Raw genomic sequence first — 115,343 nt, 5'->3', positions numbered from 1 at the left:
CCGAGATAGGCGGTCCGACACTGGAATTGGCGACGCTGGCGGGTGAGCAGGAGGTGGCGCTGCGGGAGCTGATCTCGGAGCAGGCGACGCCGGTCCACGGCGGCGGCGACGTGGACCTGCGACCGCTGCTGCGCGCTGAGGCGAGCACCACGGTGTCGGTGTCGGCGCCTGCCGTCCCGGTGCCGATGGCGCGGGAACGGGCGGGGGAGGTCGCGGCCGTGGTCCGGACGGCGCTGTCGAATGTCGCGCTGCACGCGGGGGCGGCCGCGAAAGCCTATGTGCTGCTGGAGGACATCGGCGACGAGGTGATCGTCTCCGTGCGCGACGACGGTGCCGGGCTCGCCCCCGGCCGGCTCTCCGAGGCCGAGGCGGAGGGGAGAATGGGGGTGTCCCGTTCGATCCTCGGCCGGGTCGCGGACCTCGGCGGCACCGCGACGCTCGAAAGTGCGCCGGGGGAGGGCGTCGAATGGGAGATCCGGGTGCGCAAGCAGGCACCGGGGAAGGGGTGAGCGTGATGGAGCCGCTGACGGTGATGGTGGTCGACGACCACCCGATGTGGCGGGACGGGGTGGCCCGCGACCTCGAGGCGGCCGGTTTCGCGGTGGTGGCCACGGCGGACGGCGTGCAGGCGGCGCGCACGCGGGCCGCGGCGGCGCGGCCCGCGGTGGTGCTGATGGACATGCAGCTGCCCGACGGCAACGGGGCGCAGGCCACGGCCGCGGTGCTGGCCGCCTCGCCGGACTCGACGGTGCTGGTGCTGTCGGCGTCGGCGGAGCGTGAGGACGTGCTCGAGGCGATCAAGGCGGGGGCAACCGGCTACCTGGTCAAGAGCGCGTCGGCCGCCGAGCTGGTGGACGCCGTGCGGGCCACCGCCGCGGGCCAGGCGGTGTTCACCCCCGGGCTGGCCGGGCTGGTGCTCGGCGAGTATCGGCGGATCGCGACCGGACCCGCCGATGAGCGGGCCCCCGAGATGCCGCGGCTGACCGACCGCGAGACCGAGGTGCTGCGGCTGGTCGCAAAGGGGCTGAGCGCCAAGCAGATCGCCACCCGGCTCACGCTCAGTCACCGGACCGTCGAGAACCACGTCCAGGCCACGCTCCGCAAGCTCCAGCTGGCGAACCGCGTCGAGCTGACCCGCTACGCCATCGAACGCGGGCTGGAATGAGCGGCTGCGCCGCCCGTGCGCGCGTCTCACCCCAGTCGGGGTAAGACGCGCGCACAGTCGGGGCGCATATCCTGGTCGGCATGGATGCGAGGAATCTGCGGGTGTCCGATGCGGAACGCGAGCACGTCGGGCAGTTGCTCCAGCGTGCGGTCGGCCAGGGGATGCTCTCGCTCGGCGAGTTCACCGAACGCATGGACACCGCCCTCGCGGCGAAGACCAGGGGCGAGCTGAACGCGGTGCTGGTCGACCTGCCCGGGATACAGCTGGTCGGGGAGCACGCGCCGCAGGCCGCGCCCTACCCGCAGCAGGCGCCGTACGTGCAGCCACAGCCGCAGTTCGCCACGCCCCCGGCGCCCCAGGTGGCGGTCGGCCATCCGGGCAGCGTGCTGCGCGGGCGGATGTCGTCGTTGACCCGCAGGGGGCCGTGGCAGGTGCCGCCGACGCTGCACCTGGACACCAAGATGTCCGACGTCACCCTGGACTTCACCGAGGCGATCATGACCAGCCAGGTCGTGGAGGTCGTCGTGACGGACTACTTCAGCTCCATCGCCCTCATCGTCCCGCCGGAGGCGACCGTCGACCTCAACGGCGTCGAGACGGTCGCGGGCAGCGCCACCAACAAGGTGCGCACCGGCCCGCCGATCGGTCCGCTGCACCTGGTGGTGCGGGGCAGCGTGCGGTTCGGCTCGTTGACCGCCAAGCACCCCTTCGGCACCACCTGGAAGCGGATGCTGAGCTGATCCCGCGGACCGTCCCGCACAAAACACCCATGCCGATCGGGTAGGACTACTCATGTCATCGGCGGCCCGCGCGCCGATTGTTGGTGCATGGTCAATCTCGAAGGTAGTTCTGTCGCAAGCCCCCAGATCGATCCGCGGTTGGTCGCGTGGCTGTCCGGCGAGTTCAGCGCGCTCGGGCTACACATGCGCGAGGTCGCCGAGGATCTGACGCGGCTCAGGGCGCAGCTCGAGGGCCAGGCGCCCGCGCAGCAGGCATTCGCGGCGCCGCCGGTTCCGCAGCCGCCGGTCCCCCAGCCGCCGGTGTACCTGCAGCAGCCCCCGGTCCCGCAGCCGATGCCGCCGACTCAGCCTGCGCCCCCGGCCTTTCCGCAGGCCTACCCGCAACCCGGCGCGTGGCCGCCGATTCGACCGCAGGCCCCGAGCCGGGAGCCCCGCGAGCCGTGGTGGCAGCGCGACGGCATGGTCAGCCGCGTGCTCGCCGTCGCGGGTGCGGCGGTGACCCTGATCGGCGTTGTGATGCTGCTGGTGCTTGCCGCGCAGGCCGGATTCTTCGGCCCGGTCGCCCGGGTGGTCTTCGGCGCCGTGTTCGCCGCGGCCCTGGTAGGGGCAGGCATCCGGGTGTTCGGCCGTCCAGGGGGACGGGTCGGCGGCATCGCCCTGGCGGGCACCGGCGTCGCGGGTGGCTACCTGGACGTGGTCGCCGCGACGTCGTACTACGGCTGGCTACCGCCCGCGCTCGGCCTCGCGATCGCCTTCGGGATCGCGGCGGGCGGGATGACCCTGGCGACGCGCTGGCAATCACAACCGCTGGCCGCGCTGACCGTGGTCGCGGTGGCGGTCCTGTCCCCGGCACTGGCCGACGGCCTCACCGTCACGCTGCTCGTGTTCCTGGTGCTCCTGCAGATCGCCGCCTTCCCGCCCCAGCTCGGCCGGGACTGGCCGTATCTGCATGCGGCACGGACGATTCCGGCGGTGCTCGGGATGCTGATCGCGCTCGCCGACGCCGGCTGGGCCGGGGCCTCGCTGTGGGCAGGCGCGTACCGCCCGGCCGCCGCGGCGCTGCTCGCGCTGGCGGTGGTGGTTGCCGCGTTCGGTGTCGGATCGGCGGTGGTGCTGGTGCGGCGTAACGCTGCTGACGTCACCGCGACGGTGATGCTCGCACTGTCGACGCTGCCCCTACTGTTCTCGGGCGGCGTCGCGGGCCGCTGGACCGAGGTGGCGCTGCAGTGCGGGCTCGCCGCCGGGCTGCTCCTCCTGGTGGCGGTGGTGCGCCCGCTGCCCGGACACACCCGGATCGCCACGTCGGCGGTCGCGGCGCTGGCGGTGCTGCAGGCGAGTGTCAGCGCCAGCCCGAGGGATTCGCTGCCGGTGGTGCTGCTGGCGGCGGCGCTCGGGCTGGTCGCGGTCGCCTGCCAGGTTCGCTCCCGGATCGCCTACGTCGCGGGGCTCGCCTTCGGATTGATCGGCGGGCTGCTGTTCCTCGACGCCGCGCCGCCGGAGGCGCTGACGAACCAGGCCGACGCGGTCTCCTCGCTGGCCGTCATCGCATCCGGATCGATGCTGGTTGCGCTGATGGTTCTCGTTGTCGGGCAGGGGTATTCGCTGGGGCTGTTGGGCGGTAGGCGGGCCGACGCCGCCTGGGTCGCGGCCGGGGTGGTCGCCCTCTACGCGGGCACCGCGGCCGTCGTGACCGCGGGCGTTGCGGCGCTGGGCGCCGACCCGGGATTCATCGCCGGGCACTGCGCGGCAACCCTTGGCGCGATGGTGCTCGCGACGGCGTCGCTGCGGTGGGGCCTGGCGAACCCGCAGCGGGCGCATCTCGCGCTCGGCGCGGGCCTGACCCTGACCTGCGCCGCGCTTGCCAAGCTGGTCCTGTTCGACCTGGCAACGCTGGATGGGCTGTTCCGTGTGCTGGCGTTCATCGGGGTGGGGCTGTTGCTGCTCGCGGCAGGCACCCGATACGCCCGGGCGTTCGCCGAAGGCGCGCAGCGCGGTCGGGTCCAGGCCTGAGCGTGCCACGCGGGGCCTCGCCCGTCAGTCCTCCTGCTGGCGGGCGAGCAGCTCGCTGACGCTCACGGTCGGCGAGCCGGCCGAGTGCCGGTGCCTGCCCTGGTCGTCGGCCGGGTTCGCCGACTCGTCCACGCCGTTGGTCGCAGGCGCGGCTGCCTGCGCCTGCCGCGGCACCCTCAGGTCGGCCAGCCAGCTCTCGATCGGGCGGGCATCCCGTTCCGCCTGGGCCGGACCGCGCTCCGCCGGTCGCGGGGCAGGCGCCCGACGCGGGGCCCGCTCCGGATCGACGGCGGGCGGATGCGCCCGGGGGATCGGTACCGTCATCGGTTCCGACGGAGGCGCCGCGGGCTCGGCGACCGCGGTGCCTGCCGAGGTGCGCGGCGGCAGGACCCGCTCGACCGCGGCCCTGGTCAGCGGCGCCGGATTGGCGGGTCGCGGCTCGACCGGAACGGGCATCGGGGGCGTCGCGATCACCGGGACGTCGGACGGCATCCGCTCGTCCGCGAGGATCGGCTCGCCCAGGCCCAGCTTCTCCTGGATGCGCTTCATCCACGCGGGCGCCCACCAGCAGTCGTCGCCGAGCAGCTTCATCGTCGCGGGCACGAGGAACATGCGGATCAGGGTGGCGTCGATGACGAGCGCGGCGATCATGCCGTAGGCGATGTACTTCATCATCACCAGCTCGGAGAACGCGAACGCGCCGGTGACCACGATCAGGATCAGCGCCGCCGCGGAGATGATGCGTCCGGTGTGCGCGGTGCCGACCCGGACGGACTCGGTGGTGCTGGCGCCCTGCGCGCGTGCCTCCACCATCCGCGACAGCAGGAACACCTCGTAGTCGGTGGACAGGCCGTAGATGATCGCCATGATCAACACCAGCACCGGCGACATGATCGGTCCCGGCGTGAAGTTGAGCAGTCCGGCACCGTTGCCGTCGATGAAGATCCACGTCAGGATGCCGAGGGTGGCGCCGAGCCCGAGCGCGGTCATCAGCACTGCCTTGATCGGCAGCACCAGCGACCCGAACGCCAGGAACATCAGCAGCGTGGTCAGCAGCACCACCAGGGTGACCATCAGCGGCAGGTTGTCGAGCAGCGCTGCGATGGAGTCGAATTCGATGGCGGGGGTGCCGCCGACCAGCATCGTGACCCCGTCGGGCACGTCGATCGCCCGCAGGTAGTCGATGGTGGCGTCCGAGTCGTTGCGGTCGACCAGGCCGGCCTTGAAGACCGTCACGCCTTCCTTGGTCGGGTTGCTGATCGTGAACTTCTCGACCAGGCCGGGCGCCCCGCTCGCCTCCCGGACGATCTGGGTGATCTGCGCGCCCTGCGCGCCCTCGATCACCAGCTTGACCGGCTCGGTGCGGTAGCTGGGGAACAGTTCGTCGAACTGTTCCTGTGCGACACGGGTGGGGTTGTCCGGCGGCAGGTAGGTCTCGTTGATGCCACCGAACTGGATGTTCGAGATCGGGATGGTGAGGAGCAGCAGGCCGACCACGATGGGGATGGTCACCTTGAGCGGGTGCTTCATCACCCACTGCGTCAGCCGGCCCCAGAAGCTGTTCTCGATCTCCTCGGTGGTCTTGGTCTTCCGCATCGACTTCAGGCCGAGCGCGTCCACCCGTCGGCCGAGGATCGCGAGGATGGCGGGCAGCACGGTGACCGAGATCAGCGCGGCCAGGATGACGGCCGCGATCGCGCCGTAGGCGACCGACTTGAGGAAGCCCTGCGGGAAGATCAGCAGGCCGCCGAGGCTGGCGACGATCATGGTCGCCGAGAAGATCACCGTGCGGCCCGCCGTCATCACGGTGCGGCGCACGGCGTCAGCGGTGCTGTAGCCCTCGGCGATCTCCTCGCGGAACCGGCTCACCATGAACAGGCCGTAGTCGATCGCCAGGCCGAGGCCGATCAGCGACACCACCGGCGCCACGAACGAGTTGACCTCGGTGAACTGGGTGATCAGCTTGACGACGCCGTTCGCGGCGATGATGGTCAGGCCACCGACGATCAGCGGCAGCGCCGCCGCGACGATGCCGCCGAAGATGAAGAACAGCAGCACGCCGACGGCCGGGATGGCCAGGACCTCCATGCGCTTCACGTCGTTGGCCATGGTGTCGTTGAGCGTGCCGGTGACCGGCTGCAGGCCGGTGAGTTGGACGTCGACGCCGTCGATGTAGAACTGGTCGCGGACCGCCTTGAAGTTGGCCGCGACCTCGGTGTCGTTGTCGCCCTTGATGGCGACGCTGGCGAACGCGTGCTGCTTGGTCTCGTCTGCCATCGCGGCGAGCTTGGTCGACCAGTAGCTGGCGTTGACCTTGAGGATCTCGTCCGGGTTGTTCGCCGCCAGGTCCTCGAGGCTCCTGGTGATCTTCGCGGCGAACGCCGGGTCGTCGACGGTCTTGCCCTCGGGCGCCGTGTACAGCGGGATCACGTCGGCCATGGTGTCGCGGCCGAAGGTGCCGTCGGCCAGCTTCGCGGCGGCCACCGACTCCGAGCCGGGGTCGTCCCAGCCGCTCTGGCTGAGGTGGTCCGCGAATCCGAGACCGTACGCACCGAGGGCGAGCATCAGCCCAACCATCGCTCCGATCACGGCGAAGCGGAGGCGGTAGACCAGTCGTCCCCAGGTGGCGAACACTATTGAACTCCTTGACGCCCGATGAGCAGGGCCGACAGCGGTCTGAACGGCTGCAACCAGGCACCCTCGTCGGGCAGGGAATCCAGGCTCACCCGCGGCAACGGCTCACGGAACACCCCGGGGATGTCCTCGAGGTCTACGAACTCGAGGATCTCCGAGGCGACCGCCCAGCTCGCGTGCTCGCGGAAGCCCAGAACCTGCACCGGAACACCGGTTGCGGCGATGTCCTCCAACGGTTCGCGAAAAGCCTGACCGTCGGCGGAGGCGACCATGATGCCGGCCAACCCGCCGTCCCGAGCGCGAAGGGCGATGTGGTCGAGCATGTCGGCGTCGACATCGCTGTCCTCATCGATCTTCGGCTTGGCGAACACCGCGAAACCCACATTACGCAAGGCTTCGACCCACGGGCGGACAACGTCGGCACTGCCGGAGGCGATGTTGGTGAACACCGTCGCCTCCGGTTCGAGGCGTACCGCGCTGGTGCCGGACAGCTCGGCGGTGCGACCCAGGAGCCAGCGGCCGAGCGCGTCGAATCGTGGCCGGTAGGCGGCGGTGGGCCTGCCGCCGAGGATCGCGCCGAGCCCCATGTCCAGGTTCGGCGCGTCCCACACCAGCAGCACCCGCTTCTGGAGTCGCACGTCACGCGACTCCTCCGCGGGTGAGCTTGCGCCCACCGCCTCTGCCGGTGCCGTGTCCGGTAGCCGTTCGCTCACGCTCATGCCTGAACCTTTCCCCAGATCAGCTCCGTGATGGGTCGGCCAACCTGCTGTGCCTTGTTCTCGAACTTGGTGACCGGACGTTCGTGGGTCATCGGCGAATCGGCCGGGCCCTGCGCGAGATCATCCCAGTCGAGCGGCGTCAGCAGCGGTTCGGCATTTCCGGCCTCGGCGATCCACTCGGCGTAGTCGGCGTGGTCGGTGGCGACGTGCAGCACGCCGCCGGGCATCAGCCGGTCCGCGATCAGCTTGAACGTCGGCGCCTGCAGCAGCCTGCGCTTGTGGTGGCGGGCCTTGGGCCACGGGTCGGGGAAGAACACCCGGACCCCGGTCAGCGACTCCGGTCCCAGCATGTTCTCGAGCACGTCGACGGCGTCGCCGCGCAGCACCCGGATGTTGGGGATGGAATCCCGCTCGATCGCCTGCAGCAGCTGGGCGAGGCCCGGTCGGTACACCTCGATCGCGATCAGGTTCGCGTGCGGCTCCGCCTTGGCCATCGCGGCGGTCGCGGTGCCGGTGCCGCTGCCGATCTCCACGATGGTCGGCGCCTCGCGGTCGAACCACCCGGCGACGTCCAGCGGGGCGTCGGAGACGTCGGCGCCGATCTTGGGCCAGAGCCGGTCCCAGGTCTGCTGCTGAGGGTCGGTCAGGGCGCCGCGGCGCGAGCGGAAACTGGTCACCCGGGGGTACAGGCGGGAACCCTGTTCGGCGGCCCCTGCCACCCGGGATTTTGCGTCATTCACCCGACCATTGTCACGCATGACGGAGGGTTGTGGCAGGTGGGTCTGAAGTTAAAGTTGAGACTTTCTCAGAGGAGCGCCACCTTGGCGGTGGTCGGGCGCCGGTCGCATCGCCGCGGCGTGCGCCCTTGAGCCAGTCTCGACCTGCTGTTTCGGCTTCCGGACGGTCGGATTTCCGGGCCTCGCGGCGCGCCGGACCACGATTGCTGCGATCATTCGGTGCGCGCCCGGGGGTGGGCGCGTTCTTCTTCTCTGGGGGTGACGCGATGGCGTCTGTGAAATTCGGTGCGACGTTGGACGGGCTGCGGCGATCGGCGACGGAGGCGGATCCGGCGGCCGGGGCGCGGGTGACCCGGGCCGTGGAGCGGTATCGCGCGCCGGTGCGGGTCGAGGTGACCGGGCGCGCGGGCGTCGGCAGGTCCGCGGTGATCGTCGCCCTCGGCCCGATCGCTGGCGGCGAGCCGGTCGAGACCGCGGCCTTGGACGTGCCGGGCGCCGAGGATCCCGCGCTGACCGGGGAGCTGATCGTGCTCGTCGTGTGTGACCCGCCGCGCCGTGCCGATCAAGACGTGGTGCGCGTCGCGGGGGATCGGGTGCTGGTGGTGCTGAACAAGGCGGACACCGTCGCCGACCGCGCCGTCGCGGCCGAACGCGCAGCGGAGATCCTGGGGGTGCCCTGCCTGCCGGTGGGTGCGCGATCTGGCGAGGGCGTGGACGAGCTGCGGATCGAGGTGGCCGAGCGGCTCGCCGCCGTCCGGGCACGGCGGTCCGCCGCGCTGTTGGCCGAGCTGCGGGCGATGACGGGCACCGCGCGGGTTCGCGACGCGGTCGAGGAATACCTGGCAGGCGACGAGGCGCTGACGGTCGCGGCGCTGCCGGATCAGCAGCGCGACGTCCCAGGTCTCGCGCTGCAACGGGCGAGGGCGCAGCGGGGGCGGATGAACGGCGGCTTCGACGCGCGCAGCACCAGGGGCGCGCTGGCGCTGCACCGGAGGGCGGTCCGGGAGTGGGCTCGCGGGGAACTCCGGTGAACGACCAGGTGTCGCCGGAATTGGCCGCCGTCCTGCGCCGGTGGAATCCCGCCGCGCTCGCCGGGCTGGAACGCCCCGCGCCGACCGCCGCGGACCGTGGCGGCGTCGCGACGGTGGTGGTCCTCGGCGCGTCCGGCAGTGGTCGAGGCGACCTGACCGTCGCGCTATCGGCGGAGTCCGACACCGCCGCGCTCCGCTTCACCGAGACGCCCGACCCCTCGGCGGGCGTGCTGCTGATGGTGCTGGACGCCGCCGCGCCGCTCGGCCGCGAGGAACTCGAACTGTTGCGAGGCGGAGCGGAGTTCGCGCACACGGTGGTGTTCGCGCTCACCAAGATCGACGCGCACGACGGCTGGGTGGCGGTCGCGCGGCGGAACGCCGAGCTGCTCGCCGAGCACGCGCCCCGGTTCGCGGGCGCCACGATCCATCCGGTCGCCGCGCCAGACGGTCGCGGCATCGACGAGCTGAGGTCGGCCCTGGTCGCGTCGCACGCGGTCGTCCCGCAGCGGCAGGCGCGGCTACGGCAGCGGGCCGCGGACGCGGCCGAACAGACCCGGGACATGGTCAGGGTGACCGCCGAATCACTGCGTGCGGGCGATGACACCGCGACGCTGCGGGCCGAGCGGGCCGCGCTCGTCGCGGACCGGGACGGGTGGCGCTCGGATCGGGCCGCGGCGCTTCGCAGGCTCACCGCGCTGGCCCGGGTGGACCTGGTGCACGAGGTGAGCGACCAGGTGCGGTCCGAGTCCGCCGCGGCCAGGGCGGCCATCGATCGCGCCGATCGGGCCGCGCTTGCCGCGTATCCGCCGCAGCTGCGGGACGCGGTCGCGGCACTCACCTCCAGGGTGGACGCGGCGGCCGACGCCCGCCTGGCCGAGATCAGTGCGCAGGTGCTGGGTGCGGCGCTGCCCGACGAGCACCGAACCACCGCGGCGCCGTCGATCGAGCCGCCGTCGCCCCGGCACCGCGGGATCGAGGACCGGATGATGATCGTGTTCGGCGCATCGGCGGGGCTTGGCCTCGGCCGGATGGTGATGGCACCGCTGTCGACGATGCCCGCGCTCGACCTGGCCAGCATCCCGGTCACGCTGCTGCTCGGCGGCGCCGCCGCATGGTGGCTGACCCGGGCCCGCGGGCATCTCGCCGATCGCGCCCACCTTCGACAGTGGACGGTCGAGACGCTCGCGACCGTGCGGTCGGCGCTCGAGCAGCGGGTGCTGGGCCGCCTGGTCGACACCGAAGCCCGGACCGCCGAGGCGGTCCTGGCGCGGCACCGGCAGCGAATGCTCGAGTCCGAGGACCGGCTGGCCGCGCTGGACCGGCAGCTACGGGAGCGCGCGGGCAGCAGGGCGGGAAAGCTTGCCTCCTGCGAGCGTGATCTGGCCGTGCTCGAGGCGCACGCGAATGATCACTGTTCGGTAAAGATGGAACCGTCTGCGCCGCCGCTGCGTCCAACCACCTAGCGACCAGTCCACCTAATGGAAGGAGCCGCGGTGATGATGCACGACGACATGCTGCTGCTCGGCACGCTCGGTCCCGCCCAGCATCCGATGGGTCCCGACGCCGGGGAGATGGAGCTGCACGCTCCGACCGCGGACCTCGACGGTGACGGGATCCTCGACACCCGCACCTACTCGGCTGGCGGGGCTGTGTATGTCGCCTCTGACCTCGACGAAGACGGTTTCGCCGACCATGTCACCGCCGTCGAGCGCGATGGCGGATACGAGTCCTGGCAGGCCCACCGTGGGGCCGACGGTGCGGTCCGATGGGCTCGCACCGACCACGGCAGCCTGTAGGGCTTCGCGGCTCGGGGAAGGGCGGGACCACGCCCTCCGGTGTCATCCGATCGTGCAGGTTCCGGAGCGGTCGCACGAATTTCTGCGTTCGCCTGTGAGGTTGGACGCTTGTCCGTATAAAGGTCACGGTGCGATGACATCGCTCACCTCTTGACAATCTGGCGCCCGCGGGCCGCAACAGGTCGGCAGAACGCGGTACGGCCCTGTAAATGATCGAATGGAGATCTTCATGTCCAACACCCCGATGCGCCGCGCCGCGGCCGTGGCCGCCTCCGCTGCCCTCGTCGCGACTGGCCTCACCGTCGGCCTCGGTGCAGGCGTCGCCAGCGCCGCCGACTGCAACCAGACGGCCCACGCCAGCAAGAAGGACATCAGCACCGTGGGTATCACCCACAACTACGACAAGACCGTCTCGGCCGCCCAGGCGTCCGGCGGCACCGAGATCACCTACAAGTCCGTCATCGGTACCACCGGCATCGGTAACCCGTACCTCAACACCTTCATCGACTACCCGCCTGCCGGGTTCGCCGCGCCGGTCAAGGCGCAGGTCTCCGCGTACACCCTCATCGCGGGTGGCCAGCACACCGACGATGTCACCCCTGTGCCGAACGGCGACGGTGGCTACAAGATCACCAACACCGGATGGTTCATCAACGCCAGCAACCCGGTCACGGTGGAGTTCACCTACAAGGTCCCGAACGACGTCCCGGTCGGCGGCCAGGTCGTCAGCGGCGGCATCCACACCAACGGCACCGTCGGCATCGGGGAGAACCTGCCCGGCCTGACCACCTGCTTCACGGGCCGCATCGCGAACCCGGGCGAGGCCGTCACCGGCAGCCTGGACATCGGCGGCCTGGGCTCCGACGAGGGCCAGCTCAGCTCCACCGGCTCCATCAGCGACGTCCTCGGCGACACCATCGCCAAGGCGATCAAGAGCGCCAGCTGATCCGGTAGCACAGCTAGTCACGAACACCTCCGGAGGCGACGGGAGGGGGACCGTCGGGGATCCCCTCCCTTCAGGACGAACGCTCGTCCTGAAGGTCGCCTTCGGGGGTGTTCGCCTGCGTCCGGACGCCCCTGGGGCCCGGACGCGCACCTTCCACCCTCCGGTCAGAATGCCCCGCATGAGATCACTGAATCGGTCTTGTGACTGATCGGACAAGACCCGATTCCCTATGCCCGGACCCTCGGAGTTAACCTCGTAGCAGGACACCCGGCGCCCGTGTCCTCCGTTCGCCGCCTGCGTCTGCACGCATGCGTCGATGGAGCAGCGGGATGCGCCCCGCCGAGAGGGGAAAACCGGCTATACCACCAGACGCATTCGCGCAGGTGGTGAACGGTTCCGGCACACCCAGGAGAGTTTGATGACCTCAGCGACCATTCCCGGTCTGAACGGAACTGACGGCACCGCACCCACCTCGCACAGCGAGCTGCTCGCCTGGGTGCAAGAGGTTGCCGAGCTCACCCAGCCCGACCGCGTCGTGTTTGCCGACGGCTCCGACGAGGAGTGGGAGCGGCTCACCGACAAGCTGGTCGAGGCGGGCACCTTCACGCGGCTCAACGCCGACAAGAAGCCGAACTCCTTCCTCGGCAACTCGGATCCCTCCGATGTGGCGCGCGTCGAGTCGCGGACCTACATCTGCTCGCGCGAAGAGATCGACGCAGGCCCCACCAACAACTGGATGGACCCGGCCGAGATGCGGTCGCTGATGACCGAGCTGTACCGCGGCAGCATGCGCGGACGCACCATGTACGTGGTGCCGTTCTGCATGGGCCCCCTCGGTGCCGACGACCCGAAGCTGGGCGTCGAGATCACCGACTCCGAGTACGTCGTCGTCTCGATGCGCATCATGACCCGGATGGGCCAGGCGGCGCTCGACAAGCTGGGCTCCGACAAGCCGTTCGTGAAGGCGCTGCACTCCGTGGGCGCGCCGCTCGCCGAGGGCCAGGCCGACGTGCCGTGGCCCTGCAGCGACACCAAGTACATCACCCACTTCCCCGAGGACCGTGAGATCTGGAGCTTCGGTTCCGGCTACGGCGGCAACGCGCTCCTGGGCAAGAAGTGCTACTCGCTGCGCATCGCGTCGGCCATGGCCCACGACGAGGGCTGGCTGGCCGAGCACATGCTGATCCTCAAGCTGATCTCGCCGGAGGACAAGGCCTACTACGTCGCGGCGGCCTTCCCGTCCGCGTGTGGCAAGACCAACCTCGCGATGATCCAGCCGACCATCCCCGGCTGGCGCGCCGAGACCCTCGGCGACGACATCGCGTGGATGCGCTTCGGTGAGGACGGCCGCCTGTACGCCGTCAACCCGGAGTTCGGTTTCTTCGGCGTCGCGCCTGGTACCAACCACGGCTCCAACCCGAACGCCATGAAGACGGTCGAGGCAGGCAACACCCTGTACACCAACGTCGGCCTGACCGACGACGGCGACGTGTGGTGGGAGGGTCTCGAGAACACGCCCGAGCACCTCATCGACTGGAAGGGCAACGACTGGACGCCCGAGTCCGGTGAGAAGGCCGCCCACCCGAACTCGCGCTACTGCACCCCGATGTCGCAGTGCCCGATCCTGGCCCCCGAGTGGGACGACCCGCAGGGCGTGCCGATCTCGGCGATCCTGTTCGGCGGCCGTCGCAAGACGACCGTCCCGCTGGTCAGCGAGTCCTTCGACTGGCAGCACGGCACCTTCCTCGGCGCGACGCTGTCGTCCGAGCAGACCGCGGCCGCCGAGGGCGCCGTTGGCACCGTCCGCCGCGACCCGATGGCCATGATCCCGTTCATCGGCTACAACGCCGGCGACTACCTGAACCACTGGATCACCCTTGGCAAGAACGCCGACTCGGCGAAGCTGCCCAAGATCTTCTACGTGAACTGGTTCCGCCGCGGCGACGACGGCCGGTTCCTGTGGCCCGGGTTCGGCGAGAACTCCCGCGTGCTCAAGTGGATCATCGACCGCATCGCGCACAAGGCGGGCGCGCAGACCACCCCGATCGGCTACGTGCCGACCGCGGCCGACCTCGAGCTGACCGGGCTCGACGTCGAGGCCGCGGATGTCGACGAGGCGCTGGCCGTCGACGTCGACGAGTGGAAGCAGGAGATCCCGCTCATCGAGGAGTGGTTCGAGTTCCTCGGCGAGAAGGTGCCGTCCGGCATCCGCGACGAGTTCGAGTCGCTCAAGCAGCGCCTGGGCTAGTTCCACACCGCTTCCGTACCTCCCCAATGTCACATTGGTTCACCTGGAGTGAACCAATGTGACATTGGGTCGTTCAGGGGTCGTTCAGGGGGGCGGTCACGTGGGCGGCCGGGTCGCGGACGTCAGGCCTGCAGGCTCGGTTCGTCCGCGTTCGACAGCGTGAGAATGGCCCTGACGATGTGCGGGTGCGCCTCGAGTCTTCGCTCCAGCTCGCGCAGGATCCCGGCGACCGTGTGCTCGGCGAGATCGCCGACGAGGTCGACGCCCGCGACCAGATACACCTGACGCGGCCCCAGGTACTCCATCCGGAGCAGCGTCACCCGGGTCACCTCGGGCAGCTCCAGGAGCGTGTCGAGTCCGGCGCGGCGCAACTGCGGGGACGCCTCCTCGCCGACCAGGAATCGCCGGTTGCGGTCGATGAGGATCAACGCGATCACGCCGAGCAGCACGCCGACCGCGATGGAGCCGATCGCGTCCGGGATCGGGGACCCGGTCAGCTGGTGCGCGAGCACACCCGCGAACGCGATCACCAGCCCGATCAGCGCGGCCGCGTCCTCCGCGAACACGGCGCGGACCGTCGGGTCGGAGGTCTTGAGCGCGTGCTCGAGCAGGTCCCGGTCGGCGTCGGCGGCCTCCGAGCTCAGCTGCCGGTAGGCCTGCCGGAAGGAGATCGCCTCCAGCACGAACGAGATCCCCAGCACCGCGTAGGCCACCCCGAAGTCGCCGGCAGGATCGGGGTCCAGCAGCTCCTGGATGCCGTGTGTGATGGAGACGCCTGCGCCGAGGGCGAAAAGTCCGAGCGCCGCGAACATCGACCAGATGTAGGCCTCGCGGCCGAATCCGAGCGGGTGCGCGGTGTCGGCCGGGTGCCGGGACCGCCGGTTGGCGATCAGCAGCAGCACCTCGTTGCCGGTGTCTGCCCAGGAGTGGGTCGCCTCGGCGACCATCGACGCCGACCCGGTCAGCGCGGCCGCGAACGACTTCGCCACGGCTATCGCAAGATTCGCGCCGAAGGCGAGCACCACGGTGAGCATGCTCTCGTCGTCGGCGTTCGACTGCTTCGGGCCGGAGGCGGGTTGTCTCACTCCCGAAGGATAGGCGGTTCGACGCCCGGTCCGTGTGAGTTGTTAAACCATTCCGCGGATCGTCCGCGCGAGAACTGGCCGACGCCTTACCCTTTCGGATTGTCAATGTTCACATGAACACATTTGTAGCTGAGAGGGTCGAATATGCAGGCAGTAACTCGGGGCGGTCTCAAGCGCCTCGCCGGCGGCGCAGCGATTGCCGTGGCCAGCGTCGCCACCGTCACGATGGCGATGCCGGCCACGGCGTCCGCGGCGGCGATCCTGCCGCCCGTGGTCAAGGCCTCGTCGTCGGGCAACAGCATCACCATGGCCGTGACCAATCCGAACCCGGTCTGGACCCTGTCCGGGTGCCAGGCGTTCGTGATCAACGCGAAGGACGTTCCCGCGGTGATCGACGATCCGACCAAGCTTCTCGACCCGGACGTGGTGGTGTACCCGAGCGTGGCGAACCCGGCGACGCTGTTTGCCGCGCTGCCCGGCCAGACCGTGAAGACCACCACCCCGGACATCCCGACCGGGCTGTACGGCGTCGTCGGCGGTTGCGTGGCCCTGCTCGACCTGATGCACCCCGTCATCGACGAGCCCCAGGTCATGCAGGTCGGACTCATCCCCGGCGGCAGCTCCGACGGCAGTTCCGCCCTGTCGTTCGGCAGCTAGCTTCAGCCGGCGCTCGGCTGAACATTCGACTTCGGCAGGATCAGCCCCGGAAAGCGGGGGTAACTCTTCCCGAAACGACAGAACGCGCGCCGCACCCCCGCTCGGGGTGCGGCGCGCGTTCGCGTCGGAGACTCAGGCGCCGTAGCCGGGGGGCATCAGCACCGACTTGAGCTCGCAGTACTCGTCCAGGCCCTCGGGGCCGTTCTCGCGGCCGATGCCGGAGTTCTTGTAGCCGCCGAACGGGGAACCCGGATCGAAGGCGTACCAGTTGATTCCGAAGGTGCCGGTACGGATCTGCTTGGCGACCTCGAGGCCCTTGTCGATGTCGGTGGTGTACACCGAACCGGCGAGACCGTAGTCCGAGTCGTTGGCGATCTTGATGGCCTCGTCGAGGCTGTCGTACGCGATGACGCTGAGGACGGGACCGAAGATCTCCTCGCGCGCGATCGTCATCGAGTTGTCGACGTCCGCGAAGATGGTCGGCTCGACGAAGTAGCCCTTCTCCAGGCCGGCAGGCACGCCGCCGCCGAGGACCAGGCGGGCGCCCTCCTCCTTGCCCTTCTCGATGTAGCCGAGGACCTTGTCGCGCTGCTTGGCGGTGATGATCGGGCCGAGCTGCGCGGCCGGGTCGTCCGGCATGCCCATCGGGAAGAATCCGGCGAACTGCACCAGCGCCTCGACGATCTCGTCGTAGCGCGAGCGCGGCGCCAGGATGCGGGTCTGGCCGACGCACGCCTGCCCGGAGTTCATCAGGCCCGACAGCGCCAGCATTGGCATGGTCGCCGGGACATCCATGTCCTCGAGCAGGATGGCGGCGGACTTGCCACCGAGCTCGAGCGAACAACGCTTGAGGTTCTGCGCGGCGATCGCGCCGATCTTGCGGCCGACGGCGCTGCTGCCGGTGAAGGTGATCTTGTCGACGCCGGGGTGCGAGACCAGGTACTCGCCGGTCTCGGCGCCGCCGGGGACGATGGACAGCACGCCGGCGGGCAGACCGGCCTCGGCGAAGATCTCCGCGACGAGGTTGGCGTTCATCGGGGTTTCCGGCGCGGGCTTGAGCACCAGCGTGCAGCCCGAGATGATGGCGGGTGCCAGCTTGTTGACCAGCAGGAACAGTGGAACGTTCCAGGCGATGACGGCGGCGACGACACCGACTGGCTCGCGCAGGACCTTGCAGACGCCGAACGGTCCGGTGCGCTCCTCCTCCCAGGAGAACGTCTCGGCCAGGGCCGCGTAGCTGTTCAGTACGGCCAGCGTCGGTGTCTTCTGCATGAGTTCGACGCCCGCGCGGGGTGCGCCCATCTCGGCCGAGATCAGCGTGCACAGCTCGTCGGCACGCTCCTCGATCAGCTTCGCTGCCTTGACGAGGATCTCGGCGCGCTGGGCTGGGGTGGTCTGCGACCACGGTCCGGTCTCGAGCGCGGTGCGCGCTGCGCCGATCGCGGCGTCGATGTCGGCCGGGGCGGCGACCGGGACGCTGCCCACCCGCTCCTCGGTCGCGGGCGAGAACACCTCGAGGCGCTCGTCGGTGGCGGGCGCCACCCACTGCCCGCCGATGTAGAGCTTGTCGTAATCAGTCATGGAATCTTCCTTGCTGGTCCGGGTTTCGGGTTGTCGTGTCGGAGTTCGCTGGCCTGGGAACGGTTACGGCGGCGGACCCTCCTCGGTGCGCGGCGGCGTCACGGTAGCCGCGCCCAGTAGGTGCCGTCGAGCATGGACTCGAGCGTGCTGCGGTGCAGGATCATGTCGTCCGGATCGTCCGGCTGCTGCGCCTGGCCGAACGCGATCGCGCGGGACTGCACGCGGAACATGATGGTCGCGTGCCGCAGCGACGCGTACAGGCTGTAGTACTCGAAGTTCCTGGACCGGTGTCCGGTGAGCGACTCGTACCGCGCGACCATGTCGTCGCGGCGCATGAACGTGGGCAGCCCGGGCAGGCCGGCGACTCCGGCGAGATCCTCGAAGAACCTGTGCAGGAAGTGCATCCACGCCAGGTCCATCTCGCGGGGGCCGAGCGCCGCCATCTCCCAGTCGAGCACCGCGACCGGCAGGAACTCGCGGTACATGATGTTGCCGATCCGCGAGTCTCCCCAGCACAGCACGGCGGGGGAGTCGTCGGAGGGCACGTTCGCCTCGAGCCAGTCCAGGCACTTCTCGATCAGCGGCGAGCGCGGTCCGGCCGCCGTCGCCCATTCGTAGTAGCCGCGCTGGCGGGCCAGGTGCGCCCGGAACGACTCCTCGGCGCTGGGGCCGGCGTCGTGCAGTCGCAGGAAGCCGAAGTGCCGCTGCGGATCCTCGATCTCGTGCAGTCGGGCGAGCACCGCCACCGATTCGTCCTGGAGGGTGCGGCGCTGCTCGTCGGTGGCCTCGGACAGCCACGACCCGAAGTTGTAGGGCATCACGTCGGGAGGGACGATGCCCTCGATGCGCTCCATCACGAAGAACGGCGCACCGAGCGCCGCCGGGTCGGATTCGGACCAGTACGCGGTCGGGACCGGCACGTCGGAGAGGTCGCCGACAGCCTTCATCACGTCGAACTGGGTGCCCATCGCGTAGCTCGGAAAGACCGGCATCGAGACGGCGGTCGGCTCGACCCTGGCGACCAGTTCGTGGGTGCGGCGGACGCCGGGGTCGCCGTGGATCGCGTCCTCCTCGGACTCCGTCCACGTCGCGTCGAAGAGGATGGTCTCGCTGGAGATGCCGTTGGCGTCGGGTAGTCGGACGCCCGACACCCGGGGGTCGGCGCCGTCGTGCAGGCGGCCGGTCAGCCAGCTCTGCAGCGCGCGGCGGAGATCCTCTGGGTCTCGTTTGGAGTCGCTGGGCCGGGCGATCTCGGCCGCGTTGTCCGGGGCGGTTCCTGTTGTGCTCACGTGCCCTCGATCCGTCGTTTCCCGATGGGAAGCCGAAGTGTGGTGAGAAGCACACTAGAACACGTTACAGAATCACGGAGGGTAAACAAGTCCCATTTTCGGTCGGGCCCGTAACGAAAATAGAAAACGCTAGCCGACCAGCGTCAACGCCCCCGCGCCGATCAGGGTTGCGCGCCCGCCGAGCGCCGCGGGCACGATCCGGAGCCCGCGGGTGAAGGACAGGCCTGCGTGCGCCGCCGCGGCCGCGCGCATCGGCTCCCACATCGGCGGGCCTGCCTGCGCGAAGCCGCCGCCGACCACCGCCAGTTCCAGGTCCAGCAACGCGGCCGCGGAGGCGATCGCCACCCCCACCGCGGTCCCGGACCTGCGCAGCGCCGCCAGCGCGACGGGGTCGCCCGACTGCGCGGACTCGGAGAGCTCGAGCCCGGTCGAGCCCGACCAGCCCTGCGCGTTCGCCCACCGCACCGACGACGGGCCGCTGGCCACCGCCTCGAGGCAGCCGACGCCGCCGCACGCACAGGGGACGTCCTCGGCGCCCGGCACCACCACGTGCCCGATGTGCCCGGCGTTCCCGGTCCGGCCGCCGACGATCTGGCCGCCGAGCAGCACCCCGCCGCCCACCCCGGTGGAGACGACCATGCCCAGCATGTTCCCGCTCCCGCGGCCCGCGCCGAAGCGGTACTCGCCCAGCGCCGTGCAGGTCCCGTCCATCGCCATCCGCACCGGCACCCCGGGGAACAGCTCGCGCGCCGCGTCGACGATGGGGAAGTCGCGCCAGTCGGGGATGTTCAGCGGGCTGACGGTGCCGGACTCGACGTCGACCGGCCCGGCGGAGGCGATGCCGATGCCCGAGATCGCGTGCCCGTCGGCGACCGTGCGCAGCAGCGTCGCGGCGGCGTCCCACACCCCGGTCGTCGGGGTCGGGGTGCGCTTCTCGGTGAGCAGTTCGCCGTCGGGGGAGATCAGCCCCGCCGCCAGTTTGGTGCCGCCGATGTCGAGGGCGAGTCCGGTCATCCCGCGAGGGTATGCGGCTTCGCCGCCTGTGAGTACTTTTGGCTCAACTGGGGGCCAAAAGTACTCACAGGCGCGTCAGCGCCTATCGCTTTCGCAGCACCAGGACGAGGTTGCTCACCAGCAGCTCGCGCAGGGCCGGGATGCGGACCATCCACCAGGCCCAGCGCGGGTGGTAGCGCGGGAACGCGGCGAGCAGTTCGCCGTCGGGAGTCGCTCGTGCCCAGCGCAATCCGTCGGCCGCGCCGACGTCGAACAGCGACACCCCGAACCGGTTCTTGGGCTCGCGGCCGTTCTTACGCGCGTAGCGGCGGGCGGCGTACTCGCCCCCGAACACGTGCCAGGGGCCGGTCTCGTGCCCGCCGAACGGCCCCCACCACAGCGTGTACGAGAGCACCATCAGCCCGCCAGGGCGGGTGACCCGCAGCATCTCGTCGGCCATCGTCCAGGGCTCGGGGACGTGCTCGGCGACATTGGAGGAGAAGCAGATGTCGACGCTGCCGTCGCGGAACGGCAACGCCATCCCGGATCCCCTGATCGCGCCGCCCACCGTCAGCCCCGCCGCGTGCATCTCGGTCGGGTCGGGCTCGACCGGGATGTATCGCGCCCCGGCCCGGTGGAAGGCCGCCGCGAAGTAGCCGGGTCCGCCGCCGACGTCGAGCACGGTGCGGCCAGCCAGGGTCTGATCGGTCATCCCGGCGTACAGGTCCTCGATCAGTTCCAGCGAATCGCGTGCCAGCGCGCCGTAGAACAGGTCGGGGTCGTCCTGCTCGTGACGGAAGTCGCCGAGCAGCCCGACGGACCGTCGGAGGGTGGCCCGGCGGGCGAAAATGCGGGTCACGGGAAGGGCGGTCACGGGTAGGAACCATAGCGGCCGCACCGCGACGCCCAGATCGACGGATCACCGTAGCGGACACCGCCGCGCTGCGCAGCGGTTATTGTGTCCACTTGACCGCCACCGCGGCCGTCAGCCATCCGACCCAGGAGTTGTGACCGTGCGCGAGGTTCTGCTGTTGTGCTGGCGTGACAGCGGGCACCCGCAGGGCGGCGGCAGCGAGCGGTACCTGGAGCAGGTCGGGGCCGGCCTCGCCGAGCAGGGCATCAAGGTCACGCTGCGCACCGCCCGCTACCGGGGGGCGCCGCGCACCGACACCCTCGACGGCGTCGCGATCAGCCGCGGCGGCGGACGGCTGACCGTCTACCCGCGGGCGCTGGCCGCCATCGCACTCGGTCGACTCGGAATCGGCCCGCTCAAGGGCGTGCGGCCCGACGCGGTCATCGACACCCAAAACGGCATCCCGTTCTTCGCCCGCGCGGTCGCGGGCGCGCCGGTCACGGTGCTCGTGCACCACTGCCACCGCGAGCAGTGGCCGGTGGCCGGACGGCTGATGGCCCGCGTCGGATGGTGGGTGGAGTCCAGCCTGTCGCCGCGGGTGCACCGGCACAACCAGTACCTGACCGTGTCGCTGCCCTCGGCCGAAGAACTGACCGCGCTCGGCGTCGACCGGGAGCGGATCGCGGTGGTGCGCAACGGCGCCGACTCGGTGCCGCCCACCGTGCCGATCGGGTCCGACGACACCCGCACCGAGCACCCCAGCCTGTGCGTGCTCTCGAGGCTGGTGCCGCACAAGCAGATCGAGGACGCCCTCGCGGCCGTCGCCACGCTGCACCGCCGCACCCCCGACCTGCACCTCGACGTCATCGGCGGCGGCTGGTGGGAGCAGAACCTCCGCGACCGCGCGCACGAGCTCGGCATCGCGGATGCGGTCACCTTCCACGGTCACGTCACGGAAGAACGCAAACACGAACTGCTCTCCCGGGCCTGGGTGCACGTGATGCCCTCGCGCAAGGAGGGCTGGGGGCTCGCGGTGATCGAGGCCGCCCTGCACGGTGTCCCGACCGTCGGCTACCGCAGCTCGCGCGGCCTGACCGATTCGATCATCGACGGCGTCACCGGGTCACTGGTCGGCGGCGACGAGGTCGCGGCAGGCGACGTCGCGGACCTCACCGAGGCGGTGGAGTCGTTGCTGGTGAACGCCGAGCAGCGCGCCGAGCTCGGCGCGAAGGCCCGCGCGCGGGCGGCGGAGTTCTCCTGGTCGCAGACCGCGTCCGGCGTGCGTTCGGTCCTGTCCGCGTCGGCGGCCGGACGGCCGGTCTCAGGCCTGATCGGCGCGGCCCCGGCCGCGGTAGGCGAGAAGACCCACCGCGCTGCCGGCTAACAGCGCCGCCCACACCAGGTGGGCAGCGACCGAGGCCGCCCGGCGCGCGGGAACGGCGTCGGTCTCGGTGACGGACCCGGCCACCCGGTAGAGCGACAACTCGTCGTCGGCGTACACCTCGTCGAGCTGATCGAGGGTGCGGCGCGAGTCGCCGAGCGGACCCGGCGTGCTGTGTTCGACCAGCACCCACCGCACCCCCGCCCGGGCCAGGCCGTCCGCGGGAGCCCCGGCGAGCAGCAGTCGTTCGACGTCGCGGGCCCGGCCGCCCTCGCCCGCGACGGTGCCGTCCGCGACGACCAGCTCGCCGGTCTGCAGCACGTCCACGGGCAGCATCCGGGGCGCCGGGTCGAGCACCGGGGCGTCGCCGCTGTACGGGAACAGGCGGAACATCCCGGCAGGCAGCACCGCGACGTCGCCGCGCTCCTCGGAAGCGAGCAGTTCCGCGGCGACCCGCTCCCAGGACGCCGGATAGTGCACCGGCCGCAGCGCACCGCCGACACCCCAGGCCAGGTCGGGCAGCGCGACCAGCACCGCGACGATCCCCGCGACGGCCCAGCCGCCGGACCGGACGCCGCCGAACACCCGACCGCCCAGCCCCGCCAGCACCCGGACCCCGGCCGCCGCGGCCAGCGCGTAGAACGGCACGGCCAGCGCCACCCACTTCTGCGCGTCGCGCAGCAGCCCGGCGCCCGGCACCCGGGTGACCGCCCATTCGCCCGCGGTCAGGCCCCAGCCGGTGGCGGCCAGCGCCGGGACCAGCACGGCCAGCGCCGCGACCCCGGCCAGCGCCGCGATCACCGGGTTGCCGCGGCGCCGCCACAGCGCGGGCAGACCGCACGCGACCACCGCCAGCAGCACCGCCGTCCCCACCAGGGCGAACGGCCCGGTCCTGGTCGCCGGGACCGCGGCGGAGTTCCAGATCCCGCCCAGCCCGGCCAGGCTGCCGAGGGTGCCGAGTCCCGGCTCGGCGCGCGCGGCGAACGCCGTCACCCCGGCCGGGTCGGACCCCTGCGCACCGGCGCCGGAGAGCGCGGTCGCGGTCAGCCACGGCGCCGACGCCGCCGCGGCCAGCACCGCGGCCGCCGTCAGCCGCGACCACCGCGCGCCCGCGCCGCCGGGGACGGCCAGCAGCACCAGGGCCAGGGTCGTCGCGAGCAGCGCGCCGGTGGGGGTGAGCCCGGCCGCGGCAAGCGTCAACCCCAGGGGGCACCACGACCGCGGCGCCCAGGGTGAGGAGGCCCGGCGCAGACGCAGCGCGGCGAGCACCGTCCACGGCAGCGCGGCGTACCCGGTCAGCAGGCTCCAGTGCCCCTGCAGCAGGCGCTCGGCGACGTACGGGTTCCACAGTGTCACCGTCGACGCCAGGAGTTGCGGTCCCAGCCCGACGGCGGGTAGTAGCGCCGCGACCATCCGGGCGGCCCCCCAGCCGGCCAGCCACAGCGCGACCAGCAGGATCGCCTTCACCACGACCCCGCCGTCCAGCCACGACGTCAGCGTGGCGAGCGCGGCGTCCTGCGGGACCGCGCGCGCGGCGGCGTCGGTCAGCCCCAGCGCCGAATCCGTCAGGTACGAGCGGGGGGTGCTGACGGCGTCGCGCAGCAGCAGGTAGCCGGGGCCGAGCAGCGGCCCGAGGATGAGCGCGGCCAGCGCGAGGCTGTACAGCGCGGGGATGGCGGCACGGGCGCCGCACCGGCCCCGACTGAGCCCCGCGGGCCACGCGATCATGAACCGCACCCTAGTAGCAGCGTGCCTGCGTGGAGCCTTCCGCCCAGCCGAGCCCGTCTTCAGTGGGCACGAGGCCTCCGCTGAGCAGAGGTGTGTCGACTATCGACCTGCCGTGCACTCCCTGCATCTGGATCGCGTTCATCTCCTCCATCACATCTCGCACCACCGGAGTCCCGAACAGGTGATTCATCCGTTGCCCGGTGTGGGTGTCCATGCCGCCGGTCTTCTCCGTTGCCGACGTCAGTGCATTCGAAGAGCCGCTGAATCGGTGCGCCACGGACTCGGCATCGGTGAGGGCGGACTCCCCGGAGTGCGCGCCGGCCACGAGTGAGACGAACGCGGTGAGGCTCGATTCCGACAGATTGGAGACCTTCCGCGCCTCCCAGAAATAGGACTCCTCGGACTGGTTCATGTCGTAGAAGGCCGATAGGAACTCGTAGAACACGGTGTACTCGCGTCGATAGCGACCCTCGAATTCCGAGAAGGCGCGCGCCTCCGAGACCGTTCCGGACAGCGCGCTGTGGATTGACCGTGCCGCGAGGAGTCCGCCATAGGTCGCCAGGTGGACGCCGGTGGAAAAGACCGGATCGACGAAACAGGCCGCATCGCCGACGAGTGCCATACCGGGCGCCCAGAAGCGCGTGTTGGCGTAGGAATAGTCCTTCCTGGTGCGGATCTGTCCGTAGACGCCCTCGGTCACCCTGGAGGCGCCTGCGAGCATGTCGCCGACCACGGTGCACTTACCGGCAAACCGCAGCAGGGCGGCCGCCTGGTCGCCCTGAATTCGCGACGCGTGCTCGTGGCTGATCACCGCTCCCACGCTGGTCAGCTCCGTCGAAAGGGGGATGTACCACATCCAGCCCTCGTCGAATGCGGCGCAAAGTATGTTCCCCGAATCGGGTTCGGGGAGCCGCTTGCCGCCACGGAAGTATCCGAACAGTGCGACATTCTTGAAATGTTCGGAATACACCCGTTCGCCGCCGGTGTGGCGGGAGAGGCTGCTCCGGTTTCCGGAGGCATCGACCACATAGGCGGCGCGAATCCGGCGAGAATTGCCGTCGGGGTCGACGTAGGTCACCCCCGCGATCCTTCCGTCCTCGGTGATCGCGCCGCTGACCGGCGATTGCTCGCGAACGTCCACGCCCATCCGTGCGGCGTGGTCGAGCAGGATCTGATCGAATTTCATTCGTTCGACCTGATAGGCGAAAGAGGTCGGTCCGGCGAATTCCGGAGAGATCGCGAAGAGGAAGTTCCAGGGCACTGGATTTGTGCCCCACCGAAAGCTGCCGCCGCGTTTTCGCATGAACCCGGCGGCCTCGACTTCCTTTTCCACGCCGAGCATTCGGCAGATTCCGTGAACGGTTGACGGGAGCAGCGATTCCCCGATCTGATACCGGGGGAACTTTTCTTTCTCCAGCAACACCACCCTGTGGCCCTGCTTCGCGAGCAATGTCGCGGTGGTGGATCCGCCCGGTCCGCCCCCGACGACGACAACGTCGGCGCTTTCGTGACCGTTGCTCATGGCATTGCCTTTCGTGAACCTCAGGCGAGATTCGGATTGGTCTTGTGGCGATTCGTCATTTGCCGACTCAGTTCTGCGACATCAAGCATGAGGTTTTCGCGACCGGGAAACATCAACCAAAGGGGTCGTCGCCCTCACCCGAGCGCACTAGCTCCGGGTGGCATACCTCAGGGTGCGATCATTGGCGGATGACACCTCGCCCCGCCGCCACGTCCGCGGTGGCGGGGATGACGATGGTGACGGCCGGGTCGATGACCGCGAACCTGGCGTCGTACGTGCTGGCCCTGCTCGCCAGCCGCTGGCTTGGCCCGTCCGGCTACAGCGAGTTCGCGAGCCTGCTCGCCGCGCAGCTGGTCCTGGCGGTGCCCGCCCTGGCCTTGCAGACGGTGGTCGCCCGCGAGGTCGTGCTGGGTGACGGGGGCGCCGCGCTGCGCGCTCTCGGCCGCCGGTGCGCGGTGATCGTCGCGGTGATCGCCGCGGCGCTCGTCGTCCCGGTCGCGGCGGTCCTGGACACCGGGGTCGGCGCGACGGCCGCCGCGCTGCTGACGGCGCCGGTGCTGGTCCTGTTGGCCACCGAACAGGGACTCCTGCAGGGAGGCGGCCGGTTCGGTGAGCTGAGCGTGATCCTCGCCGCCACGGGTGTCGCGAAGGTCGTGCCCGCGGTGGCGGTGCTCGCGGTCGGGGGCGGGGCGGGCGCCGCGCTGGTTGCGGCTGCGGTCGGGACCGCGGCGGTGGCCGTCGGCGCCCGGCTGCTGGCAGGACGCGACGCGGCGGGGCCCGCGCGGGGGGCAGCGGTTGGCGTCGGTGCGGTGCTGCGGGCCTCGCAGGTGCAGCTGGCGTTGATCGCGTTGTCGTCGGTGGATCTGCTGCTGACCCGGGTGGTGCTCGACGAGGCGCAGGCCGGGCAGTACGCGCTTGGCGCGGTGGCCACCAAGGCGGCCTTCTGGCTGCCCGCAGCGGTCGGGGTGGTGCTGTACCCGCGGATGGCCAGCCCGGCGCACTCGGCGAAGGCGGTCCGGTCGGCGCTGGGGGTGCTGGTCGGGCTCGGCGCGGTGACGGTCGCGGGCGCCGCGCTGGTCGCACCGCTGGCACCGATGCTGGTGGGGCAGGAGTATGCGCCGGTGCAGGGCCTGCTGTGGTTGTTCGCGCTCGACGGCGCGTGCCTGGCGGTGCTGCAGGGGGCGCTGCTGTCGGCGATCGCCCGCGAGCGCACCCGGCTGGCGTTGGCCGCGTGGGTCGCGCTGGCGGTGGAGGTCGCGCTGATCCTGGGATTCGCCTCGACGATCCTGCAGTTGGTCACGATCGCGGTGGCCACGGCCGCGCTCGCCGCGCTCGCGATGAGCGTCGCGGCCCTGCGTGGCGCCGCCGGCCCGCCACCCCACGATCTCCCCAATGTCACACCCGTTCAACCTGAGTGAACGGGTGTGACATTGGGGAGATGATGAGGGAGGGTCACAGCGTGACGCCGACCGCGGCCAGGCGCCGACGCAGGCGCACCAGGTGGCTGCCGGGCCAGTACAGCTGACCGCAGCCGCCGCACCGGCTGAACTCGCGCTGCTCGCGGGCCACGCTGCCGGGCACCAGCCCCGCCGCGACCGGCCCAGGCACAGGGGCAAGGATCCCGTTGCACCGCGCGCACCGGGTCAGGGCCGCGATCCGCGAATCCAGCTGGAAACGGTCCAGCACCTCGCGGAGCTGCCTGCGCGGGTCGGTTTCGTGCAGGAAGGCGCCGCGGCGCAGAGCCGCCCGTTTGAGCAGCCCGATGTCGCGGGTCAGGACGGTCCGGTGCTCGGTCAGCGAGAGCGCGAGCAGCTCGTCGTCCGCGAAGTCGTTGCGGTACAGGCAGTCGAAGCCGAGCAGGCGCAGGTAGGAGGCGAGCCGGCCGAGGTGCACGTCGGCCGCGAACCGCGGATCCCGCAGCGGTAGCGGGCGCAGCCGGGTGAGGCCGTCGAGGTCGAATCGCTCGAACATCGGGTAGACCGCGACCCGTTCGCCGCCGCGCAACCGGTGCCCGAATCCGACGGAGCCGCCGTCGACCAGGATCAGGTCCACCTCGGTGTGCGGTACCCCAAGCGACTCGATCCGATCCTTGACCGTCGGGCTGCCGTCGAAGGCGTGCACGAAGTCGCGCTTGCGCAGCACGGGCGCCAGGAAGTCGTTCAGCTCCTCGTAGAAGCGGAACTCGCACTGGTGGCGGGACGGGCTCATGGTCTGCGCTCTCGACCTTCAACCTACGCCCGGCAACGCGAAGGGCCCGCACTCGAGACGAGTGCGGGCCCTTGTCGCTGAGGCGGTGACTACAGCCGGGTGGTCGGCGGATCCTGGTCGCGGGTGTCGACGGCCGGGAACTCCTCCGTCTTGTCCGTGGTCCAGTCGTGACGCGGGAACTGCTCGGTCTCGGCGCTACCGGAGTCGTAGGCCTGGTGCGCGGGTCCGCTCGGGGCGGTGCCTGCGCCGGTCGCGACGGCGGGGGTCTGCGGTCCGCGGCCGCCACGGAGGCCGAGGAAGATGCCCGCGATCAGGGACAGCAGGCCGAGGATGCCTGCGATGATCGGCACGATGCGACCGAACATCGACAGCTTGTCGGCGCCGTCCTTGGCCTGGTCGATCTGGTACTCGATGGTGTCCTCGTTGAACGGCAGCGTCGCCTTGAGGACCGTCACCTCGGGCTTGTCGGCGGTGCGGGCGTAGTACTGGTACAGCTTCTCCTGGCCCTTGACGACGACGCCGGTGGTCGGGTCGACCCAGGTGTCGCGCTCGTTGGTGTACCAGCGGGTCATGGTGACCGGCGCGTCGCCGCCCTCGACGCCCCAGGTGGCGGCGGGCAGGGTCAGCTTGTTCGTCGGCGAGGCGACGACCTTGGACAGGTCGACCGGCGCAACCTTCTGGTTGTAGTGGTACACCTTCATCCCGTTGATCTCCGTCTCCTCGACGAAGTCGATGTCCTGCGTGGACCGGGAGTTGAGGTCGAAGTACGGGTAGGCCTTCTGCTCGGCGTCGAACGGCCACTTGTACTGCAGGCCGGTGTGCTCGACCTCTTCGGCCGGCTTGTCGGACTGGGTCTGGATCGAACCGATCGGGTCCTGGATCGGCATCGAGCTGACCCGGTCGAGGGTGACGGTGTCGACGGTCGCGGTCAGCAGGCCGGTGTCGCCCTGCTTGTCGGTGCGGCGCAGCGTCTGACCGGCCTGGACGGTGATCTTCTCGGCGTCGGACGGGTCGACGACGGTGACGTAGCGCTGTGCGACCAGCGGCACGTTGCTGTTGACCACGGCCTTGCCTGCCGTCAGGGACTTCGAGTCGAGCACGTCGCCGACGCCCTCGGCCACCGTGGTGACCTCGAGGTCGAGCGGTGTCTTCTTCAGCTTGCCGACGGTGTACGTCGGGATGAGGAGAGCGGCCGCCAATAGGAAAGCGCCGAGCCCTACCAGGATGCAGGCAAGTGTCCTGCTCGGCCCTGAGCGTCCCGCCATGCTGAATCTCCTTCGTCAATCATTGTCAGCCCGTGGTGCTGCCGTGGGCGGCACCGATCGCAGAGCGTCCGGATTGCGACACTCAGTGAGCCAGACAGTAACAGTGTCCAGTCTCCGATTGCGCTGGCACGCCGTATTTTGGTGCCGTGGTATCCGGGCGTCCTACTCCGACACGCCGAGGCTGGGGCACACTGGTCGGGAAATGAGTACCGAGGCTTCCCACCCGCAACAGGTCGTGTTCACACCCCGCGGGTTCATTCCCGCGCTGGAGGGCATGCGGGGATTCGCCGCGCTCGGCGTGCTCGTCACCCACGTCGCCTTCCAGACCGGGGCGACGGGGGATCCGGTGCTCGGCCGGGTCTGGGGCCGGTTCGACATGGCGGTGGCGTTGTTCTTCGCGCTGTCCGGATTCCTGTTGTGGCGCCCGCACGCCGCGGCGGCCCGCGGACTCCGACGGGCCCCGTCGACCGGGCGGTATCTGCTGCACCGCGCCGTCCGCATCCTGCCCGCCTACTGGGTGGCGGTCGTGATGATCCTGTTGTTCCTGCCGGAGGCGGGCGGCGGGCTGCAGGTGTGGCTGGCGAATCTGGGCCTGATTCAGGTGTTCGTGCCCCTGACCCTGACCGGCGGGCTGACCCAGATGTGGAGCCTGTCGGTGGAGGTGGCCTTCTACGCGCTGCTGCCGCTGATCGCGCTGGCGTTCGTCCGGCTGCGCGGGGCGACCGCCCGACTGCGGATCCCGGTGCTGCTCGGGGCGGCGACACTCTGCCTTGGCTGGGTCTTCCTGCCCGTGCCCACCCCGGAGACCATCCACTCCGACAATTGGCTGCCCGGCTACCTGCCGTGGTTCGCGGCGGGCATGGTGCTGGCCGAGCTCGCCCTGCTGGTCGACACCCCGGTGCACCGGCTGGCGCGGCGGCGCGGGTTGATGGCGGCGATCGCGGTGGTCGCATTCGCGCTCTCGTGCACCGACCTCGCCGGACCGGAAGGCCTCACCCGCGCCGAGCCGTGGCAGTACTCGGTGAAGATCGCGTTGGGCGCGGTGCTGGCGTTCGCGCTGTTGGCGCCGCTGGTGCTCGGCGACACCGAACGGCACCGGATCCTGGCGAGCCCCGGCGTGCTGGCGGTCGGGCGCTGGTCCTATGGGCTGTTCATCTGGCACCTCGCGGTGCTGTCGATCGTCTTCCCCGTGTTCGGCATCGTGCCGTTCAGTGGGAGTTTCGTCTTCGTGCTGGTGGTGACGACCTGTCTGAGTCTGGCCGTCGCCTCCGCGAGCTACGCGCTGGTGGAGGAGCCGGTCCGCCTCGCGGTGAAGAACTGGGAGAGTCGCCGCACCGCCAGGGAGGCCCGGGCCGACGCCGCCAGCGGCAACGCGGCGAGGCCGACCGAGACGACCGCGATCAGCGCCGGGAGCTGAACGAGCACGGAGTGGCCGACGTAGCCGTCCATCGCCCGCCACGGCCCGGTGGACAGCAGGGCGACGCTGATCATGGTGCCAGCCCCGGCCACCCCGACCAGGATGCGCGCGGCACTTGCGGGCCCGCGTCGCGCCCGCAGGACCAACGCCAGCCCCGTCACCAGTACCGCGACGACCGCGCCGGGTAGCCCGGCGATCACCGTCGCGAGGGCGAGCACCCCGAGGTAGCCGACCGTGACGGCGTGCCAGGTTCGCGGGGCCGGGCCGGGGGTGGCGCGTCGACGGTTGGGGAGCACCGCCAACAGCAGCAGCGGGATCAGCAGCAGCAGGCCGCCGAAGATGCCGAGCCGGTACCAGCGGTCGGTGGGGAACTCCAGGGTGACGGTGCCGCTCGTGCCCGCGGGCACGATCCAGCCCTGTTGCCAGCCGTTGACGACGACCGGGGCCAGCTGGGCGCCGTCCGGTGCGGTGGCGACCCAGCCGATGTTGTTGGACTCCGGGACCACCAGCAGCCGGTCGCGGTCGGCGGCGGTCACCTGCAGTGCCCGCTCGTTGGGCGTCCATCCGTCGGTGGGCACGCGGACGGCGTCCCGGGCCGGTTGCGGCGCCACGGGGGAGGCCTCGAGCTGCAGTCCGTCGACGAAGAAGGCGGCGCCCGGCGCGACCGTGAGGTCCTGGCGTCCGGCCTGCAGTGGGATCGCGGTTGCCGCGAGGGCATCCGGATCGACTGAGCTGCTTTCGGTTTCGGCGACGTCGTCGGTGCCGTCCGCGCACACGGTCGCGGGCACAGGGGCGCCAGACCGCAGCTGCCCGACGGTCGCGGTGACGGACGTGCGCAGCGTTGTGCCTGCGAGGGACACCACCGGGCCGTCCGCGCAGCCGACGGTCACGGTCCTGTCGGTGGGCGCCGCCTCGACCCCGGTGCCCGGCACCACCTGGTCGGTTCCGTCCGGGGTCGTGGTGAGGACCCCGATCTCCGCCAGCCCGGCCGGCTGCACCTTCGCGAAGCCGAGGGCGGTCTGGTCGAGGACGTCCTCCCAGTCGACCAGGCTGAGCACGATGCGGTCGGTGACCGTCGGCTCAAGGCGGATCGGTTCGTCGTCGGTCAGCTCCCGCACCTGCGGGCCGGTGCCGAGATCGACCGCGACGGTGGTCGGCGCGGCCGGCAGGGCGCCGAGGCTCGGGGCCAGGTCCAGCCCGGTCACCAGCGTCGGCCGCGGAAGGCGCACCGTCAGAGTCGGTTTCGCGTCCTTCCCGGTGGTGGTTTCCTCGGCCGCGGTCCACGCGGTGCGGGGATCGCCGTCGGTGGCGGCGAACGCCGAGCCCCGCAGGTCGCCGACGGCCGCGGGCCCGACGGCCTGCGCGCGGCCGGGCTCGGCGAGCAGTGCGTCGAGTGCCGGGCCCTGCCTGGACCGGACGATCAGCTGTGGCGTCACCGCGGTGGCGGCGGGCACCGACAGGGTGCGCTGGAAGGTGGTCGGCTCCTCCGGGGCGAGGCCGAGGCCCCGGCTGCACCGCACCCGGTCCGGGGCGTCCACGCAGCCGGTCCGGCCCGGCAGCTCCTGGCCGAGGTCCCACCCCGCGACGGTGGCGCCCGCAGGGGTGGGCGGCAGCACGGTGCGGAACCGGATCGGCACCGGCACCGGGGCGTCGCGGTCGGAGAAGTCCTCGACGGCGACCTCGCTGACGCCGAACTGGGTGCCGACCGAGCCGTCCTCGGTCTTGGTGGCGGTGATCTTGAGCCAGTCGGTCGTGCCGGTCGGCAGCGACACCGTGATCACCTCGCCGGGCTTGCCGACGCGGACGGCGGTGCTGCCGTTGGGGGTGGTCACCTCGAGCTGCTTGACCGGGACACCCAGCGCGCCCGGGCTGGTGCGCAGCTTCAGCAGGCCGCTGGTCACGGGCTCGTCGAAGTCCAGCCGGATCCACTGTCCCAGAGCGCTTTCCAGGCCGTTGCTGAACCAGCCGGTGGCCGGGTCGCCGTCCACGGTGGCCGCGGGCCCGCTGCCGGGCGCGGTGCCGCCGAGCTGGGTCGCGTCGGCCGCCGAGCTGGAGACCGTGATCCGCGCGCCGTCCCATTCGCCGGTGACCAGCGGGGCCCCCGGCACCGGATAGTCCGGCACCAGGTTGTGGGTGCGTCGCGGGTCGTCGGGGGTCCGCAGCGCGGAACTGTGGTTGTCGACCTGGCCGTAGTCGGTCTCGCGGTCCGTCGGGGTGTCCGTCACGACCACCGTCTCCACCGGCAGCCCGGCGCGCTCGGCGTCGACGGCCAGCAGGACCGGGCCCTCGGGCAGGTCCAGGCCGGAACCGCCCACGTCGCGCCGGGCGGCCAAGCGCTGCAACGACTCCGGGCCGCCCTGCACGATCGGCGTCCCGTCCAGGTCCACGGTGAACGGGCCGGAGTCGATCGCGTCGGGGCTGGGGACGGTGACCCGGAAGATCTCGATGGCCGGGTACAGGGGCCGCAGGTCGCTGTCCGTCACCAGACCGTCCACCTCACCGGGGCCGATGTCCTCGCCGAACTGCGCGACCTTCTCCAGCCCGGGCGAGCCCTCGATGGCCTGGTGGACCAGCGCGGGCCGGGTGGAGCGGGACGTCTCCGGGTCCAGGTCGTTGCGCACGACGACGTAGCCGATGCCCTGTCCCAGCAGGGTTTCGGCCAGTCCCGCGGACGGGCTGCCGTCGGCGACGAGGCGCTGCACGGAGTCGAGGGCGCGGATGGCGCCGGGCGGGACGAGCGGCACCGCGTCGCGCACCGCCCACGGGGTGTCGGCCAGCGCCTGCATCGGCTCGTCCCGGGTCAGCCCCCAGACCTGGCTGGCGAACGGGGCGCCGGGCACCAGCAGCGCGCGCTGCGCGTCGGAGCCGTCCGGCGAGGTGCCGGCGGCGTGCTCGCCGAGCCAGTCCGCTGCCTCGTGCCAGTACTGCGGCACCTCCGGGTAGGCGCCGCGCGGCGCGAGCTTGCCGGTCCAGGCCAGCGAGGTCGCGAGGGTGAGGGCCACCAGGATCAGGCTGGTCAGCGCCATCATCGGCTCGCGCTCGGGGTGCGCGACCGCGGTTCTCCAGCGGGCGCGGGGGACCGATCCCGGCAGCGGGACCTTCGCGAGCAGGTGCGCGAGGCCGAGGACCAGCGGCAGCCGGACCAGCGGCTCGAGCTTGTGCACGTTGCGCAGCGGGGCGCCGCCGGAATCGAGGAACAGTCGGACCTGCTCGGCGATGGGGGAGCCGAGGTCGCCGACGTAGCCGGCGGCCAGGCCTGCCAGCCCGACGAACAGGATCAGCGCCAGCCTGCCCTTGGCCGGCATCGAGCGCATCGCGAGCCCGGCCATCCCTGCGGCGGCGATCAGCCCGGTGGCGAGGACCGCGGCGGGCTGGGTGACCAGCACCGCGCCCGCGATCCGTTCGGGCGAGACGAACGGCGTCCAGCTGTCGGTGCCGCGCAGCACCTCCGCCAGGTTCGTCCACTGGGTGGTGACGCCGGAGGACTCGATGTAGTCCAGGAACGGGGGGCTGACCTTGCCGAGCAGCAGCAGCGGCACCATCCACCACACCGTCGCGACCAGACACAGCGGGATCCACCACGCCGTGAAGGTCCACCACCGCCGGTTCGGGCGGTGCGCGGCCCACCACAGGGCGGCCACCAGGCACGCGGCCGCGGTGGCCACCGCGTTGACCGAGCCCATCAGCGCGACCGCGACCGCCGACTGCGCGGCCAGCCGCGACTGTGAGTACTTCTGGTCCCCGTGGGGGCCGGAAGGACTCACGGGCGACGTAGTCGCCAGCACCACCGGGAGCAGCACCCACGGCGCCAGCATCATCGGGAGCGTCTCGGAGGAGATCGACCCGAGGGTGGTCAGGACCCGGGGCGAGAGCGCGAACGCGACCGCGGCGATGATCCGGGAGCTGCGGCTGCCGATGCCGAGCGCCTCGGCGACGCGGATGATGCCCCAGAATCCGGCGATGAGCAGCAGCGCCCACCAGATCCGCTGGGTGATCCACGGCGGGATGTGCGCGAGCTCGCCGAGGCTGAAGAACGCGCCGTGCGGGAAGAAGTAGCCGTAGGCCTGGTTCTGCACCTGGCCGAGCGGTGCCTGACTACTCCACTGGTGCGAGGCACGCTCGAGGAACCCGATCGGGTTCTGGGTGAGGTCGTACTTGGTGTCGGCGACCAGCCGGCCGGGGGCCTGCAGGAACGCCAGAAGAAACGCTATGGCGGAGGCGCCGAACAGCCACCGACGGGTCAGTGGGGCGTTGTTCGGCGCCTCGGACGCCAAGACAGAAGGAGTGCGGGAACTCGCGCTTCCAGCGTTCTTAACGGCTGCCGTACTCAACCTGGTTCAGCAGGGAGGAATCGGCGTTGCCGCTGCGGTCGATGTCCGGACGAGTGTTGTCCGACGCGGCCGCGGTAATTCCGAAGACAGCGCCCAGACCGAGCACCGCACCGATCACTGCGCTTGCCACACCGGGGACAAGGAACTTCATCTCGGATCTCCCATTTGCTACTGCTGACCGGAAACGTCTCGCGTCAAGGTATCACCTGGAACCTGACGGTCGGGTTCGCTTACCGGTTACGCGCCGTCCCCGGCTGGCACCGGGTCGACGCCGAGCGCACCGAGCAGGGTGCGGAGCTTGGCCGAGGTCTCGGCCAGCTCGGAGTCGGGGTCGGAGGCGGCCACGATGCCGCCGCCCGCCCAGGCCCGCGCGCGCAGCCCGCCCGCGTCGATCTCGGCGCAGCGGATGGCGACCACCCATTCGCCGTCGCCGTCGCCGTCGCACCAGCCGGCCGCGCCGCCGTAGAACCTGCGTGGCTCCTCGAACTCGCGGATCGCGGTGATCGCGCCGCTGGTGGGGGTGCCGCCGACGGCCGGGGTCGGATGCAGCAGCCGGGCCAGCTCCAGCGCGGACGGCGCCGGATCGCGCAGCACGCCCGCGATCGGGGTGCCCAGGTGCCAGACCGCGGGGGTGCCGATCAGCCGGGGCGATGGCGGCACGGTCAGGTCGGTGCAGACCGGCTCGAGGACGGCGCGGATCCAGTCGGTGACGAAGGCGTGCTCGGACCTGTTCTTCGCGGACGCCAGCAGCCGCTCTCCCTCGGCGCGGTCCTCGTCGGGGTCGGCGCGGCGCGGGGCGGTGCCGGCCAGCGGGAAGCACTCGACGTCGCGGCCGGTGCGCCGCAGCAGCAGTTCGGGGCTCGCCCCGACCAGCGCGTGCCCGGCGTAGCCGTCGCCTGCGGGCGACAGGTCGACGCCGAAGCCGTTGCCCGCGGGGTCCCGCGACACCAGCCGGGCCAGCAGCGACCACGGCTCGATGGGCTCGGTCGCCGACAGCGTCACGGACCGCGCCGCGACCACCTTCTGCAGTTCGCCGTCGCGGAGCCGGTCGATCAGGCGGGCCACCCGTCGCAGGTGCTCCGCCGGTGCGGGCAGTTCCTCGGTGAGCCGCACGGTCGGCAGGGCGGGCAGCGAATCCGGCCGCCACGGGCCCTCGGTGAAACGCGCGCTGGCCGGGGCGGTCAGCGCGGCAGGCTGGGCGGGGTCGAACTGCAGCGCGCCGACGACGAGCGGCACCCGACGGCGTTCGAGAGCCTCGGCGGCGGCGTCGATTTCGTGGAACCGTTCCCGGCTCCCGGAGGTACGCAGGGTCCGGTCGGCGCGGGAGAGCAGGAAACCGTCCATCGGTTCACGACGATAGTCCGGCGCCCGCGCGACGGCCTGCCCGGCCGTGCCGCTACCTGCCAGGCGGAACGATCAGCACCGGTCGGTGGCTGTGCCGCAGCACATGGTCGGCCACCGAGGACTGCAGCAGCGACCGCAGTCCGGTGGTGCCGCGGGTGCCGGTGACGATGATGTCGGCGTTCAGCTCGTCGGCGGACTCGACGATGGTGGTCCAGATCGTGGTCACGCACTCCACCGTCCGGCCCTCCGCGTTGAGACCCGCTCCGCGTGCCAGGTCGAGGCCCTCGATGTTGGTGGTCTTGGCGTCGGTCAGGGCGATGTCCTCGGAGTCGGCGTCCGGCACCCATTCCGGCTGCATCACCCCGGACAGCCCCGACATCCGCGCGGCCTGGCGCACCATCGGTTCCCAGGCGGTGATCACGACGGCCCGCTCGGCGCTGAGAAAGCGGCCGGCGTATTCGATTGCACGCTTGGCGTTGTCCGAGCCGTCGTAGGCGATGAGCATCAGATCTGCGGGCATCGAGACCTCCTCGTTTCAGGGGGCGATCTACTGTCAGGCTACCCGCTGGCGGCGCCCGCGCGGGGTCGGCTGGCATAGGCTCGTACCCGTGACCCGCGCCCGTTCGACCCGTGTCCTGGCCCTGCTGTTCGGTTTGGCGATGGTGGCCGGGTGCGGCAATTCGGCGCCCGAGGTGCAGCCATCGGCGGCCGAGGAGACGGTGTCGCAGGAGCCCGCCGCGCCCACCCCGTCCGGCACCCAGGTGGACGCGGCGCGAGACAAGGTCGCGGCCGCGTCCTGCGGGGCCGACTTCCTCGCCACGTTGACGCCGCGGCAGAAGCTGGCGCAGCTGCTCAACGTCGGCGTGACCGGCACCGCCGACGCGGTGGACGTGGTGCGGGCCGAGCAGATCGGCGGCATCTTCATCGGCAGCTGGACCGACGAGTCGATGCTGGCGGGCAAGCAGGTGCCGCAGGTGTCCGCGGTCGCGAAGGTGCCGCTGATGGTGAGCATCGACGAGGAGGGCGGCCGGGTGTCGCGGGTCGCGGACCTGCTCGGCGAGGATCCGCCTGCCCGCACGGTGGCCGCGACGATGACGCCCGAGCAGACCTACGAGATGGCACTGGAGCGGGGCCGGGGCCTCAAGGGCCTCGGTATCACCGTCAACTACGCCCCCGTCGTGGACGTCAGCAGCCAGCCCGCGGATTCCGTGATCGGGGACCGCTCGTTCAGCGACGACCCGGCGGTGGTCACCGAGTACGCAGGCGCCTACGCGCGCGGCATGCGCGACGCGGGCGTGCTGCCGGTGATCAAGCATTTCCCGGGACACGGTGCGGGGTCGGGTGATTCGCACACCGGTGCCGTCACCACGCCGCCGCTGGATCAGCTGCAGACCCGCGACCTGGTGCCGTATCGGACCCTGGTGACCACCGGGGTCGGGGCGATGGTCGGGCATCTCGAGGTGCCGGGGCTGACCGCGGCTGGGGTGCCCGCGAGCATCAGCCCGGCGGCGATGACGCTGCTGCGTACCGGGTCGGGCTACGGTGCGCCCGCCTTCGACGGACCGATCTTCACCGACGACCTGAGCGGCATGCGGGCGATCACCGACCGGATGGACACCCCGCAGGCGGTGGCGGCGGCGCTGACGGCAGGCGCGGACGTCGCGCTGTGGCTGACCACGGACGAGGTGCCCGAGGTGCTCGACCACCTCGAGTCGCTGGTGGCGTCGGGCAGCCTCGGTCAGCAGCAGGTGGACGCATCCGTGCTGCGGGTGGCGCGGGCCAAGGGCGTCGTCACCTGCTAGTTGCGTGCCGGCCGCCCAGGGCCGCTGGCAGGCACGCCGCGTGGGTCCGGCAGAATATTGGACACCTATCGATTTACTTACTCTAGAGTAAGATAAAGGGTCTTACCTCTGGAGGACACATGGCTGGCGGGACCAAGCGGCTCCCTCGGGCGGTTCGCGAGCAGCAGATGCTCGACGCCGCGGTCGAGGTGTTCTCCGTCAACGGTTTTCACGACACGTCGATGGACGCCATCGCCGCAGCCGCGCAGATCTCCAAGCCGATGCTGTACCTGTACTACGGCTCCAAGGAGGAGTTGTTCGCGGCGTGCATCCACCGCGAGGGCCTGCGTTTCGTCGAGGCGATCACGCCCGCTGGCGACCCGAACCTGTCCCCGCGCGAACAGTTGCGCGCCGCCCTGGTCGGGTTTCTCGGCTTCGTCGATCAGAACCGGTCGTCCTGGATGGTGCTGTACCGGCAGGCGATCGGTCAGCAGGCTTTCGCGGGCCAGGTTCGCGGTTCCCGCGACCGGCTGATCGAGCTCACCGCGAAGCTGCTCGAATCGAGCACGAAGGATCCCGACGAGGGGACCGACTTCTCCATCATGGCCGTGGCCCTGGTCGGTGCGGGCGAGGCCGTCGCGGACCGGATCGCCGGCGGGGAGATCGCCGTCGACGCCGCGGCCGATCTGCTCGAGAACCTGGCCTGGCGCGGGCTCGCGGGCAAGAAGCGCTGACGCGCCCGTGCGCGGTTGACGGGTCCAGAGACCCGTCAACCGCGCACAGGCGGCGGAGCCGCCTTTACCGCAGGGTCGCGGTCAGGTGCGGGTAGCCCTTCTTGGGGTGACGCATCGCCAGGTCCCAGCCGGTGCCGGTCGTGACCTCGTCGGCGTAGACGTTCACCGTCGCGGGCAGCACGATCGGCTTGCCGAACTTGACGGTGTAGGTGGCCGTGTCCGCGATCCGGCCCTCGACGGCGCCGAGCACCGCTGCGGCGCTCCACATCCCGTGCGCGATGGTGCGCGGGAACCCGAACGCCTTGGCTCCGAGCGAGGACACGTGGATCGGGTTGCGGTCGCCGGACACCGCGGCGTAGCGGCTGATGGTCGACTGATCGACCCGCAGCGTGCGCATCGGCGGCGGCGGCACCTCGTCCGCGTGTACCTGCTTCGGCTCCTTCGGTTCACCGGTCGGGTGCATCTTCAGGAAGGTGCTGACCTGCCGCCACACCAGCTCGCGGCCGACCGACACCTCGCTGACGAGGTCCACCTGGGTGCCCTTCGGGTGCCTGCGGAGGTTCTCCGCGCGCACCTTCAGATCCAGCGGCTCACTGACCGAGATCGGGCGCAGCTGCTCGATCACGTTCTCCGTGTGGACGGAACCGATTGCCGGGAAAGGGAACTCGGACGAGACCATCAGCTTCATCACGGTCGGGAAGACCAGCGTGAACGGGTAGGTGATCGGCAGGGTGTCGCCGAACCGCAGCCCGCACACCCGCGCGTACGCGGCGAGGTTGTCCGGGTCCACCCGCAGCCCCGCCAGGGCGAGGGTCTGCTTCGGCAGGCTGCGGCCGATGCCCGACTTGCCGACGACGGGCAGCGCGCCGAGCGCCGCGCGGGCGTAGATCTCGAGCGTCTTGGGCTGCTCCGTCAGTTGCACGAGACCTCCCTTCCGCGTGGACATCAGGCGCCGATCAGGGACTGGCCGCACACCCGCACGACCTGGCCGGTGACGGCGTTGGATGCGGGGCTGGCGAAGTACGCGACCAGTTCGGCGACGTCCACGGTCTGGCCGCCCTGCAGCAGCGAGCTCATCCGGCGTCCACCCTCACGGGTGACGAACGGGATGGCCGCGGTCATCGCGGTCTCGATGAAGCCGGGCGCGACGGCGTTGATGGTGATGTCCTTCTCGGCCAGCACCGGGGCGGTGGCCTGGACGAGGCCGATGACGCCCGCCTTGGAGGTGCCGTAATTGGTCTGGCCGCGGTTGCCCGCGATGCCCGCGATGGAGGACACGTCGACGACCCGTCCACCATTCTTCAGTGCACCCTTGGCGAGCAGGGTGTCGGTGATCCGCTGCGGGGCGAGCAGGTTCACGGCGATCACCATGTTCCAGCGGGCATCGTCCATGTTCGCGAGCGTCTTGTCGCGGGTGATACCCGCGTTGTGCACGATGATGTCGGCGCCGCCGTGCCGCTCGAGCAGGTGCGCGGCCAGCTTCTCGGCGGCGTCGTCCGCGGTGACGTCCAGGGCCAGCGCGGTGCCGCCGACCTTGTTCGCGGTCTCCGACAGCGCCTCGCCCGCGGCCGGGATGTCCGCGCACACCACGTGCGCGCCGTCGCGGGAGAGCACCTCGGCGATGGTCGCGCCGATGCCGCGGGCCGCGCCGGTGACGACCGCGACCTTGCCCTCGAGCGGCCGGTCCCAGGATGCCGGGGCCACGGAGTCGGCGGCGCCGACCCGGATGACCTGGCCGTCGACGAACGCCGACTTGGCGGAGAGCAGGAAGCGCAGGGTGGACTCGACACCGGACAGCCCGGCCGCGGCCTTCGGCGAGACGTAGACCAGCTGTGCGGTCGCGCCGCGCTTGACCTCCTTGCCGACGCTGCGGGTGAAGCCCTCGAGGGCGCGCTGGGCGATCTGCTCGTCGACGCCTGCGGCCTCCTCCGGGGTGGTGCCGAGGACCACGACGCGGGCGCTGGGTGCCAGGTTGCGGATCACCGGCTGGAAGAACTCGAAGAGCTGGACCAGCTCGGTGACCTGGCCGATGCCGGTGGCGTCGAAGACCAGCGCGCCGTACCTGTCGTCGTGCGGCTGCGCGAAGGTGTAATCGGAGAGCAGGTTCCGCAGTGGCTCGACCAGTCGGCCCTTGCCGCCGATCAGCACCGGCCCTGCCAGCGGGGGCTCGCCCGCCTTGTAGCGGCGCAGGTTCTCGGGCTGGGGGAGTCCGGCCTGCTTGGCGATGAACGCGCCCGGCGCGGACGAGAGGAACTGGGAGTAGAGGTCGGGAGCGCCCTTGCTGGCTGCCACGGTCCACCTTCTTTGTCGCTATCGGGCACCCGGATTTCGGGTGCGGTGTCGACATCTAACTTACTCTGGAGTAAGTTAGATGTCGAGGCAGGATCCCACATACATGGAGACCGACGTGACCACCAGAGCCCGAACCAGCAAGAAGCCGGCCGCCGCAGCCCCGAGCGCGGGTGGCAAGCAGCTTCGCCGCGTCGCCATCGTCGGCGGCAACCGCATCCCCTTCGCCCGTTCCGACAAGGCGTACGCGCAGGCATCGAACCAGGACATGTTCACCTCGACGCTCGACGGACTGGTGAGCCGCTTCAACCTGCAGGGTGAGCAGCTCGGCATGGTGGTCGGCGGCGCCGTGCTCAAGCACAGTCGCGACTTCAACCTGATGCGGGAGAGCGTCCTCGGCAGCTCGCTGAGCCCGTACACCCCTGCCTACGACCTGCAGCAGGCGTGCGGCACCGGCCTGCAGTCGATCATCGCGGTCGGCGACGCGATCGCCTCGGGCCGGATCGAGGCGGGCGTCGGCGGCGGCGTCGACACCACCTCCGACGCCCCGATCGGCGTCAACGACGCGATGCGGGAGTTCATGCTCTCGATCAACCGCGCCAAGACCACCGGTGACCGGATCAAGCTGCTGGGCAACGTGCGTCCCTCCATGCTTGGCCTCGAGATCCCGCGCAACGGCGAACCCCGCACCGGGATGTCGATGGGCGACCACGCGGCGATCACGGCCAAGGAGTTCGGCGTCCGGCGCGAGGACCAGGACGAGCTGGCCGCGGCCAGCCACCGCAACATGGCGGCCGCGTACGACCGCGGATTCTTCGACGACCTGGTGACCCCGTTCCTCGGGCTGACCCGCGACGACAACCTGCGGCCGGGCTCGACGGTGGAGAAGCTGGCCACCCTCAAGCCGGTGTTCGGCACCAAGCTGGGCGACGCGACGATGACCGCGGGCAATTCCACCCCGCTCACCGACGGCGCGTCCGCGGCCCTGCTGTCCACCGACGAGTGGGCCGCCGAGCGGAACCTGCCGGTGCTCGCGCACCTGGTCGACTCGGAGACCGCCTCGGTCGATTACGTGCACGGTGGTGACGGGCTGCTGATGGCGCCGACCTACGCGATCCCGCGCCTGCTGGCCCGCAACGGGCTGACCCTGCAGGACTTCGACTACTACGAGATCCACGAGGCGTTCGCCTCCGTGGTCCTGGCGACGCTGCAGGCCTTCGAGTCCGACGAGTACTGCAAGGAACGACTCGGCCTCGACGGCGCGCTCGGCTCCATCGACCGCAGCAAGCTCAATGTCAACGGCTCCTCGCTCGCCGCCGGACACCCGTTCGCGGCGACCGGCGGCCGGATTGTGGCCTCGCTGGCCAAGATGCTCGCGGAGAAGGGATCCGGTCGTGGCCTGATCTCGATCTGCGCGGCAGGCGGCCAGGGTGTCACCGCGATCATCGAGCGGTAGCCACCGGAACAACTTCGACGCACGGTCTCGGATCACGCTGATCCGAGACCGTGCGTCTTTCTTGTCCCCGTGAGAGTTGATCGCGCCCGCCTTGGAGGCGGCGATGGGGTGCCCGGTCTCGGATGTGTCACGGAACGGCGCTGGAATCCGCGGTGACGGGCCGCGAGGGCGGCTGTGGCGTCGCACACGAACCGGGCGCCTGGTATCGCCGCCGGAAGGTCGCGACGGCGTCGCGCGCACCGGTCGGGTGACGACGCAGGAAATGCCGCCGCCGCCCGTCGAACGGGCCAGGGGTAGTGGCCACCCGGGCCATCGATCCAGGGCGGCGCATTTGATCAATAATGTTGCAGCACAGCAATATTAGAGCAGTCTGCGGTGACTCGATGCGGTCGCATCGGGTGCGGGGTCCCGCCGTGGTGCCCGTGTCGGGGACGGCTGGGCTCAGGGGATCGCTTATATGCGACCGCGCCGTCGAAAGCGAGACCGACACGCCGACATCCTTATGTGATGCTCGTCTCTTTTGGTTGAAAAGCGGCGAACTGCGACGTTACCTGGTTGTGACCTTATTGCTGCGTGATGGTGACCCTGGCGGGACGGTGACGTCCTCTCGGTAACGCCCGCGGGCACCGGAGACCGAACCATCGTTCGGCCGAATCATGGAGCACGACCTTGTACGTTTCACGTTCGCGCCATCTCGGGGCCGCCCTCGCTGCCGCAACACTGATAGCCGCAGGGGCCGCCGTCATCGGACCTGGTGGTTCCGTCGCCGCCGCCCCCGTGCCTGCCGGGTTCTACGGTCCCCTCGCCCCGTCTGCGCCCCCGCGGGCTGAGGCTTCGCCTGCGGTGGAGCAGGGTCCCGCCGACCAGGAAGCCGTGGCCGAGCCCGCGCCGCAGCCGCCTGCCCCGGCGCCTGCCGCGGTCACCCCCGACGAGCTGGCACGCATCGTGCCAGGCATGCCCGCGGAGAAGGTCGCCGAGTACGTCGCACCACTGAACGCGGCGATGGAGCGCGGCGGAATCGACAACCCCGTACGCCAGGCGGCGTTCATCGCGCAGCTCGCCGTCGAATCCGACTCGTTCCGGACGTTCGAGGAGTATGCATCCGGCCGCGCCTACGAGGGTCGGGCTGACCTCGGAAACACCCAGGCGGGCGACGGTGAGCGCTACAAGGGTCGCGGCGCCATCCAGATCACCGGCCGCTACAACTACGAGAGCCTGAGCCAGTTCACGGGCGTCGACTTCGTCGCGCACCCCGAGCTCGTCGAGGCGCCGGAGAACGCGTTCACCACCGCCGTCTGGTACTGGCAGTCGAGGAGCCTCAACCAGGTCGCCGACTCCGCGGGGATCGTCCGGGTGTCCGAGCTTGTCAACGGTGGTCATCACGCCTTGGAGCGGCGGGTTGCGGACTTCCAGCGTGGCCTGGACGTTCTGATCCGCCCGTAGCGACCGCCGGTCGACCCTTGTGAACCGGCAGTTCCCGAATGATGGGACGACTCCGAGACATTCTGGAACCGATTTGTAACGCGTCCCGTAGGTCGGCACGATAGCCGTGTAGTCCCGCGTTGCAGCCTGACCCCCGACCCGGTTGCAATGCGGGACTACCTGTATCTGCGGTCGGGTACTGGTTGGACGTCCGACCAACAATTTTCGCGAAAGTTGACGTGCTGCTGAGCGATTCGTGGTAACGCGCCCTCGGTGTCCGGCGATGACCAGGCATGGAATCCGTACAGGTTCGAGACGCGGCGCGTCGGTGTCAGGTAAGTCCCCGCACTCGGCCGGGCACGGTGCTCGCGTTCCCCATTCGCGGCGATGATGCGGAAACGCGCGAACCGGTCGGACCTCCCGTTGTCCGGCCGCCCGTTCGGGATGAAGACGATTGGTATTGGCGCTACCACGCGGTGGCCGCACACCTGCACACCGATCGTTCCGCCGAGTCGGAAACGCGACTGCAGTCCTAGCAGGCAGGGACTACGAATCGGCACCCCCACGAGGGCCGCGTTAGGCTGAACCCCGGAGACCAGGCGGTTGGCCCAGCGGCAATTCGGTAGGAGGGGCCAGGGTGACGGACGGTAACGGCGGGATCGGTAGGCATGCGAACGGGCATGACGTACCCCCGACCGAAGAGGGCGGGCAGGTGCCCGGCCATGCCGTCGGCGACGCCGATGGTGCCCAGACGGTCCGCGTAGTCCACGACCAGGATGCGGAATCCGACGCACCGACCACGCGAATCGAGCGCCCAGCTCAGGCCCAGGTAGACGGGGCCGCCACGCCCCCGACCCCGCCCGTCCCGCCGTCCGGTCCCGCGTCACCGCCGCCCGCGTCACCGCCACCCTCGCCGCCGACGCCACCCTCGCCGCCGACAGCGCCCGTGTCGCCGCAGCCCGGATCGCCGGGCCGATCCCCGCTCGTCAAGATCGCGATCGGTGCCGCGGCGCTGGCCGCGGCCGGGCTCGTAGCGTACGGGGCGGACTACGTTCTGGCAGGCGATTCGGTCCCGCGCGGAGTCACGGTCGCAGGCGTCGACATCGGCGGGCTGAGCACCACCGACGCGGAGGCGAAGCTGCGAGCGCAGATCGGGCCACGGGCCGAGCGGCCCGTCGCGGTGCGGGCGGGCGAGGTGCAGGCCGAGATCGTGCCGAGCGAGGCGGGCGTCGCCGTCGACTGGTCCGCCACGCTGGACCGGGCCGGGTCGCAACCGCTGAACCCGATCACCAGGGTGGCCTCGCTGTTCTCCGAGCGTGAGATCGGTGTCGTCTCCACCGCCGATCCGGTGAAGCTGACCGAGGCGATCGACGGGCTCCGGATGCAGACCGACCGCGCGCCGCTCGAGGGCAATGTGGTGTTCGAGGGGGCGACGCCGATCGCGGTCACCCCCCGGCAGGGCCAGACTCTCGACGGACCGGCCGCGGAGACCGCCTTCGCCGAGAACTGGGCGAATATCGACGGTGTTGAGCTGCCGGTGAGCGTCGTGGCCGTCTCCGTCGGCCAGGACGGCGTGGACCGGGCGATGTCCGAGGTCGCGACGCCTGCGGTGGCGACGGATCTCGTGGTGACCGGCCGGGACGGTAAGTCAGCTGTGCTGCGCCGGGAGCAGGTGGGCGGCGTGCTCACCTTCGCCCCCGACGGGAATGGCGGACTCGCTCCCCACTACAACGTCGACGCGGCGATCGGGCTGCTGGCGCCGCAACTCGTCGGCACCGAGGTTCAGCCCAAGGACGCGTCGTTCAGCTTGGCCGGCGGCGCCCCGACCGTGGTGCCCGCGGTGACCGGCGACGTGATCGAGTGGCGCAAGACCCTCGAGCAGTTGCCCGCGCTGCTGGCGGAGACGGGCCCGCGCACCACGGCGGCGGTCTACGAACAGAAACCGCCCGCGCTCACCACGGCGGCCGCGGACAAGCTCGGGATCCGCGAGGTCATCGGCGAGTTCACCAGCGGCGGTTTCGAGTACGCGTCCGGGGTCAACATCCGTCTGGCGGCGAGCGAGATCAACGGTGCGCTGGTCAAGCCGGGGGAGACGTTCTCCCTCAACGGACACACCGGCCCGCGTGGGTCGGCGGAGGGATACGTCGAGTCCGGCGTGATCAACAACGGCCGTCCCGCGAAGGCCGTCGGCGGCGGCATCAGCCAGCTCGCCACGACGCTCTACAACGCCTCGTACTTCGCGGGCATGGAAGATGCGGGCCACACCGAGCACAGCTACTACATCTCCCGGTACCCCGCGGCCAGGGAGGCGACCGTGTTCGAGGGCGCCATCGATCTGGAGTTCACGAACACCTCGCCGACCGGCGTGCTGATCCAGGCCGTCGGGACCGGCTCCGACGTGACGGTGCGGCTGTGGGGCACCAAGACCGTGGACGTGGAATCGATCCCGGGGGAGCGGTACGCCCCCACCGACCCGAACACGGTGACCCTGCCCAAGGGGGAGGGCTGTATCGCCTCCAGCGGCGCGAAGGGCTTCACCACCAGCGACACCAGGGTGATCACCGATCACGTCACGGGGCAGGAGATCTCGCGCAAGACCCGGACGGTCAAGTACGACCCGGTGCCCATCGTCAAGTGTGAATAGCGGACCAGGCGTCCACCGCCGTCGGCTCACTCCGAATGGGTGATCCGTCCGATCGGCGGGCGCTCGCCGCCGAGTAGTCGGCGGTGCGCGTCCTCCAACTGTCGATCGGCGCGGGCGTCGACCCACCGCTGCCCGCCGGGCAGTCGCGAGATGCCGCGGTGCTTGACCGTGTTCGCGACCATCCGCCACAGCGGGTACCAGGGCGGCCGCATCGGCACCCCGAGCGCGATCACCCCCGCGGGGCCGAGCAGCGTGGTGGCCAGGCTCAGTCCGCGCTCGTAGTCATAGGTGCGGCGGATCCGCTGGAAGTTCTTGTGGCGGATCAGCTTCGGTGAGTCGATCAGTGACTTCGCGAGGGCGAGGCTGTTCGCGTCCGCGGCCGGTGACGCGGTCCCGATGTGATAGATCATCCGCCGGCCCGCGGCCTCCGTGAACGGCAGCCAACGCTCGTCCACGCCCATCAGCCAGCCGACGTAGCACCACAGGTGCATGGCGGCGTCGGCGTCCCGCTCGGAGTACCGGACGCCGAGCACGCGGGTGTGGATCAGGAAGGTGGTCGAGAACAGCCCGAGGGTGCCCGCCTGGTCGAACTGGTTGATCGGCAGGCCGAGTCGGTCGCTGCGCCAGGCCGGGTCTTGTTCGTGCTGGTAGTTGAGGAACGCGTGCATCGCTCGCACGTGCACGGTGAGTTTCCAGCCCTCACCGCCCCGATCGAGCCCACCCGGTGCGGTGACGGCGCGCCACCACACGCTGGTCTCGGACACTCGTCGGAGCGCCTGTTCGCCGGTGAGTTTGCCCGACGCCATCAGGACCGGAAGCGGCCCCGAGTTGTTGTAGCCGCCCAGCAGTGAGCCGTAGCCCAGGACCAGCGACGCGTCCAGTCCCGCGCGCCGCAGCACCCGCGCCCCGTGCGCCAGCTTCTGCTCGTCCAGCCAGTCGGGGGTCCGGGACAGCGTCGCGAAGAACTCCCGCAACGGTTCCGGTGCATCGGGCATCGAGTCGATGCCGCGTTCGAGGGCCTCGCGGAACATCGGCATGGACACGGCGTGGTCCTCGCGGACCGCCCGGACGAGCGCGTCGCCCGGCTCGTCGCGCTCCATCAGCGCCCGGCCGAGTCGGTCCCGCTCCTCGTAGGTGGGATCCGGCGCCGCGCCGAGGAACAGTCGCAGGGGTGCCGCCACCCGGCCCGCGGAGATCGGATCCCGCATGAACCGTTCCGGGACGGCCGATCGAGTGTTCGTCACAAGGCTAAACATGCAGGATGACAACGCCTGTTGTCAATGGCTGCACGAGTGACGCCTTCCGGTGGGTGGGACGGGCGCCGACCTGGCGAGGCCGAGCGATCAGGCTGCCCTCATGAAGTTCTCCCTAGCCGTTGCCATGGTCCCTCTGGATCAGCTGCTGCCGCTGGCGCAGACCGCTGAGCAGTGCGGCTTCGCCGCCGTCAACCTGCCGGACTCGCTGTTCTTCATGGAGAAGGCGGCCGTCGACTACCCGTACACCGCCGACGGAGCGCGGATGTGGAACGAGGAGTCGCCTTTCGTCGATCCGCTCATCGCGGCCGCGGCGATGGGTGCGGTGACCGAGACCATCGCGTTCCGCACCAACGTGCTCAAACTGGGCTCCCGCAACCCGTTGCTGCTGGCCCGGCAGATCGGGTCGGTCGCGAACCTCACCGGGGGCCGCTTCGAACTCGGCGTCGGCGTCGGATGGGCGCCGGAGGAATTCGAATGGTGCGGCGTGCCGTACCGGCGTCGCGGCGCCCGCGTCGACGAGATGATCGACGTCATCACGGCGGTGCTCGCCGGCGGGATGGTCGAATATCACGGCGAGTTCTTCGACTTCGACCGACTGCAGATCAGCCCCGCACCCACCCGTCGGGTCCCGATCTACGTCGGCGGTCACACCAACGCGGCACTATCGCGGGCAGCCCGCGTCGGCGACGGCTGGACGTCCGCGCTGATGGCCTTCGACGAACTCGTCAAGACGATCACGCGATTGGGCGAACTGCGCGCCGAGTACGGCACCGACGACCGGCCCTTCGAGATCCAGGCGTCCGGTGTCGCGACCCACGACTACACGGAGTTGGCCGCGGTGGGGGTCACCGACGTGAGCGTGATGCCCTGGGCGATGCGCCGCCTGCCGATGGACTGCCCGCTCGAGGCGAAGCAGGACGCGGTGCGGGAGTTCGCGGCGCAGCACATACACATCGACGTGCGCCGGACGTGACGGAAACGGCACTGCCGCGCACCGAAGGGTCGGTGCGCGGCAGTGCCGTTGTGGTCTCTGGGTTGCTACCCGAAGCGCTTAGAACGCGGCTTCGTCGAGCTCCATGATGTCGTTGTCGGTGTTCGCGATGATGCCGCGGCTCGCGGTCAGCTCGGGCAGCACGTTCTTCGCGAAGAAGGACGCGGTGGCGATCTTGCCCTCGTAGAACGCCTTGTCCTTGTCGGCGGCACCGGCATCGAGCGCCTTGATGGCGATCTCGGCCTGCTCCAGCAGGCGCCAGCCGATGAGCAGGTCGCCGACCGACATCAGGAACCGCACGGAGCTGAGGCCGACCTTGTACAGCTCGGTGGTCTGCTCCTGCGCGCCCATCAGGAACCCGGTCAGGGTCGCGGCCATCGTCTGGACGTCCTCGAGTGCGGTGGCGAGCAGCGCGCGCTCCGACTTGAGGCGGTTGTCCGCGTCCTCACGCTCGAGGAACTTCTTGACCTCGCCGGCCACGTGGGCCAGCGCGACGCCACGGTCGCGGGCGATCTTGCGGAAGAAGAAGTCCTGCGCCTGGATCGCGGTGGTGCCCTCGTACAGCGAGTCGATCTTCGCGTCGCGGATGTACTGCTCGATCGGGTAGTCCTGCAGGAAGCCCGAGCCGCCGAGGGTCTGGAGGCTGTCCGTCAGGTACTGGTAAGCCCGCTCGGAACCGACGCCCTTGACGATCGGGAGCAGCAGGTCGTTGACGCGGAACGCCACGTCCTTGTCGGCGCCGGAGACCAGCTTGGCGGTCACCTCGTCCTGGTGTGCGGCGGTGTAGAGGTACACCGAGCGCAGGCCCTCCGCGTACGCCTTCTGCATCGCGAGGGCGCGACGGACGTCCGGGTGGTGGGTGATGGTGACGCGGGGCGCCGCCTTGTCGGTCATCTGGGTCAGGTCGGCACCCTGGACGCGCTCCTTGGCATAGGCCAGCGCGTTGAGGTAGCCGGTCGAGAGGGTGGAGATCGCCTTGGTGCCGACCATCATGCGGGCGTGCTCGATGACGTCGAACATCTGCGCGATGCCGTTGTGCACCTCGCCGACCAGCCAGCCCTTCGCGGGGATGCCGTGGCCGCCGAAGGTGAGCTCACAGGTGGCGGAGGCCTTGAGGCCCATCTTGTGCTCGACGCCGGTGACGAAGACGCCGTTGCGCTCGCCCATCTCGTTCGTCTCGAAGTCGAAGTGGGTGTTCGGCACGAAGAACAGGCTCAGGCCCTTGGTGCCCGGTCCTGCGCCCTCGGGGCGGGCCAGGACCAGGTGGAAGGTGTTCTCGAACAGGTCGTCGGAGACGGCGGACGTGATGAACCGCTTGACGCCCTCGATGTGCCAGGTGCCGTCGTCCTGCTTGATCGCCTTGGTGCGGCCTGCGCCGACGTCGGAGCCGGCATCCGGCTCGGTGAGCACCATGGTGGCGCCCCAGCCGCGCTCGACGCAGACCTCGGCCCACTTCTTCTGCTCGTCGGTGCCGTTCTCGAACAGCACGCCCGCGAAGGACGGGCCCGCGGCGTACATGAAGGCGGCAGGCTGCGCGCCGAGCAGCATCTCGGCGATGGACCAGACGAGGACGCGGGGCGCGGGGACGCCGCCGATCTCCTCCTGCAGGCCCATCCGGTACCACTCGCCGTCGTACATGGCCTTGAAGGACGCCTTGAAGGAGTCGGGGAGCGCCAGCGTGTGGGTCTCGGGATCGAAGACGGGCGGGTTGCGGTCCGCGTCGGCGAAGGACTCGCCCAGCGGGCCCTCGGCCAGCTTGGCGACCTCGGCGAGCATGGTGCGGATCGTGTCCGCGTCCAGGTCGCCCCAGGCGCCCTCGCTCAGCGGCTTCTCCAGACCGAGTACCTCGAAGAGGTTGAACTCCAGGTCACGGACGTTGCTCTTGTAATGGCCCATGTCTTCTTACTCTCCCGTTAGCTACTCGTCGGTAACTTAGCCGATGTTACTCGGGATTCAGTTAGCTGCCAAGAGGGGGCCGCATTCCGACCACCAGGGCGTCGATCGCGGTGCCCGCCTCGGTGTGTCGGTGTCGCCTCTCCGCGACGGTCGGGATCACCGTGTCGCCGAGCTCATCGACCAACTCTGTTGGGGTGTAGAGGATCTCGATATCCTGTGGCCCGCCGACGCCCTCGGCGACGTTGGTTGCGTCGTGTCCGAGGATCAGCAGCGTGCCGCCGGGCCGGAGCGCGGCCGCGGCCCGGCGCAGCAGTTTCGGCCGCTCGTTCCGGGAAAGATGCAGGTAAACGACGAGAACCAGGTCATAATCCTGCGGGAATTCGATCTCCGTCACATCGCCCCGCCCCCACCGGAGTCGTTCGCGGACCGACCGCGGCAGCGGGGCGGCGGCCCTCGCCGCCTTCTCGAGCGCCACCGAGGAGAAGTCCACCGCGGTGACCTGCCAGCCACGGGTGGCCAGCCACAACGCATTTCGGCCCTCTCCGCATGCGAGGTCAAGGGCCCGGCCGGCGGGGAGCGAGGTCGCGAACTCCATCACCACGGCGTTGGCGGGCGCACCCCACACCAGCTCGGTGCCCGCGTACTTGACGTCCCAGTCGTGTGCGTCCATTGCTGTGACGCTATCCGTCGGAGTGTGACCGGCGGCGGTGGACATCAGCGATGGAGCGTGGTGCGCATCAACAGCACGTTGTAGTTGGAATGCACGGTGGTGAGGAAGTACAGGTCGGGTCCGGCGGACCAGGGGTGGATGTACGCGCCGTAGGCGGTGGGCAGCTCGCGGGCTTCGAGCAGCACCTCGGGCGGGCCCCAGGGGCCGGTGGGCGACGGCGAGCGCCGCATCACGACCGAGTTGAAGTTGTCGGTGGTGAGCATCAGGTACTGGCCGAGGAACTGGTTGTACTGCACCGACAGCTCGGCGACGCCACCGAACACGATGGGTGCGGCCACGTTCGGGTCGCCCCTCTTCCATTCGTGGCCGTTCCAGTACTCGTAGGCGCCGAGGTCGCGGATCTGCCTCTCCGGCACCCGGGCCAGGTGGACGAGTCCGCCGCGGCCCGGCGGGGTGCCGTACTGGTAGACGAAGCCGCCGTCCTTCACGAAGGCGCTCATCTGGAAGTTCCGGTTGCCCGCGGTGGCGGGGCGGTTCGTCTCGGGGGCGACGGTCCAGTTCTCCCCATTGTCGGTGGAGACGGCGAGCTCGGAGAAGTTGGTGTCCCACTTGCCCGGCTCGCCCCAGTTCTTCACCGACATCAACGACATGTACTGCACGCCGTCCACCGCCACGCCCGCGGTGGGGATGCGGCTGATCTCCACGAACGGGATCTTCGGGCTGGGGATCAGTTCCTTGGCCTGGCCGAGGAAGTCGCGCGGTGAGCTGTCAAAGGTCATGCCGTCGGCGAGATTTCGATCCGCGCTGCGGAACAGGGTGCTGCTCCGCCAGGACCAGAGGCTGCCGTTGAGCAGGTTGGGGATGCCGAGTCCGGCCGAATCGCCGAAGGCGGTGAGGATCTCGCCGTTGCCGTTGTCCCACATGATGCCGAGGTCGGTGCCGAGGACATTGGCGTCCTGGGTTCGATTCGGGCTGAGGAGCCCGGTCGCCTGCGCGACGGCCGAGGTTCGTCCGTTCAGGACGGGCAATCCGTTTGTCCCGTTGAGTCCCGGAATCGGGTTCACGGTGTTCGGATCTGCCGCAGCGGGACCGGCGAGCAGGAGCAGTGCCGCCGCCCCGATTGCAGACGCCTGAACGATTCTCTTGGAAGCTCCCACGATCACACCACCCCATCGACGTTTACCGCGACTGTTGGACCATGAAACGGGCCTACCTGAGGCGCGAGCCACGAAGCACACGCCGTTGTCGATCGTAGTAAGGGCATGACCGGATTGCAGGGATTCACGGGGATACGCTGTATTCATGTTGCCGGTGGTCGATTTCGGCGAACTGAACAGCGCCAGGGGGCGGCTGGGGTTGCGCAGGGCGACGCACGAGGTCGGTTTCTTCTACCTGACCGGGCACGGGGTGCCGAGGGTGCTGATCGACGAGGTCCTCGATGTCGCCCGGAGGTTCTTCGCGTTGCCGGTCGAGGAGAAGATGTCGATCGAGATGCTCGGCAGCCCGCATTTCCGGGGCTACACCCGGCTCGGCGGTGAGCTCACCGAGGGGCGAACCGACTGGCGGGAACAGATCGACATCGGGCCCGAGCGCGAGGCGATCCCCGACGCCGCCGGCTATTGGAACCTGCAGGGGCCGAACCGCTGGCCGCGGGCACTGCCCGAACTGCGAGAGACGATCATCCGCTGGGACGCCGAACTGTCGCGGCTGGGTCTCGAACTGCTGCGTGAGTGGGCCGTCTCGCTGGGGGCGCGGGCCGACGTGTTCGATCCGGCGTTCGCGACGGACCCGGCGACCCTGATCAAGGTGGTGCGTTACCCCGGCCGTCGCGTCGGGGACGGAACGGAGCCGGGGAGCGATCAGGGCGTCGGCGCGCACAAGGACGCGGGCGTGCTGACCCTGCTGCTGGTCGAGCCCGGGTCGCGCGGGTTGCAGGTGGAGGGGCTCGGCGGCGGCTGGATCGACGCGCTGCCGCTGCCGGGCGCGTTCATCGTCAACATCGGCGAGCTGCTCGAGGTGGCCACGGCCGGATACCTGCGCGCGACCAGGCATCGGGTGCTCGCGCCGCCGGGCTCGCCGGACCGGATCTCGGTGCCGTACTTCTTCAACCCGGCGCTGGATGCGGTGGTGCCGGTGCTGACGCTGCCCGCGGATCTGGCCGCCCGGGCGCGCGGGGTCAGCGCCGACCCGGGCAACCCCATCTTCGACACCTACGGCGCGAACGCGTGGAAGAGCCGGGTGCGGGCGCACCCGGACGTCGCGGCGCGCTGGCGGTATAGCAGCTGACCGGCCGCCGGTGTGTCGTTGTGTACTACATCACCCTTGTGGACTGGATCACCGTCCAGTTTGTCCGCGCGCTACGGTGTCGAGTGAGGAGAGTTCGTGGGTTTCGCCCGAGAGCATCCGAAGCGAAACTTGAACTAGAGGAGATAGACCATGGGTGCAGTGATCGCGAACTCCACCGAGATCCGCAACACCGCCATGCTGGGGCTCGGTGTGCACCGGCCGGAGCGGGTGGTGACGAACGAGGAGATCTGCCAGTCGATCGACTCGACCGACGAGTGGATCCAGTCGCGTACGGGTATCAAGGAGCGGCGATTCGCCAAGGCCCACCCGGAGGAGTCCGTACTCGATATGTCGGTGTCCGCGGCGCGCGCCGCGCTGGCGGCGTCGGGCGTGGAGCCCGCGGAGCTGGACGTGGTCATCCTGGCGACGTCCACGTACCCCATCCAGACGCCGCAGGGCGCCGCGATCCTCGCTGACATGCTGGGCGCGGGCGGGCCGGCGGCCTTCGACGTCGCCGCGGGTTGCGCGGGCTTCTGCTACGCCGTCGGGGTGGCCTCGGACCTGGTCAGGGCCGGCACCGCGAACAAGGTGCTCGTGGTCGGCGTGGACCGCATGACCGACTCGACCGAGCCCACCGACCGGTCCGTGCGGGCCATCTTCGGCGACGGCGCGGGCGCCGTGGTCATCGGCGTGTCCGACGAGGTCGGCATCAGCTCGACGGTGTGGGGCTCGGACGGCGCGCAGGGACGCTCGATCCGTCAGGAGCCGGACTGGGTCGACTTTGCGCAGAACCCGGCGCAGAAGCGGCCCTGGATCATCATGGAGGGTACCGCCGTCTTCCGATGGGCTGCCTTCGAGATGGGCAAGATCGCCAAGACGGTCCTTGACCGGGCAGGCGTGCGGATCGACCAGCTCGACGCGTTCGTGCCGCACCAGGCGAACCTGCGCATCAACGACGTCATCGTCCGGTCGATCGACCTGCCCGAGGGCGTCCCGGTCGCCGACGACATCATCGAGACCGGCAACACGTCGGCGGCGTCGATCCCGCTCGCCATGGAGAAGATGCTGCGCACCGGCCAGGTCCAGCCCGGCGCGACCGCGCTGCTGCTCGGATTCGGTGCAGGCCTGTCCTACGCGGGCCAGGTCGTCAAGATGCCGGTGCTGGCAGAGAGCTGACCGGGCGCGGGGCGCGTCCCGCATCCGGCCGAAGGGGCATCCCCGCGTGATTCGCGCGAGGGTGCCCCTTCGTCATGTCCTGGGTCAGTCGGTCGACTGTGCACAAACTCCGCCGCCCACTCGACGTTTGCGACGGCAACTGCACGCTCGGCGGGCGGGGAGCCCGTGAACCCAGACGAAACAGCGGGTGCGTCACCGGAGTGACGCACCCGCCGTTGGTCGTGCGGTGGGGTCAGGAGCCGAAGATGCTGCCCGCCGAACCGCTACCCCCGCCGGGGGTGCCGACGGCGGTCACGTTGACCACATGCGCGTCGGAGGTGGAGCTCAGGAAGCCGGGCGCGCCGCTGTAGACAGCGGTGATGCCGTGCGCGCCGACCGAGCCGAACGCGTGCGACAGCGTCGCCGTGCCGTTCGCCACCGGCACCGGGGCGCCGACCGCGGTGAGCCCGTCGAAGAACTGCACGGTGCCGCCTGCCTGGCTGGGCGCGACGGTGGCGGTGAGCGCCACGGCCTGGTTCTGGGTGGCCGGGGTCGGGGCGTTCAGCGTGGTGGTGGTGGTCGCCTCGTTCGGCGCCGGAACGGTGACCGTGACGGTCTTGGCCGCTGCCGTCGAGGGGGCGGAACCCGGCGCGCCGCTGAAGGACGCGGTGATCGAGTGGCTGCCCGCGGAGTCGAAGGTGTGCGCCAAGGTGGCGACACCACCCGCGACGGTCACCGGTGCGCCGATCGGGGCGCCGCCGTCCATGAACTGCACCGTGCCGCCGTTCGGCGCGGGCGCGACCGTCGCGGCGAGGCCGACGGACACCCCGGTCTTCGCGTGGCTGGGCGTGGTCAGCACCGTGGTGGTGTCGACGGTGGCCACGCTGACCTCGACCGCATGCGGCGCCGAGGTCGAGGGCGCGAAGCCCGGTACGCCGCTGTAGACCGCGGTGATGGCGTGCGCGCCCGCTGAGGCGAAGGTGTGGCTCAGGGTGGCGGTGGCGCCGCTGAGCGTGACCGGCCCGCCGATGTTGTCGTCGCCGTCCTTGAACTGGACGGTGCCGCCGGTGGGAGCCGGGCTGACGGTGGCCGTGAGATCAACGGGCGCACCGGTGTTCGCGGTGGCGGGCGCGGCGACGGCCGTGCTGGTCGTCGCGTTCGGCGGCGCGGTCACGTTGATCGTGGCCAGCGGGCCGCCGCCTGCGTTGAGCGGGACGGCGCTGCCGGGGTCGGTGCCGTTCTTCGGCACGCACCGGGTGGCGGACCAGTAGGACACCGAGAACACCGGGTCCTTCTCGCGGACCAGGGACGTGAAGAAGTTCTCGTCGGCCTTGTAGTTCGCTGCCGTCCCTGTGGTGCGAACCTTCGGGGTGACCACGGATCCGGCGGGGCCTGCCACGGCGGTCACCTCGATCGCAGGCAGTTGGTACGAGGTGTCGCCGGAGCCGGCGGCATTCACGACGATGCCGCCCTCGGCGCCGTCGTTGGTCGATGGGCCGTTGCCGACGGTCTCGTTGTTGCCGGACAGGCGCAGGATCGTGCCGGTCGCCGACGGGCTGCCGTTCTCCGCGACCCGGGTGACCGTCGGCGCCGCGCCGCTGAGGCCAACTCCGGTTCCGGAAACCACGGTGGCCGAGACGAACCCGGCGGGGATCTCGTAGTCGAACTTGATCCGGGACACGCTCGAGCGGATGCGGAGGTTCTCTCCGTTGCGCGGCAGTGTCATCGTCGCCGGCTGCAGCCGGTACGTGAAGGTCTCGCCGGTGACGACGCTGGCGGGCGCCTCGACGGTGACGCCGGTGCCGATGGACTTGTGGGTGTTGTCCAGCAGGCTCTTGAACTTGCCCCAGCACGCGGCGTCGAAGCCGGTGGTGGTGGGTGCCGCGGAGACGGGTGCCGCCAATAGCAGTGCGCCCGCGGTCAATCCGACGGCCGCGAGGGCCGCCGCGCCGCGGCGCAGGGGGGTGGGGTACATCAAAACAACTCCTGAGGGGTGGGGCTGAGGGGCGGGATCAGGAACCGAACGGGCTACCGGCGGAGCCGGCGCCTCCGGGGTTCCCGGCGGCCGAGGCCGTCACCGCGAGCGGGGCGGACGTGGAGGAGACGAAGCCGGGGGCCCCGCTGTACACGGCGGTGATGCTGTGCTCGCCCGCCGTCGTGAAGGTGTGCGGCAGGATCGCGGTCCCGTTGACCACCGTCACCGGCGCGCCGATCGTGGTGGTGCCGTCCATGAACTGGACGGTGCCGCCTGCCGGGGACGGGGTGACCGTCGCGGACAGGTCAACCGTCTGGTTGAGCGTGGCGGTGTCGAGCGCGGTCACCTTGGTCACCGTGGCGATGTCGGTCGGCGCCGGGGCGCCCAGTTCGATGGTCTGCGAGGCCGACTGCGAGCTCAGGAATCCGGCGCTGCCGGAGTAGGACGCGCTGATGTTGTGGTGCCCGGTGGCGGAGAAGGTGTGTGCCAGCGTGGCCACGCCGCCGACGACATCGACCGGGGCGCCGATCGGGGTGTTGTCCGCCTTGAACTGCACGGTTCCGCCGGAGGGGGCGGGCGCGACGGTTGCGGACAGGCCGACCGCGGAACCGGTGGTTGCGGTGGCCGGAACGGTCAGCGTGATGGCGGTGGCGACGTCGACGGGGGCCGGGCCCTGGACGTCGACCGACGTGGCCGCGGAGGTGGAGCCGGCGAAGCCGGTCGCGCCGCTGTAGACCGCGGTGATGGAGTGGGCGCCCGCGGTCGCGAAGGTGTGGCTGCGGATGGCGGTGCCGCCCGCGAGGGCGACCGGTGCGCCGATGTTGGTGTCGCCGTCCTTGAACTGGACGGTGCCGCCGGTCGGGGCAGGGGCCACCGAGGCGGACAGCTCGACGGCTGTGCCGGTGGTCGCGGCGGCGGGTGCGGTCAGGGTGGTGGCGGTGGCCACGGCGGGCGCGACGACGTTGACGGTGGCCAGCGGGCCGCCGCCTGCGTTGAGTGCTCCGCCGCTGCTGTCCTTGGGCACGCAGCGGGTGGGCGCCCACACGGTGCCGACGACCGGGGCGCTGGCCTTGGCGAGGGAGGTGCTGTAGTTCTCGTCGCTGTTGTAGCTCGCGGCGCCACCGCTCACCCGCAGCTTCGGGGTGATGGTGCCCGCGGAGCCGGCGACCACGGTGACGTCGACGGCGGGCAGCTGGAAGACGCTGTTGCCGCCCGTGTTGGTGGTGCCGTCCAGGTTCTTCTTCAACTTGGGGGCGGTTGTGCCGCCCTCGCTGCCGCCGCTGCTGGTCGGGCTGTTGCCGATCACCTCGTTGTTGCCGGACAGGCGCAGGATCGGACCGTTCGCGTCGACGCTGCCCGCGGTGCCGACCCGCAGCACGTTGGGAGCGATGCCCCCGAGGTTCGCTCCGGTGCCCGCGACGACCGCGGCGGAGACGTAGGTCGAGTTCGCGGGGATCTCGAAGTCGAACTTCAGCCGTGACAGTCCTGCGGTGGTGCCGCCCGACTGGGAATCCGGGTAGGAGCCGGGGCCGGGCTGGATCCGGTAGGTGAACGTCTCGCCTGGCGCGACGGTCGCGGGCGCGGTGACGGTGGCGGAAGCCGCGGCCGTCTGGTGCTGCGGGCCGGCGAACTTGGACGGCGTGGCCTGGCAGGCGGTCTGGAAGTTGACGGTGCCTGCGTGCGCGGGTCCGCCGATGAGGGCGAGTCCGGCGGTCAGGGCGAGGACGCCGACGGGCGCCACCGAGCGGCGCAGGATGGATCTAGGCATGGGTGACCGGGTCTTTCGGAGAGGGTGAAGAGGTCAAAGTTCCGAGAAGTAGACCACGGCTTAGCGACTAACGTTACGAGAATGAATCAAATTACTGGACGCTTGTTCACTGCCTTTGGGCGTGGGGTCTGCACTGGCCAGGCCGATTTCTGCGACCCGGACACACAAAAGGGCGCCCCCGTAATCGGGGACGCCCTTCAGGGTCTGTCGGGTCGCGCCGTGCGGCGCGTGCCCGGAGACTAAGTCGCTTTAGACGGTGCGAACGCCGGTGGCCTGCGGGCCCTTCTGGCCCTGGCCGATCTCGAACTCCACGCGCTGGCCCTCGTCGAGGGACTTGAAGCCGCTGCCCTGGATCTCGGAGTAGTGAACGAACACGTCGGGTCCGTCACCGTCCTGCTCGATGAAGCCGAAACCCTTTTCGCCGTTGAACCACTTCACGGTGCCCTGTGCCACGTTATTACTCCTGTTACTGCGAGCCGGATCCTCAGGTCGAGAACCCTGGTCTCAGCGTAAGGATGCCACCTCGATGCCGCTGCGTCCACAGTGGGCTGTACTTTGTGGGGTTCTGGGCGCTCCTAATGGGGCACCGGGCGCCTGCTCCCCACGAACTCCAGTGCCTCCCGGGCCAGCGAGAGCCACGTCCGATCGTCGTCGGCGGTGACCGTCAGCCATTCCTTCATCGGCCTGCCCTTGCCTGCGTCGAATGTCCCGCCCATACCGCTCCCGACCAGGGCCTCGACCCGGACCCGGGGCAGCTTCACGACGAGCCGACCGCCGGTGAGCATGGCGAAGATCGAGCCGTTGACCTTGAGTGCGCCCGATCCGAAACCCCGCCGGGTGCACTGTTCGGGCACCGTCACGCCCGCGAGGCCGGCGAACTCGTCGACCAGCGCGGTGAAGCGCTCTTCGGGGTCCACGGTTCAATTCGACCGCGTTCTCGGGCCGGGCGCAACCCACCGGGAAGATCGCCGAATCGAGTAGTCGGGTACTCGTGTGATCTCGGTCCCGCGTCGGGAGACTGAGTGGTGGGCCCGCGTGATCCAGGGTCGTTCCACGCCGGAGAACGCCATGAGAGATGTAGTCGTGTTGCTGCCGGGCATCGGTGGTTCCGTCCTCGCCCGCGACGGCAAGGATCTGTGGGCGCCGTCGCTGGGGACCGCGTTGCGAGGGGTGCTGTCGCTGGGCGACAGCATCAAGCGGCTGCAGCTCGACGGGGACGATGCGGACGTCGACGACCTCGGCGACGGCGTGGTCGCCACCCGGCTGGTGCCGGACTTCCACCTGGTCCCGGGGCTGGACTGGAAGATCGACGGTTACACGAAGTTCCGCCGCGCCCTCATCGATCGGGTCGGGGTGGTGCCGGGCGAGAACTACTTCGAGCTTCCCTACGATTGGCGTCGCGACAACCGCGTCGCGGCCCGCAAGCTGCAGCGGTCGGCGGACGGGTGGCTGCGGCTGTGGCGGGAGAAGTCCGGAAACGCCGAAGCCAAGCTCGTCCTGGTGTGTCACTCGATGGGCGGGATCGTCGCCCGTCTCTACCTGGAACTGCTCGGCGGCTGGCGTGAGACCCGCACGCTCATCACCTTCGGTACCCCGTACTCGGGTTCTGTCAACGCGCTCGACTTCCTCGTCAACGGCTTCCGTAAGGGTTGGGGCCCGTTCAGCCTCGACCTGACGGCCCTGATCCGGTCGTTCACCTCCGCATACCAGCTGCTGCCGTCGTACCGGTGCCTCGAGGGACCCGGCGACTCCTGGCTGGGCCTCGACGATCTTGCCGACGATGCCTGGGCGGGCACCGGGCTGGACGTCGACCGAATGCGGGCCGCCGTCGACCTGCACAGGCAGCTCCGCGCCCAGGTCGATCAGCGACGCCAGGCCGGTGACGAGGGATACGGCATCCGGCCGGTCATCGGCGACTTCCAGGACACCCTGTGGGCGGCGCGGTTGGTGGGGGACAAGATCGAGACGCTGACCAAACGCGCGCCGGGCGAGCGCGGGGGAGACGGCACCGTGCCGACGCTGTCGGCCACCCCGCACGAGCTGATGGACGGATGGCGCAACGCCGCCTTCTTCAGCCAAAAGCACGCCTCGCTGCAGAACGACGACCCCGTCCTCGATCACGTCGGCGGCACGCTGCGCACGCCCGATCTGGAGCCGCCCGACGTCTTCCCCGCAGAGAACGAATCGGTGTCGCTCGACGTCGACGACGTCACCACCGAGGAACCGCTGGTGATCAACGCGCGAACCGACGCTCCGGATGCAGCGCTCGTCGCGACGGTGCAGCCGGTGGCGGGCGGAGAAGGCCTCGAGCGGACGCTCTCCCCCTCGGGCGACGGCTGGCACCGGGCCACGCTCGAGGGACTGGCGCCGCAGGACTACCGGGTGACGGTGCGCGCGCCGGGGGTGCACGCGGTGACCGACGTGGCGAGCGTCGTCGACCTCGGCGACCTGGCCCGGGCGGCGAACCGGTAGGAGCCGGGACCGATGAGAGCATCGCCGGACCGCGCCTTCGAGGAGCTGGAGATCAGCGTTCTCCAGGCGGGCGACCATGTCTGGCTCTCGGCGCAGTCGCGGCTGGGGTCCGTGTTCGCGGTCCGACGCCCGCTGCCGGAATGGACGCTTCCCGAGACGGTGTCGGGGAAGCCGGTGGGCGCACCCGCCGACTGGTTGACCGACGCGGTCCGGCACGCGCGCACGGATGCGGGCGTTTCCGCCGTCGAGGTGGGGCGGGTGCTGACGGACCTGGTGTTCGGGGTGCCCGAGATCGTCACCCTGCTCCAGCAGACCCGGGGCACCGCGGGCACCTCGGGCGCCCAGCTGCTCGTCAGGGTGCTCGCGGCGCCGCAGCTCGTGTGCGCGTGGCCATGGGAGTTGCTGTTGGACCCGCAGCAGCCGAACCGATTCCTCGCCATGTCGCGCGACGTCCACATCGTGCGCTCGGGCCGGTCGCGCACCTACCCGATCAGGCAGGCCCCTATCGAGCCGCCGCTCAACATGTTGCTGGTCATGTCGAGCCCGCTCTGGGCGGAGCGCCGCAGCGACGAGGCGCCCTTTGATCTCTACGCGGAAAAGCGCAGCCTGCTCGCCGAACTCCGGCCGATGGTCGAGCGCGGCCTGCTCCGCGTCGTGGTCGAGGACCGTCCGTCAGTGGAACGTCTCCGTTCACGGATGGGCATGCAGCGGAGCGGTTTTCATCTGTTCCACTACCTCGGCCACGCCAACCCCAACGGGCTCAAGCTGGAACGGCGCAACGGTCGCGGCATGCTGCTGCCGAGTCAGGAGTTCGCGATGCTGCTCCAGCAGCTTCCCGACCTGCGCCTGGCCGTGTTCGCGGGATGCGAAACGGCGCGTGCACCGGCGGAGCAGGCCGACGCCCCGGTCTGGCCGGGGCCGCTGTCGTCCGCGGACTACTGCGTGCGCGACGCGTGCCCGATGGTGATCGGAATGCAGGCGGTCCTGCCCTTCGGCACCGAGCGGTTGTTCACCCGGTTCTTCTACCAGGCGCTGACCGCCGGACACCCCGTGGCCGAGGCGCTGCGGCTGGCCCGGCTCGCGATCAAGGGCGACGAGTACAGCGGCGGGGCGCTGCTCAACTGGGCGGTGCCCTGCCTCTTCGTCGGCGGCAGCGAACCGGGTCCGGTCGTCGACCCCGATGCGAAGTCGCTGCCCGCCGCCGTGCCACGCCCCACCGGGCTGCGACTGGGCGTCCGCCAGGGCGAACTCCGTTTCATCTCCCGGCTGGCGGAGCTGCGCGAGTCCGTGGACGTGCTGTCCGGGCACACCTCGGCGCGCCTGCTGTACGTGATCGGGATGCCCGCGACCGGCAAGACCGCGCTTCTCGATCGGGTGCTGGAGGAACTCGACCCTGGCATCGCCTACCTGTTCATCAGCGCCCGACGCCTGCTCGCGGATCAGGACCAGAACCCGGAGCGGGACCCGGTACGCAAGCTCGCCGGTCTGGTCGCCGAACTGATTCAGGCCAAGGGGGTTACGGCGTCGCGGGCGGGGAAGTTCAGGTCCGACGACTGGTGGGAGCGGTTGCTCGGTGATCTCGCTAACGTCCCGCTCGCGATCGTCATCGACGACGGCGACCTGCTCCTCGGCGAGGAGCCCGGCGCCAAGGCTCTTCTCAGGGCGCTCGCCACCCTGACCGAACGTCGCGGACGCGCCCGGCTGGCCGTGGCCAGCACCAGGGACCTCGACGAACTGACGAGCGCGCTGCTGCCCTCGGAGGTACGCACGATCCGGCTCGATCCGCTCTCCTGGCCCGAGGTGTGGCAATGGATTCGGCGAAACCTCCCGGCCCTCACGCGCTACCCGGAGAAGGAGCTGTCCAGGCTCTACGGCGGCCTGCGTCACCTGGAACTATGGGAGCAACTGGCCGATCTCGCCGCTCAGGACGGGGACTTCGACCCGGAGAACCTGCCAAGCCTGGTCAAACAACTCGGCGTCGAGCCGGGCGCGAAGACGACGCCCGCCACGACCTCAGCCGACTTCTTCGGGGCCGAACCCGAACTCGAATCCGAAGCCGTCGCGGCCGGCGGCGACTCGCCGATCCCGGTGCCGGCCAGGCGATCCCTGCGGATCGCGGTCGCGGGACCGTTCACCGCCGGCCGCCGCCACGAGATAGCGGACGCCGTCACCCAGTGCGCGATCGACCACACGGTGCCCGGTCGGGTCGTCGTGGGCGAGCCGGGGGACGACGAATCGGCGATGGCCGAACTGCTTCCCCTCGAGTTGACCTTCTCCGGCGGGGCACCGCCGGACAGCGAGGTGTGCCGCTGGATGAACGAGGCGGGCCGGGCGGGCGCCGACCTCCTCGTCATCGACTACGGGAAGACGGTGCCCTCGAATGCCGAGAACGAGATCATGGCCGCCCTGGCGGCCGACGGACGGCTGATCATCGCCTCGGGGGACCATTCGGACGAGTCGACGTATCCGGCGTGGTGCGACGACGTGCTCGCGGTCGGTGCGATCGAGGACGACGGCTCGCTCACCCACGAGACCCCGTTCTTCCCCGACGTGGGCAAGCCGGACCTCTACGCGCCGAGGACGATCGCGGGCACGTCCTGCGACGAGATCGTCGACGAACCGGAGATGGAGGGCACCACCTTCGCGGCCCTGTACGTCGCGGTCGCCGCGATGTTGGTCTGGGCCACCGACCGTGACCTGAGCGCGAAGGACGTCCGAGGACTGCTCGTCGACACCGCGTCGCCGCTGCCCGTCGAGGGCGGCGGACCCGCTCGACGGTTGGCCGTCGACGCGGCGCTCGAGCGCGTCCGTCGAAACGTCATCGTCGGCACGTTGGGATCCGACGCACTCGAGCTCGGCCAACTCCTGGCCGAGACCTCGATCCGTCCGGAGTTGGCGGTGCCGATACTCGACGAACTCGTGGCGGGCGAGTCCGTTCGCAAGGTGATCAGGAACGGGGTGGAGCAGTTCGAGCGGGGTGTGCGCCGAAAGGACTTGTGATGACGATCGTTACCCCTCGGCCAGCCAAGGAGACCAGCGCGGGCGACGGGCCCGCCGGGACCTTCGAAGCGGAACGGCAGCGACAGAGTGACGCCGCCGCGCAGCGCGCGCGGGAAAGGGCGCCACAACGGGGTGAGCACGTGAGCGTGCTCTCGACGCCAGGCGGGATCGCCGCGGCGGACACCCCGGAACGGATCGCGAAGCGGTTGGATCGGCTGAGCCGCTACTACGCCGGTGAGGAGCCGTCCGCGACGCCGCCAGGGGAGCCACCGGAGATCGTGGTCGAGGAGGCGCTGAACCGGATCAGCGACGTCGTCGACGTCGACGGCAGTACCGAGGTCGTGCTCGAAAAGATCATCAACACAGCGGATTTCGTTGGCGTTCGGTATCTCGACGCCGGGGTGGCGGCGGCGCGCTCCATCTGCCGGGTGGTGATCCGCGACGGGCGCGGGATCGACCAGGGCTACGGCACCGGGTCACTCGTCTCGCCGACGCTGATGCTGACCAATCATCACGTCCTGCCGAGCGGGGACGCGGCGCGCAACAGCGTGATCCAGTTCAACTATCAGGACGGCGTGGACGGCAGGGAACTGACGAAACAGGAGTTCCCGCTCGATCCGGACGGCTTCTTCATCGCCGACCGGGAACGCGACTTCGCGCTCGTCGCGGTTCGCGGCCAGGCCGACCGGCTCGCCCCGTTCGGCTTCAACCGGTTGATCGAGGCGGAGGGCAAGGCGATCATCGGCGACTTCGTCACGATCGTCCAGCATCCCCGGGGCGCCAAGAAGCAGATCGCGTTGCGCGAGAACCGGATCGTCGACATTCCGGAGCGTTTCCTGCACTACTCGGCGGACACCGAGCCGGGGTCGTCCGGATCCCCGGTGTTCAACGACCAGTGGGAGGTGGTCGCGCTGCATCACGCGAGCGTGCGGGCGCCCGCACACACCGAGTTCGGCGGGATCCTGAACGAGGGGGTGCGGATCAGCCGGATCCTTCAGCACCTCCGCGGGCAGGACCTGCCGCCCGGGTGGCGAACCCTCGCGGACCAGATCTTCACCGCGGAACGGGTGGAGTTGCGGGCGGCGGCGGAGGATCGGCCGCAGCCCGACACCGCGCGGCCGGGGGTGGCGGCCCGCGAAGGTGAAGTGACCGTGCAGATTCCGCTGGAGATCACCCTCCGTGTGCGCTCCTCCGGGGGCGTCCTGCCGCCGTCGATTGTTGGCGGCTCGCCGCCGGAATCCGGCGGGTCCCAGCCGGAAGCGATCTCCATCGACCCCGACTACCGCAACCGCGACGGCTACAACCCCGGCTTCCTGCGCGTGCCACTGCCGCTGCCCACTACCGGCGGGCCGCTGGCGGCGGAGGCCTCGCCGGAGCTGCGCTACCACCACTTCAGCGTCGTCATGCACCGGACGCGGGCACTCGCGCTGTTCGCCGCGGTGAACATCGACGGCACACAGTCCCAGAAGCCGCCGCGCGAGGACGACCGCTGGATCACCGATCCCCGGCTTCCGGTGGATCAGCAGACCGGCGAGAAGGTGTACGAGGACAACGATCTCGACCGCGGACACCTGGTGCGCAGGCTGGACCCGGCCTGGGGTCCGGCGGCGAAGGCGGCGAACGACGACACCTTCCACTTCACCAATTGTGCTCCGCAGCACCACGATTTCAACGCGGGCAGCACGCTCTGGCTGGGGCTGGAGGATTACATCCTGAAGAACACCGACAACGCCGACATCGCGGTCAGCGTCGTCACGGGGCCGGTGCTCGCGGCGGGCGACCCCCAGTACCGCGGGGTGTCGCTGCCGAGGCAGTTCTGGAAGACGGTCGCGATGGTCACGCAGAACGGTGAGCTGTCCGTCACCGGGTATCTGCTCAGCCAGGCCGCGCTGCTCGAGGAGTTCTCCGAGGGGGAGGAGTCGTTCTCCTTCGGCGCGTATCGCGCCTTCCAGGTCCCGGTCCGGCGGATCGCCGCGTTGACCGGGCTGGGTCTGGACGACTACATCGTGGCCGATCCGCTCGAGCGGATCGAGGCCAGCGCGCTGCCCCGCGAACTGATCCGCCCACAGGACATCATTCTCTGAAGGTCAACGCCCACAAAGGAGTTCATCGCCATGACCAGCAACGACGCAAGTGTCGAACTGCCGACTCGCCGACAGTGCGGAGCGATGGATGTACACCGGAGGCTGCTGACGGAATCGGAGTCCTACCGGATAGCGCGCGCGGAGATCGAGAATCAGACGATCGAGCTGGAGTCGACCGGCGCGGCCGCGGCCCGCGGTGTCGCACGGATCCCGGTGGTCGTGCACGTGGTGGCGCACACCGCGGAGCAGAACATCTCCGACGCGCAGATCGCGAGCCAGATCGAGGTGCTCAACCAGGATTTCCGTGCCGTCAACGCGGACGTCTCGACGGTGCCCGCCGTCTTCGAGGAACTGGTCGGCGATGCGCAGCTCGAGTTCTTCCTCGCCACCGCCGATCCGCTGGGGCGGCCGTCGACCGGCGTCACCCGGACCTCGACGAACGTCGCGGCGTTCGACCAGGGCGACGGCGTCAAGTTCGTCGAGAGCGGCGGGGCCACCGCGTGGCCCGCCGAGCGCTACCTGAACATCTGGGTCTGCCAGCTCGCGGGTGGGCTGCTCGGTTACGCGCAGTTCCCCGGTGGTCCGCTCGCGACCGACGGCGTCGTGGTCACGCACACCGGCTTCGGGACCGTGGGCACCGCGGCGGCCCCGTTCAACCTCGGTCGCACCACCACCCACGAGATCGGTCACTACCTCAATCTCTTTCATATCTGGGGTGACGACGGCACCGGCTGCCGCGGCAGCGACGAGGTCGACGACACACCCAACCAGGCCGGTTCCAACGGCGGCGTCCCGACCTTCCCGAGCGTCACCTGCAACAACGGCCCCAACGGGGACCTGTTCATGGACTACATGGACTACACCAGCGACGCGGGGATGGTGATGTTCACCAAGGGCCAGGTCGCCCGGATGACGGCGTGCCTGGACGGTGCCCGCAGGCAGTTGTGGACCGAGCTGCACGAGCCGGAACCGGCGGTCCCCCGTGCGGAGATGCCGGCCGGCGAGGTCCCGGTCGCCGGGGTGCAGTCGGCGGACGCCGACACCGTGGGCGTCGTGGGTCAGCCGACGGTGGTCTCCACCGGTTCCGGCCGGATGGACGTGTTCGTGACGGGGGCGGACGGCGCCGTGCACCACAAGTGGTGGGACGGGTCCGGGTGGCGCCCCTCCCAGGACGGCTGGGAATCGCTCGGCCGACCGGAGCGGGCGGCGCGCACCGCCTGGCATGCGGGAAACGGCGAGGTGGCGGACGCGCCATCGGAAATGTCGGCCTCCACGTAGATGGGGGAGTTGTGACGGATCTGTGCGGCCGGTGGGGGCATTCCTTCGAGGAGGACCACGACGGGATCCGGGTCTACCGGCCCGTCGGGTTCGACTTCCCGCGGGCCCGCGGCCGGGACGGAATCGAGTTCCGGCCGGACGGCTCGTACGTGGACTGGGCGATAGGCCGGGGGGACGCCAACGAGGCCCGCGAGGGCCGCTGGGTGTCGGGCGCGGAGGACGAGAGCCTCGAGTTGATGACCGGGGCGGGGGAGCGCCGCGTGGTGCGGATCGTCCAGCACGAGGCGGACCGGCTCGAGCTGGAGATCGGGGGAGCGCCATGACCGGTCCACGAGGGAGGCGAGGTGCGCCGTTGTCCGTCATCCGTCTTACCCGAATCGGGTAGCCGACTACGCATGACGACCCTTCGCGCAGGCCGGGAGAATCGACTGGTACTCGATTCCACCTCACCGGCGAGGCAACCATGATTCGCTACCACCCCCTGGCCCGCGGAACCTTCTCGGGCGAAAGCAGCGGCTACCGGACCCCCGACCGGCCGGACCATCGCGGAGTGGACATCGCCGCGGACACCGGCACGCCGATCTACGCGCCCACCGACGGCACCATCGCGCACGTCGGGATCAACGACGACCCACAGGGTTACGGGTCCTGGCTCGTCATCGACGCACAGGACCAGTGCGGGTTGGACTTCACCTTCGGGCACACCCCGCCGTCGTCCTTCGTCAACCCGGACACCGGGCGGCAGTGGAAGTTCGGGGACATCGTGCACGCGGGTCAGAAGATCGCCGAGGTCGGCAACGAGGGCGGCTCCAGCGGACCTCATCTGCATTTCGAGACGTTCGGTGCGCCCGGCCGCTTCGGTGGGCCGGACCTCGATCCCAACGCCATGTGGCTCTCCGGCGCCGTCGATCCGCGCGAGGCGACGACGGGCAACGGTCAGGCCTCGCTGGTCGGGAAGCTGTTGGTGGACTTCTCTGCCGGTGTCCCGAGCGCGCAGCAGATCCAGGCGGGCGGGTTCGTCGGGGCCATCCGCTACATCTCCGATCCGCGCGCGGGATGGATGATCGGCAAACCCCTGCGCAGGCAGGAGGCCGACGACCTCCGTGCCAGGGGGATGGTCGTGGTCTCCAACTTCCAGTTCGGCAAGTCCGACTGGCTCGGCGGCGCCGAGCAGGGCCGTCGCGATGCCGAGCGCGGCCTGACACTGCACCGCGAGGCAGGCGGTCCGGACACCGCGGTGATCTACGTGTCGGTGGATGCCTCGCCGAGCGAGGACCAGTGGAACACCCTGGTGCGCCCCTACCTGCAGGCATGGCAGGACCGCCTCGGCAAGGCCCGGATGGGCGTGTACTGCAACTATCCGACCATCGACTGGGCGCTGCGCGACGGCATCGGCAGCTACTTCTGGATGCACAACTGGGGCAGCGCGGGTCGCGTGCATCCCGCCGCGCACCTGCATCAGTTCGAGATCGACCAGCAGACGGTCGGCGGGGTCGGCATCGACCGCAACCGCATCCTGAAGGAGCCGTTCGGCCAGTGGGATTCGGTGGCCGTGCCGGTGCCTGCTCCCGCGGTCGAACCGGGTCCCGCCGTCGAACCTGCCCCCGTGTCCTTCGTCGCGCCGAGCCCGACGCCCGCGGCCCCGGCGTCCGTCGCGGCGCCGGGCGGTTACCCGATCGCGTGGTACGGCGGTCCCGGCTACGACGCCGGTCACGGCGCCTACCTGCGAATCTATCTGCACACCACGGAAAATCAGGAGTGGACCACCCGCGCCGAGAACGTCGCCGACTACCAGGCCCGCCAGCAGGACGGCAGCTACCACTACCTGATCGACGACGAACACATCATCAACACCGTCACCACGAAGAACACCGCGTGGGGCGTGCTCAGCGACAACCGCGTCAGCGTCCAGATAGCGATGGTGGGCACCTCGGGCACCGTCGAATCCTGGAGCGGGCCGAACCCGAACCGCGAGGAACGACCCAAGACCCGCGAGCAGTGGCTCGCACACCAGAAGAAGCTCGACATGGTGGCGTTCGTCATCGCAGGCGTCGCAAGGGACTACGACGTGCCGATCGAGCGCGTGGACATCGGCGGGGTCGGGGCGAACCTTCGGGGTGTGAGCAGCCACAACAACTACACCTACGGTTCGGTGGCGCTCAAGGGATTCAAGGACGGGACGCACTGGGACGTACCCGACACCTTCCCGTACGACGTGGTGCTCGCCGCGGCGAAGCGGTACGCGGGGATCAAGGAGGATCCGGACCGCTTCCCGCTGCCTGCCGGTCACTACTGGGGGCCGCTGGACGGTCCCACCGAATCGTGGTCGAACACCTATGGCAACGAGCCGCAGGCGTCGAAGGACGGGCTCAGGCGCTGGCAGGAGGCGATCGGGGTGCCCGGATCGGCCATCTACGACAACGCCACCAAGGACGCGGCCACCCGCATGCAGCAGCTGTGGGGCTGGCCCGTCACCGGCTTCGTCCGCGAGGGCGAGTGGCACGAGGTGATCCGGAACGGGTGGCGGATGCCCGCGCCCCAGCCGCGGATGCTGTCGGCGCCGATCGACCCGGGGCCGAAGGTGCATCGGTCGAGGAAGATCAGGGACGCCACCGGTCCGGGGCTGACCGACCGATTCGGCATGGCGGCAACCGATCTCGGCGTGATGGCGCGCACCCCGTCAGGGCGGATCCTGGCGGTGTTCGGGGACACCTTCCGCGGGCCGCGCGTCGGTGACGGCGACTGGCGCTCGCCGGTGGGCCTGTTCTCCGACACCAAGATCCTGGACGACGGGATCGTCTGGAGCGAGGCGGCGGGCGGCGACCCCGGCTATGCCCGTCAGCTCTGGGACTACCCGCACGACAATCCCGTGTTCTCCACCGTGCTGCCCTCCGACGTCATCACCGTCGGCGACACGATGTACCTGCACGTCATGGTGAACAAGGGCCTGGGGAACGTGGTGTGGACCGAGATCTGGAAGTCGACCGACGACGGCAACACCTGGCGGCACTCGGGCGCCAAGTTCGATGCCGGACTGCACCGTGGGCTCGCCCAGCTGTGGACGTGGGACGTCGCCGAGGACGGCTGGGTCTACGTGTTCTCCACCGGCTTCCAGCGCGACAAGCCGCTGATCATTCGCCGCGTCCGGGCCGAGCGGATCGCGGACCCGGGTGCGTACGAGGGCTGGGGCTGGCGTGACGGCGCCTGGGGTTGGGGCAACGAACCCACCCCGGTGCTGGAGGGTGTGGGGTCGGCGGACAAGTTCGGCGAGATGTGCCTGCGCCGAATCCAGGGCGAATGGGTGTTCGTCAACTTCGACTCCTCCAACGTCGGCGGGTACGACATCGACGTCCGGGTCTTCCGCAACATCACCGACAACCTCTACGAGGCGCACAAGAGCACGCCCATCCGGGGTGTCGGCTGGGGCCAGGAGGGCGACGACGCGGTCGCGCAGCTCTACGGTCCGTCGATCATCCCCGGCTCGAAGCTGGACGGGGGCTTCCACATCCTGCTCAGTCAGTGGAAGACCGACGGCCCGGACGCGGGGTGGCCGTACCGCGTGCTGCAGTTCAAGATCCCGGTCTCGAGCGTCTCCGGGTTCCGTGATGACGGGGCGGTCGCCAGTAGCCATGGTGGTCGCGTGCACATGGTCCCGACCCGGTCCCCGGGTGGCCACTGATTCCGCGCAAGATCCCCGGTAGGAAGGGGCCGCGCCTACAATCCCCCTATGGTCCTTCGGTGGCCATTGATCCCGCGGGGGGACGAGATCGGTGCCTCCCCCCGAGGATCCTCGCGTGGAGTTGTGATCGTCGGTCCCGCCGGGGTGGGGAAGACGACGCTGGCGCGAACCATCGCATCGCGGGCACGTGCCACCAGCCTCTGGGCCGTCGGCTGCGAGTCGACGCGCCGGATTCCGCTCGGCGCCTTCGCCCACCTGATCGAGATCGACGCGGCCCCCGACGCGGCGACGGCGCTCGAGAACGCCTGCTCCGCCCTCGGCGGCCGCGGCGCCGACACCACGATCGTCGTGGACGACGCCGACCTGCTCGACCCGCTGTCCGGGGCCCTGGTCCGGCGGCTCGCCCTGGACGGCAGCGCCCACCTGGTCGTGACCCTCGGCAGCGGCGAAACCGGCCCTGGCCCCGCGCTGCTCGGCGATGGGCTGCTCGAGCGCATCGATCTCGTCGCGTTCACCCGACCCGAGGCCGAGCGGGTGCTCGAGTCCGCGCTCGACGGGCCGCTGGACCGGGTCAGCGCGGAGTGGATGTGGGAGGCGTCGGAGGGCAATCCGCTGTACCTGAGGCATCTACTCGAGGGTTCCTGGGACTCGGGGTTGTTGTTCCAGGTCGGTGGCGTCTGGCAGCTCAGGGACCGCCCGGTGGTGACCGACGAGCTCGCCACGCTGCTCGAGTCTCGACTGTCCACCGCGGAGCCGGTCGTGATGGACGTGTTGCGGCTGCTGGCCTTCGCGGGCGATCTCGACGTGGAGGTGCTCCGCCGCGCCTCGTCGCGCACTGCGGTCACGGCGGCGCACCGGAGCGGGCACCTGCGGATCGGTCCGAACGGGAGCCGACGCGTCGCGCGGCTGTCCCACCCCATCGTGGGCGAGGTGCTCCGCGAACGGACGGCCCCGCTGGCCTCGCGCAGCCTGCGGGGCCGGTTGGTGCGCGCGCTCGCGGAGGACCCGACGGTCGGTGAGGAGCTTCGGATGGCGACGCTCGCGCTTGACGGCGACGCCGACCTGGATGCCGAACTCCTGGCCGATGCGGCCGAACGCGCACTCGCGCTGTGCGATTACCCGTTGGCGGAACGCCTGGCGCAGGCGGCCCTGGACGCCGGCTGCGGGCCGCGGGCGGCGGTGGTCCTCGCGCGGGCCATGACCTGGCAGGGCCGGTCCGAGGAGGCCGATGCGCTGCTCGCCTCGTTCGACCCCCGGGAGATGCCCGAGTACGAGCATCTGGCCTGGGGGCTGTGGCGTTCGACCACCTACTTCTTCGACAACCGGCAGGCCGCGGCCAGGTCGGAGCTGGATGGGCTGCGGCAGCACGCGACCAGCCGCGACGGGCTGGATGTGTTGGCCTCGGCGGACGTGACGTTCGACTTCTTCGCGAACAACGTGCCGCGCGCGATCGAGTCGACGCGAACGCTGTTCGGGGCCGAGGGGAGCTCGGCCCTGGCCCTGGGCTTCGCCGCATCGACCGGCGGGCTCGCCCTGGCCAGGGCCGGTCACGCCGACGAGGTGCCGGAGGTCGCGGCACGCGGCCTGGCGGCGGCGACGAGCACCGGGTTCCTGTTGGGGCGCATGCAGATCGGTGTGGCCGAGGTGTCGGCGGCCGCCCTGTCCGGCAACCTCTCCGGGATCGACGAGATGCTGGCGCGCTATGCGACCGCGACCCCGCCCGGGCGGTCGAGGTGGGTGGTGGAGGGATACATCCACGGGCTCGCGCACCTGGCAGTGGGCCGGGTGGTCGAGGCGGAGGACCAGTTTCGGCGGGGCCGGGCGGCCGCGGTCAACGGCGGCCCGCGAATGTGGGTCGTCTTGTGCGCGATCGGGCTGTGCCAGGCGCTCGGCGCGCAGGGGCGGGTCGAGCAGGCGATTGAAGCCCTCGATTGCGCGGAGGAGTCCTTCGGCGAACATCTCGCGTCGTTCGGACCGGATCTGATGCACGCGAGGGCGTGGATCGTCGCGGCGAGGGGGGAACATCGCGAGGCGGTCAAGGTGGCCCGCGGGGCGGCAACGCTCGCCAGGGCGGGTTCGATGTTCGGGATCGAGGCGATGGCGCTGCACACCGCCGTCCGGTTCGGGGACCGGTCGGCAACCGGCAGGCTCCGCCGCCTCGCGGGCCTGGTCGACGGCCGCTTCGTCCGCGTCGCGGCCGTGCAGGCGCAGGCGTGGCAGACTCACGACGGTCACGGATTAGACGGTGCTGCAGCCGAGTTCGAGACCATGTCCGCGAACCTCCTTGCCGCCGATGCCGCGGCGCAGGCCGCGTTGGCGCATCGGAGGAGCGGCGCCGAACGCGACGAACAACGTTCCGCGGCGACGGCACGTCGGCTCGCCGCCGAGTGCGCAGGGGCGCGCACCCCGGCGCTGAGCCTGCTGGAGAACCCGATGGCGCTGACGAGCCGGGAACGCGTCGTCGCGGCTCTCGTCGCCACGGGCATGACGAATCGGGAGATCGCGCAGCGGCTGACGCTGTCCGTGCGCACGGTGGAGGGGCACGTGCACCGCCTGCTCGCGAAGCTCGATGCCGTCGACCGAGAAGCTCTGGTGGACATCCCATGTCGGGAGGATTGACGAGCGTTACGGAGCGGTCTCCATGAGAATCGTGTCGGCCAGCGCCTCGCGATCGGGCACCTCGAGCTTCATGTAGATGTGATAGATGTGCCCCTCGACGGTGCGCGTCGACACCGCCAGCCGATCGGCGATCTCGTGGTTCGTCAGCTTGGCGGCGGCCAGCACGGCGACCTCGTGCTCCCGCGAGGTCAGCGGCAGTGGCGCGGCGGCTGCGAGGATCGCGGGAGTGCGTGCGTCGCCGCACAGACGCGCAAGTGTGTACGCCCGGGTGGACGCTCGCAGTTCGGCGCGCCGATTGCCCGTTCGCCGGTAGGCCGCAGCGGACTGGGCATAGGCGTCCGCCGCCAGCAGCCGCGAGCCCAGGCGATCGAACTGTGCTGCAGCAGAGAGCAAGCCGTCCCCGTCAGACGTCTCGGCGGCAACTGCCTGAGCGGCCATCGGGGTGATCAGGCTGCCGTCCACCGCCTTCGCCAGCGCTGTCAACCGTGCGCCGCAGGCGCGGTCACCAAACCGGACGGCAGTGTGCATCGCCTCGGCAGCGACCGCGAGCAGCCCGAGTTCGCTCGCGTGGTCCGCGGCCAGACGTGCCAGTCCGATCGCGCGACCGAGGTCGCCCGACGCGGCCGCGAGCCATGCCCGTGTGATGCCGAGGTCGGCCCGATAGTGCATCGTGTTCTCGCCGAACGAGTCCTCTGCGCGCTCGGCGGCGGCGATCCCGTCGACTCGTCGCCCCGACAGGGCAAGGCATTGGGACAGAAGCAGATTGGCGAGCACTCGCCACTGCGGGCTTGACCGTTCGAGCGCCGAGGCCGCCTCGTCCAACCTCTGCAGGCCCTCGGCCAGCCGCCCCCTGGCCAGATCGAGCTTTCCGAGCACCGAGCTCATGCCGAACCACGTGACATCGTGGTTTCGTGCCATTTCCAGGTAGCGCTGTGCGCAGCTCTCGGCCCTGTCGAACTGGCCGGTGTAGATGAGCGACAGGATCTCGCCGTGTCCGACGGCGAATCGCAGGACGGACGTGTCCCATTGGGCGAGCCCGGCCGTCTCGCATGCCCATCGCGGCACTTCGTCCCCGCGTCCCATCATGCTCAACGCGAGACAGCCGGCGCTCGCCGCCCACATCAGTGCCGCGGGCGGCGCGCCTGCTGCGTGGCGGATCCGGTCGGCGACCGCTACCGCGGTGGTGGTGTGCCCCAGGCAGAGGTCGATGGCAGCGCGCGCGGCGTCCAGGCAGTCGAGGCCCTCTGGCGTGGTGACCCGCGCGCGGGCAGTGCCCAGGATGCCCGTCGCGCGATCGCCTGCGCCCAGGTTCCAGAACAGGTTCTCGGCCCGCAGCACGGCCAACCGGACGAGTTCCGGCTCGGCCCTGCCCTCGGGTTTCAGCGCGGACAGGAGTCCCTCCGCCTCCCCGCCCCGGTCCGTCCCCGCCAGGGTGGTGGCGCGGACCAGTTCCGCCTGGAAACCGCCGCCGTCGGCGGTCGCGGCCAGGGACAATCCGTCCGCCCTGTCGAACGCGCAGAGCGTGACGGCGTCGGCCGCCGCCGTGGTGAGCGCGCGGGCGCAGGCTCGCCGGTCGCTGCGCAGGGAGAGTTCCGCGGCGCGGACGCGCGCGGCGGGTTCGGCGGCACCGGCGAGGCGGGCGGCCAACTCGCCCCGGATCCGGCGGGCCGCGGCTGCGTCGAGGCTCCTGCGGACCACGTCGCCGAGGAACGGGTGCGCCAGCCGCGCCACCAGCGTCGAACCCTCCCTACCGAAGCGGACCAGCCCGGCCCGCTCGGCAGCCAGCATCGATTCCTGGCCGGTCAGGTCGCCCAGCACCGCCAGCGCGAGGGGTTCCCCGAAGGCGACCAGCGCGACGACCTGACGGGCGGCCGGTGGTGCGTGAACGCACCGGTGGTGCAGCAGCAGTGCCAGTTCGAGGGTGACGGCGGGCTCGCCGCACAGCCGCCAGATCCCGGCGTCTTGGCGCAGGCGACCGGCGGCGAGCGAGCCCTCGACCAGGTGGCGAAGGTACAGGGGATTGCCCATGGTCGTCGCCGCGATGCGATCGACCGTCCGGCTCTCCACCGGCCCACAGAGCGCGGAGGTCAGCACGGACTCGGTCTCGGAGCGATCGAAACAGCCGAGGGTGACCCGGGCCAGTCCGCGGTCCTTCCAGAGCGCGGTGATCGCGTCCGGGGTTGGCTCGCCTGTCCGGATCGCCACCACCAGCGTCGGGCAGTCGCCGGTCGCGAGCTGGTTGAGCAGGGTCGCGGACAGCGGGTCGAGCAGATGGGCGTCGTCGACGACGATCGTGCCGTCCGACAGTTCCGCGCCGAGGCTGCGGCGCGCATCCGACAGCATCGCCGCCAGGTTCCACAGGGCTCGGTCCGAACGAGGAGACGCGTTGACGCCGTGGGGCAGGACCCCGAACGGCCTGCCCTTGGCGACCGCCGTGCCGGTGATCCGCCGGACCGGGCGTCGAAGGCTGGCAGCGTAGTCCGTGATCAGGGTGGTTTTTCCGGTACCTGCGAGGCCCTCGACGAGAACGCCGCGGGATCCATCGGTCGATCCCAAGGCTTCGGCGATCGCGGTCGACGCCGCTCGCCGTTCGATCACCGGCCAGGCCAGGTTCACACGCAAGATTCTAGTCCGTCCGGGCGGCGATGGACCGGCCCGAGCGGCAGAAATCGAGTAGTCGGCTACTCGTGACTTCCTGGCCGCGTCGGACGGACGATGGCGATATCGACAGGGGTTCAGATGAACGCGAACGCGATACCTCTCGCTGATTTCCTGGCGGCCTTTCGGGACCAGCTGACGATCGCGCGCGAGGGCCGCGACCCGCGTCTGCCGATCGAGGTGGGTTCGGTGACCGTGGAATTCACCCTGATGACCAGGCAGGAGGCCGAGGGCAAGGCAGGCATTCGGTTCTGGGTGGTCGACGCGGGAGTCAGCGCGGGACGCGGGACCGAGACCACGCAGAAGGTCACGATCGAGCTGACGCCGTTGGACGTCGCAGGCGGTCCGCTACGGGTGGGCGACGTCGAGCCGCGACGCTGAGAAAGTGGACGAGCAATGGCAGGGGTGCCGCGAGAGCGCGTTCTGCTGGTGCGAGCCGATCTTGCCGACCGCGAACACGTCACGATCGGCTCTGCCACCCTGATCGCGCCACGTCTCGCGCTGACTGCGGCGCACGTCGTCTTCGACGGAGCATCGGGGCGCGCACTGACCCAGGTGGCCGCGGGCTACCCGGGATCGGCCACGCTGAGCACTGCGCGGGTGCGGTGGCCGGACCGGTTTCACCCCGGCACCGGCCCCGCAGATCTGGACGTCGCGCTGCTGGAGATCACGGACCCGGCATGGCAGCCGCCGAATCTGGTCCCGGTCCGGTGGGGCCGGCTGACCGGCAGATCGCCCGGGGTGCCCTGCGAGGCAACCGGGTTCCCCAGGGTGCTGCGCGACCCGGACGGAACCCGGGAATCCCAACACATCAGCGGCGCAATCAATCCGGGGACCGGATTGGTTTCCGGGCGACACGACATCACCGTTGCCTCCGGCGTGCCGGTCACCGACCCGCAGGATCCGCACCTGTCACCGTGGTCGGGCTCGTCCGGGGCAGGCGTGTTCTGCGGCGGGTTGCTGACCGCGGTTCTGGTCATCGACACCAAGGGTTTCGGTCACCAGCAGTTGACCAGCATCCCGGCCTGTCGATTCATCGCCGACGACGGCGTGCGCGCGGTACTCGGCGAGCACGGGGTCCCGCTGCGCACCGAGTCGGTGGAACTCGAACAGCTGTTGCTCACGGTGGAGGACGAAACCCGGGTACGGCAGCGGCGCGGTGCCCGGATCTCGCCTGCGATGCTGCTGCGCGCGGACTACGAGGCCGTGGAGTTCCACGGCCGCGCCCAACTGCTCGCCAACCTGACCGACTGGTGCACCGACTCCGCTGCGGCGGTGGATGTCCGGCTCGTCGTGGGTCCCGGTGGGCGGGGCAAGACGCGGCTCGCACGCAGGCTCGTGGACATGGTCGCCGGTCGACCGGAGTCCGGCGACAGCGATGAAAGCCGCTGGGTCGCCGGATTTCTCGTCAGCGCGGCGTCGGAGCCGGAGGTGCCGCTGGATCGGTTCGCCCATACGGCAGAGCCGGTGCTCGTGGTGGTCGACTACGCGGAGACCCGCACCGAACAGATCACGGAGTTGTTGAACGAGCTGTATGCCGGTGACGGCGCGCCTGCCCGGGTGCTGCTCCTGGCGCGTTCCGCGGGCGACTGGTGGGAGGGCTTGGCGCGCAACCTGGGCGGAGCCGTCGGCGAGTCGATGGAACTGCCTCCGCTCGACGAGGCACCTCGGGACCGATCGCGCGCGTTCGGGATGGCGGTGAATGCGTTTGCCGCGCAGCTGTCCCGGATCGGCGCCGACCCGGGGGTGAACTGGGCGGCTCGCGCTGCCCGGGCCGCCACCGGCGATCTGGCGGAGGAGCAATACGGCAATCCGTTGGCCCTGCAGCTGGCCGCGCTCCTGTGGCTTCTCGAGTCGGATCACGCCCAGCCGAGATCGTTCGGTGAGCTCGAGCAGTTCCTGCTCGACCAACACGAAGAGAAGTACTGGCGGACAACCGCACCCGGCTGGCTGAACCTCGAGCGGACCGCGCTCGCGCAAGCGGTCACGGCGGCGACGATGTGCGGGGCCAGGACCGCCGCGGAGGGTAGGGCAGTGCTGGCGGCTCTGACCAGCCTGCGTGGACAGCCCGAGAATGCGCTGATTGCGGTGGCCGACTGGTTGAGCGACCTGTACCCGGCCTCGCCTGGGCGCGTGTGGGGTGGGCTTCAACCCGATCGGGTCGGCGAGCACCTTGCCGCGACCACGCTGGTCGACGATCCGGGGCTGTTGCCAGCCGTGCTGAGCTCGGCCAGTGACGGCCAGCGGTATCAGGCGCTGACCGTGCTCGCTCGAACGATGTCGAACCCGGCCGTCCGGACCGCCGTGCGTGATGCGCTGACCGCGCAGTTGGTCGGCGTGCTCACTACGAGTCAGGCCGGCCCGGAGCTGGTGGCCGTCGTGGCCCAGGTCGCGACGGAGGCGGCCGGACCCGGGCGATTGATCGACGCCGTCACCGCGGCTGTCGACGACTTCACCGTCGCGCAACTCTTTCGGGTCGCCGCACTGCTGCCCAAGCACAGCCTGTTGCTCGCCGACCTCGCGGTCGAGGTCGGCTCCGCACTCGTCGCGGGGCTGCGCGGTGGCGCGGCCGGCACCCCACCCAATGATTATGAACTGGCGGTGGCGCTGAACCACCTCGCATTTCGGCTGTCCGAGGTGGGCCGGGCGGCCGAGGCGCTGGCGGCGGCCGAGGAGGCGGTCGCACTCAACCGTGAACTGGCCGTGGCCGATCCGGCGGTTCGCACCCGCGACCTCGCCACCTCGCTCAACGATCTCTCGGCCTTTCTCGGGGCGATGGGGCGGCTGGATGAGGCGCTGAGTGCGAACGAGGAATCGCTCGCGCTCTACCGTGGCCTGGACTCGTTCGACCTGGACATCAACGGACCCGAGCTCGCGGCGTTGCTGAGCAGCCTCGGCGCCGGCCTCGCCGCCGTGGCCCGACCGGATGAGGCGCTGACCGCGATCGAGGAGTCCGTCGCGCTCTATCGCGAGATCGCCGCCGCGCCGGATGCTCACACGATGGAACTCGCGCGGGCACTCAACGGCCGGTTCCAGTGCCTGTTCGTCTTGGGTCGGCGGGAAGAGGCGCTGTCCGCCGCCCGTGAGTCCGCCGAGTGCTACCGGAGCCTGGCCGCGACACGTCCCGACGCGTACACCGCTGAGTTCGCGCGGTCGCTGACCGACCTGTCCGTCGGATTCAGTGTGCTGGGCCGACTCGACGAGGCGCTGTCCGTGAGCGAGGAGTCGGTCGGGCTCTACCGTCGCCTGGCCGCCGCTCGGCCGGCCGTCTACGCAGAGGGACTTGCCCTGTCGCTGACCAACCTGTCCAACGCGCTCGGCAGGGCCGGCAGGACGGGGGCGGCGCTGGCCGCGATCGAGGAAAGCGTTGGGCTGTACCGGGGCATCACCGGCGCCATGCGTGATGCCGCCACCCCGCCCTTGCCAACGCCTTGAGCAACCTGTCGGCCCAGCTCGACGAGGTCGGCAGGTACAAGGAGGCGCTTGCCGCGATCGAAGAGTCGGTGGGGCTGCAACGAGTTCTGGCCTCGGCTCGTCCGGAGATCCATGCTCCCGGGCTCTGCAGATCGCTGCACAACCTCTCCGTCCAGCTCGGCAACACGGGTCGGCTCGAGGAGGCGTTGACCGCGATCGAGGAGGCGGTCGGCGGGCGGCGGACGCTGGCCGCGGCCAACCCGGCGGCACATGGAGCCGAGCTGGCGGTGTCGCTGAACAACCTGGCCGACCGGCTGGCGGGGGTGGGCCGGGTGGACGAGGCCGTCGCAGCCATCGACGAATCCGTCGAGGTCTGTCGCGGACTGGTGGCCGGGGGCCCGGAGGCCCACACCGGCACGCTCGCGGCATGCCTGCGGACCCGTTCCCAGCGTTTGCTGGCCGTGGGCAGGGCCGAGGAAGCGTTGAGCGCCGCAGACGAGTCGGCGAAGTTGCTGCGCGTGCTGGCAACGGATCATCCAGGTGCCCACAGTCGTTCTCTGGCAAAGAGTTTGATAGCCATGGGCGAATGCCTGCGGGCGCTCGAGCGTCCCGTGCCCGCGTCGGACGTCGAGGAAGAGGCCGTCCGGATCTACCGCAGCATGGCGCCCGCGGACGCGGGCGTACGAGGCCGAGCCGCCGGGCCCGTCGAGTACCTGCGCGTCGATCTGCGCGACCTGGGCCGGACGGAGGCCGAGATCTCGCGGTTCATCGAGCAGCGGGCGTCCTGAGGACGACCCTTGCGCCCGGCGTGGGGCGGGCGAAGGATTGAATCCGTGAGGAGGCAATCATGTTCATCCAAGTAATCCAAGGAAAGGTGTCGGACGAGGCGGGGCTGCGCCGGTGCATGGACCGGTGGACGGAAGAACTGCAGCCGGGGGCGACCGGCTATCTCGGGTCGACCTGCGGAAAGGCCGACGACGGGACGTTCATCGTGCTGGCCAGGTTCGAATCCGCGGACGCGGCCCGCCGGAACAGCGAGCGCCAGGAGCAGGGCGCGTGGTGGGCCGAGACGGAGCGCTGCTTCTCCGGTCCGGTTTCGTTCATGGACTGCCCGGACGTGACCGAGTGGCTCGGTGGCGGCTCGGACGATGCGGGCTTCGTGCAGATCATGGAGGGCCACACCAGCGACGCGGCCCGGATGGGGGAACTGCTGACGCAGGGCGCCGACCAGGTGCACGAGCTGCGGCCGGAGATCGTCGGCGGAACCCTGGCCACCGACGGTGGCGGCGGGTACGTCGAGACCGTCTATTTCACGTCCGAGGCGGAGGCGCGCGCCCACGAGAAGATCGAGATCCCCGACGACCTGCGCACGCTGTTCGAGGAAGAGGGCCGGCTGATGGGGGAGGTGTCGTACTTCGACCTGCGCGAGCCGATGCTCGTCAGCGCAGCACGGCGGAACTGAGACCACCGCCGAGGAAGCCTCCGGGACCTGCCGGGGGCTTTCGCCTGCGGCGCATCGCCCCGATTCCCGGCGCGGGCGGCCGGTGTCTTGATACGGTTCTGTATCGGATGCATTCATGTATTCGATAGCCGCGATATGCCGGAAGGAGTGGCCGATGCGAGCCGGTGGCAAGGCCGAATCCGCGACGCCGAAGCGCGTCACGAAGCGGCGCGTCCAGACCCGCGAGCGGCTGCTCGACGCCGCGCTGGACGTGTTCGCCGAGGAGGGCTTCGGGCGCTCGACGGTGGAGCAGGTCTGCGAGCGCGCCGGCTACACCCGGGGCGCCTTCTACTCGAACTTCGCCTCCCTCGACGAGCTGTTCCTCGCGATGTGGGAGCAGCGATCGGCGCAGATGATCATCGACGTCCGCGAGGCCGATGCCGCGACCCGCGCGAAGCGGCCGGGCACCGTCACGCTCGAGGAGATGACCGCCGCGCTGCTCGAGGCCATCCCGGTCGATGACCAGTGGTACCGGATCACCGCGGAGTTCACCGCCCACGCCCTGCGGAACCCGTCGCTCAAGCGGGTGATGGCCGCGCGAGAGAACGCGATCCTCGCCACCATCCTGCCGCTCGTCGAGGCTGGTCTGGCCGGTGCCGGGCGGCGAGCAGCGGACCCGAAAGCGCTCGGCCGGGCGTTGGTGGCCGTGCACGACGGGACCACCGTCCAATGCCTGATGGAACCAGAAAGTGACACCGTCCGACGGGCGCGCACGAACCTGTTCGTGAGCGTGCTGCGCAACTACAGCGAGGAAGTGTGAATGTGAACGCCGATGTCATCGTGGTGGGGGCGGGCCTGGCCGGATTGGTGGCCACCCACGAGCTCGTGAAGGCCGGACGCCGGGTGCTGGTGCTCGATCAGGAGAACCGCAACAACCTTGGTGGACAGGCATTCTGGTCGCTCGGCGGACTGTTCTTCGTGGACTCCCCCGAGCAGCGCCGGCTGGGGATCAAGGACTCCCACGAGCTGGCGCTGGCGGACTGGATGGGGTCGGCCGGATTCGACCGCGAGCGCGAGGACCACTGGCCGCGGCAGTGGGCGCGCGCCTACGTCGACTTCGCGGCCACCGAGAAGCGGGAGTACCTGCGTGAGCTCGGGCTCAAGGTCGTGCCTACCGTCGGGTGGGCGGAGCGCGGCGGGGGAAGCGCGGCAGGCCACGGCAACTCGGTGCCCCGGTTCCACCTGACCTGGGGCACGGGGCCGGAGGTCGTGCGCATCTTCGCCGAGCCCGTCCTGGAGGGCGAGAAGCAGGGCCTGGTGAGCTTCGAGTTCCGGCACCAGGTCGACGACCTGATCGTCGAGGACGGTGCCGTCGTCGGCGTGCGGGGGACCGTCCTGGAGCCGACCGACCTGGAGCGGGGCAAGGCGTCCTCACGAACCGCCGTGGGCGAGTTCGAGTTCCGGGCCAAGGCGGTGATCGTCACCTCCGGCGGCATCGGGGGTAACCACGAGCTGGTCCGCAAGAACTGGCCGACCGACCGCGTCGGCCCGGCGCCGGAGACGATGATCTCGGGCGTGCCCGCGCACGTGGACGGCCGGATGCTCGCGATCACCGAGAACGCGGGCGGCAATATCGTCAACCGCGACCGGATGTGGCACTACACCGAGGGCATCGTCAACTGGGATCCGATCTGGCCGAACCACGCCATCCGCATCATCCCGGGACCGTCCTCGCTGTGGCTCGACGCCACCGGTCACCGGTTGCCTGCGCCGAACTTCCCCGGCTTCGACACCAACCAGACGATGAAGGCGATCCTGGCCACGGGGCAGGACTACTCCTGGTACATCCTCACCCAGTCGATCATCGAGAAGGAGTTCGCGCTGTCGGGCTCCGAGCAGAACCCCGACGTCACCGGCAAGGACCTGAAGCTGCTGCTGCGCAGCCGACTTGCCAAGGGCGCGCCCGGCCCGGTGGAGGCGTTCAAGCAGCGCGGAGTCGACTTCGTCGTCGCCGACAACCTGCGCGAGCTGGTCGGCGGGATGAACAAGATCGCCCGCGGCCCGCAGCTGGAGTTCGATCAGGTCGAGCGGGAGGTGCTCGCCCGGGATCGGCAGTTCGACAACAAGTTCGGCAAGGACCTGCAGCTGATGGCGATCACCAACGCCCGGCAGTACCGCAGCGACAAGCTCACCCGCGTCGCCAAGCCGCACCGGCTGCTCGATCCCGAGCACGGACCGCTTATCGCGGTGCGCCTGAACATCCTCACCCGCAAGACCCTCGGTGGGCTCGAGACCAACCTGGACTCGCAGGTGATCCGGGCCGACGGTGAGGCCTTCGCCGGGCTCTACGCGGCAGGCGAAGTCGCCGGGTTCGGCGGCGGCGGGGTGCACGGCTACAACGCCCTGGAGGGGACCTTCCTCGGCGGCTGCATCTTCTCCGGCCGCGCCGCTGGTCGGGCGCTGGCGCGGGACCTCGGGTGACGGGGAGGCGCACCGCGCTGGTCACCGGGGCGTCCTCCGGAATCGGTGCGGCGGTGGCGAAAGCCCTTGTCGGCCGCGGGTATCGGGTGTTCGGGACGAGCCGCAACCCCTCCTCGATCGCCGATCCCATCCCCGGCGTCGAGTACCTGGCCCTCGACCTGACCGACTCGGCGAGCATCGAGGCGTGCGCCGCCGAGGCAGGCGAGGTGGACGTGCTCGTCAACAACGCGGGGGAGAGCCAGAGCGGTCCGATCGAGGAGCTGCCGATGGAGGCGGTCGAGCGGCTCTTCCAGACCAACGTCTTCGGCGCGGTCCGGCTCACCCAGCTCGTGCTGCCCGGCATGCGTGCGCGGGGGTACGGGCGGGTCGTCATGGTCGGATCGATGCTGGCCAGCTTCCCGCTGGCCTATCGATCCTCTTATGTGGCCACGAAGGCGGCGATCAAGGGCTTCGCCACCGCGGCCCGGCGGGAGGTCGCGCGCTACGGCGTCGGCGTCACGACGGTGGAGCCGGGGTCGATCAGCACCGGCATCGGCGAGCGTCGCACCCACTACCTCGCCGACGGATCGCCGTACACCGACGAGTACCGGACGATGATCGCCGCGCTCGACGCCAACGAGCGCGCCGGCATCACCGGACAGAAGGTCGCCGAGATGGTGGTCAAGGCGATCGAGGCCGACCGCCCGAAGCAGCTCTACGCGGTGGGCAGCAACGCCCCGCTCATCTTCGCGCTGCGCCGGGTGCTCCCGCGTGCGGCGGTGGAGAGGTTGGTGGCGCGGCGGCACGGGTTGCGCTGAGGCGGCAGCGTCTTTGGTGCACCAAACCACTGGACCGCCGGCCGAATGAATCGGAAGATATTCGCACACCAGGGAAGTGAGATCCGCATGAACGGGCGCTCGATGTTCGACAACCCGATCCTTCGAGACCCGGCACGGATCGATCCAATCCTGACCAAGCTGGGCGAACTGTGGCACCGGAATCCCGACCTCAGGCTCACTCAGCTGGTGGTGGGATTGGCAGAGTCCGGCGAGACCATGCCGAGGTTCTTCAACACGGAGGACGACGCGATCGACGCGTCCCTGGACGAACGGCTCGGTGGCGGAGGGTAATACTGATGGCCTGACGGATCACGGACGCAGCCGCCGCACACCCCATAGGGCGGGCGCCATGAGCAGGCCGGCGAGCGTGAGGAGAAGCGCGGCCTCGGTGGCCTGGAACCGCCAGTATTGGCGGTTGCTGTGGAAGCGGACCTCGTAGGCGCTCGCGCCCAGGTCGACCAGGCAGGCGGCCAGGCGGCGTCCGGTCTGCTCGTCGAGGGCGTCGGTCCGCGCCTTGTACTGCGCGATGGTCTCGCCGTGGCGTTGCGCCAGTTCCTCGAAGGGTGCGCTCCAGGGGCACGCCAATTCGTCGATGTCGGCGCCAGCGCCGGTGCCGTCGACGTATCCCTGTCCGACGATCCAGTCCGAGCCGCGGGAGATGCCGGCCAAGCGGCTGTAGCCCGACCAGACGCTGCCCGCGATGGCCTGCCGGTCGACGTCGGGGGTCGCGTAGTGCGGGCGGATCGTGTTGGCCAGTGTGGCGGGAACGAAGACCAGCAGAGCCAGCGCCACGACCATCGACGCGATGGTGTTGCGCAGCAGCAACGCGATCGTGCTGCCGACGATCAGCGCGAGAAAGGTGTGGGCGCCCAACACGATTCCGGAGGTGTCGAAGACCGGTTGATCCAACCGCACCCCGGACATGCCGAAGTTCGGGAAGAAGCTGCCCGTCAGATCTGACTTCGCACGAATGACCGCCTCGACGCTCGGCGAGCGGGCCCAGCCCAGCGCGAGGCCGAGCACGGTCATCGCCAACGAGATCGGGACGAACACCGCCAGGACGCGGGAGACGTACCACCGGGTGCGTCCCGAGGACTGGGACAGGCCGAGCACATGGGTGCGCTGCTCGAGGTCCCGGGAGAAGACCGTGACGCCGACGAACGCGCCCCACAGCATCGGCAGCAGCACCGCGAGCAGCGTCGTGAGGGTGAGGATGCCGTACTCGTCGCTGATCGCGGACCTGCGGTTCGCGAACCCCGCGACGATGACCGCCCCGATCAACACACCGATGATCGACAGCGCCACGACGACGGTGGTGCGGCACTGCCGCCAGCAAGCCCAGATCACGGTCGCAACCGCCGCAGTCCGAGCATGGCAGGGACCAGCAACAGCGCCGAAAGCGTCAGGGTGAGTGCGGTTTCGGTAGCCTGGAACCGCCAGAACCTGCCGTCTCGGTGGTAGCGGATCTGATAGTGATCGGCGCCCTGCGCGCGAAGGCAGTCGTCGACGGCGCGGACGTTCTCGTCGTACAGCAATCTGATGCGGGCCTGGCGCTCCGGCTCGCGTTCGCCCGGCCGCTCTGTGTAGTCGACCCGGGGGAGGGCCGCGCGGCAGGCCCTGAAATCGACCTCGACGGCCGCGCCCGCCGCGTCGACGAACCCCTTGTCGACGACCCAGCCTGTATCTCGCTCGAGGGATCCGGCCCGGCCGTACTCGGAGGAACGGGCGTACCCGTCGAGGTCCTGGCGCTCGATGGTCGGGGCCGCGTAGTTCGGGCGTACGGCAATCGTCAGCGCCACGAGGAGGATCGGCACCCCGAAGAGCACCAGGACCATCGACGCGAGCGTGCTGCGCAGTAGTAGCGCGAGGGTGCTGCCGACCATCAGGGCGAGAAAGGTGTAGCCGCCCATCACGATTCCCGACGTCTCGAAGAGCGGGAACTCCAGGCGCGGGGCCGAGTCGCTGGTCCACAACACGGCATGCCTGGGTACCGGCGCGCGGGTCCAGCCGAGCACCAGGCCGAGCAGCGACATCGCCAGGCTGATCGGGACGAACACCACCAGGACGCGCGAGAAGTACCACCAGGGTCGGCTGACCGACTGGGAGAAGCCGAGCACGTGGGTGCGCTGCTCGAGGTCCCGGGAGAAAACGGTGACGCCGACCAGCATGCCGAGCAGCACCGGCAGCATGTATGCCAGCAGTGTGGTGATGGTCAACGCGGTTTCGGGCCGGCAACCGCCGACGGGGTCGTTCCAGCGCGAGCAGATGTTGCCGAAGGTGTCGGGGGTTTCGGACTTACGGGTCATGGGCCCCGCGACCGCGGCGACCGCGATCAGCAGCGTGATGAACGACAGCGCCGCGATGATGGTGGCGCGGCACTGCCGCCAGGTCACCCAGATCATGCGATCGAGTTCGACTGTGCGCCGAGGTGGGCGAGCACCAGATCGTCGAGGTCGGCGTCGTCCAGCGACCACCCTTCGCTGACGGCAGGTCGGGGGCCCCGGACCAGGTGCACGCTCTGCCCGGCACCGGTGCGCGTGTCGATCACCGCACCCTCGCCGACGACCGGGCCGGGATCCGCGCTGCCTGCGAGCACGTAGTGCTCGCTCAGCAGCGCCTCGATCTCGCCCGAGAGCCGGACCCGGCCGTCGCCGAGCAACAGCAGGTGGTCAGCGACGTTCGTCAGTTCGGCGAGTACGTGCGAGGACAGCACGACCGTGGTGCCGTGGTCGGCGACGTGCTGCATCAGGGTCTGCGCGACATCGCGGCGGGCGAGCGGGTCGAGGTCGGCCAGCGGCTCGTCGAGCAGCAGCACCTCGGGCCTCCGTCCGAGGGTCAGGGCGAGGGCGACGCGGGTGCGGTGCCCGGGGGAGAGGGCCTTGACCTTGGCGGACATCGGAATGCCCGCGGCGTCGACCAGCGCGGCCGCGTAGCCGCCGTCCCAGTCGGTATTGGCGTGCGCCCCGAAGCGCAGGATGTCGGCGACGGAGAACTTGGGATAGAGCGGCCTGTGCTGCGCGAGGTAGGACAGCCCGGAGCGGATGCCGTTCTGGTTCGGCGGCTTTCCGAGTACCGACACGGAGCCCGAGTCGGGTGCGAGCAGGCCGACCGCCAGCGACATCACCGTCGACTTGCCGGCGCCGTTGGCACCGACCAGCGCGGTGACGGTTCCCCGGGGGATCTCGAAGGTGCAGCCCCGCAGCGCAGGCCGACGTCGGAACGACTTGTGTACCTCGTGCATCGACAGGACGGTCTCGGTCATAGCGGTCCCCCTTGCCGAGGAGTATTTCTCGGCGATTCCCGAATCCCCCGGCGTTTCCGCTTCTCCTTGGGGCCTTAGCTTAGCGAAGGAGATCGATGCTGCGTCGGAATTGTCAGCTCACGCGTGCTGGGGCCGACCTCCCGCACAACGGTGTAGCCGATGATCGAGTAGAGGCCGGTGTCGGTGCTCATGTCGGTACTCCTGGTGTCGGTAGTGGCGGTCAGGGCAGGTCTGTGCGGCCGTCCAGGTTGGCGACCATGCGCCGCAGGACGTTGACGGTCGCGACGTAGTCGGCGGTCGGCACGCCCTCGCGCATCCTTTGGTGAGCCGTTGCGTTGCGCTCGTGCGCGCGCCGCCTCCCGGCCTCGCCCTCGTCGGTGAGGGTCAGGGCGCCGGCCTCGTCGACTCGCAGCCAGCCCCTGTCGGTCAGGTCGTCGACGACAGTGCCGAAATCGGTTCCCTCATCGGCGAATTCGCGGAGCCGCTCAGCCAGCGTCGCGCGGCTCCAGGCGCCGGGGGAGCCGCTGACGTGGTTGAGGGTCCACCAGTGTGGCTGCGTGAGCTGCTCGACCGCGAGCTGGGCGCGGAGGGCGCCGATGATCGTGCGGCCGGCCAGGTCGGTCCAGTACCCCATGGGCTGGGCGGCGATCACGTCGTCGGAGTAGTCGATCATGGTCATGCTGTTGTCCTTTCGTGGTGTGGCGGGAGCGGGTCAGTACGCGGCGGTGAACCGGGCGCGGTGATGCCGTGGCCGTTCCGCCTCGTCGAGCAGCGCCACCGCCAGATCCTCCATGGAGAGCACGGAGGCGCCGTCGGCGTCGACCAGCAGGTCGTCCGTGCCCAGCCGGAACTGTCCGGTTCGCGTGCCGGGCTCGAGCAGTGCGGGCGGGCTGAGGTACGTCCACTGAGCCGACGCGTCGGCACGGCACACCTCGAGTTGGTCGGCGCACGCCCGCGCGATGCCCCGCAACGCGGCGGGGAAGTCCGGCTCGTCCATCACGGTCACCCCGGCCGTGCCGGGCACGGTCAGCGTGGCGGCGCCGCCGACCATCAGCAGCCGCACCCGCGTCCGGGCCAGGCCCGCGAGCAGTACCTTCGTGGTCGCGACCAGTTCGCTCTCCCGGCCCGGTGTCGGCCGGGTCGCGCTGATCACGAGGTCCTGGCCGATGCTCAGCTCGATGACGTCCTCGAGGCTCGTCGCGTCGCCGAGGCGTACCTCGGCCCCCGCAGGCACCTCGTGCGCCCGCGCCGGGCGCCGCAGCACGGCCGTCACCTCGTGGCCTCGATCCAGGGCCTCGGCCACCGCCCGGCTTCCCACCTGTCCCGCCGCGCCGAAAACTGTGATGCGCATGGTTGTTTGCTCCTCTTGGACTTGTCGTCGGTGAATGTGAAAGTGGTCCGCAGATCGGGCGATCAGACCGGTAGGGCGGGGAGGCGCCTGGCGTTGCTCACGCGTTCGGCCACCCAGACCAGGAAGGTCGCGACGGCCAGCGCCCCGCCGAGGGCACTCACCCCGGCCCAGCCGCCGCGCACCCAGGCGACGGCGGTCAGTGCCGAACCGGCGGCGCCGCCGATGAAGAAGGCCGTCATGAAGGCGGAGTTCAGCCGATTGCGGATCTCGGGAGCCAGCGCGTAGATGACGTTCTGGTTGCTGCTCAGCACGGACTGCTGCGCGACGGTCAGCGCGATCGCTCCGGCGAGCAGCCACACCAGCGACGTCCCGCCCGCGCCGATCGCCACCCAGGACACCGCCAACAGGGCGGTTCCGACGCCTGCAACCCAGTGCACATGGCCGCGGTCGGCGAGCCGGCCGGCCACCGGGGTGGCGATCGTCCCGGCGACAGCGACCAGGCCGAACAGCCCGATGACCGCCTCCGACCACCGGTAGTGATCCCCGACCAACAGGAAGGTCACGGCCGTCCAGAACACGTTGAACGACGCGAGCGACAGGGCGGCAATGCCTGCGCGCCAACGCAGTACGGGCTCGGTGCGGAACAGGACGATGGTGGAGCGCAGCAGGGCGGGGTAGGACATCCCGGCGGGAGTGTGCAGCCGGGGCAGGACGCGCCACAGCAGCATCGCCACCGCCGCCAGCAGGACCGCGTTGACCCAGTAGGCGGTTCGCCAGCCGCCGAACTCGGACAGCGTTCCCGAGATCGTCCGCGCCAGAAGGCCTCCCAGCAGGAGGCCGCTCATCACCGTGCCCACAACCCGGCCGCGATGCTCGGGTGAGGCGAGGGCGACGGCGAACGTCACCAGCACCTGCGCCGACACCGAGGTCACCGCGGCGAGGGCGGTGCCCGCCAGCAGCACGGTGCCGTTGGGCGCGACGGCCGACATCAGCAGGAACACCGCGGTGGCCCCGAACAACACCACCGTCAGGCGTCGCCGTTCCAGCAGGTCCCCGAGCGGCAGCAGCAGGATCAGGCCCGCGGCGTAGCCGGCCTGGGCGGCGGTGACCACCATCGCCGCCGTCGACGTGCTGAGCTCGAGGTCCCGGCGGATCACGTCCAGCAGCGGTTGGGCGAAGTAGTTGCCCGCCACCACGAGTCCGGTCGCGATCGACATCAGCAGCAGCAGTCCTCGGCTCAGCCCGGGCTCGGCGGCGGGGCGGCCCGGCGCGGTGCGCGTCAACACGTTTGTCATGCCTGAAAGCCTGGCGGCTCACGATTGATGAGTCCAACACATGTTTGTCACCGCAACGATCGTGATTCAAGATAGATCGATGGAGCTGCAGCAGATGCGTTACGTCCTCGCCGTCGCGGAGACCAAGAACTTCACCCGCGCCGCCGAACGCTGCCTGGTGGTCCAGTCCGCGCTCAGTCACCAGATCGCCCGCCTGGAGCGCGAGCTCGGCGCCAAGCTCTTCGACCGGACCAGCCGACGGGTCGAGCTCACGCCCGCAGGGGAGGCGTTCCTTCCCGCGGCCCGCCAGAGCGTGGAGGCAGCCGAACGAGCCCGCGCCGAGGTCACCGCCGCCGCGGGCGAGATCCGGGGCCGGCTCGCGATCGGCGCCATCCCCACGGTCGGGGCGGTCGACCTCGCCGCGTCCATGAGGGACTTCCGCGCGCGCCACCCGCAGGTGCAGATCAGCCTGCGCATGGGTGCCAGTGGCGACCTGGTCGACCAGGTCCGGCAGGGCGCCCTGGATGTCGCCTTCCTCGGCTTGCCGCGGGGCGCCGAGCCGACGGGCGTGCGCGGTCTCGAGCTGGCGCGCGGCGAGTTGGTCGCCCTGGTGCCGCCCGCGCACCCACTGGCGCAGGAGCGCGACGTGGACCTGCACCGGCTGACCGACGAGGTGTTCGTCGATTTTCCGGCGGGATCCGGCGGGCGGGCGCAGTCGGACGAGGCCTTCGCGGCGGTCGGCGTCCGCCGCCAGGTCGCCTTCGAGGTGATGGCGGTGGACTTCTTCGCGCGCCTGATCCGACAGGGCCTGTGCATCGGGCTGCTGCCCGCGTCCGTGGTGTCCGAGTTCCCCGACCTGCGCGTCGTCGAACTGCGCGACCCCCCGACCAGGGTCGAGCACCTGGTGTGGAGCCGGCTGCGGCCGGCGCCCGCGGCCGCGGCCTACCTGGCGGGCCTGGGGGTGGGTGAGGAGGGCATCCGGTAACGGAACGCGGTCCGGGGGAGACGTACAGTGCGGACCCGCGGCGACCCGAACCGTCGGCCGGCCACGACACGAGGAAACGCATGCAGCAGTGGAGAAGACAGTTTGCACGGGCGGTCACGGCCGGTGTCGCCGCAGCGGCTGCGACGGCCGTGACGCTTCCCAGCGCGTCGGCGGAACCGGCACCCCGATTCGACGCGGCCACCGTGCTGCAGATTCCGGGCGTGCTCGCCGGTCCTTACGGCGCCGCGATGTACAACCCGACGGTGCACCATGGGCACGGCTCGATCTTTCCCACCCCGGTCGGCTACGGGTACGTCTACACGTGGACGAACCTGTTCACCGGGGCTTCCGGCACGATCACCGACCGAGACCCGGGCCGCCACGAGATCCACACCGGATCGGGTCAGGTCGTCGTCACCGGGCACTACCCCGGTGCCCAGGTGGCCAGCATCGGGACCTTCTACGTCGCGGGATGACCGGCCGGACTCCATAGCGGCGGCGGCGTGAGGATGCGGTAGCCGAGCTCGTGCAGGTGGTGATGCTCCTGCCACCGGTCGCGGGTCCAGTCGGGGTCGGTGTGGGCGGCGGTGATCGCCGCGGTGGTGGACGCCTGCAGATCGAACTCGAGATCGCGACGCAGCTCCGCCAGCTGGCTTGCATCGGTGGAGGTGGCGATCCGGGCGAGGGTGCGGGCGACCTGGTCGTCGGTGTCGGCGAGGATCCGCCGATACGCGCGGGGCAGCACGCCCCACATCACGACCAGGGCGACAACCACCCCCACGACCGTCTCGAGGAACCGGTCGCGGGACACCGAGACGAGGTCCTCAGGGGCGCCGAGCGCGCCGAGGATCATGGCGAGCGGGGTGATGAACACCATCGCGATGCCGTAGTTGCGGACCAGAAACGCCTCGATCCCCGCCATCAGCAGGGCGAGCGCGACGACGAGCACGCCGCCGTCCAGGTCGCCGAACGACATGGCCGACAGCAGGACGAGTCCCAGGACGGTGCCCGTGAATCGATGTGCGGCCCGGTACGTTCCGAGGATCCGGTCCGGCCCCTGATGCAGGATCATGGCGGCGGTGATCACGGCCCAGTCGGGGTGTCCGACACCCAATCCGATCGCGGACAGTCCCGCGACCGGGCATGCGACGAGCAGGCGGACGACGATGGTGCAGGTCCGGCCCCGCGGGTGCGCGGCGCGTGCGAGCCGGTGGAGGATCGAGGGGCGGCGCAACGGAATCTGCGGCTGCAGGTCGTCGGCGGGGGAGGCCTCGCCCTGGTCCACGCTGTGCAGAACCGCGGCGCAGCGCAGCTGGGCGTCCTCGAGCGTCCGCGTCAACAGGTGCCCCGACACGACGAGGCCTGCGTCGTGCAGGCACTGCCAGGCGGAGTGCAGCGATCGCACGGCCTCCCGGCGCCGGGTCGGTGTGTTCTGCGCGAGGACGGCCTCGACCGCGGCCACCGCGGAGGCGACAGCGGCGCGCTCCGGGGTGTGGGGGCGGAACACGACACCGGACATCGCCACCGCGAGCGCCGTGCCCGCACCGACGGCCGTCCACCCGACGATCGCGCCGACCGAGACGCCCGCCGTGGGAAGCACCGAGGCGATCTCGAGAGTGAGCAGCAACAGGAAGGCGCCGGGCGGACCGACGCGAAGGGCGTCGACGACGTACGCGCACGCGGCCACGACGACGGTCATGGTCAGGACGACCACCATTGGCCACAGGTGCGATCCGCCATCGGCCATGGCGTCGCGCACCACGGAGCCGACGCCTGCGCCGAGTCCGGCCAGCGCGACGAGCACGGCACCGACGGTCGCGACCACGCGCCAACGCACCCGGTAGGGGCGGCCCTCCCCGTAGACCACGGCGAAGGCGCCGAGAGCCGCGACAGCGGCGACCGCCCCGGATCCGAACGCCACGCCGATCAGGCCGGGCAGCGCGACCGTGACCGCGGCCCGAACAACTCCCGGCCAATGACGTCCCCGACGCGACACCGCCGTCAGGGCCGACCACGGCGGCGCGGGGCTCGGCAGCGGCAGGTCGACGGACACAACAAGTCAGGTTAGGAACCCGGCAGGTCGGAAGCCGAATCCGCGGCGGGCCCTGAGGCGAATCTCACTACGGGAGCAAAAGGGTGTGAGTGTGCGACCGGACGGCCTGCTGCAACTCCTGACGCGACAGGGTCCGCGAGCCGCACGCACAGCGGACGGGCAGGGCGTCGTCCTCGAACTCGGAGGCCTCGAGCAGGTCGACGAACTCGGAGCCGAGGTTGTCGCCGTGGTGCGCGGTGTCGACGAAATCACGGGAACCGTGGGTGTGGGGTCCGCCGGACACGACCGCGGGACCCTCCTCGGTTCGGTAGACGGTCGCCACGTGGTGACTGGCGGGGCAGGTGACCCGTACCAACGCGTGATCGCTGCGTTGCCCACCCAGGGAATCGACCGCGGTCCGCGCGATCCGCCGGCGTTCGGACGGGGGGACTGTTCTGGTGTTCATCACTCCATTGCACACCCGGAACGCACGCGGCATAAGGGTGAACTTGCCGGTCCCGGCGAGGGACTTCGACGCGTCAGATCACCGTGCCGACGTCTCGCGCGACGATGCGATCCATCGCGCGTTCGGCCACGGCGGCGATCGTCATCGACGGGTTGCACGCCGCGGTGTTCCCCGGCATCAGGGCACCGTCGAGCACATACAGTCCCGGCTGGCCGTGCACCCGGCCCTCGAGGTCGCAGACCGATTCCATGGACGCGCCGCCAAGCGGGTGCCAGGTCGAGGGGAACAGCGCCGTGGTGTCCGTGAGAACGCTTGCGGGGCCCGCGATCGCCTGCACCGTCGGCCCGATGTGGCCGTTCTGGATGACGGCGTCACCCTCCTTCGGCCAGCGCAGGACCGCGTCGTCCCTGGCGGAGTCGTACACGAAGGTGCCGCGCCCCTCGCTGACGCCGTAGCCGACCAGCATGGTGCTGCGGGCATCGACGCCGAGCGAGGGGATCGACGCCTGGATGACCGTGTGCGCGGTGGCCGGGTTGTCCCAGTTCAGGCTGCCGTAGACGACCGGTCCGCCCTGGGTGGCGCCGAACTCGGTCTCCAGGTTGGTCCACACGTAGATCCTGTCGGCGTTGCTGCCCCACCCGCCGCCGAGCCCGTCCGGCAGGTCGGGGATCTGGCCCTTCGCCGCGGCGCGCATCAGCAGTCGGGTGGTGCCCATGGTGCCCGCGCCCATCACCAGGGCGTTGGTGGTGAGGATCTTGTTCTCGAGCACCGTGCCGGACGTGTCGATCCGCTCGACGTGCACCGTCCAGCGGCCGTCCGCGGCCCGCTCGACGTCGGTGACCTGGTGCAGCGTCTGCACCGTCGCCCGGCCGGTCGCCTCGGCTTCGGCGATGTAGGTGACGTCAACCGAGTGCTTGCCGCCGTTGTTGACCCCCAGGGCGCCGGTGCCGTTGGTGTACGACGGTTTCATGCGGCCGTGGAGCTCGTCGAGCGCGTAGTTCCAGTCGATCGGCATCGGGATCTTCGACAGCGGAAGCCCGGCGCGCGTCACGTTCTGCGCGAACAGCCTCGGCGCCAGGTAGTTCGGGCTGTCGACGAGTTCGTCCGGGGCGACGGCGAGCCGCAACATGCGGGCGACCCGCGGGTAGTGGACCCGGTTCATCGTCGCCCAGTCGAGTTCCTCGGGAAAGTGCGTGTTGAACACGGCCTCCGCGGGCTGCAGGGTCATCCCCTGATAGATCAGGGAGCCGCCGCCGACGCCCGCGGCGCACAGGGTCGTCATGTTCTCGCCCGGAACCGCCTCGAGCAGGCCGGCGTAGGGCTCGAGGGCGACCGGCTTGCCGAACAGCTCCGGCGCGGACTGGTGCCAGAGGATGCGCTTGTCGGGCGCCGTGGGACTGGGGAATGTGTTCGCGTCGGGTCCCGTGGGCCACCGGATCCCGCGCTCCAGCACGAGCACCGGAACGCCCGCCTGCGCGAGCCTCAGAGCGGCGACGCCACCGCCGAATCCCGACCCGATCACGATCGCCCGGTGCTCCTCGCGGGTGACCGGCACCGTGTTGACTCGGGCGCCAATGCCCGTGGCCGCCTGGGCGATTCGCGGGGTCGTCAGCGCGACCCCCACAGCGGCTGCGCCGGCCAGAAACGACCGGCGTTTGATCTCGGACACGGCTAACCCCCTGATTGCGGACAGCGACGTACTCGGTCAAGCGAGCCAAAACTAGACACTTGGACATACAGGTGTCAAGAAGTTGGGGGCGCGATCAGGTTCCGGGGGACATTGCCGGCCGCAGCCAGCGGGTGAGGAACCTGCGCAGGTCGTCGTCGCCGTGGACCTGCTCGTCATCGAAGACGATGACCGACAGGGCAAGGCGGAGCGTGATCTCGGCGAGGTCGTCCAGGTCGTCGCCCAGGCCCGGCTCGCGTTCGATGAGCGGCGAGAGGAGTTGGCGTACCACCGGTTTGGCGCGGGCCATCATGCCGGTGTCGAAGAGTGGATTGCCCCGTTCCGCGCCCAGCAGGGCGGCCAGCACCGGTTCGTCGCGGACCGCGGCTCGCCCGGCGACGATGAGCTCGGCGATGTAGTCGAAGGCTGTGTCGGTGCTGTCCAGTCGGGCGCGGATGTTGCCCAGCACCTCCAGTGCGAGGCCTGCGACGGCCTGCGAGACGAGGTCCTCGCGTGACCCGAAGATGGAGTACACGGTCTGCCGCGACACGCCAGAAGCGTGGGCCACCGCCGCGATGGTGACTCCCTCGAAGCCCTCACTCCCGATCAGTTCGAGCGTGGCGTCCAAGATCTTCCGTTGTGATCGCACCAGGTCATTATCGGACGTGCGTCCGAGAAGATGGTTCAGACCGCAGTATGGTCCTGCAAAACCGACTGGCGGTCTACTGTGGGGGTGTGGCCGAGGCAGGGCTGGCGGCGGGCAAGGCGGACGGTGGGGTGCGAAGCATCGCCCGGGCGGTCGACGTGCTCCAGCTGTTCGACCTCGACCATCCACGCCGGACGTTGCGCGAGATCGTGGCGCTGACCGGCCTGCCGAAGACCACCGTGGTGCGGGTCCTCGCCACCCTTGGCGCGCTCGGCCTGATCGTCGATCAACGAGACTCGACCTACGGCCCGGGCGCGGGTTTCCTTCGCTGGGTGGACCTCGCGCGGTCGTTGTGGGATGTCGACGCCGATGCCCGACGCATCATGGCCCGCCTCGTCGACGCGTGCGGTGAAACGGTCAACGTGTACATCCGTCAGGACCTCAGCCGGATCTCCATCGCACAGGTCGAGGGAACCGCCACCGTCCGCAGCGTGGTGAGGGTCGGGGCCCCCTACACCCTCGAAACCGGTGCTGCCGCGAAGGTTCTTCTCGGCGGAGCGCCCGAGTCGGTGCTCCGTCAACTCTCCGAGCGACCGGGCCGGGACCCCGACACGCTGCGCCGCGAGGTGACCGCCGTCAGCGAGGCGGGATACGCGGTGAGTCACGGTGAACGCGAACTCGGCGCGTCGGCCGTCGCGGCACCCATCCTGTCGCCCGACGGGCGCGTGCTGGCTGCGCTGTCCGTCGGCGGTCCCACCTCCCGATTCACCGCCGACCGAGTGCGCCGCTATGTCGACGCGGTCACCGAATCCGCGACCGAGATCGGCAGCATCGGTCTGGGAAGAGTGGAGGCGTTCCTGTGAACGAGGGATTGCTGGCCGGCGTCCGCGTCCTGGACATGACGACCGTCCTCGCGGGACCGTTCGCCGGCTATCAACTCGCGCTGATGGGTGCCGACGTCATCAAGATAGAGTCGCCCGGCGCAGGCGATATTGCCCGTCAACTCGGCGGCAGCACCACGTTGAGCGGCGAGCACCTGGGGACGTCCTTCCTAGCCCAAAACGCCGGAAAGCGTTCTATCGCGATAGATCTCAAGACCGCCGGCGGCGCGGAGGTGTTCGAGAGCCTGGTGAAACGCGCCGACGTCCTGCTCGAGAACTTCCGTCCCGGCGTACTCGAACGTCTCGGATTCGGTTGGGACCGGCTGCGTTCGATCAATCCGCGGCTCGTGTACTGCGCGGTGTCCGGATTCGGCGCGGACGGACCCATGAGGGCGCGGCCCGCCTACGACCAGGTCGTCCAGGGGCTGTCGGGGATCATGTCGGTCACCGGCACCCGCGAAACGGCGCCGCTGCGGGTCGGTTTTCCGGTGTGCGACAGCTTCGGTGGGCTCGCCGCGGCCTTCGCGATCTCCTCGGCGCTGGTGCGCCAACAGCGCACCGGGCAGGGCGCCTATCTCGACACGTCGATGTTGGACGCCGCCCTCACCTCGATGGGCTGGGTGGTCTCCGACCACCTCATCGCCGGCCGAGAACCGTCCCCGATGGGGAACGAGAACGTCACCTCGGCGCCGTCCGGCACGTTCCGCACCGCCGACGGCGCTCTCAACATCGCCGCGAACAAGCAGGAGCAGTTCGAGAGTCTGTGCCGCATCCTCGAGCGTCCCGAACTCGTCGACGATCCGCGCTTCGCCGACCGCGAAGACCGCAAAATCAACAGGGACGAACTGCGCGAGGAACTCGAGACATCCCTCAAGGCCAAATCTGCCACGGAATGGGACGAGATCTTCCTCGACAGCGGTGTTCCCGCCGCCCCCGTGGTGTCGGTACCCCAGGCTCTGCGCTCGGAGCAGGTCGGCCATCGCGGCCTGGTGGCCACCGTCGCGTCCCCGGCCGCGGCCGGCGGCACCGTGCGGGTTCTCGGGCTTCCCACCCATGTCGACGGACATGCGGTGGCGCCCATGTCGCCCGCGCCGAGACTCGGTGAGCACACCGAGGAGATTCTCGCCGAGGCCGGCTTCGGCCCGTCCGAGATCGACCGGCTCCGTGAGGATCACGCGATATGAGCGACGCGCGCGAAGACGCGCTGTCCCGCACCAGCACCCGCGACGTCGCCGACTGGTGGTCCACCGCGGTCAGCGACATCGAACCGGGCGTCATCCGACTGCGCGGCTACCCCATCGACCAGCTGATCGACGGGGTCGGGTTCGTGGAGATGATCTGGCTCATGGTGCGAGGCGACCTACCGACGCGGGCGCAGGCGTCTCTGCTCGAGAAGGCACTGGTGTCCGCGGTCGACCACGGGCCGCAGGCCCCGTCGATCGCCGCGGCCCGCATGGCCGCCACCTGCGGTGTGGGTCTGCAGGGTGCCATCTCCGCGGGAGTGGGTCTGCTCGGCGACGGCCACGGCGGGGCAGGCCAACAATGCATGGAGGTCCTCGACGGCATCCACCGTGCCACGGCCGCCGGTGACGGCCTGGAGCAGGCCGTGCGACGCACCGTCGACGAGTTCCGCTCCGGCGATCGCTACGTGCCCGGATTCGGGCATCGTTTCCACCCGCGCGATCCCCGCCGCGACCCCCTCCTCGATGCGGTGCGGCAGCACATCGGACTCGGCACGGTCCCCGGCGACCATCTCGTCATCGCCGGGGAGATCGAACGCCAACTCGCGGAGGGACGTTCCCGCCGGGTGCCGATGAACATCGACGGGGCCACTGCGGTCATCTACGCCGAGCTCGGTTTCGCCCCACAGCTGGCCCGCGGCCTGTTCATCCTTTCCCGATCGGTCGGGATCCTGGCGCACGCCTGGGAGGAGTACGAGGGCGGACGCCGCATCAAGGGGCCGATGCCTCCGCCCCTCCTCGCCGCCTACACAGGCACCGGTGAAAGAGCCGTGCCCCGCGACTGAGAACCGCATCGACCTCGGCTCACGTGGCCCACGGCATAGTCTGGACAGGTGGTCGGGGCCGCCTACCTAGGAGGTCGTGATGATCTGTGACCCGACGTGCTTCTACCCGTTCGACCGGCCGTGGGACTGGCCGCTGTGGCGCGTGCTGTTCCCCGCATTGTTCTCGTCGGCCATCACTTGGCCCCGGTGACAGACGCTGTGCGCGCCATACGATTCCACCTGCCTTCCAACCAACTCTCTCTTGGCGAAACCAACACGAAACTCCTCGGCCTGCGTAGCATTTAGTGTCTCGCAGGGGATCCCTTTTGGAGGCCGACGTGGGCGGACTAGGTATCGATCTCGGAACTGCCAACACTGTCGTCGGTACCCCCGAAGACGGGATCGTCCTGAACGAGCCATCATTCATGTTGGTTCGAACAAAGGATCCTCACCGCGCTCTCGCGATCGGCCAGGATGCGCGTTGCCTTGTCGGCCGCACTCCTGTCGGAATCACGCAGGTTCGTCCGATGCGCAACGGGGTGATCGTGGACCTGGAGTCGGCCCGGGCATTCGTCACGGCCGTCATCAAGAGGGCCGCCCAGCCCCGGAGATACGGTATGCGGCCAAAGGGTGTCATCTCGGTTCCTGCAGGCGCCACCCCGCTCGAGCGTCGGGCAATGCTCGAGGTCGGACATGAGGCCGGTCTGCGAAAGGTTGGACTGATACCTGAGCCGGTGGCGGGTGCCCTCGGCTGCGGGATCAACCCGCTCGAACCGCGCGCCCACCTCGTCGTCAACATCGGCGGCGGTACCTCCGAGATCACCGCCATCTGTTTCGGCGGCGTGATTTCCCACCGCAGTTGCCGACTGGCGGGGGACGAACTGACCAACGCGCTGTACCAATACCTGCGGGAGGAACACCAGATCATCGTCGGCGAGCTCACCGCCGAGCGGGCAAAGATGGGCGCGCCCGATAGCGCCGACGGAGATTCGCTCGTGGTGGAGGGCTGCGACGCCGCGACCGGCCGCGCACGACTGGTCTCACTGGAGACCGAGGAGATCGTCGAGGCGCTGCGGCCGATCACAACGGGAATCGTGCAGACATTGACGGCATGCCTGGAGGACCTTCCCCCTCAGGCGATCGGTGACGTGATGTCCGAAGGGGTGCTGGCGATCGGCGGCGGGGCGATGCTCCGTGGCCTGTCGCAGCTGCTCGAAGAGTCCTTCGGGTTGCCGGTGAAGACGGCCGAGCGCCCGCTCACCTGCGTCGCCGAGGGTGCCACCGCCTGTCTGGATCACCCCGAGGTGGTCGCCGCGTACAGCAGCTGATCACCGTGGTTGCGCGAGGTAGCGCTCCAGGAGTTTCTTGACGACGGGGCCGGACGTTGCCGACCCGAAACCACCGCCACGGACCAACACCGAGACCACGATCTCGGGAGCGTCGAAGGGCACCACAGCGGAGAACCAGGCATTGAGGCCCTTCCCGGGTGCCGACGGATCCTCCGCCGTTCCGGTCTTGGCGCCAGCCGGGACCGGCAGCGACGCCAGCTGCCCGGCGGTACCGGCCGCGGCAGATGCCCGCATCCCCGCGCGCACCGGGCCGAGTTGGTCCGCGAAGGACAGTCGACGAGGCTCCGCGGTGGGAATGGGCAAGGCGTCCGGACCGTACGCCGCGGCGAGCTGGGGTGTCACCGTCGAGCCGGTGGCGATGCCCGACGTCCAGCGCGCCAACTGCACCGGAGTCGCACTGACGGTGCCCTGACCGATACCCATCAGCAGCGTCGAGCCCGGGTACCAGGTTCCCCCGATGCTGGCGACGTTCTCCGGTGTGCCCAGGAAACCCACGGACTCGCCCGGCAGGTCGATCCCCGATTCCTCGCCCACGCCCAGCTCGGTGGCGGTCGCCGCGATTCGCTCGGGGCCGAGGAGTTCGGCGAGCTGGTAGAAGTAGACGTTGTCCGACCACTGGAGCGCGCCGACCAAACTGTTCGGTCCCATCGGTTGCCAGTTCGCGAAGGTGTGCCCTCCGTAGGTGTATGACGCGCCGCCCGCGAGTTCGGCGTCCGGCGACAGCACGTTGTACTTCGCGTTTGCCGCCGCGACGACGATCTTGAAGACCGAGCCCGGCGGTGCCGCGGACTGGGCGGCGTGGTTGAGCATCCGCCCCGGCCCCGGTCCCTCGGTTTGTGCCGCCAGCGCGACCATGTCGACCGGCGGACCGTAGACGTTGTTGTCGAATCCGGGCACGCTGGCCAGCGTCAGCACCGCCCCGGTGCGGGCGTCCATCACGATCGCCGCGCCCAGGTCGCCGCCACTGGTGCGCACCGCGTCGGTCAGCGCATCGGTCGCGAGCTGCTGCAGCCCCATGTCGAGGTGCAACCGCAGGTCGTGTCCTCGCACCGGGTCCACCCGCTCGCCGGTGGCGATCAGACGCCCGGACGGATCGACGTACATGCACTGCTTGCCGTCGGTGCCGCGGACCACCGCGTCGTACTGCTTTTCCAGTCCCGCTTTGCCGACCCGCGATCCGAGGGCAAGGTGCGGCCAGCGTTCCATGTCCGACGGGTCCGCAACCCCGACGTGCCCGAGGATCGATGCCAGCGATGCTCCGTGCGGGTAGTGCCTGCGGCCGGTCGGGTACACGAGCACCCAGGGGAGCCCCGCGTCCACGATTCGCCGAGCCTGCTCGGGCGTCACCCGTCCCAGAACGACCTCCAACTCCTGGCCACCGCTCTCCAGGGTCGCCGCCAGCTGGTCCGGGGTGACGCCGAGCAGCGCGGCCAGTTCGGCGAGCACGGGTGCATCGTCCCGGGCGAACATTCGGGCAACCACCGCGACGGCGTACTCGGGGACGTTGTACGCGAGCGGCTCGCCGTTGCGGTCGAGGATGTGACCCCGCTCGGCGGGCAGGCGGATGCAACGCTCCATCTGCACGTCGCTCATCGCGCGCAATTCCGCACCCCGACCGCTCTGCAGTTGCCACGCGAACAACGACATCGCGAGGAGCATCGCCGTGACGGTGACGGCACCAGCCGACACTCCGCGGGGCAGGCGGCGCCGCCTGGACTCGGTGGCCCACAGGGGACGCGTGACGCCGTCGCGGCGGATCGCCAGCACCAGCCCGACCGCGACGAATCCGAGGATTGCGGCCGTGCCCCCGTAACTGAACAGGGGGATCGGCATGCCGGTGTGCGGGAGGAGCGACAGGCTCGCCGCGATCGAGACCACGGCCTGCACTCCGAACAGCCCGCCGATCCCGGCTGCGACGAGGGCAGCTTCCCTGGTCCTTGCCGTTCGGGCGGCGAGTACGGCCCGCCACACGATGATCATCGTGGCGACCGCGACCGCCAGGCCCGCGAACAGACCCCATCCGTACACGAGGCTCGCGAAGGCGAGGTCGTGCTCCGATTCGGGAAGGTATTCGGACCGCAGGTCGTAGAACGGTTCACGCCCCAGACCGAACCACCCGCCGCTGCCGATCGCGATGTCCGCCTGCAACGCTGCCCAACCCGACCCCTGCGGGTCGGCGTTGGTCGAGAGGAACACGTGAATCCGCTCGAGCTGGTAGGGCCGGAGAAACAGCACGGCCAGGGGCAGCGAGGCGATCCCGAGCGCGAACAGCGGGAGCAGCGGCAGCAGCGGCACCCTCGCCAGGATCAGCATGATGATCACGGTCGAGGTGAGCACCACGGCGGTCGACAGGTCGGGCTGCAGCGCGACGAGGCCGATCGGCACACTCGAAATCAGCAGGGTCGCCGCGAACCGGCCGAGGGTGTACCCGCCAGCCAAGATCGCCGCGGGGACCAGGACCAGTGCCAGCTTGGCGAGCTCGGACGGTTGAACGGTGAACAGGCCGAAGTCCAGCCAGCGCTGGGCGCCCTTGGTCGCGACCCCGAGGAGTGGCACCGCCGCGAGCAGGACGACCGAAGCGGCGAACATCGTCCAGCCGAAGCGTCGGAGGTTGCTGGGCCGCAGGCGCGATATCGCGTACATCGCACCGAGGCCGACGGCAGCGAACAGTGCGTGACGGACAGCATCCGTCGTCTTCCCCGTCGAGATCAGGTTGAGCAGGCCGAGCACGACCAGGCTGATCGCCGCCCCGACGAGCCAGGGGTCGGATTCTCGCTTCTGTCCCAGCATGCGTCCCCCGTCCCCGCAGCCTCAGCAGGTTGCGTTCTCGGCGGGCACGAATGCCGGCTCCGACGCGGCTGACGCCGGGGCGCTGGTCAGCGCGGCGAGCGCGAGCGCGGGCGCGGGCGGCAGGGCGACGGTGGTGATGCCATACGCCTGCTGACCGCCCGGCGGCACCGGCATCGTGACGTCATTGCCCGGATGGACGGCTCCGGAGCACCGGTCGTACACGCTCACATGCCAGGTCACCGCGCCGACATTCGCCGCGGGATCGACGTGGACGTCGACCCGCATGGTGCACGGTTGTCCCGTCGCGCATTCCCCGTTGGCGAAGGTGGCGGTGACCCGGCTGATCGGCCCCGCGCTGCCCGGCAGTCCGGTATGGACGGGACCCGGCTCGCTGGTTCCCTGCACGGTCGGTGAGTTGTCCGGGCCGGCTACGGGCGCGGGGGGCGGTAGCGAGACCGGGCTGATGTGATTCTGCTCGGACGGATTCGCCGGATTCAGGAGGGCGTCCCAGCCACGGCGCAGCTCCGACCATGCTCCTGGACCCGTCCACACGGCCCCGACGAGCATCAGGATCGCTATCAGGCCGACCACGCCTCGGCGCCACGACGGCCGTCTCCGCCTGCGATGCCACACACTCCGGGCCGGTGGATACCAGCCGCTCGGCGCGAGCGAGGATCCGGGCGGCGTGCCCGGCGACGCCTGCACGTTCGCCTGCTCCGTCACCACCCGACCGTCCGGAAGGGGGCGCCCCATGGTCGCCGAGACGAGCTCGGCAAGCTGGTGCCGCCTCCTCGCCTCCTTGGTCGGGTCCAACTCGGGTGCGACCGCCTGACGAACCCGTTGCGTCAGGCCGGCCAGATCCGTTGTCTCGGCGATCGATTCGGACAACCGGTCGGCAAATGCCGAATCGCGACAATTCGACGCGATACTTCGGACCAGGCCCGCCATCGCCTCGTTGACCGCGGGCCGGGACGACGCGCTCCCGGTGCACTCGATCGTGAGCCGACCACTCTCGGACACCGTCACGCCATCGCCCCGGAGGCGGATCTGGCCGCGCGCCTGTTCGAGCTGATCGACCACATCCGTGACGAGCAGCGCGGCCTGGGCCGGGGTCAACAGCGCAACCGCAAGCAGCCTCCGGAGCGGGACCCCGCCACCAGATGCGTCGGCAGCGATTTGTCGGGGCGGTTCGAGTCGGGCCGCGACGGGCTCGCTCCTCCTCGCATGGAGTCCCAAGACTGCTTGGATCATCGCGCATCCCGAAGCTAGGCCTCCCGCGGGGTGTGACCAGACCGGAGCGGGTGGGCGACGGACCTTGAGTTGGGTTTACTCGTGTCGAAATCCTTTGTGCCTGTGCGGTTCCATTTAACTCCGATCCGGTCCGCAGGGGGCAGAAACGCGAAGGCGAGAAGGTCCCGTCAGAAGGGGCCCCTCGCGTGTCACTACCGACCCGTCAGTTCGCCAGACGTCGGACGGCACAACGGGACTCGCGATGGGTGGCTTGACGATTCCCTACACCGAAAGGCGCCGCGGCGCACGTAACGATGTCGTCTCGGGCCGCGGGGCCGGCCGGGCGGATCCACCCGAGCCGGCCGGGCCCCGACGGCGGTGGCTCACGCGATCACGGGGAGCCGGACGACCTGCCCGGCATAGGCGAGTCCGGCGCCGAAGCCGAGCAGCAACGCGGTGTCGCCGGGCTTGGCGCCGCCGGAGCGGAGGAGCTGTTCCATGGCCATCGGGATCGACGCCGCGCTGGTGTTGCCGGTCTCGATGATGTCGCGGGCGACCGCGACGGTGTCGGGCAGGCCCAGCGTCCGGATCAGCGCGTCGGTGATGCGGCTGTTTGCCTGGTGCGGCACGAAGGCGTCCAGGTCGTTCGCCGTGATGCCGGACTTCTCCAGGGCATCGCGGCATGCCTTCTCCAAGAAGGTCACGGCCCAACGGAACACCGCCTGGCCGTTCATCCGGATGTACGGCCGCTCCGTGGTGCCGCCGCTCGCCTCGGCCGCCGCGACCTCGGCGAAGTACTGCATGAAGTCCTTGTCCTGCTTGATCGCCGTGGTCTGGGTTCCGTCCGAGCCCCATGCGACCGGACCGATTCCCTCGGCATCGGAGGGACCCACGACGGCCGCGCCCGCTCCGTCGGCGAAGATGAACGCGCACGTCCGGTCGGCCGTATCGAGAAGGTCGGACAGCCGTTCCACGCCGATCACCAGGACGTGGCGGGCCTGCCCGGCGCGGACGAGGCTCGCGGCGTTGCCGAGGGCGTAGCAGAAGCCCGCGCACCCGGCGGAGATGTCGTAGGCCGCGGTGTCGTTCATGCCGAGTTCCGTGGCCACCACGGCCCCGGCCGACGGTCCGAGGACCATCTGTGAGGACGTGGCCAGCACGACCGCGTCGACCTGCTCGGCCGTGATGCCTGCGGCGGCGAGGGCGTCGCGGGAGGCCGCGACGCTCATCGAGACGATGGTCTCGTCGGGCTCGGCCCAGCCGCGGGACTTGATGCCGGATCGGGTCTGGATCCATTCGTCGGAGGAGTCGATGCGGTCCACGATCTCGGCGTTCGGGACGACGCGTCGGGGCCGGTACACCCCGAGACCCAGGAGGGCCGTATGGGCGACGGGACTGGCGGTGGCGATGGGGGCGGGCACAGCATCCTCTCCATGTGAACCGATCGGTACACATGGTTAGAATTAAACCTGAACCGATCGGTCCACACCAGTCAGGAAGGGCCCCGCATGACGACGGCACGACCGCGAGCTCGCCTCCTCGCGAGCACCATCGCGATGGTGCAGGAGGTCGGGGTGCATGCGGCCGGGCTGACAGAGCTGCTCAAACGCAGCAATGCGTCTCGGAATTCGCTGTATCAGCACTTCCCGTCCGGCAAGTGCGAACTCGTGGAGACGGCGGCACGGATCGTCTCGAGAGTGGTGTATTCACACCTGAGCGTGATGGCGGAGAAGCTGGCGAGCACGCCGTCGGTGGAACAGTGGTTGGACGAGCTGTTCGCGTTCTGGCGTGAGCCGCTCGAGTCCAGCGAGTACCGGCTGGGCTCGTTCATGATGGCGGCCGCACTGGACGAGCTGAACCCGGCGGTGCAGTCCGCTGCCGGTCAGGCGTTCACCGACTGGACCTCGCGGCTCGCCGACGGCATGGTCGCGGCGGGGATCGAACGAACCACCGCGCGCTCGATGGCAGGGCTGCTGTTGTCGGTCATCGAGGGCGCCATCGTGCAGAGCCGCGCGCTCGAGTCGAGTCAGCCCTTCGTCGATGCGCGCGTCCAGCTCCGCGTTCTGTTGAGTCACCACCTCGCGCACGAGGCAGATACAGCTCGGGCGCTGTGACCGAAAGAACGGTCACAGCGCCCGAGTCGAGCGATGCCTGAGATCAGGCGCTGGCGCCCTCGCGCTCGGCGACGAGGTTCAGCGCGATGTCGGTGAGCATGTCCTCCTGGCCACCGACCAGCTTGCGCTTGCCTGCCTCGAGCAGCAGGGTGCGCACGTCGATGCCGTAGCGGGCCGACGCGACCTCCGCGTGCCGCAGGAAGGACGAGTACACGCCCGCGTAGCCGAGGGTCAGGGTCTCGCGGTCGACGCGCACCGGCCGGTCCTGGAGCGGGCGGACGATGTCATCGGCGGCGTCCTGCAGGGCGAACACATCGCAGCCGTGCTTCCACTCGTACAGGTCCGCGACGGCGATGAACGGCTCGATCGGGCAGTTGCCCGCGCCCGCACCGTGCCCGGCGAGCGAGGCGTCGACGCGGAAGACGCCCTCCTCGACGGCGACGACGCTGTTCGCGACCGACAGGGACAGGTTCTCGTGCGCGTGGATGCCGATCTCGGTGCCCTCGTTCAGCACGTCCTTGTAGGCACGGACCCGGTCGCGGACCCCGCCCATGGTCAGGCGTCCACCGGAGTCGGTGACGTAGACGCAGTGCGCGCCGTACGACTCCATCAGCTTCGCCTGCTTGGCCAGCTCCTCGGCGGGCGCCATGTGGCTCATCATCAGGAAGCCGGAGACGTCCATGCCGATCTCGCGGGCGGTCTCGATGTGCTGTGCGGAGACGTCGGCCTCGGTGCAGTGCGTGGCGATGCGCACCGAGCGCACACCCAGCTTGTACGCGTGCTTGAGCTCCTCGATGGTGCCCACGCCGGGCAGCAGCAGGGTGGTCAGCCGGGCGTTCTGGATGGACTCCGCCGCGGCCTCGATCCACTCCCAGTCGGTGTTGGAGCCGGGGCCGTAGTTCACCGAACCGCCGGCGAGCCCGTCACCGTGCGCGACCTCGATGGCGTCCACGCCTGCGGCGTCGAGGGCGGTCACGATCCGCTTGACGTCCTCCGGCGAGATCCGGTGACGCACCGCGTGCATGCCGTCGCGGAGGGTGACGTCCTGGACGAAGATGGTGGGGTTGGTGGTCATCGGGTGGCTTCCTTCTTCTGTGCGATCCGCTCCGCGATCTGCTGTCCTGCGGAGGTCATGATGTCGAGGTTGCCTGCGTAGGCGGGCAGGTAGTGTCCCGCGCCCTCGACCTCGAGGAAGATCGACACCTGGTGCGTCGGGCGGTTGCCGTCGACGACCAGGGTCTCGACCGGCTGGTCGGCCGGGATCTCGTTGATCTGGACCTGCTGCTTGAGCCGGTAGCCGGGCACGTAGGCGGAGACGTCGCCGACCATCTTCTCGATGGACTGGCGGATCTCGTCGTGCGTGGCCGGGTCCGGCGCGTCGACGAGGCAGAAGACCGTGTCGCGCATCATCAGCGGCGGCTCGGCGGGGTTGAGGATGATGATGGCCTTGCCGCGCTTGGCGCCACCGACCGACACGATCGCGCTGGACGTGGTCTCGGTGAACTCGTCGATGTTGGCGCGGGTGCCGGGGCCTGCCGACTTCGACGCGATCGACGCGACGATCTCGGCGTACGCCACCGGGACGACCCGGGAGACGGCCGCGACCATCGGGATGGTGGCCTGGCCGCCACACGTCACCATGTTCACGTTCGGGGCGTCGAGGTGCTCGTCGCCGTTGACCGCAGGGATCACGAACGGCCCGATGGCGGCCGGGGTGAGGTCGATCATCCGCTTGCCGAACGCCTGCAGCCGCTCGTTGTTCGCGACGTGCGCCTTCGCCGAGGTGGCATCGAAGACGATCTCGATCTCGTCGAAGTTCGGCAGCGCGACGAGGCCCTCGACGCCCTCCGCGGTGATCGGCACCCCGAGGGAGGCGGCCCGTGCCAGGCCGTCCGAGGCGGGATCGATACCGACCATCGCACCCATCTCCAGGTGCTCCGAATGATTGAGCACCTTGATCATCAGATCGGTGCCGATGTTGCCCGATCCGATGATCGCGACCTTGACTTTGCTCATGCTTCCTTCTCTTCCACGAATCGGGCGGTCACGGTGCCGAGACCGGACACGGTGACGGTGACGGTGTTGCCTGCGGCGACGGTCGCCATCGGGCCGAGGGCGCCGGACAGGATCACCTGACCGGCGAGCAGCGGCTGGCCGAGGTCGCGGGCGGTGCGGGCCAGCCACACCACGGCCTCGATCGGGTCGCCCAGGCAGGCGGCGCCGGTGCCGGAGGAGACCTCCTGGCCGTCGACGGTCATCGACATGGTGACGTCGACCGGCTCGACCTCGTCGAGGGTGCGGCGCTCGGTGCCGAGGACGTACACACCCGACGACGCGTTGTCGGCGACGGTGTCGCCGAACCGGATGTCCCAGTTCTGGATCCGGCTGTCGCAGATCTCGAGGGAGGCGACGGCGTAATCGATCGCGCCGCGGACCTGGGCGGCGTCGAGCGGGCCCTCGATCAGGTCCGCGCCCAGCACGAACCCGACCTCACCCTCGATCTTCGGCTGGATCAGCCGGGACATCGGGATGTCCCCGCCGTTCGCGAACTCCATCTCGTCGAACAGCACGCCGAGGTCGGGCTGGCCGACGCCGAGCTGCTGCTGCACGGCCTTCGAGGTCAGGCCGATCTTGCGGCCGACCACTCGGGCACCGGACTGCACGCGCAGATCGTTGAAGCGCTGCTGGACCGCGTACGCGGCCTCGAGGTTGTCGGCGCCGATCAGTTCCCGGATCGGCGCGCACGGCACACCGGCCGCGGCGGCGGCCGCGAGGCGATCCGCGGCAGCGGCGATGGCGGTCTCGCTCGTTGCGGTGGAATTCGTGGGCTGGGTCATGTCCCTACTGTTACGGGATTCGCGTGCCCGGGCCAGGTAGTTGTCTCACTCAGCGATACGCTCGAACGATGACGGGCGCCGCGAACCTCGACACCGTGCTCGGCAAGGCGGTGACGATCCTGCGCGCCTTCCGCCCCGAGGATCAGGTGCTGCCCCTCGCCGAACTGGTCCGCCGGAGCGGGCTGCACAAGGCGACCGTGCACCGCCTGGCGGGGGAGCTGGTCGCGAACCGGCTCCTCGACCGGGTGGACGGCGGCTACCGGCTCAGTGGCGGCCTCTTCGAGCTGGGGATGCTCGCCTCGCTCGAACGCAGCCTGCTCGAAATGGCGATGCCCTTCCTGCAGGACCTGTACGAGCGGACCCACGAGACCGTGCATCTCGGGGTCCGTGACGGTCACGACGTCGTGTACGTCGCCAAGATCGGCGGGCACCGGCAGGCCAAGTCCCCGTCCCGGACCGGTGGCAGGATTCCGCTGCACTGCTCGGCGATCGGTAAGACGCTACTCGCGTACGCCGCCCCCGACCTGCAACGGGAAGTGCTCGAGGCGCCCCTGGTCCGACGCACCGTGCACACTGTGGTGGCGCCGGGGATGCTGCGCCGCCAGCTGTCCCGGATCGTCGAGACCGGGGTGGCGTTCGAGCACGAGGAGTCCGCGCTCGGGATCGTGTGTGTGGCCGCCCCGGTCGTCGGCCACGACGGGGAGATCGTCGCGGCGGTCAGCGTCACCGGACCGACGGGCCGGTTCCGGCCCGAGGCTCAGGCCACTGCCGTTCGTGCCGCCGCGGCGGGCCTGGGGAGCACGATTGCCCGCCGCGAGCGGATTCGCTAGCCGGCGGCGAACTTCTCGGAGGTGCCGAGGTCGACAGGCAGGGCGATTCCGGTGATTCCGCGTCCGGTGTCGCCGACGAGGTAGAGGACCGCGTCCGAGATCGCCTCGACCTCGACCCAGGGCTGGGGCAGCAGGTTGAGCTTCTGCATGATCTCGGCGGTGTCGTCGAGCACCGGGTTCTCGAGATCGGGGCGGAATCCGCGCACCATCGCGTCGTTGTCGATCATGGTCGTCCGCACGTTGCCGGGATGGACCGAGTTCACGCGAATGTTTGCCCAGGCCAGTTCGTTTGCCAGCGACTTCGTCATCCCTCGAACGGCGTGCTTGGCGGTGGAATAGTGCACGATCCCCGGGACTCCTCGCAGGCCCGCCATCGAACTGATCAGCACGATGGAACCGCCACGGTTCCCCGCCATCATGTGCGGGATCGCAACCTTGGTGGTCTGCCAGACGCCGGTGACGTTGATGTCCATCATCTCGCGGAACTCGTCGGGGGTGAGGTCCCAGGACAGCTTCGGCGACGCGGCGATGCCGGCGTTGGCGACGACGACGTCGAGCCGGCCGAAGCGTTCGACGCCTGCGTCGACGGCCTTCTGCAATGCATCGAGGTCGCGGGTATCGGCAACTGTGGCGACGATGCCCCGCCCCTGGGCTTCGACCAGCGCCACCGTCTCGGCGAGGTCGGCTTCCGTGGCCATGTCGTACCCGGCGGTCGTCACGGGGGCGCAGCGGTCGATCGCGATGATGTCCGCGCCTTCCGCGGCCATCCTCACGGCGTGTGCGCGTCCCTGCCCGCGCGCCGCACCCGTGATGAACGCGACCTGGCCGGTGAGCTTACCCATCGTTCTCCTTCATTCGTCCGAAACTGGAACACGTTCATCATCTACCGACGGCAGGATCCGGGAGGTCGTTTCGCGTCGGCGGGCGGCCGATCTCTTGACCGAATCCAGAAAGATGCGGGATGGTAGACGGGTGCCCTCGACGAGGGATTACGCACAGCAGTTGCGTGCGGCCGAGCTACGCGTGACCCGCCTCCGGGTCGCGGTGCTCGAGGCCGCGAACCATCGCCATCTCGTCTGCCGCTCCTGCGGCGCCATCGCCGACATCGACCGCGCCGCGGGCGATGCGCCATGCCTGACCGCTCCTCGGAAGGAAGGCACGAAGTGTCCAACAGCGAAAGTGAAAGCCCAGCGATCCCCTCTCCGACCCCTGAGGAGCACCGGCCGAGGACCAACCAGGATTGGTGGCCGAATCAGCTGGATCTGAGTGTCCTGCACAAGAACTCGTCGTTGCCGAATCCCATGGGTGCGGACTTCGACTACACAGAAGAGTTCAAGAAACTCGACCTCGAGGCACTCAAGCGTGACCTCGTCGAGGTGATGACTGTGTCCCAGGAGTGGTGGCCGGCCGATTACGGTCACTACGGGCCGCTGTTCATCCGGATGAGTTGGCATGCCGCAGGCACCTACCGCATCGAGGACGGCCGAGGCGGCGGCGGGCAAGGCGCGCAGCGCTTCGCCCCGCTCAACAGCTGGCCCGACAATGTAATCCTCGACAAGGCACGCCGGTTGCTGTGGCCGGTCAAGCAGAAGTATGGCAAGCAGATCTCGTGGGCTGACCTGTTGATCTTTGCCGGTAACTGCGCGCTCGACTCCATGGGATTCAAGACCTTCGGCTTCGGCTTCGGTCGGGAAGACATCTGGGAACCCGAAGAGATCTTCTGGGGATCCGAGGACGTCTGGCTCGGCGACGAGCGCTACAGCGGCGAGCGGGAACTCGCCAATCCGCTCGGCGCCGTTCAGATGGGCCTGATCTACGTCAATCCGGAAGGCCCCAACGGCGCACCGGATGCGCTGGCTGCGGCCACGGACATTCGCGAAACATTCGGCCGGATGGCGATGAACGACGTCGAGACGGCCGCGTTGATCGTCGGCGGGCACACCTTCGGTAAGACGCACGGCGCGGGCAGGGCCGACCTGGTCGGTCCGGAGCCGGAAGCCGCGCCACTGGAGCAGCAGGGCCTGGGCTGGAAGAGCTCCTTCGGTAGTGGCGTTGGCAAGGACGCGATGGGAAGCGGCCTCGAGGTGGTGTGGACACCCACACCGACCAAGTGGGACAACACCTTCCTGGAGACCCTGTACGGCTACGAGTGGGAGTTGACCAAGAGTCCCGCAGGCGCCTGGCAGTACGTCGCGAAGGACGGCGCAGGCGCGGGCACCGTGCCCGACCCCTTCGACGCGTCGGCGCCTCGCCCCCCGACGATGCTGGTGACCGACCTCTCGCTGCGGGTCGATCCGATCTACGGGCCGATCACCAGGCGCTGGCTGGACCATCCCGAGGAGCTCCATCTGGAGTTCGCCAAGGCGTGGTACAAGCTGTTGCACCGCGACATGGGGCCCATTTCGCGCTACCTCGGCCCCTGGGTTGCGGAGCCGCAGTTGTGGCAGGACCCGGTCCCCGCGGTCGACCACGAACTCGTCGGTGACGACGACATCGCCGCGCTCAAGGGCAAGATCCTCGAAGCGGGTCTGCCCGTCTCTCGGTGGGTGTCGACCGCGTGGGCGTCGGCGGCATCCTTCCGCGGCACCGACAAGCGAGGAGGGGCGAACGGGGCGCGGATTCGCCTTGCACCGCAGAAGGACTGGGAGGCCAATGACCCGGCGGGACTGGCGGAGGCGCTACAGACACTCGAACGGATCCGGGACGACTTCAACGCCGCGCAGTCCGGCGGCAAGAGGATCTCGCTCGCCGACCTGATCGTCCTGGCCGGGTGCGCGGCGGTCGAGCAGGCGGCGCGCAGCGCCGGGCACGAGGTGACGGTCCCGTTCGCGCCGGGCCGCACCGACGCCGCGCAGGAGCAGACCGACGTGGAAACGTTCTCCGTGCTCGAACCCCGGGCCGACGGTTTCCGCAACTACCTGCGCGCCGGGGAGAAGCTGCCCCCGGAGCGGTTGCTGCTGGACAAGGCGAACCTGCTGACGTTGACCGCTCCGGAGATGACGGTCCTGATCGGTGGGATGCGCGTCCTGAACGCCAACCTCGCGCAGTCCGCCCACGGCGTCCTCACCGACCGGCCCGAGGCGTTGACCACCGACTTCTTCGTGAACCTGCTCGACATGGGCACGGAGTGGAAGGCCTCAGCCTCGTCCGAGGGCGTGTACGACGGCCGCGATCGAGCCACGGGTGAGGCGAAGTGGACGGCCACCGCCGTCGACCTCGTCTTCGGTTCGAACTCGCAGTTGCGCGCCCTCGCCGAGGTTTACGCGAGCGACGACGCGCAGCAGAAGTTTGCGTCGGACTTCGCCTCGGCGTGGGGCAAGGTGATGAACCTCGACCGGTTCGACCTCGCGAGGCGCTTCGCACCCGTGCGCGGATAAGGGGTCCCGGGACCCGTCAGCCGCGCACGGGCAGCGGAGCTGCCTAGATCATCGCGCGGTGGAGGCCCTGCGGCTCGCCGCCGAGCTGGGTCAGCGCCGACGCGTGGAAGATCGACCCGGGCACGTGGATGGCGTGCGACAGGCCGGCGTGCGCGTCCCGCCAGAACCGCTGCAGCGGCGTCTTCATCTGCAGCGCACCGCCACCCGAGCGAGCGAAGATCTCGTCCACCGCGCGGACAGCGCGCCACGCCGCCGCGGTCTGGGTGCGCCTGCCGACGGCCCGCTGCTCGAAGCTGACCTGCTGGCCCTTCTCCGTCATGTCCCAGAACCGGTCGACCGTCTCGAGGATCGCGGCCCGCGAGGCGGCGATCTCCGCCGCGGCGTCACCGATCGCGAACAGCACGTACGGATCCTCCTTGATCGGCACACCGGTGATCGCGACCCGGCTCTTCTGCGCCGCGATGTGGCAGGCCAGCGCGCCCTCGGCGATGCCGATCAGCGACGAGGTGATACCCAGCGGGAAGATGCACGAGAACGGGAAGTTGTACAGCGTCTCGCCGCGGCCGGCGATCTTCGGCGCGGTGCCGTCGTACACCGTCGCCGAGTCGAGGGTCCGGTACTCGGGGAGGAAGGCGTCCTTGACGATCAGGTCCTTGCTGCCGGTGCCGCGCAGACCGACGACATCCCAGCTGTCCTGGTCGATCTCGTAGTCGCTGCGCGGGAGCAGCACGTGCAGGATCTTCGGCGGCATCTGCGGCTTGCCGTCCTGGCCACCGACCATCGCACCGATCATCACCCACTGGCAGTGGTCGGTACCCGAGGAGAACGACCACTTGCCGTTGAGGATGTAGCCGCCGTCCGTCGGGACCGCGACACCCATCGGCGCGTACGGCGACGCCATCCAGGTGTCCTGGTCCTGGCCCCACACCTCTTCCTGCGCCTTCGGGTCGAAGAACGCCAGCTCCCACGGGTGCACACCGACGATGCCGGTGACCCAGCCCGTCGCGCCGTCCATCGCACCGATCGCCATGGCCGTCTCAGCGAACTCACGCGGATGCACCTCGAGACCGCCGTACTGCTTCGGCTGCAGCATCCGGATCGCCCCGGACTCCTTCAGCCGCTTGGCGTTCGCATCGGACAGGCGCATCAGCTTGTCGCCCTCGACACCGCCCGCGCGAATCTCGTCCGCGTACTGCTCAATCCGATCCAGGACCTGTCCCATGACTTCCTCGTATCTCTAGGTGTTCGACCGTAGGCCTAAAACTAGAACATGTTCTATCGAAATGGAAGGGAAACGGACCTACTGGTTTATTTTCCTGCGGCATCCCGGGTTCATCTCGGAGGGCCCATGGAATCCCTGGTGTTCGCGCACCGGTCTCGGCGGGCGGCCGCCAGGAGTTGGCATCGCGGATCGCGGTACTGGCTGTTCCGCTGATGGCGGCGCGGCTCGAAATGGAACGTGTTCTAGTTGGGAGGGGGGATGCGATGGGATGCGACGGGGCTTGTCGAATGCGGCCGCGTGAGGCTGTCCGGATCGCACCATCTGTAACAAATCGGTGGTGCTCCGGGTATGAAGGGTGAGGGGGACAATTCGGTTCTCGCAGTATCGGATATAGGGGAGTGGTCATGAGCAATCAGTTGGTGCGCCGCGCAAGCGCCGCGGCACTCGCGGCTGTGGGGATGGGTACTGCGGTGGTGACCGGAGGTGGTGCTGTCGCGAGTGCGCAGCCCGCGCCGCCGACGTCGACGACGATGACCTGCGGGAGCGCGAATCCGCTCTTCTGGGCGCCGTCGTTCACGTGGAACATCAGGGCCGCGTCGGGGGCGTCGCTCCGCCCGGGTGCGTCCGAGCTCGAGCCGGCGATTCTGCTGAGTGGCGGAAACGAACTGCCGAGGCCGCCCGGCGGTCTGATCCCGAGCATCGGAATCAACTGGTACGGCACGCGGGTGCTGGTCGACTGGCGCAACGAGACGACCGGAGCCACCGGCCGCAGCGTCAGCGATGAGGCGGCCCTGCAGCAGACGCCCGGAATCCCGATCAACCGAACCTGGACGGGAACGGGAACGGTGTCGTTCACCGTCACCGTCGAGACCGGCGCGGGATGGCGGTTCATCAACACTCAGAACGCCGTCTGCAAGGGAACGATCTCCGTAGTGCCCTGACGGTGACGCGGGACCGCACCCGTACACAGGCAAACGCGCGACGCGCCACCCGATGACGGGTGGGGCGGCGCGCGGCGTATGGCGGACAGGCGGGGTGTGTTTTAAACAAAAAACAACCCCCCAGACTCTAATTGTTGG

At 70.0% G+C, this 115,343-nt stretch carries 91 protein-coding genes and 1 pseudogene (1 of these 92 cut by a window edge); 47 read left to right on the top strand and 45 right to left on the bottom strand.

The window, feature by feature from the left end; all coding sequences use genetic code 11:
• The 4 genes from macS to ACFXMV_RS00560 all read left to right on the top strand — a co-directional run.
• A protein-coding gene (gene macS / locus ACFXMV_RS00575) for a MacS family sensor histidine kinase (protein ID WP_378500038.1) crosses the window boundary here: on the top strand, positions 1–509 show its final stretch. The gene continues 655 nt to the left of window position 1, outside the view; only the last 509 of its 1,164 coding nucleotides appear in the window; the start codon falls outside the window, past its left edge; the stop codon is at positions 507–509.
• A 5-nt stretch (positions 510–514) separates the two neighbouring features.
• A complete protein-coding gene (locus tag ACFXMV_RS00570) occupies positions 515–1,165 on the top strand; it encodes a response regulator (protein WP_378500040.1) in 651 nt (216 codons plus the stop codon).
• Between the two features lie 80 nt (positions 1,166–1,245).
• The gene (locus tag ACFXMV_RS00565; RefSeq protein ID WP_378500037.1) at positions 1,246–1,905 is read left to right on the top strand and encodes a DUF1707 domain-containing protein; all 660 of its coding nucleotides are present in this window, start codon (positions 1,246–1,248) and stop codon (positions 1,903–1,905) included.
• A gap of 87 nt (positions 1,906–1,992) precedes the next feature.
• Positions 1,993–3,915: a DUF2339 domain-containing protein gene (locus tag ACFXMV_RS00560; RefSeq protein WP_378500036.1), complete on the top strand. Its 1,923-nt coding sequence runs from the start codon at positions 1,993–1,995 to the stop codon at positions 3,913–3,915.
• A gap of 24 nt (positions 3,916–3,939) precedes the next feature.
• Here ACFXMV_RS00560 and ACFXMV_RS00555 read toward each other — a convergent pair whose 3' ends face one another.
• Genes ACFXMV_RS00555 through trmB form a run of 3 tightly spaced genes read right to left on the bottom strand, consistent with a single transcriptional unit; the run spans position 3,940 to position 8,026 of the window.
• Positions 3,940–6,549, bottom strand: coding sequence for an MMPL family transporter (locus tag ACFXMV_RS00555; RefSeq protein ID WP_378502715.1), 2,610 nt, complete (start codon positions 6,547–6,549; stop codon positions 3,940–3,942).
• Positions 6,549–7,268 carry an NYN domain-containing protein gene (locus ACFXMV_RS00550; RefSeq protein WP_378501209.1) on the bottom strand — a complete coding sequence of 240 codons (720 nt, stop codon included), beginning with the start codon at positions 7,266–7,268 and terminating at the stop codon, positions 6,549–6,551. Before ACFXMV_RS00550 ends, ACFXMV_RS00555 begins: the two co-directional genes overlap by 1 nt.
• Complete coding sequence (gene trmB / locus ACFXMV_RS00545; protein ID WP_378501208.1) at positions 7,265–8,026, bottom strand: tRNA (guanosine(46)-N7)-methyltransferase TrmB; 762 nt, start codon at positions 8,024–8,026, stop codon at positions 7,265–7,267. Before trmB ends, ACFXMV_RS00550 begins: the two co-directional genes overlap by 4 nt.
• Positions 8,027–8,271: 245 nt before the next feature.
• Here trmB and ACFXMV_RS00540 point away from each other — a divergent pair, with 245 nt between their 5' ends.
• The 5 genes from ACFXMV_RS00540 (at position 8,272) to ACFXMV_RS00520 (ending at position 14,026) form a co-directional block, all read left to right on the top strand.
• On the top strand, positions 8,272–9,036 hold the full coding sequence (locus ACFXMV_RS00540; protein WP_378501207.1) for a GTPase domain-containing protein: 765 nt from the start codon (positions 8,272–8,274) through the stop codon (positions 9,034–9,036).
• Positions 9,033–10,499 carry a hypothetical protein gene (locus ACFXMV_RS00535; protein ID WP_378501206.1) on the top strand — a complete coding sequence of 489 codons (1,467 nt, stop codon included), beginning with the start codon at positions 9,033–9,035 and terminating at the stop codon, positions 10,497–10,499. The genes ACFXMV_RS00540 and ACFXMV_RS00535 overlap by 4 nt, the downstream gene beginning before the upstream one ends.
• Positions 10,500–10,532: 33 nt before the next feature.
• Positions 10,533–10,832: a DUF6802 family protein gene (locus ACFXMV_RS00530; protein ID WP_378501205.1), complete on the top strand. Its 300-nt coding sequence runs from the start codon at positions 10,533–10,535 to the stop codon at positions 10,830–10,832.
• 229 nt (positions 10,833–11,061) lie between these two features.
• Positions 11,062–11,778 (top strand): hypothetical protein, encoded by a 717-nt coding sequence (locus ACFXMV_RS00525; RefSeq protein WP_378501204.1) that lies wholly within the window; start codon positions 11,062–11,064, stop codon positions 11,776–11,778.
• Between the two features lie 418 nt (positions 11,779–12,196).
• Positions 12,197–14,026, top strand: a complete 1,830-nt coding sequence (locus ACFXMV_RS00520; protein ID WP_378502229.1) for a phosphoenolpyruvate carboxykinase (GTP) — start codon at positions 12,197–12,199, stop codon at positions 14,024–14,026.
• Between the two features lie 122 nt (positions 14,027–14,148).
• Here ACFXMV_RS00520 and ACFXMV_RS00515 read toward each other — a convergent pair whose 3' ends face one another.
• On the bottom strand, positions 14,149–15,060 hold the full coding sequence (locus ACFXMV_RS00515) for a cation diffusion facilitator family transporter (RefSeq protein WP_378502753.1): 912 nt from the start codon (positions 15,058–15,060) through the stop codon (positions 14,149–14,151).
• A 195-nt stretch (positions 15,061–15,255) separates the two neighbouring features.
• Between ACFXMV_RS00515 and ACFXMV_RS00510 the strand changes: the two genes are divergently transcribed.
• Complete coding sequence (locus tag ACFXMV_RS00510; protein ID WP_378502716.1) at positions 15,256–15,768, top strand: hypothetical protein; 513 nt, start codon at positions 15,256–15,258, stop codon at positions 15,766–15,768.
• 132 nt (positions 15,769–15,900) lie between these two features.
• Here the strand turns inward: ACFXMV_RS00510 and ACFXMV_RS00505 are convergent, their stop codons facing one another.
• From ACFXMV_RS00505 to ACFXMV_RS00490, 4 genes are all read right to left on the bottom strand, one after another.
• Positions 15,901–17,349 (bottom strand): aldehyde dehydrogenase, encoded by a 1,449-nt coding sequence (locus tag ACFXMV_RS00505; RefSeq protein WP_378502717.1) that lies wholly within the window; start codon positions 17,347–17,349, stop codon positions 15,901–15,903.
• A gap of 98 nt (positions 17,350–17,447) precedes the next feature.
• Positions 17,448–18,638 (bottom strand): phosphotransferase family protein, encoded by a 1,191-nt coding sequence (locus tag ACFXMV_RS00500; RefSeq protein ID WP_378499795.1) that lies wholly within the window; start codon positions 18,636–18,638, stop codon positions 17,448–17,450.
• A gap of 129 nt (positions 18,639–18,767) precedes the next feature.
• Positions 18,768–19,652 carry an ROK family protein gene (locus ACFXMV_RS00495; protein WP_378499796.1) on the bottom strand — a complete coding sequence of 295 codons (885 nt, stop codon included), beginning with the start codon at positions 19,650–19,652 and terminating at the stop codon, positions 18,768–18,770.
• An 82-nt stretch (positions 19,653–19,734) separates the two neighbouring features.
• On the bottom strand, positions 19,735–20,490 hold the full coding sequence (locus tag ACFXMV_RS00490) for a class I SAM-dependent methyltransferase (RefSeq protein ID WP_378499801.1): 756 nt from the start codon (positions 20,488–20,490) through the stop codon (positions 19,735–19,737).
• A 154-nt stretch (positions 20,491–20,644) separates the two neighbouring features.
• On the opposite strand from ACFXMV_RS00490, the gene ACFXMV_RS00485 reads away from it, so the two are divergent.
• A complete protein-coding gene (locus ACFXMV_RS00485) occupies positions 20,645–21,868 on the top strand; it encodes a glycosyltransferase family 4 protein (protein ID WP_378499797.1) in 1,224 nt (407 codons plus the stop codon).
• On the opposite strand, the gene ACFXMV_RS00480 is transcribed toward ACFXMV_RS00485, so the two are convergent.
• Together ACFXMV_RS00480 and ACFXMV_RS00475 are read right to left on the bottom strand one after the other, a co-directional pair.
• Positions 21,806–23,593 carry a hypothetical protein gene (locus ACFXMV_RS00480; protein WP_378499798.1) on the bottom strand — a complete coding sequence of 596 codons (1,788 nt, stop codon included), beginning with the start codon at positions 23,591–23,593 and terminating at the stop codon, positions 21,806–21,808. The two genes, ACFXMV_RS00485 and ACFXMV_RS00480, sit on opposite strands and share 63 nt — an antisense overlap.
• A gap of 10 nt (positions 23,594–23,603) precedes the next feature.
• The gene (locus ACFXMV_RS00475; RefSeq protein ID WP_378499799.1) at positions 23,604–25,115 is read right to left on the bottom strand and encodes a tryptophan 7-halogenase; all 1,512 of its coding nucleotides are present in this window, start codon (positions 25,113–25,115) and stop codon (positions 23,604–23,606) included.
• Between the two features lie 188 nt (positions 25,116–25,303).
• Here ACFXMV_RS00475 and ACFXMV_RS00470 point away from each other — a divergent pair, with 188 nt between their 5' ends.
• Positions 25,304–26,533, top strand: coding sequence for a polysaccharide biosynthesis protein (locus ACFXMV_RS00470; protein WP_378502718.1), 1,230 nt, complete (start codon positions 25,304–25,306; stop codon positions 26,531–26,533).
• Between the two features lie 34 nt (positions 26,534–26,567).
• Here ACFXMV_RS00470 and ACFXMV_RS00465 read toward each other — a convergent pair whose 3' ends face one another.
• Both ACFXMV_RS00465 and ACFXMV_RS00460 read right to left on the bottom strand, forming a co-directional pair.
• On the bottom strand, positions 26,568–27,323 hold the full coding sequence (locus ACFXMV_RS00465) for a Mut7-C RNAse domain-containing protein (RefSeq protein ID WP_378499543.1): 756 nt from the start codon (positions 27,321–27,323) through the stop codon (positions 26,568–26,570).
• Positions 27,324–27,412: 89 nt separating this feature from the next.
• Positions 27,413–28,588 (bottom strand): DUF3068 domain-containing protein, encoded by a 1,176-nt coding sequence (locus tag ACFXMV_RS00460; protein WP_378499542.1) that lies wholly within the window; start codon positions 28,586–28,588, stop codon positions 27,413–27,415.
• Here ACFXMV_RS00460 and ACFXMV_RS00455 point away from each other — a divergent pair.
• Positions 28,503–29,840, top strand: a pseudogene (locus ACFXMV_RS00455) (acyltransferase family protein); the annotation flags it as partial. The gene ACFXMV_RS00460 and the pseudogene ACFXMV_RS00455 sit on opposite strands and share 86 nt — an antisense overlap.
• Positions 29,841–29,863: 23 nt before the next feature.
• On the opposite strand, the gene ACFXMV_RS00450 reads toward ACFXMV_RS00455, so the two are convergent.
• The 4 genes from ACFXMV_RS00450 to ACFXMV_RS00435 all read right to left on the bottom strand — a co-directional run bounded on the left by ACFXMV_RS00450 (position 29,864) and on the right by ACFXMV_RS00435 (position 36,200).
• Entirely contained in the window at positions 29,864–34,279 is a 4,416-nt protein-coding gene (locus ACFXMV_RS00450; protein WP_378502719.1) for an alpha-(1->3)-arabinofuranosyltransferase family protein, read from the bottom strand.
• A 37-nt stretch (positions 34,280–34,316) separates the two neighbouring features.
• A complete protein-coding gene (locus ACFXMV_RS00445; protein ID WP_072753601.1) occupies positions 34,317–34,487 on the bottom strand; it encodes a DUF2613 domain-containing protein in 171 nt (56 codons plus the stop codon).
• Positions 34,488–34,573: 86 nt separating this feature from the next.
• Positions 34,574–35,680, bottom strand: a complete 1,107-nt coding sequence (locus ACFXMV_RS00440; RefSeq protein WP_378499540.1) for an isochorismate synthase MenF — start codon at positions 35,678–35,680, stop codon at positions 34,574–34,576.
• Positions 35,681–35,732: 52 nt separating this feature from the next.
• Positions 35,733–36,200 (bottom strand): universal stress protein, encoded by a 468-nt coding sequence (locus ACFXMV_RS00435; RefSeq protein WP_378499539.1) that lies wholly within the window; start codon positions 36,198–36,200, stop codon positions 35,733–35,735.
• A gap of 139 nt (positions 36,201–36,339) precedes the next feature.
• Between ACFXMV_RS00435 and ACFXMV_RS00430 the strand changes: the two genes are divergently transcribed.
• Together ACFXMV_RS00430 and ACFXMV_RS00425 are read left to right on the top strand one after the other, a co-directional pair.
• A complete protein-coding gene (locus tag ACFXMV_RS00430) occupies positions 36,340–37,482 on the top strand; it encodes a glycoside hydrolase family 3 N-terminal domain-containing protein (protein WP_378499544.1) in 1,143 nt (380 codons plus the stop codon).
• A gap of 119 nt (positions 37,483–37,601) precedes the next feature.
• A complete protein-coding gene (locus tag ACFXMV_RS00425; protein ID WP_378499538.1) occupies positions 37,602–38,195 on the top strand; it encodes a TetR/AcrR family transcriptional regulator in 594 nt (197 codons plus the stop codon).
• 64 nt (positions 38,196–38,259) lie between these two features.
• On the opposite strand, the gene ACFXMV_RS00420 is transcribed toward ACFXMV_RS00425, so the two are convergent.
• Both ACFXMV_RS00420 and ACFXMV_RS00415 read right to left on the bottom strand, forming a co-directional pair.
• The gene (locus tag ACFXMV_RS00420) at positions 38,260–39,141 is read right to left on the bottom strand and encodes a MaoC/PaaZ C-terminal domain-containing protein (RefSeq protein WP_378500991.1); all 882 of its coding nucleotides are present in this window, start codon (positions 39,139–39,141) and stop codon (positions 38,260–38,262) included.
• Positions 39,141–40,487 (bottom strand): 3-oxoacyl-ACP reductase, encoded by a 1,347-nt coding sequence (locus ACFXMV_RS00415; protein ID WP_378500990.1) that lies wholly within the window; start codon positions 40,485–40,487, stop codon positions 39,141–39,143. Before ACFXMV_RS00415 ends, ACFXMV_RS00420 begins: the two co-directional genes overlap by 1 nt.
• A gap of 115 nt (positions 40,488–40,602) precedes the next feature.
• Here ACFXMV_RS00415 and ACFXMV_RS00410 point away from each other — a divergent pair, with 115 nt between their 5' ends.
• The 3 genes from ACFXMV_RS00410 (at position 40,603) to ACFXMV_RS00400 (ending at position 46,006) form a co-directional block, all read left to right on the top strand.
• On the top strand, positions 40,603–41,940 hold the full coding sequence (locus ACFXMV_RS00410) for an acetyl-CoA C-acetyltransferase (RefSeq protein ID WP_378500989.1): 1,338 nt from the start codon (positions 40,603–40,605) through the stop codon (positions 41,938–41,940).
• Positions 41,941–42,783: 843 nt separating this feature from the next.
• Entirely contained in the window at positions 42,784–43,383 is a 600-nt protein-coding gene (locus ACFXMV_RS00405; protein ID WP_378500988.1) for a glycoside hydrolase family 19 protein, read from the top strand.
• 616 nt (positions 43,384–43,999) lie between these two features.
• A complete protein-coding gene (locus tag ACFXMV_RS00400) occupies positions 44,000–46,006 on the top strand; it encodes a VanW family protein (protein ID WP_378502720.1) in 2,007 nt (668 codons plus the stop codon).
• 26 nt (positions 46,007–46,032) lie between these two features.
• Here ACFXMV_RS00400 and ACFXMV_RS00395 read toward each other — a convergent pair whose 3' ends face one another.
• On the bottom strand, positions 46,033–47,250 hold the full coding sequence (locus ACFXMV_RS00395; RefSeq protein WP_378502721.1) for an oxygenase MpaB family protein: 1,218 nt from the start codon (positions 47,248–47,250) through the stop codon (positions 46,033–46,035).
• 112 nt (positions 47,251–47,362) lie between these two features.
• Here ACFXMV_RS00395 and ACFXMV_RS00390 point away from each other — a divergent pair, with 112 nt between their 5' ends.
• Complete coding sequence (locus ACFXMV_RS00390) at positions 47,363–48,235, top strand: TIGR03619 family F420-dependent LLM class oxidoreductase (protein WP_378499843.1); 873 nt, start codon at positions 47,363–47,365, stop codon at positions 48,233–48,235.
• 78 nt (positions 48,236–48,313) lie between these two features.
• On the opposite strand, the gene ACFXMV_RS00385 is transcribed toward ACFXMV_RS00390, so the two are convergent.
• From ACFXMV_RS00385 to ACFXMV_RS00375, 3 genes are all read right to left on the bottom strand, one after another.
• Complete coding sequence (locus ACFXMV_RS00385) at positions 48,314–50,149, bottom strand: acyl-CoA dehydrogenase (RefSeq protein ID WP_378502209.1); 1,836 nt, start codon at positions 50,147–50,149, stop codon at positions 48,314–48,316.
• 61 nt (positions 50,150–50,210) lie between these two features.
• Positions 50,211–50,819 carry a class I SAM-dependent methyltransferase gene (locus ACFXMV_RS00380; RefSeq protein ID WP_378502722.1) on the bottom strand — a complete coding sequence of 203 codons (609 nt, stop codon included), beginning with the start codon at positions 50,817–50,819 and terminating at the stop codon, positions 50,211–50,213.
• Positions 50,820–50,863: 44 nt separating this feature from the next.
• Positions 50,864–51,976 carry a DUF4185 domain-containing protein gene (locus ACFXMV_RS00375; RefSeq protein ID WP_378501668.1) on the bottom strand — a complete coding sequence of 371 codons (1,113 nt, stop codon included), beginning with the start codon at positions 51,974–51,976 and terminating at the stop codon, positions 50,864–50,866.
• A 145-nt stretch (positions 51,977–52,121) separates the two neighbouring features.
• Between ACFXMV_RS00375 and ACFXMV_RS00370 the strand changes: the two genes are divergently transcribed.
• Positions 52,122–53,105, top strand: coding sequence for an isopenicillin N synthase family dioxygenase (locus tag ACFXMV_RS00370; protein WP_378501669.1), 984 nt, complete (start codon positions 52,122–52,124; stop codon positions 53,103–53,105).
• Positions 53,106–53,255: 150 nt separating this feature from the next.
• Entirely contained in the window at positions 53,256–54,281 is a 1,026-nt protein-coding gene (locus ACFXMV_RS00365) for a beta-ketoacyl-ACP synthase III (RefSeq protein WP_378501670.1), read from the top strand.
• A 232-nt stretch (positions 54,282–54,513) separates the two neighbouring features.
• Here ACFXMV_RS00365 and ACFXMV_RS00360 read toward each other — a convergent pair whose 3' ends face one another.
• The 4 genes from ACFXMV_RS00360 to ACFXMV_RS00345 form a co-directional block, all read right to left on the bottom strand.
• Entirely contained in the window at positions 54,514–56,235 is a 1,722-nt protein-coding gene (locus tag ACFXMV_RS00360; RefSeq protein WP_378500056.1) for an Ig-like domain-containing protein, read from the bottom strand.
• Between the two features lie 37 nt (positions 56,236–56,272).
• Positions 56,273–58,003: an Ig-like domain repeat protein gene (locus tag ACFXMV_RS00355; protein ID WP_378500057.1), complete on the bottom strand. Its 1,731-nt coding sequence runs from the start codon at positions 58,001–58,003 to the stop codon at positions 56,273–56,275.
• 249 nt (positions 58,004–58,252) lie between these two features.
• Entirely contained in the window at positions 58,253–58,456 is a 204-nt protein-coding gene (locus ACFXMV_RS00350; protein ID WP_027502787.1) for a cold-shock protein, read from the bottom strand.
• Between the two features lie 122 nt (positions 58,457–58,578).
• The gene (locus ACFXMV_RS00345; RefSeq protein WP_378500058.1) at positions 58,579–58,920 is read right to left on the bottom strand and encodes a hypothetical protein; all 342 of its coding nucleotides are present in this window, start codon (positions 58,918–58,920) and stop codon (positions 58,579–58,581) included.
• Between the two features lie 151 nt (positions 58,921–59,071).
• Between ACFXMV_RS00345 and ACFXMV_RS00340 the strand changes: the two genes are divergently transcribed.
• From ACFXMV_RS00340 to ACFXMV_RS00310, 7 genes are all read left to right on the top strand, one after another.
• Positions 59,072–60,475, top strand: a complete 1,404-nt coding sequence (locus ACFXMV_RS00340) for a hypothetical protein (RefSeq protein WP_378502723.1) — start codon at positions 59,072–59,074, stop codon at positions 60,473–60,475.
• A 12-nt stretch (positions 60,476–60,487) separates the two neighbouring features.
• Complete coding sequence (locus ACFXMV_RS00335; protein ID WP_378500060.1) at positions 60,488–63,475, top strand: CHAT domain-containing protein; 2,988 nt, start codon at positions 60,488–60,490, stop codon at positions 63,473–63,475.
• The gene (locus ACFXMV_RS00330) at positions 63,475–65,559 is read left to right on the top strand and encodes a DNA/RNA non-specific endonuclease (protein ID WP_378502724.1); all 2,085 of its coding nucleotides are present in this window, start codon (positions 63,475–63,477) and stop codon (positions 65,557–65,559) included. The genes ACFXMV_RS00335 and ACFXMV_RS00330 overlap by 1 nt, the downstream gene beginning before the upstream one ends.
• A 30-nt stretch (positions 65,560–65,589) precedes the next feature.
• A complete protein-coding gene (locus tag ACFXMV_RS00325; RefSeq protein WP_378498493.1) occupies positions 65,590–66,837 on the top strand; it encodes a M43 family zinc metalloprotease in 1,248 nt (415 codons plus the stop codon).
• Between the two features lie 11 nt (positions 66,838–66,848).
• Positions 66,849–67,160 (top strand): hypothetical protein, encoded by a 312-nt coding sequence (locus tag ACFXMV_RS00320; RefSeq protein WP_378498492.1) that lies wholly within the window; start codon positions 66,849–66,851, stop codon positions 67,158–67,160.
• 140 nt (positions 67,161–67,300) lie between these two features.
• Entirely contained in the window at positions 67,301–70,516 is a 3,216-nt protein-coding gene (locus tag ACFXMV_RS00315) for a DUF4185 domain-containing protein (RefSeq protein ID WP_378502725.1), read from the top strand.
• A 123-nt stretch (positions 70,517–70,639) separates the two neighbouring features.
• Positions 70,640–73,135: a LuxR C-terminal-related transcriptional regulator gene (locus ACFXMV_RS00310; protein ID WP_378498490.1), complete on the top strand. Its 2,496-nt coding sequence runs from the start codon at positions 70,640–70,642 to the stop codon at positions 73,133–73,135.
• Positions 73,136–73,141: 6 nt separating this feature from the next.
• Here the strand turns inward: ACFXMV_RS00310 and ACFXMV_RS00305 are convergent, their stop codons facing one another.
• On the bottom strand, positions 73,142–75,751 hold the full coding sequence (locus ACFXMV_RS00305) for a LuxR C-terminal-related transcriptional regulator (RefSeq protein WP_378498489.1): 2,610 nt from the start codon (positions 75,749–75,751) through the stop codon (positions 73,142–73,144).
• 123 nt (positions 75,752–75,874) lie between these two features.
• On the opposite strand from ACFXMV_RS00305, the gene ACFXMV_RS00300 reads away from it, so the two are divergent.
• From ACFXMV_RS00300 to ACFXMV_RS00265, 8 genes are all read left to right on the top strand, one after another.
• Positions 75,875–76,174 carry a trypco2 family protein gene (locus ACFXMV_RS00300; RefSeq protein WP_378498488.1) on the top strand — a complete coding sequence of 100 codons (300 nt, stop codon included), beginning with the start codon at positions 75,875–75,877 and terminating at the stop codon, positions 76,172–76,174.
• 15 nt (positions 76,175–76,189) lie between these two features.
• On the top strand, positions 76,190–79,228 hold the full coding sequence (locus ACFXMV_RS00295) for a tetratricopeptide repeat protein (protein ID WP_378502726.1): 3,039 nt from the start codon (positions 76,190–76,192) through the stop codon (positions 79,226–79,228).
• Positions 79,225–79,995, top strand: a complete 771-nt coding sequence (locus tag ACFXMV_RS00290) for a tetratricopeptide repeat protein (RefSeq protein ID WP_378498486.1) — start codon at positions 79,225–79,227, stop codon at positions 79,993–79,995. Before ACFXMV_RS00295 ends, ACFXMV_RS00290 begins: the two co-directional genes overlap by 4 nt.
• 59 nt (positions 79,996–80,054) lie before the next feature.
• Positions 80,055–80,669 carry a hypothetical protein gene (locus tag ACFXMV_RS00285; protein ID WP_378498485.1) on the top strand — a complete coding sequence of 205 codons (615 nt, stop codon included), beginning with the start codon at positions 80,055–80,057 and terminating at the stop codon, positions 80,667–80,669.
• A 154-nt stretch (positions 80,670–80,823) separates the two neighbouring features.
• Positions 80,824–81,468 (top strand): TetR/AcrR family transcriptional regulator, encoded by a 645-nt coding sequence (locus ACFXMV_RS00280; protein WP_378498484.1) that lies wholly within the window; start codon positions 80,824–80,826, stop codon positions 81,466–81,468.
• Between the two features lie 2 nt (positions 81,469–81,470).
• On the top strand, positions 81,471–83,129 hold the full coding sequence (locus tag ACFXMV_RS00275; protein WP_378498483.1) for an FAD-binding dehydrogenase: 1,659 nt from the start codon (positions 81,471–81,473) through the stop codon (positions 83,127–83,129).
• The gene (locus ACFXMV_RS00270) at positions 83,126–83,926 is read left to right on the top strand and encodes an SDR family oxidoreductase (RefSeq protein WP_378498482.1); all 801 of its coding nucleotides are present in this window, start codon (positions 83,126–83,128) and stop codon (positions 83,924–83,926) included. Before ACFXMV_RS00275 ends, ACFXMV_RS00270 begins: the two co-directional genes overlap by 4 nt.
• An 87-nt stretch (positions 83,927–84,013) precedes the next feature.
• The gene (locus ACFXMV_RS00265) at positions 84,014–84,238 is read left to right on the top strand and encodes a hypothetical protein (RefSeq protein ID WP_378498481.1); all 225 of its coding nucleotides are present in this window, start codon (positions 84,014–84,016) and stop codon (positions 84,236–84,238) included.
• 18 nt (positions 84,239–84,256) lie between these two features.
• Here ACFXMV_RS00265 and ACFXMV_RS00260 read toward each other — a convergent pair whose 3' ends face one another.
• The 6 genes from ACFXMV_RS00260 to ACFXMV_RS00235 all read right to left on the bottom strand — a co-directional run bounded on the left by ACFXMV_RS00260 (position 84,257) and on the right by ACFXMV_RS00235 (position 89,855).
• Positions 84,257–85,294: an ABC transporter permease gene (locus ACFXMV_RS00260; RefSeq protein WP_378502727.1), complete on the bottom strand. Its 1,038-nt coding sequence runs from the start codon at positions 85,292–85,294 to the stop codon at positions 84,257–84,259.
• On the bottom strand, positions 85,291–86,349 hold the full coding sequence (locus tag ACFXMV_RS00255) for an ABC transporter permease (RefSeq protein ID WP_378499252.1): 1,059 nt from the start codon (positions 86,347–86,349) through the stop codon (positions 85,291–85,293). The genes ACFXMV_RS00260 and ACFXMV_RS00255 overlap by 4 nt, the downstream gene beginning before the upstream one ends.
• Entirely contained in the window at positions 86,346–87,209 is an 864-nt protein-coding gene (locus ACFXMV_RS00250; protein WP_378499251.1) for an ABC transporter ATP-binding protein, read from the bottom strand. Before ACFXMV_RS00250 ends, ACFXMV_RS00255 begins: the two co-directional genes overlap by 4 nt.
• 220 nt (positions 87,210–87,429) lie before the next feature.
• Positions 87,430–87,888, bottom strand: a complete 459-nt coding sequence (locus tag ACFXMV_RS00245; protein WP_378499250.1) for a hypothetical protein — start codon at positions 87,886–87,888, stop codon at positions 87,430–87,432.
• A gap of 33 nt (positions 87,889–87,921) precedes the next feature.
• Positions 87,922–88,560 carry an NAD(P)-dependent oxidoreductase gene (locus ACFXMV_RS00240; RefSeq protein WP_378499249.1) on the bottom strand — a complete coding sequence of 213 codons (639 nt, stop codon included), beginning with the start codon at positions 88,558–88,560 and terminating at the stop codon, positions 87,922–87,924.
• 62 nt (positions 88,561–88,622) lie between these two features.
• A complete protein-coding gene (locus ACFXMV_RS00235) occupies positions 88,623–89,855 on the bottom strand; it encodes an MFS transporter (RefSeq protein ID WP_378502728.1) in 1,233 nt (410 codons plus the stop codon).
• Positions 89,856–89,934: 79 nt separating this feature from the next.
• Here ACFXMV_RS00235 and ACFXMV_RS00230 point away from each other — a divergent pair, with 79 nt between their 5' ends.
• Together ACFXMV_RS00230 and ACFXMV_RS00225 are read left to right on the top strand one after the other, a co-directional pair.
• On the top strand, positions 89,935–90,819 hold the full coding sequence (locus ACFXMV_RS00230) for a LysR substrate-binding domain-containing protein (RefSeq protein WP_378499247.1): 885 nt from the start codon (positions 89,935–89,937) through the stop codon (positions 90,817–90,819).
• A gap of 149 nt (positions 90,820–90,968) precedes the next feature.
• Positions 90,969–91,295, top strand: coding sequence for a hypothetical protein (locus tag ACFXMV_RS00225; RefSeq protein ID WP_378499246.1), 327 nt, complete (start codon positions 90,969–90,971; stop codon positions 91,293–91,295).
• Here ACFXMV_RS00225 and ACFXMV_RS00220 read toward each other — a convergent pair.
• From ACFXMV_RS00220 to ACFXMV_RS00205, 4 genes are all read right to left on the bottom strand, one after another.
• The gene (locus ACFXMV_RS00220) at positions 91,280–92,815 is read right to left on the bottom strand and encodes an FUSC family protein (RefSeq protein WP_378499253.1); all 1,536 of its coding nucleotides are present in this window, start codon (positions 92,813–92,815) and stop codon (positions 91,280–91,282) included. The two genes, ACFXMV_RS00225 and ACFXMV_RS00220, sit on opposite strands and share 16 nt — an antisense overlap.
• Positions 92,816–92,939: 124 nt before the next feature.
• Entirely contained in the window at positions 92,940–93,317 is a 378-nt protein-coding gene (locus ACFXMV_RS00215; protein ID WP_378499245.1) for a hypothetical protein, read from the bottom strand.
• A gap of 73 nt (positions 93,318–93,390) precedes the next feature.
• Positions 93,391–94,986 (bottom strand): GMC oxidoreductase, encoded by a 1,596-nt coding sequence (locus ACFXMV_RS00210; RefSeq protein ID WP_378499244.1) that lies wholly within the window; start codon positions 94,984–94,986, stop codon positions 93,391–93,393.
• A gap of 94 nt (positions 94,987–95,080) precedes the next feature.
• Entirely contained in the window at positions 95,081–95,632 is a 552-nt protein-coding gene (locus ACFXMV_RS00205; RefSeq protein WP_378499243.1) for a TetR/AcrR family transcriptional regulator, read from the bottom strand.
• An 86-nt stretch (positions 95,633–95,718) separates the two neighbouring features.
• Between ACFXMV_RS00205 and ACFXMV_RS00200 the strand changes: the two genes are divergently transcribed.
• The 4 genes from ACFXMV_RS00200 (at position 95,719) to ACFXMV_RS00185 (ending at position 99,843) form a co-directional block, all read left to right on the top strand.
• Complete coding sequence (locus tag ACFXMV_RS00200; protein ID WP_378499242.1) at positions 95,719–96,492, top strand: IclR family transcriptional regulator; 774 nt, start codon at positions 95,719–95,721, stop codon at positions 96,490–96,492.
• Entirely contained in the window at positions 96,489–97,694 is a 1,206-nt protein-coding gene (locus tag ACFXMV_RS00195) for a CaiB/BaiF CoA transferase family protein (protein WP_378502729.1), read from the top strand. The genes ACFXMV_RS00200 and ACFXMV_RS00195 overlap by 4 nt, the downstream gene beginning before the upstream one ends.
• A complete protein-coding gene (locus ACFXMV_RS00190) occupies positions 97,691–98,536 on the top strand; it encodes a citryl-CoA lyase (protein ID WP_378502730.1) in 846 nt (281 codons plus the stop codon). The genes ACFXMV_RS00195 and ACFXMV_RS00190 overlap by 4 nt, the downstream gene beginning before the upstream one ends.
• A gap of 317 nt (positions 98,537–98,853) precedes the next feature.
• A complete protein-coding gene (locus tag ACFXMV_RS00185) occupies positions 98,854–99,843 on the top strand; it encodes a rod shape-determining protein (protein WP_378500382.1) in 990 nt (329 codons plus the stop codon).
• Here ACFXMV_RS00185 and ACFXMV_RS00180 read toward each other — a convergent pair whose 3' ends face one another.
• From ACFXMV_RS00180 to ACFXMV_RS00170, 3 genes are all read right to left on the bottom strand, one after another.
• On the bottom strand, positions 99,844–102,654 hold the full coding sequence (locus ACFXMV_RS00180) for an FtsW/RodA/SpoVE family cell cycle protein (protein WP_378500383.1): 2,811 nt from the start codon (positions 102,652–102,654) through the stop codon (positions 99,844–99,846). It lies immediately after the preceding gene.
• 21 nt (positions 102,655–102,675) lie between these two features.
• On the bottom strand, positions 102,676–103,770 hold the full coding sequence (locus ACFXMV_RS00175; protein WP_378500384.1) for a hypothetical protein: 1,095 nt from the start codon (positions 103,768–103,770) through the stop codon (positions 102,676–102,678).
• Positions 103,771–104,267: 497 nt separating this feature from the next.
• Positions 104,268–105,305: a beta-ketoacyl-ACP synthase III gene (locus tag ACFXMV_RS00170; protein ID WP_378500385.1), complete on the bottom strand. Its 1,038-nt coding sequence runs from the start codon at positions 105,303–105,305 to the stop codon at positions 104,268–104,270.
• A gap of 87 nt (positions 105,306–105,392) precedes the next feature.
• On the opposite strand from ACFXMV_RS00170, the gene ACFXMV_RS00165 reads away from it, so the two are divergent.
• Entirely contained in the window at positions 105,393–105,998 is a 606-nt protein-coding gene (locus tag ACFXMV_RS00165) for a TetR/AcrR family transcriptional regulator (RefSeq protein WP_378502731.1), read from the top strand.
• A gap of 43 nt (positions 105,999–106,041) precedes the next feature.
• Here ACFXMV_RS00165 and dmpG read toward each other — a convergent pair whose 3' ends face one another.
• From dmpG to ACFXMV_RS00150, 3 genes are read right to left on the bottom strand one after another with little or no spacing between them, the layout of a single operon-like run.
• Positions 106,042–107,073: a 4-hydroxy-2-oxovalerate aldolase gene (dmpG, locus tag ACFXMV_RS00160; protein WP_378502310.1), complete on the bottom strand. Its 1,032-nt coding sequence runs from the start codon at positions 107,071–107,073 to the stop codon at positions 106,042–106,044.
• On the bottom strand, positions 107,070–108,014 hold the full coding sequence (locus ACFXMV_RS00155) for an acetaldehyde dehydrogenase (acetylating) (RefSeq protein WP_378502732.1): 945 nt from the start codon (positions 108,012–108,014) through the stop codon (positions 107,070–107,072). The genes dmpG and ACFXMV_RS00155 overlap by 4 nt, the downstream gene beginning before the upstream one ends.
• The gene (locus tag ACFXMV_RS00150; protein WP_378500534.1) at positions 108,011–108,835 is read right to left on the bottom strand and encodes a 2-keto-4-pentenoate hydratase; all 825 of its coding nucleotides are present in this window, start codon (positions 108,833–108,835) and stop codon (positions 108,011–108,013) included. Before ACFXMV_RS00150 ends, ACFXMV_RS00155 begins: the two co-directional genes overlap by 4 nt.
• Positions 108,836–108,903: 68 nt before the next feature.
• On the opposite strand from ACFXMV_RS00150, the gene ACFXMV_RS00145 reads away from it, so the two are divergent.
• A complete protein-coding gene (locus ACFXMV_RS00145) occupies positions 108,904–109,665 on the top strand; it encodes an IclR family transcriptional regulator (protein WP_378502733.1) in 762 nt (253 codons plus the stop codon).
• Here the strand turns inward: ACFXMV_RS00145 and ACFXMV_RS00140 are convergent.
• A complete protein-coding gene (locus tag ACFXMV_RS00140) occupies positions 109,662–110,507 on the bottom strand; it encodes a mycofactocin-coupled SDR family oxidoreductase (protein ID WP_378500536.1) in 846 nt (281 codons plus the stop codon). The genes ACFXMV_RS00145 and ACFXMV_RS00140 overlap by 4 nt on opposite strands.
• 112 nt (positions 110,508–110,619) lie before the next feature.
• Here ACFXMV_RS00140 and ACFXMV_RS00135 point away from each other — a divergent pair, with 112 nt between their 5' ends.
• Positions 110,620–110,931, top strand: a complete 312-nt coding sequence (locus ACFXMV_RS00135) for a hypothetical protein (RefSeq protein WP_378500540.1) — start codon at positions 110,620–110,622, stop codon at positions 110,929–110,931.
• Complete coding sequence (gene katG / locus ACFXMV_RS00130) at positions 110,829–113,042, top strand: catalase/peroxidase HPI (protein ID WP_378500537.1); 2,214 nt, start codon at positions 110,829–110,831, stop codon at positions 113,040–113,042. The genes ACFXMV_RS00135 and katG overlap by 103 nt, the downstream gene beginning before the upstream one ends.
• A gap of 43 nt (positions 113,043–113,085) precedes the next feature.
• On the opposite strand, the gene ACFXMV_RS00125 is transcribed toward katG, so the two are convergent.
• Positions 113,086–114,264 carry an acyl-CoA dehydrogenase family protein gene (locus ACFXMV_RS00125; RefSeq protein ID WP_378500538.1) on the bottom strand — a complete coding sequence of 393 codons (1,179 nt, stop codon included), beginning with the start codon at positions 114,262–114,264 and terminating at the stop codon, positions 113,086–113,088.
• Positions 114,265–114,668: 404 nt separating this feature from the next.
• Here ACFXMV_RS00125 and ACFXMV_RS00120 point away from each other — a divergent pair, with 404 nt between their 5' ends.
• Positions 114,669–115,205 carry a hypothetical protein gene (locus ACFXMV_RS00120; protein WP_378500539.1) on the top strand — a complete coding sequence of 179 codons (537 nt, stop codon included), beginning with the start codon at positions 114,669–114,671 and terminating at the stop codon, positions 115,203–115,205.
• The last annotated feature ends 138 nt before the right edge of the window (positions 115,206–115,343 follow it).

Origin of the sequence: Rhodococcus sp. NPDC059179, assembly GCF_042754885.1 — a bacterium.
In the GTDB taxonomy this organism is placed as follows: Bacteria; Actinomycetota; Actinomycetes; order Mycobacteriales; family Mycobacteriaceae; genus Rhodococcus_G.
Note: the sequence above shows the minus strand (reverse complement) of the source record. Positions and strands in the feature narration are given on the sequence as shown.

Coding starts and splice junctions, on each gene's coding strand:
- ACFXMV_RS00570 (WP_378500040.1), top strand. CDS start 515: ATGGAGCCGCTGACGGTGATGGTGGTCGACGACCACCCGATGTGGCGG.
- ACFXMV_RS00565 (WP_378500037.1), top strand. CDS start 1,246: ATGGATGCGAGGAATCTGCGGGTGTCCGATGCGGAACGCGAGCACGTC.
- ACFXMV_RS00560 (WP_378500036.1), top strand. CDS start 1,993: ATGGTCAATCTCGAAGGTAGTTCTGTCGCAAGCCCCCAGATCGATCCG.
- ACFXMV_RS00550 (WP_378501209.1), bottom strand. CDS start 7,268: ATGAGCGTGAGCGAACGGCTACCGGACACGGCACCGGCAGAGGCGGTG.
- trmB (WP_378501208.1), bottom strand. CDS start 8,026: ATGCGTGACAATGGTCGGGTGAATGACGCAAAATCCCGGGTGGCAGGG.
- ACFXMV_RS00540 (WP_378501207.1), top strand. CDS start 8,272: ATGGCGTCTGTGAAATTCGGTGCGACGTTGGACGGGCTGCGGCGATCG.
- ACFXMV_RS00530 (WP_378501205.1), top strand. CDS start 10,533: ATGATGCACGACGACATGCTGCTGCTCGGCACGCTCGGTCCCGCCCAG.
- ACFXMV_RS00525 (WP_378501204.1), top strand. CDS start 11,062: ATGTCCAACACCCCGATGCGCCGCGCCGCGGCCGTGGCCGCCTCCGCT.
- ACFXMV_RS00520 (WP_378502229.1), top strand. CDS start 12,197: ATGACCTCAGCGACCATTCCCGGTCTGAACGGAACTGACGGCACCGCA.
- ACFXMV_RS00515 (WP_378502753.1), bottom strand. CDS start 15,060: ATGCTCACCGTGGTGCTCGCCTTCGGCGCGAATCTTGCGATAGCCGTG.
- ACFXMV_RS00510 (WP_378502716.1), top strand. CDS start 15,256: ATGCAGGCAGTAACTCGGGGCGGTCTCAAGCGCCTCGCCGGCGGCGCA.
- ACFXMV_RS00505 (WP_378502717.1), bottom strand. CDS start 17,349: ATGACTGATTACGACAAGCTCTACATCGGCGGGCAGTGGGTGGCGCCC.
- ACFXMV_RS00495 (WP_378499796.1), bottom strand. CDS start 19,652: ATGACCGGACTCGCCCTCGACATCGGCGGCACCAAACTGGCGGCGGGG.
- ACFXMV_RS00480 (WP_378499798.1), bottom strand. CDS start 23,593: ATGATCGCGTGGCCCGCGGGGCTCAGTCGGGGCCGGTGCGGCGCCCGT.
- ACFXMV_RS00475 (WP_378499799.1), bottom strand. CDS start 25,115: ATGAGCAACGGTCACGAAAGCGCCGACGTTGTCGTCGTCGGGGGCGGA.
- ACFXMV_RS00470 (WP_378502718.1), top strand. CDS start 25,304: ATGACACCTCGCCCCGCCGCCACGTCCGCGGTGGCGGGGATGACGATG.
- ACFXMV_RS00465 (WP_378499543.1), bottom strand. CDS start 27,323: ATGAGCCCGTCCCGCCACCAGTGCGAGTTCCGCTTCTACGAGGAGCTG.
- ACFXMV_RS00460 (WP_378499542.1), bottom strand. CDS start 28,588: ATGGCGGGACGCTCAGGGCCGAGCAGGACACTTGCCTGCATCCTGGTA.
- ACFXMV_RS00445 (WP_072753601.1), bottom strand. CDS start 34,487: ATGAAGTTCCTTGTCCCCGGTGTGGCAAGCGCAGTGATCGGTGCGGTG.
- ACFXMV_RS00440 (WP_378499540.1), bottom strand. CDS start 35,680: ATGGACGGTTTCCTGCTCTCCCGCGCCGACCGGACCCTGCGTACCTCC.
- ACFXMV_RS00435 (WP_378499539.1), bottom strand. CDS start 36,200: ATGCCCGCAGATCTGATGCTCATCGCCTACGACGGCTCGGACAACGCC.
- ACFXMV_RS00430 (WP_378499544.1), top strand. CDS start 36,340: ATGGTGGCCGGGTGCGGCAATTCGGCGCCCGAGGTGCAGCCATCGGCG.
- ACFXMV_RS00425 (WP_378499538.1), top strand. CDS start 37,602: ATGGCTGGCGGGACCAAGCGGCTCCCTCGGGCGGTTCGCGAGCAGCAG.
- ACFXMV_RS00420 (WP_378500991.1), bottom strand. CDS start 39,141: ATGTCCACGCGGAAGGGAGGTCTCGTGCAACTGACGGAGCAGCCCAAG.
- ACFXMV_RS00390 (WP_378499843.1), top strand. CDS start 47,363: ATGAAGTTCTCCCTAGCCGTTGCCATGGTCCCTCTGGATCAGCTGCTG.
- ACFXMV_RS00385 (WP_378502209.1), bottom strand. CDS start 50,149: ATGGGCCATTACAAGAGCAACGTCCGTGACCTGGAGTTCAACCTCTTC.
- ACFXMV_RS00380 (WP_378502722.1), bottom strand. CDS start 50,819: ATGGACGCACACGACTGGGACGTCAAGTACGCGGGCACCGAGCTGGTG.
- ACFXMV_RS00370 (WP_378501669.1), top strand. CDS start 52,122: ATGTTGCCGGTGGTCGATTTCGGCGAACTGAACAGCGCCAGGGGGCGG.
- ACFXMV_RS00365 (WP_378501670.1), top strand. CDS start 53,256: ATGGGTGCAGTGATCGCGAACTCCACCGAGATCCGCAACACCGCCATG.
- ACFXMV_RS00360 (WP_378500056.1), bottom strand. CDS start 56,235: ATGTACCCCACCCCCCTGCGCCGCGGCGCGGCGGCCCTCGCGGCCGTC.
- ACFXMV_RS00355 (WP_378500057.1), bottom strand. CDS start 58,003: ATGCCTAGATCCATCCTGCGCCGCTCGGTGGCGCCCGTCGGCGTCCTC.
- ACFXMV_RS00340 (WP_378502723.1), top strand. CDS start 59,072: ATGAGAGATGTAGTCGTGTTGCTGCCGGGCATCGGTGGTTCCGTCCTC.
- ACFXMV_RS00335 (WP_378500060.1), top strand. CDS start 60,488: ATGAGAGCATCGCCGGACCGCGCCTTCGAGGAGCTGGAGATCAGCGTT.
- ACFXMV_RS00330 (WP_378502724.1), top strand. CDS start 63,475: ATGACGATCGTTACCCCTCGGCCAGCCAAGGAGACCAGCGCGGGCGAC.
- ACFXMV_RS00325 (WP_378498493.1), top strand. CDS start 65,590: ATGACCAGCAACGACGCAAGTGTCGAACTGCCGACTCGCCGACAGTGC.
- ACFXMV_RS00315 (WP_378502725.1), top strand. CDS start 67,301: ATGATTCGCTACCACCCCCTGGCCCGCGGAACCTTCTCGGGCGAAAGC.
- ACFXMV_RS00300 (WP_378498488.1), top strand. CDS start 75,875: ATGAACGCGAACGCGATACCTCTCGCTGATTTCCTGGCGGCCTTTCGG.
- ACFXMV_RS00295 (WP_378502726.1), top strand. CDS start 76,190: ATGGCAGGGGTGCCGCGAGAGCGCGTTCTGCTGGTGCGAGCCGATCTT.
- ACFXMV_RS00285 (WP_378498485.1), top strand. CDS start 80,055: ATGTTCATCCAAGTAATCCAAGGAAAGGTGTCGGACGAGGCGGGGCTG.
- ACFXMV_RS00280 (WP_378498484.1), top strand. CDS start 80,824: ATGCGAGCCGGTGGCAAGGCCGAATCCGCGACGCCGAAGCGCGTCACG.
- ACFXMV_RS00265 (WP_378498481.1), top strand. CDS start 84,014: ATGAACGGGCGCTCGATGTTCGACAACCCGATCCTTCGAGACCCGGCA.
- ACFXMV_RS00255 (WP_378499252.1), bottom strand. CDS start 86,349: ATGATCTGGGTGACCTGGCGGCAGTGCCGCGCCACCATCATCGCGGCG.
- ACFXMV_RS00250 (WP_378499251.1), bottom strand. CDS start 87,209: ATGACCGAGACCGTCCTGTCGATGCACGAGGTACACAAGTCGTTCCGA.
- ACFXMV_RS00245 (WP_378499250.1), bottom strand. CDS start 87,888: ATGACCATGATCGACTACTCCGACGACGTGATCGCCGCCCAGCCCATG.
- ACFXMV_RS00240 (WP_378499249.1), bottom strand. CDS start 88,560: ATGCGCATCACAGTTTTCGGCGCGGCGGGACAGGTGGGAAGCCGGGCG.
- ACFXMV_RS00235 (WP_378502728.1), bottom strand. CDS start 89,855: ATGACAAACGTGTTGACGCGCACCGCGCCGGGCCGCCCCGCCGCCGAG.
- ACFXMV_RS00230 (WP_378499247.1), top strand. CDS start 89,935: ATGGAGCTGCAGCAGATGCGTTACGTCCTCGCCGTCGCGGAGACCAAG.
- ACFXMV_RS00215 (WP_378499245.1), bottom strand. CDS start 93,317: ATGAACACCAGAACAGTCCCCCCGTCCGAACGCCGGCGGATCGCGCGG.
- ACFXMV_RS00190 (WP_378502730.1), top strand. CDS start 97,691: ATGAGCGACGCGCGCGAAGACGCGCTGTCCCGCACCAGCACCCGCGAC.
- ACFXMV_RS00180 (WP_378500383.1), bottom strand. CDS start 102,654: ATGCTGGGACAGAAGCGAGAATCCGACCCCTGGCTCGTCGGGGCGGCG.
- ACFXMV_RS00165 (WP_378502731.1), top strand. CDS start 105,393: ATGACGACGGCACGACCGCGAGCTCGCCTCCTCGCGAGCACCATCGCG.
- dmpG (WP_378502310.1), bottom strand. CDS start 107,073: ATGACCACCAACCCCACCATCTTCGTCCAGGACGTCACCCTCCGCGAC.
- ACFXMV_RS00155 (WP_378502732.1), bottom strand. CDS start 108,014: ATGAGCAAAGTCAAGGTCGCGATCATCGGATCGGGCAACATCGGCACC.
- ACFXMV_RS00150 (WP_378500534.1), bottom strand. CDS start 108,835: ATGACCCAGCCCACGAATTCCACCGCAACGAGCGAGACCGCCATCGCC.
- ACFXMV_RS00145 (WP_378502733.1), top strand. CDS start 108,904: ATGACGGGCGCCGCGAACCTCGACACCGTGCTCGGCAAGGCGGTGACG.
- ACFXMV_RS00140 (WP_378500536.1), bottom strand. CDS start 110,507: ATGGGTAAGCTCACCGGCCAGGTCGCGTTCATCACGGGTGCGGCGCGC.
- ACFXMV_RS00135 (WP_378500540.1), top strand. CDS start 110,620: ATGCGGGATGGTAGACGGGTGCCCTCGACGAGGGATTACGCACAGCAG.
- ACFXMV_RS00125 (WP_378500538.1), bottom strand. CDS start 114,264: ATGGGACAGGTCCTGGATCGGATTGAGCAGTACGCGGACGAGATTCGC.
- ACFXMV_RS00120 (WP_378500539.1), top strand. CDS start 114,669: ATGAGCAATCAGTTGGTGCGCCGCGCAAGCGCCGCGGCACTCGCGGCT.